99 protein-coding genes, 1 other RNA gene and 2 pseudogenes (1 of these 102 running past the window's edge) are annotated in these 114521 nt (G+C 63.6%); 54 read left to right on the forward strand and 48 right to left on the reverse strand.

Annotated features, from left to right (window positions below; genetic code table 11):
- Nucleotides 1-85: 85 nt before the first annotated feature.
- Complete coding sequence (gene purU, locus R3X27_RS02180) at nt 86-970, reverse strand: formyltetrahydrofolate deformylase (protein ID WP_317707184.1); 885 nt, start codon at nt 968-970, stop codon at nt 86-88.
- A 344-nt stretch (nt 971-1314) separates the two neighbouring features.
- Here purU and R3X27_RS02185 point away from each other — a divergent pair.
- A pseudogene (locus tag R3X27_RS02185) lies at nt 1315-1597 on the forward strand (transposase); the annotation flags it as partial.
- Between the two features lie 163 nt (nt 1598-1760).
- Here R3X27_RS02185 and R3X27_RS02190 read toward each other — a convergent pair.
- The 4 genes from R3X27_RS02190 to R3X27_RS02205 form a co-directional block, all read right to left on the reverse strand.
- Entirely contained in the window at nt 1761-2573 is an 813-nt protein-coding gene (locus tag R3X27_RS02190; RefSeq protein WP_317707185.1) for an SDR family oxidoreductase, read from the reverse strand.
- Nucleotides 2574-2609: 36 nt separating this feature from the next.
- Nucleotides 2610-3560, reverse strand: a complete 951-nt coding sequence (locus R3X27_RS02195) for an SDR family oxidoreductase (protein WP_317707186.1) — start codon at nt 3558-3560, stop codon at nt 2610-2612.
- Between the two features lie 191 nt (nt 3561-3751).
- Nucleotides 3752-4258, reverse strand: coding sequence for a hypothetical protein (locus R3X27_RS02200; protein ID WP_317707187.1), 507 nt, complete (start codon nt 4256-4258; stop codon nt 3752-3754).
- Nucleotides 4259-4315: 57 nt separating this feature from the next.
- Complete coding sequence (locus tag R3X27_RS02205; RefSeq protein ID WP_317707188.1) at nt 4316-4786, reverse strand: hypothetical protein; 471 nt, start codon at nt 4784-4786, stop codon at nt 4316-4318.
- A gap of 157 nt (nt 4787-4943) precedes the next feature.
- Here R3X27_RS02205 and R3X27_RS02210 point away from each other — a divergent pair, with 157 nt between their 5' ends.
- On the forward strand, nt 4944-5834 hold the full coding sequence (locus tag R3X27_RS02210) for an AraC family transcriptional regulator (RefSeq protein WP_317707189.1): 891 nt from the start codon (nt 4944-4946) through the stop codon (nt 5832-5834).
- 159 nt (nt 5835-5993) lie between these two features.
- Here the strand turns inward: R3X27_RS02210 and fabG are convergent, their stop codons facing one another.
- The 3 genes from fabG to miaA all read right to left on the reverse strand — a co-directional run bounded on the left by fabG (nt 5994) and on the right by miaA (nt 8767).
- On the reverse strand, nt 5994-6731 hold the full coding sequence (fabG, locus tag R3X27_RS02215; protein WP_317707190.1) for a 3-oxoacyl-[acyl-carrier-protein] reductase: 738 nt from the start codon (nt 6729-6731) through the stop codon (nt 5994-5996).
- Between the two features lie 106 nt (nt 6732-6837).
- Nucleotides 6838-7644: an AraC family transcriptional regulator gene (locus R3X27_RS02220; protein WP_317707191.1), complete on the reverse strand. Its 807-nt coding sequence runs from the start codon at nt 7642-7644 to the stop codon at nt 6838-6840.
- Between the two features lie 253 nt (nt 7645-7897).
- Nucleotides 7898-8767, reverse strand: a complete 870-nt coding sequence (gene miaA, locus R3X27_RS02225; RefSeq protein WP_317707192.1) for a tRNA (adenosine(37)-N6)-dimethylallyltransferase MiaA — start codon at nt 8765-8767, stop codon at nt 7898-7900.
- A 76-nt stretch (nt 8768-8843) separates the two neighbouring features.
- On the opposite strand from miaA, the gene pyrH reads away from it, so the two are divergent.
- The 13 genes from pyrH to lpxB all read left to right on the forward strand — a co-directional run bounded on the left by pyrH (nt 8844) and on the right by lpxB (nt 21361).
- Complete coding sequence (gene pyrH / locus R3X27_RS02230) at nt 8844-9581, forward strand: UMP kinase (RefSeq protein ID WP_317707193.1); 738 nt, start codon at nt 8844-8846, stop codon at nt 9579-9581.
- A 303-nt stretch (nt 9582-9884) separates the two neighbouring features.
- Entirely contained in the window at nt 9885-10451 is a 567-nt protein-coding gene (gene frr, locus R3X27_RS02235; protein WP_317707194.1) for a ribosome recycling factor, read from the forward strand.
- A 37-nt stretch (nt 10452-10488) separates the two neighbouring features.
- Nucleotides 10489-11214: a polyprenyl diphosphate synthase gene (uppS, locus tag R3X27_RS02240; protein ID WP_317707195.1), complete on the forward strand. Its 726-nt coding sequence runs from the start codon at nt 10489-10491 to the stop codon at nt 11212-11214.
- Nucleotides 11207-12013 carry a phosphatidate cytidylyltransferase gene (locus R3X27_RS02245; RefSeq protein ID WP_317707196.1) on the forward strand — a complete coding sequence of 269 codons (807 nt, stop codon included), beginning with the start codon at nt 11207-11209 and terminating at the stop codon, nt 12011-12013. Before uppS ends, R3X27_RS02245 begins: the two co-directional genes overlap by 8 nt.
- Entirely contained in the window at nt 12010-13188 is a 1179-nt protein-coding gene (gene dxr / locus R3X27_RS02250) for a 1-deoxy-D-xylulose-5-phosphate reductoisomerase (RefSeq protein ID WP_317707197.1), read from the forward strand. The genes R3X27_RS02245 and dxr overlap by 4 nt, the downstream gene beginning before the upstream one ends.
- Nucleotides 13189-13193: 5 nt before the next feature.
- Entirely contained in the window at nt 13194-14531 is a 1338-nt protein-coding gene (gene rseP, locus R3X27_RS02255; protein WP_317707198.1) for an RIP metalloprotease RseP, read from the forward strand.
- Between the two features lie 80 nt (nt 14532-14611).
- Nucleotides 14612-14746, forward strand: coding sequence for a hypothetical protein (locus R3X27_RS02260; RefSeq protein ID WP_317707199.1), 135 nt, complete (start codon nt 14612-14614; stop codon nt 14744-14746).
- A 157-nt stretch (nt 14747-14903) separates the two neighbouring features.
- A complete protein-coding gene (gene bamA / locus R3X27_RS02265) occupies nt 14904-17297 on the forward strand; it encodes an outer membrane protein assembly factor BamA (protein WP_317707200.1) in 2394 nt (797 codons plus the stop codon).
- Nucleotides 17297-18001, forward strand: coding sequence for an OmpH family outer membrane protein (locus R3X27_RS02270; RefSeq protein ID WP_317707201.1), 705 nt, complete (start codon nt 17297-17299; stop codon nt 17999-18001). Before bamA ends, R3X27_RS02270 begins: the two co-directional genes overlap by 1 nt.
- 93 nt (nt 18002-18094) lie before the next feature.
- Entirely contained in the window at nt 18095-18574 is a 480-nt protein-coding gene (gene fabZ / locus R3X27_RS02275; protein ID WP_317707202.1) for a 3-hydroxyacyl-ACP dehydratase FabZ, read from the forward strand.
- A 2-nt stretch (nt 18575-18576) separates the two neighbouring features.
- Entirely contained in the window at nt 18577-19374 is a 798-nt protein-coding gene (lpxA, locus tag R3X27_RS02280; RefSeq protein ID WP_317707203.1) for an acyl-ACP--UDP-N-acetylglucosamine O-acyltransferase, read from the forward strand.
- Nucleotides 19375-19383: 9 nt separating this feature from the next.
- Complete coding sequence (locus R3X27_RS02285; RefSeq protein ID WP_317707204.1) at nt 19384-20190, forward strand: LpxI family protein; 807 nt, start codon at nt 19384-19386, stop codon at nt 20188-20190.
- Between the two features lies 1 nt (nt 20191).
- Nucleotides 20192-21361, forward strand: coding sequence for a lipid-A-disaccharide synthase (gene lpxB / locus R3X27_RS02290; protein ID WP_317707205.1), 1170 nt, complete (start codon nt 20192-20194; stop codon nt 21359-21361).
- 39 nt (nt 21362-21400) lie between these two features.
- Here lpxB and R3X27_RS02295 read toward each other — a convergent pair whose 3' ends face one another.
- Together R3X27_RS02295 and mnmA are read right to left on the reverse strand one after the other, a co-directional pair.
- Complete coding sequence (locus R3X27_RS02295) at nt 21401-22477, reverse strand: FAD-dependent oxidoreductase (protein WP_317707206.1); 1077 nt, start codon at nt 22475-22477, stop codon at nt 21401-21403.
- A gap of 90 nt (nt 22478-22567) precedes the next feature.
- Nucleotides 22568-23710 (reverse strand): tRNA 2-thiouridine(34) synthase MnmA, encoded by a 1143-nt coding sequence (gene mnmA / locus R3X27_RS02300; RefSeq protein WP_317707207.1) that lies wholly within the window; start codon nt 23708-23710, stop codon nt 22568-22570.
- A 297-nt stretch (nt 23711-24007) separates the two neighbouring features.
- On the opposite strand from mnmA, the gene R3X27_RS02305 reads away from it, so the two are divergent.
- The 5 genes from R3X27_RS02305 to R3X27_RS02325 all read left to right on the forward strand — a co-directional run bounded on the left by R3X27_RS02305 (nt 24008) and on the right by R3X27_RS02325 (nt 29942).
- The gene (locus R3X27_RS02305; protein WP_317707208.1) at nt 24008-24292 is read left to right on the forward strand and encodes a DUF1153 domain-containing protein; all 285 of its coding nucleotides are present in this window, start codon (nt 24008-24010) and stop codon (nt 24290-24292) included.
- A gap of 127 nt (nt 24293-24419) precedes the next feature.
- Nucleotides 24420-25133 carry a response regulator transcription factor CtrA gene (gene ctrA / locus R3X27_RS02310; RefSeq protein ID WP_317707209.1) on the forward strand — a complete coding sequence of 238 codons (714 nt, stop codon included), beginning with the start codon at nt 24420-24422 and terminating at the stop codon, nt 25131-25133.
- 292 nt (nt 25134-25425) lie between these two features.
- Nucleotides 25426-27618, forward strand: coding sequence for an NAD-dependent DNA ligase LigA (ligA, locus tag R3X27_RS02315; RefSeq protein WP_317707210.1), 2193 nt, complete (start codon nt 25426-25428; stop codon nt 27616-27618).
- Nucleotides 27615-29705, forward strand: coding sequence for an ATP-dependent DNA helicase RecG (gene recG / locus R3X27_RS02320; RefSeq protein ID WP_317707211.1), 2091 nt, complete (start codon nt 27615-27617; stop codon nt 29703-29705). Before ligA ends, recG begins: the two co-directional genes overlap by 4 nt.
- Nucleotides 29706-29819: 114 nt before the next feature.
- Nucleotides 29820-29942: a hypothetical protein gene (locus R3X27_RS02325; RefSeq protein ID WP_317707212.1), complete on the forward strand. Its 123-nt coding sequence runs from the start codon at nt 29820-29822 to the stop codon at nt 29940-29942.
- Between the two features lie 199 nt (nt 29943-30141).
- Here the strand turns inward: R3X27_RS02325 and R3X27_RS02330 are convergent, their stop codons facing one another.
- The 4 genes from R3X27_RS02330 to R3X27_RS02345 all read right to left on the reverse strand — a co-directional run bounded on the left by R3X27_RS02330 (nt 30142) and on the right by R3X27_RS02345 (nt 34387).
- On the reverse strand, nt 30142-30984 hold the full coding sequence (locus R3X27_RS02330; protein WP_317707213.1) for an SDR family NAD(P)-dependent oxidoreductase: 843 nt from the start codon (nt 30982-30984) through the stop codon (nt 30142-30144).
- A gap of 630 nt (nt 30985-31614) precedes the next feature.
- Complete coding sequence (gene galK / locus R3X27_RS02335; protein WP_317707214.1) at nt 31615-32715, reverse strand: galactokinase; 1101 nt, start codon at nt 32713-32715, stop codon at nt 31615-31617.
- Complete coding sequence (locus R3X27_RS02340) at nt 32712-33764, reverse strand: UDP-glucose--hexose-1-phosphate uridylyltransferase (protein WP_317707215.1); 1053 nt, start codon at nt 33762-33764, stop codon at nt 32712-32714. Before R3X27_RS02340 ends, galK begins: the two co-directional genes overlap by 4 nt.
- A gap of 287 nt (nt 33765-34051) precedes the next feature.
- The gene (locus R3X27_RS02345; RefSeq protein ID WP_317707216.1) at nt 34052-34387 is read right to left on the reverse strand and encodes a cupin domain-containing protein; all 336 of its coding nucleotides are present in this window, start codon (nt 34385-34387) and stop codon (nt 34052-34054) included.
- Between the two features lie 220 nt (nt 34388-34607).
- Between R3X27_RS02345 and rpsB the strand changes: the two genes are divergently transcribed.
- Together rpsB and tsf are read left to right on the forward strand one after the other, a co-directional pair.
- Complete coding sequence (rpsB, locus tag R3X27_RS02350) at nt 34608-35435, forward strand: 30S ribosomal protein S2 (RefSeq protein WP_317707217.1); 828 nt, start codon at nt 34608-34610, stop codon at nt 35433-35435.
- A 91-nt stretch (nt 35436-35526) separates the two neighbouring features.
- Nucleotides 35527-36399: a translation elongation factor Ts gene (tsf, locus tag R3X27_RS02355; protein WP_317707218.1), complete on the forward strand. Its 873-nt coding sequence runs from the start codon at nt 35527-35529 to the stop codon at nt 36397-36399.
- Between the two features lie 224 nt (nt 36400-36623).
- On the opposite strand, the gene R3X27_RS02360 is transcribed toward tsf, so the two are convergent.
- The 7 genes from R3X27_RS02360 to R3X27_RS02390 all read right to left on the reverse strand — a co-directional run bounded on the left by R3X27_RS02360 (nt 36624) and on the right by R3X27_RS02390 (nt 42677).
- Complete coding sequence (locus R3X27_RS02360) at nt 36624-37919, reverse strand: branched-chain amino acid ABC transporter permease (protein WP_317707219.1); 1296 nt, start codon at nt 37917-37919, stop codon at nt 36624-36626.
- Nucleotides 37916-38926 (reverse strand): branched-chain amino acid ABC transporter permease, encoded by a 1011-nt coding sequence (locus R3X27_RS02365; RefSeq protein WP_317707220.1) that lies wholly within the window; start codon nt 38924-38926, stop codon nt 37916-37918. Before R3X27_RS02365 ends, R3X27_RS02360 begins: the two co-directional genes overlap by 4 nt.
- Nucleotides 38927-39094: 168 nt before the next feature.
- Nucleotides 39095-39460, reverse strand: a complete 366-nt coding sequence (locus tag R3X27_RS02370; protein WP_317707221.1) for a hypothetical protein — start codon at nt 39458-39460, stop codon at nt 39095-39097.
- Nucleotides 39460-40176, reverse strand: a complete 717-nt coding sequence (locus R3X27_RS02375; RefSeq protein WP_317707222.1) for an ABC transporter ATP-binding protein — start codon at nt 40174-40176, stop codon at nt 39460-39462. Before R3X27_RS02375 ends, R3X27_RS02370 begins: the two co-directional genes overlap by 1 nt.
- A gap of 4 nt (nt 40177-40180) precedes the next feature.
- Nucleotides 40181-40585 (reverse strand): hypothetical protein, encoded by a 405-nt coding sequence (locus R3X27_RS02380; RefSeq protein ID WP_317707223.1) that lies wholly within the window; start codon nt 40583-40585, stop codon nt 40181-40183.
- Nucleotides 40582-41373, reverse strand: coding sequence for an ABC transporter ATP-binding protein (locus R3X27_RS02385; RefSeq protein ID WP_317707224.1), 792 nt, complete (start codon nt 41371-41373; stop codon nt 40582-40584). The genes R3X27_RS02380 and R3X27_RS02385 overlap by 4 nt, the downstream gene beginning before the upstream one ends.
- A gap of 125 nt (nt 41374-41498) precedes the next feature.
- Nucleotides 41499-42677, reverse strand: a complete 1179-nt coding sequence (locus R3X27_RS02390; protein WP_317707225.1) for an ABC transporter substrate-binding protein — start codon at nt 42675-42677, stop codon at nt 41499-41501.
- 184 nt (nt 42678-42861) lie between these two features.
- Here R3X27_RS02390 and R3X27_RS02395 point away from each other — a divergent pair, with 184 nt between their 5' ends.
- The gene (locus tag R3X27_RS02395) at nt 42862-43968 is read left to right on the forward strand and encodes a PQQ-dependent sugar dehydrogenase (protein WP_317707226.1); all 1107 of its coding nucleotides are present in this window, start codon (nt 42862-42864) and stop codon (nt 43966-43968) included.
- Between the two features lie 61 nt (nt 43969-44029).
- Here R3X27_RS02395 and R3X27_RS02400 read toward each other — a convergent pair.
- Nucleotides 44030-45415, reverse strand: a pseudogene (locus R3X27_RS02400) (pyridoxal phosphate-dependent decarboxylase family protein).
- A 239-nt stretch (nt 45416-45654) separates the two neighbouring features.
- Here R3X27_RS02400 and R3X27_RS02405 point away from each other — a divergent pair.
- Genes R3X27_RS02405 through R3X27_RS02415 form a run of 3 tightly spaced genes read left to right on the forward strand, consistent with a single transcriptional unit; the run spans nt 45655 to nt 52318 of the window.
- Nucleotides 45655-49029 (forward strand): transglutaminase family protein, encoded by a 3375-nt coding sequence (locus tag R3X27_RS02405; RefSeq protein WP_317707228.1) that lies wholly within the window; start codon nt 45655-45657, stop codon nt 49027-49029.
- Between the two features lie 26 nt (nt 49030-49055).
- Entirely contained in the window at nt 49056-51422 is a 2367-nt protein-coding gene (locus R3X27_RS02410; protein WP_317707229.1) for a circularly permuted type 2 ATP-grasp protein, read from the forward strand.
- 11 nt (nt 51423-51433) lie between these two features.
- Nucleotides 51434-52318 (forward strand): transglutaminase family protein, encoded by an 885-nt coding sequence (locus R3X27_RS02415; protein WP_317707230.1) that lies wholly within the window; start codon nt 51434-51436, stop codon nt 52316-52318.
- A 234-nt stretch (nt 52319-52552) separates the two neighbouring features.
- On the opposite strand, the gene R3X27_RS02420 is transcribed toward R3X27_RS02415, so the two are convergent.
- Together R3X27_RS02420 and R3X27_RS02425 are read right to left on the reverse strand one after the other, a co-directional pair.
- Entirely contained in the window at nt 52553-55690 is a 3138-nt protein-coding gene (locus tag R3X27_RS02420) for an efflux RND transporter permease subunit (RefSeq protein WP_317707231.1), read from the reverse strand.
- Nucleotide 55691: 1 nt separating this feature from the next.
- Complete coding sequence (locus R3X27_RS02425) at nt 55692-57056, reverse strand: efflux RND transporter periplasmic adaptor subunit (RefSeq protein WP_317707232.1); 1365 nt, start codon at nt 57054-57056, stop codon at nt 55692-55694.
- Between the two features lie 158 nt (nt 57057-57214).
- Between R3X27_RS02425 and R3X27_RS02430 the strand changes: the two genes are divergently transcribed.
- The 5 genes from R3X27_RS02430 (at nt 57215) to R3X27_RS02450 (ending at nt 65173) form a co-directional block, all read left to right on the forward strand.
- Complete coding sequence (locus R3X27_RS02430) at nt 57215-58384, forward strand: RsmB/NOP family class I SAM-dependent RNA methyltransferase (protein ID WP_317707233.1); 1170 nt, start codon at nt 57215-57217, stop codon at nt 58382-58384.
- Between the two features lie 229 nt (nt 58385-58613).
- On the forward strand, nt 58614-60830 hold the full coding sequence (locus R3X27_RS02435; protein ID WP_317707539.1) for an ATP-binding protein: 2217 nt from the start codon (nt 58614-58616) through the stop codon (nt 60828-60830).
- A gap of 164 nt (nt 60831-60994) precedes the next feature.
- Nucleotides 60995-62059, forward strand: a complete 1065-nt coding sequence (gene recA / locus R3X27_RS02440) for a recombinase RecA (RefSeq protein WP_317707234.1) — start codon at nt 60995-60997, stop codon at nt 62057-62059.
- Between the two features lie 164 nt (nt 62060-62223).
- A complete protein-coding gene (gene alaS / locus R3X27_RS02445; protein ID WP_317707235.1) occupies nt 62224-64884 on the forward strand; it encodes an alanine--tRNA ligase in 2661 nt (886 codons plus the stop codon).
- A 1-nt stretch (nt 64885) separates the two neighbouring features.
- A complete protein-coding gene (locus R3X27_RS02450) occupies nt 64886-65173 on the forward strand; it encodes a DUF1330 domain-containing protein (protein ID WP_317707236.1) in 288 nt (95 codons plus the stop codon).
- A 10-nt stretch (nt 65174-65183) separates the two neighbouring features.
- Here the strand turns inward: R3X27_RS02450 and R3X27_RS02455 are convergent, their stop codons facing one another.
- The 3 genes from R3X27_RS02455 to tyrS all read right to left on the reverse strand — a co-directional run bounded on the left by R3X27_RS02455 (nt 65184) and on the right by tyrS (nt 69713).
- A complete protein-coding gene (locus R3X27_RS02455; protein ID WP_317707237.1) occupies nt 65184-66143 on the reverse strand; it encodes a hypothetical protein in 960 nt (319 codons plus the stop codon).
- A 151-nt stretch (nt 66144-66294) separates the two neighbouring features.
- Nucleotides 66295-68118, reverse strand: a complete 1824-nt coding sequence (gene typA / locus R3X27_RS02460) for a translational GTPase TypA (RefSeq protein ID WP_317707238.1) — start codon at nt 68116-68118, stop codon at nt 66295-66297.
- 341 nt (nt 68119-68459) lie between these two features.
- Nucleotides 68460-69713 carry a tyrosine--tRNA ligase gene (gene tyrS, locus R3X27_RS02465; RefSeq protein ID WP_317707239.1) on the reverse strand — a complete coding sequence of 418 codons (1254 nt, stop codon included), beginning with the start codon at nt 69711-69713 and terminating at the stop codon, nt 68460-68462.
- A 72-nt stretch (nt 69714-69785) separates the two neighbouring features.
- Between tyrS and R3X27_RS02470 the strand changes: the two genes are divergently transcribed.
- A complete protein-coding gene (locus R3X27_RS02470) occupies nt 69786-70889 on the forward strand; it encodes an anhydro-N-acetylmuramic acid kinase (protein ID WP_317707240.1) in 1104 nt (367 codons plus the stop codon).
- On the opposite strand, the gene R3X27_RS02475 is transcribed toward R3X27_RS02470, so the two are convergent.
- The 6 genes from R3X27_RS02475 to R3X27_RS02500 all read right to left on the reverse strand — a co-directional run bounded on the left by R3X27_RS02475 (nt 70883) and on the right by R3X27_RS02500 (nt 75375).
- Nucleotides 70883-71308: a cupin domain-containing protein gene (locus tag R3X27_RS02475; protein ID WP_317707241.1), complete on the reverse strand. Its 426-nt coding sequence runs from the start codon at nt 71306-71308 to the stop codon at nt 70883-70885. The two genes, R3X27_RS02470 and R3X27_RS02475, sit on opposite strands and share 7 nt — an antisense overlap.
- Before the next feature lie 24 nt (nt 71309-71332).
- The gene (locus R3X27_RS02480) at nt 71333-71878 is read right to left on the reverse strand and encodes an NUDIX hydrolase (RefSeq protein WP_317707242.1); all 546 of its coding nucleotides are present in this window, start codon (nt 71876-71878) and stop codon (nt 71333-71335) included.
- A 101-nt stretch (nt 71879-71979) separates the two neighbouring features.
- The gene (gene eno, locus R3X27_RS02485; RefSeq protein WP_317707243.1) at nt 71980-73254 is read right to left on the reverse strand and encodes a phosphopyruvate hydratase; all 1275 of its coding nucleotides are present in this window, start codon (nt 73252-73254) and stop codon (nt 71980-71982) included.
- Between the two features lie 42 nt (nt 73255-73296).
- Nucleotides 73297-74172, reverse strand: a complete 876-nt coding sequence (locus R3X27_RS02490) for a DMT family transporter (RefSeq protein WP_317707244.1) — start codon at nt 74170-74172, stop codon at nt 73297-73299.
- A 243-nt stretch (nt 74173-74415) separates the two neighbouring features.
- Entirely contained in the window at nt 74416-74829 is a 414-nt protein-coding gene (locus R3X27_RS02495; RefSeq protein WP_317707245.1) for a Fur family transcriptional regulator, read from the reverse strand.
- A 69-nt stretch (nt 74830-74898) separates the two neighbouring features.
- The gene (locus tag R3X27_RS02500) at nt 74899-75375 is read right to left on the reverse strand and encodes a hypothetical protein (protein ID WP_317707246.1); all 477 of its coding nucleotides are present in this window, start codon (nt 75373-75375) and stop codon (nt 74899-74901) included.
- Nucleotides 75376-75621: 246 nt separating this feature from the next.
- Between R3X27_RS02500 and R3X27_RS02505 the strand changes: the two genes are divergently transcribed.
- Nucleotides 75622-75996, forward strand: coding sequence for a hypothetical protein (locus R3X27_RS02505; protein ID WP_317707247.1), 375 nt, complete (start codon nt 75622-75624; stop codon nt 75994-75996).
- 148 nt (nt 75997-76144) lie between these two features.
- Here the strand turns inward: R3X27_RS02505 and R3X27_RS02510 are convergent, their stop codons facing one another.
- On the reverse strand, nt 76145-76984 hold the full coding sequence (locus R3X27_RS02510; RefSeq protein ID WP_317707248.1) for a MoxR family ATPase: 840 nt from the start codon (nt 76982-76984) through the stop codon (nt 76145-76147).
- A gap of 219 nt (nt 76985-77203) precedes the next feature.
- On the opposite strand from R3X27_RS02510, the gene dksA reads away from it, so the two are divergent.
- Nucleotides 77204-77626 (forward strand): RNA polymerase-binding protein DksA, encoded by a 423-nt coding sequence (gene dksA / locus R3X27_RS02515; RefSeq protein WP_317707540.1) that lies wholly within the window; start codon nt 77204-77206, stop codon nt 77624-77626.
- Nucleotides 77627-77718: 92 nt separating this feature from the next.
- Entirely contained in the window at nt 77719-78891 is a 1173-nt protein-coding gene (locus tag R3X27_RS02520; RefSeq protein WP_317707249.1) for an FAD-dependent oxidoreductase, read from the forward strand.
- A gap of 83 nt (nt 78892-78974) precedes the next feature.
- On the opposite strand, the gene R3X27_RS02525 is transcribed toward R3X27_RS02520, so the two are convergent.
- The 3 genes from R3X27_RS02525 to R3X27_RS02535 are packed head-to-tail and all read right to left on the reverse strand — an operon-like array spanning nt 78975 to nt 81587.
- Nucleotides 78975-79916 (reverse strand): site-specific tyrosine recombinase XerD, encoded by a 942-nt coding sequence (locus R3X27_RS02525; protein ID WP_317707250.1) that lies wholly within the window; start codon nt 79914-79916, stop codon nt 78975-78977.
- Nucleotides 79913-81448 (reverse strand): hypothetical protein, encoded by a 1536-nt coding sequence (locus R3X27_RS02530; protein ID WP_317707251.1) that lies wholly within the window; start codon nt 81446-81448, stop codon nt 79913-79915. Before R3X27_RS02530 ends, R3X27_RS02525 begins: the two co-directional genes overlap by 4 nt.
- Nucleotides 81449-81452: 4 nt before the next feature.
- Entirely contained in the window at nt 81453-81587 is a 135-nt protein-coding gene (locus tag R3X27_RS02535) for a hypothetical protein (RefSeq protein WP_317707252.1), read from the reverse strand.
- A gap of 114 nt (nt 81588-81701) precedes the next feature.
- Here R3X27_RS02535 and R3X27_RS02540 point away from each other — a divergent pair, with 114 nt between their 5' ends.
- Together R3X27_RS02540 and aroB are read left to right on the forward strand one after the other, a co-directional pair.
- Nucleotides 81702-82295 (forward strand): shikimate kinase, encoded by a 594-nt coding sequence (locus R3X27_RS02540; RefSeq protein ID WP_317707253.1) that lies wholly within the window; start codon nt 81702-81704, stop codon nt 82293-82295.
- 7 nt (nt 82296-82302) lie between these two features.
- Entirely contained in the window at nt 82303-83409 is a 1107-nt protein-coding gene (gene aroB / locus R3X27_RS02545) for a 3-dehydroquinate synthase (protein WP_317707254.1), read from the forward strand.
- A 123-nt stretch (nt 83410-83532) separates the two neighbouring features.
- Here the strand turns inward: aroB and R3X27_RS02550 are convergent, their stop codons facing one another.
- Nucleotides 83533-84198 (reverse strand): GntR family transcriptional regulator, encoded by a 666-nt coding sequence (locus tag R3X27_RS02550; protein WP_317707255.1) that lies wholly within the window; start codon nt 84196-84198, stop codon nt 83533-83535.
- A gap of 205 nt (nt 84199-84403) precedes the next feature.
- Between R3X27_RS02550 and R3X27_RS02555 the strand changes: the two genes are divergently transcribed.
- The 7 genes from R3X27_RS02555 (at nt 84404) to R3X27_RS02585 (ending at nt 93388) form a co-directional block, all read left to right on the forward strand.
- On the forward strand, nt 84404-85453 hold the full coding sequence (locus tag R3X27_RS02555) for a Gfo/Idh/MocA family oxidoreductase (protein ID WP_317707256.1): 1050 nt from the start codon (nt 84404-84406) through the stop codon (nt 85451-85453).
- A 31-nt stretch (nt 85454-85484) separates the two neighbouring features.
- Nucleotides 85485-87371 (forward strand): bifunctional sugar phosphate isomerase/epimerase/4-hydroxyphenylpyruvate dioxygenase family protein, encoded by a 1887-nt coding sequence (locus tag R3X27_RS02560; protein ID WP_317707257.1) that lies wholly within the window; start codon nt 85485-85487, stop codon nt 87369-87371.
- Nucleotides 87368-88219 (forward strand): shikimate dehydrogenase, encoded by an 852-nt coding sequence (locus R3X27_RS02565; RefSeq protein ID WP_317707258.1) that lies wholly within the window; start codon nt 87368-87370, stop codon nt 88217-88219. The genes R3X27_RS02560 and R3X27_RS02565 overlap by 4 nt, the downstream gene beginning before the upstream one ends.
- Complete coding sequence (locus tag R3X27_RS02570) at nt 88216-89031, forward strand: citryl-CoA lyase (protein ID WP_317707259.1); 816 nt, start codon at nt 88216-88218, stop codon at nt 89029-89031. Before R3X27_RS02565 ends, R3X27_RS02570 begins: the two co-directional genes overlap by 4 nt.
- Before the next feature lie 274 nt (nt 89032-89305).
- Complete coding sequence (locus R3X27_RS02575; protein WP_317707260.1) at nt 89306-90220, forward strand: sugar phosphate isomerase/epimerase; 915 nt, start codon at nt 89306-89308, stop codon at nt 90218-90220.
- The gene (locus tag R3X27_RS02580) at nt 90201-91610 is read left to right on the forward strand and encodes an aldehyde dehydrogenase family protein (protein WP_317707261.1); all 1410 of its coding nucleotides are present in this window, start codon (nt 90201-90203) and stop codon (nt 91608-91610) included. Before R3X27_RS02575 ends, R3X27_RS02580 begins: the two co-directional genes overlap by 20 nt.
- On the forward strand, nt 91610-93388 hold the full coding sequence (locus R3X27_RS02585; RefSeq protein ID WP_317707262.1) for a thiamine pyrophosphate-binding protein: 1779 nt from the start codon (nt 91610-91612) through the stop codon (nt 93386-93388). Before R3X27_RS02580 ends, R3X27_RS02585 begins: the two co-directional genes overlap by 1 nt.
- A gap of 360 nt (nt 93389-93748) precedes the next feature.
- Here the strand turns inward: R3X27_RS02585 and R3X27_RS02590 are convergent, their stop codons facing one another.
- From R3X27_RS02590 to R3X27_RS02605, 4 genes are all read right to left on the reverse strand, one after another.
- Nucleotides 93749-94591, reverse strand: coding sequence for an SDR family oxidoreductase (locus tag R3X27_RS02590; RefSeq protein ID WP_317707263.1), 843 nt, complete (start codon nt 94589-94591; stop codon nt 93749-93751).
- A gap of 94 nt (nt 94592-94685) precedes the next feature.
- On the reverse strand, nt 94686-95453 hold the full coding sequence (locus tag R3X27_RS02595) for a nuclear transport factor 2 family protein (protein WP_317707264.1): 768 nt from the start codon (nt 95451-95453) through the stop codon (nt 94686-94688).
- 24 nt (nt 95454-95477) lie between these two features.
- Nucleotides 95478-96482, reverse strand: coding sequence for an MBL fold metallo-hydrolase (locus R3X27_RS02600; protein ID WP_317707265.1), 1005 nt, complete (start codon nt 96480-96482; stop codon nt 95478-95480).
- Nucleotides 96483-96547: 65 nt separating this feature from the next.
- On the reverse strand, nt 96548-96850 hold the full coding sequence (locus tag R3X27_RS02605) for a DUF2218 domain-containing protein (RefSeq protein WP_317707266.1): 303 nt from the start codon (nt 96848-96850) through the stop codon (nt 96548-96550).
- Between the two features lie 97 nt (nt 96851-96947).
- Here R3X27_RS02605 and R3X27_RS02610 point away from each other — a divergent pair, with 97 nt between their 5' ends.
- Nucleotides 96948-97829, forward strand: a complete 882-nt coding sequence (locus R3X27_RS02610; protein ID WP_317707267.1) for a LysR family transcriptional regulator — start codon at nt 96948-96950, stop codon at nt 97827-97829.
- Nucleotides 97830-98087: 258 nt separating this feature from the next.
- Here R3X27_RS02610 and ssrA read toward each other — a convergent pair.
- Nucleotides 98088-98439, reverse strand: a transfer-messenger RNA (tmRNA) gene (gene ssrA / locus R3X27_RS02615).
- Nucleotides 98440-98511: 72 nt separating this feature from the next.
- Here ssrA and mbfA point away from each other — a divergent pair.
- Complete coding sequence (gene mbfA, locus R3X27_RS02620) at nt 98512-99489, forward strand: iron exporter MbfA (protein ID WP_317707268.1); 978 nt, start codon at nt 98512-98514, stop codon at nt 99487-99489.
- A 227-nt stretch (nt 99490-99716) separates the two neighbouring features.
- On the forward strand, nt 99717-100703 hold the full coding sequence (locus R3X27_RS02625; protein WP_317707269.1) for an MDR family oxidoreductase: 987 nt from the start codon (nt 99717-99719) through the stop codon (nt 100701-100703).
- A gap of 99 nt (nt 100704-100802) precedes the next feature.
- On the opposite strand, the gene R3X27_RS02630 is transcribed toward R3X27_RS02625, so the two are convergent.
- Nucleotides 100803-101048: a hypothetical protein gene (locus R3X27_RS02630; protein ID WP_317707270.1), complete on the reverse strand. Its 246-nt coding sequence runs from the start codon at nt 101046-101048 to the stop codon at nt 100803-100805.
- Nucleotides 101049-101366: 318 nt separating this feature from the next.
- Between R3X27_RS02630 and R3X27_RS02635 the strand changes: the two genes are divergently transcribed.
- Nucleotides 101367-102587, forward strand: a complete 1221-nt coding sequence (locus R3X27_RS02635) for an aminotransferase class V-fold PLP-dependent enzyme (protein ID WP_317707271.1) — start codon at nt 101367-101369, stop codon at nt 102585-102587.
- 18 nt (nt 102588-102605) lie between these two features.
- Here R3X27_RS02635 and msrB read toward each other — a convergent pair whose 3' ends face one another.
- A complete protein-coding gene (msrB, locus tag R3X27_RS02640) occupies nt 102606-103010 on the reverse strand; it encodes a peptide-methionine (R)-S-oxide reductase MsrB (protein ID WP_317707272.1) in 405 nt (134 codons plus the stop codon).
- 152 nt (nt 103011-103162) lie between these two features.
- The gene (locus R3X27_RS02645) at nt 103163-104707 is read right to left on the reverse strand and encodes a helicase HerA-like domain-containing protein (protein ID WP_317707273.1); all 1545 of its coding nucleotides are present in this window, start codon (nt 104705-104707) and stop codon (nt 103163-103165) included.
- A 426-nt stretch (nt 104708-105133) separates the two neighbouring features.
- Between R3X27_RS02645 and R3X27_RS02650 the strand changes: the two genes are divergently transcribed.
- From R3X27_RS02650 to R3X27_RS02665, 4 genes are all read left to right on the forward strand, one after another.
- Nucleotides 105134-105844 carry an invasion associated locus B family protein gene (locus R3X27_RS02650; RefSeq protein WP_317707274.1) on the forward strand — a complete coding sequence of 237 codons (711 nt, stop codon included), beginning with the start codon at nt 105134-105136 and terminating at the stop codon, nt 105842-105844.
- Between the two features lie 207 nt (nt 105845-106051).
- Nucleotides 106052-106786: a GNAT family N-acetyltransferase gene (locus R3X27_RS02655; protein ID WP_317707275.1), complete on the forward strand. Its 735-nt coding sequence runs from the start codon at nt 106052-106054 to the stop codon at nt 106784-106786.
- Nucleotides 106787-106908: 122 nt separating this feature from the next.
- The gene (locus R3X27_RS02660) at nt 106909-108738 is read left to right on the forward strand and encodes an ABC-F family ATP-binding cassette domain-containing protein (RefSeq protein ID WP_317707276.1); all 1830 of its coding nucleotides are present in this window, start codon (nt 106909-106911) and stop codon (nt 108736-108738) included.
- Nucleotides 108739-108982: 244 nt separating this feature from the next.
- Nucleotides 108983-109444, forward strand: coding sequence for a hypothetical protein (locus tag R3X27_RS02665; RefSeq protein ID WP_317707277.1), 462 nt, complete (start codon nt 108983-108985; stop codon nt 109442-109444).
- A gap of 39 nt (nt 109445-109483) precedes the next feature.
- On the opposite strand, the gene R3X27_RS02670 is transcribed toward R3X27_RS02665, so the two are convergent.
- Nucleotides 109484-110320: a cation transporter gene (locus R3X27_RS02670; RefSeq protein ID WP_317707278.1), complete on the reverse strand. Its 837-nt coding sequence runs from the start codon at nt 110318-110320 to the stop codon at nt 109484-109486.
- Nucleotides 110321-110544: 224 nt separating this feature from the next.
- On the opposite strand from R3X27_RS02670, the gene R3X27_RS02675 reads away from it, so the two are divergent.
- Nucleotides 110545-111279: a VIT1/CCC1 transporter family protein gene (locus R3X27_RS02675; RefSeq protein WP_317707279.1), complete on the forward strand. Its 735-nt coding sequence runs from the start codon at nt 110545-110547 to the stop codon at nt 111277-111279.
- Nucleotides 111280-111292: 13 nt separating this feature from the next.
- Here R3X27_RS02675 and R3X27_RS02680 read toward each other — a convergent pair whose 3' ends face one another.
- Entirely contained in the window at nt 111293-112684 is a 1392-nt protein-coding gene (locus R3X27_RS02680) for a multicopper oxidase family protein (RefSeq protein ID WP_317707280.1), read from the reverse strand.
- 676 nt (nt 112685-113360) lie between these two features.
- Here R3X27_RS02680 and R3X27_RS02685 point away from each other — a divergent pair.
- On the forward strand, nt 113361-114521 hold the 5' portion of the coding sequence (locus R3X27_RS02685) for an HlyD family efflux transporter periplasmic adaptor subunit (RefSeq protein ID WP_317707281.1). The gene runs 711 nt beyond the window's last position; only the first 1161 of its 1872 coding nucleotides appear in the window; it begins with the start codon at nt 113361-113363; the stop codon falls past the right edge of the window.

The raw sequence follows: 114521 nt of genomic DNA on the forward strand, positions 1-114521 counted from the left end.
TCGCTGCATGTTTCGACGGAATGGTGATGCCCCGGCCACGTTCCGGAGCACGCCATTCAGGACGTTCAGGACGGACCGCTGACGGTTATCCCATCCGTTCGGAGCGATAGCCATCCGGCGAGGCCGGGAAGACAACCGTCTTGTTTCCGTTGAGGAAGACACGGTGATGGATATGGGCGTGGATCGCGCGCGAAAGCACGAGGCTTTCCACGTCGCGGCCCAGCGAGACATAATCCCCGGGCGATTGCGCGTGGGTCAGCCGCTTCACGTCCTGCTCGATGATCGGGCCCTCGTCGAGATCCGCGGTGACGTAATGCGACGTCGCGCCGATGAATTTGACGCCGCGCTGATAGGCCTGCTTGTAGGGGTTCGCCCCCTTGAAGGAGGGCAGGAAGGAGTGGTGGATATTGATGATCCGTCCCGACATCTTCTGGCACATCTGGTCCGACAGCACCTGCATGTAGCGGGCGAGCACGATCAGCTCCGCGCCGCTCTCTTCGACGATGGCTATCTGCTGGGCCTCCGCCTGCGGCTTGTTCTCCTTGGTCACCTTGATGCAGTGGAAGGGGATGTCGTGGTTCACGACCACCTTCTGGTAATCCATATGGTTGGAGATCACGCCCACGATGTCGATCGGCAGCGCGCCGATGCGCCAGCGATAGAGCAGGTCGTTCAGGCAGTGGCCGAAGCGCGAGACCATGATGATGACTTTCATCTTCTGCGCCGCGTCGTGGAAGGCATGCTCCATCCCGAATTCCTCGGAGATCGGCAGGAAACCCGTTTTCAGCGTTTCCAGCGACGTGCCTTCCTCGCTGTCGAAGGAAACGCGCATGAAGAAATTGCCGGTTTCCATGTCATCGAACTGATGGGCATCGGTGATGTTGCAACCAGCCTCGGCGAGGAAAGCCGAGACGGCGGCGACGATGCCGCGCCGGGAGGCGCATTTGACGGTCAGGGCGTGGTGGGACATGGGGAAGGGCTCCGAAGATAGGTCAGTCTATTTGAGCTATCTGTGCCGCAGTGCAGAATGCGAGGGAAGTGCGAAAACGCTGCGTGGAGCGGTGAAAGCGACATTGCCGTGTTCTTCGTGGGAACGCTGGTTTCCGATCTGCTCCAAGCAGCCGTTTGCGGAGACCGGAAAATGTGTTGCGCCTCTCCTGACCGCATTGAGCCCATTTGAACAATGCTGCGCGACGGATGAATGGCTGCTTTTCCAGATGGCGACCCGAGACATCACCCCAGGCTCCGGACACATTGATTTGGTTGCGGTCTCCGCGCGATCTTGATTCAAGTTCCCAAACTTCAGGGGGCGTGATGAGCAATCTTTTCTGGCTGAACGAGTGAGACAGGTACGAAAACAGTCCGGGGGACTGTTTTCCTGTCGAACCAGATTGCACGGCTCCAACCGTACTTTCCGAAGAGCCATGGCAAGCCACGCGTCGATGACAGGCGTGTTTTGAGCGGCATTATCTTCTTCAATCGCAATGGCTTGCGTTGGAGTGATGCACCAAAGGAATATGGCCCGCCCAAGACGCTCTACAACCGCTGGAAGCGGAGGAGCGACATGGGCGTGTTTGCCCGGATCATGGTGATGTTGACGCCGAACTTCTTGTAGTCAGCGGGGGTGTTCATCAGTCGGGTCGTGGTCATTGGAATCTTGCCTTCTTGGTAGAACAAGAACTGAACTGGGTTTGTTGCGCGGCCGCGGTTTCAAGGCCCGCAAGGGGGGAGCCTGGAGGTGCCCCCCGGTTATCGGCCCGTCAGCCGACCATCTGCTTCGCAAGCAACTTCGAGTCGTATTTGCGGTCGCCGTCGAAGTGGGGGGCGTAGCGGTCGAAGGCTTTGCTGAGCACTTCGGCGTCTTCGGCGGCGTAATCCTTGGCCCAGGGATGCGAGACGATGTAGAACTCGCCGTTCTCGATCTGCGGCCAGATGATGTCGATGAACTCGTCTGCAGGCATGCCGATCTGGGTCATCTCCTTGCTGCCACCCAGTTCCGATTGAACGCCACCCGGATAGATCGCACCGACCTGGACATGCTTCGGCATTTCCAGCCTCAGAACTTCACTGATCGCGCGGCCTGCATATTTTGATACAGCGTAGCCGCCCATCAGCGGGCCTGCCACAAACAGTCCCGTCTCTGAGACAACGTTCAGGATCATCACCGGCGTGCCCTGCGCGATCATGCGATTGCCGAAGGCCCAGATACCATTGAGCTGGCCGAACACATTGACATCGAACACGCGCTGATAGGACTCAGGGGACGAGTCCAGGAGCATCTCGGGGATCCCCGCGATACCGGCATTGTTGACGAGAACATCGACTTGTCCGAACTCGGCCCAAGCGAAATCCGCCAGTGCTTTGAAATCGTCAAGCTTGGCCACGTCGCAGGTCTTGTAACGTGCCTCTATGCCTTTCGCCGTCAGATCAGCCACCGCTTCTTGCAGTCGCTCCTCGCGGCGGGCGGCGATAACCACTTTTGCGCCCTCAGCGCCAAACCTGTCGGCCATGGCCTTGCCAATGCCGGTGGCTCCGCCCGTGACAACGACGACCTTACCGTTGAAATCCTTCATAGCGTTCTCCTTTGCTAGATTGCCTGCGATCAGGGATCAGAGCTTCCACTCGAACCCGATTGTTTCTTCTGAAACCTCCCAAAGCCGCTCCATGACCGCTTTGTCATAGGCGTGGGGGTGCAGCGTGCCTCTGCCGACGGGGCCGACAAACTCCGAGCGGCCAGTCGGGCCATAAAGCGCGCGCTGCTCCAACCCGTCCTCGGTGGCGCACATCACTTCGGGCCACGAGCCTTTCTCAGCCGATTGTGTGATCGGCAGTTTGGTCATGATCCAGAACGCAATTCGCGTCATCAGGTTGCCGCTGGTGCTAATCAACGATGTCCGTGATGAGCCGGGGTGGCAGACGTAAACCTCGACATCCGTTTTTCCTGCTTCCGCCAGCTTGTCCTGCAGCTCATAGGCAAACATCATCTGCGCCAGCTTGCTTTGCGAATAGGTCTTGTTCTGGTGATAGTTCTTGTCCCAGTTCATGTCGTCAAACTGGATGGTCTTGATCCCCATGTTGTAGCCAAGGCTACTGACGACCACGATCCGGCCCTTGGTTTCCTCGATTCGCCCGAAAAGCAGCCCGCACAGCAGGAAGTGACCATAGTGGTTGGTGCCCAGCATGCTTTCAAACCCATCCACGGTATGCTTCTGGGAAGGCACCTGCGCGATGGCGGCGTTGCACATCAACGCGTCGATCTGCGGGACTGTCTTCAAAACCTCAGCCGCCGCTTCGCGCACGCTTGCCAGCGAGGCGAGGTCCATTCGGATAAAGCTGACATCCACGCCGATGCCGAATTCGTCTTTCAGCGCCGCGATGGCGGCTTTCGATTTTTTGACCGAGCGGTTCAGCATCACCACCTTAGCGCCCTTGTTCAAAAGCGTCCGCGCGGCCTGAAATCCTGCGCCCGCATTGGCGCCGGTGATGAGATAGGTTTTGCCTTTGAGGTTCCCCAAGCGTTCCGGGGTCCAACCGTTGGGTCCAAATGTCGTGTCAGCCATTTTCTTTCTCCGGCCAGCTCTGACTGGCGACTTGCGTGCTATTGTTTCGTCTTGAACTTGATTATAAAAATCGAGGACAATCTAAATAAGGCTCATTAATTGCGAATACTTGCCTATTTGTGTCTTATGTTGAAAGAACTCTGTTCAGCGCCTTGAGCAGCCCTCGCGCCCGAAAGGGCCAGAAAAGGGGTTCACCCGGCGCGCTCTACAGCGCGCAGCTTCTCCTGATATATTTCGAGCCGCGCACTGGCGTTGGTATCGATCAGCAGAAGGACCGACATCATCGCGATGGTGACAATCAGGCTCGCCCGCAGGACCGGAGCTTCCAGAAACAGGAGCAACATGGCGCAAACCGCGATGATCTGGGGCATGACACGGAACACCGCGATGCGATATTGGCCGAGACCCTGGTCGGCGCGCTCGATTTCCGACGCGACAAAGGCCGACGCATCACTGTTGTAGGCGGTTTCGAAACCTGTGACCCGTTCCTTGCTTTGAATAAACAGTCCGACTCCGAGTATCAGAAGCAATAAACCGGCAATCAACGCCGGAATCACATAGGCCCTGGCGACATCGGTTTTTCCCAACTGCCAAAAGCCCAGACTTCCTGATATGAACATCGCTCCAAAGAGGACGAAGAAAGCAGACGAAAGCATTTCGGCCTTGGTCCAGTCGATAGATGTTTTCAGTATTTCCATGTCATTGCCCACCATTGGTAAGGAAACAAAGAGGTCCTGGCCGGAAGGGGCTGGACCTCAAGAATTGTATCGTTCTGCATCGGCCTGTCCGAGACCCTGAAGGGCAGCTGCCTGCCCCCTGCGGAACAGAATTCGAAAGAACCAGCCGGTTCCGAAATACCCTGCGTTGAAGGCGCTCTTGTATCGCGCAAGCAGTCCTTCCGGTCGCTCTTCAAGGAACAACTCGCCAGCAAGATCATTTACCGGCATGGCATCATTGCGCGAGGCGTAGCTGAAATACTCCGGCGGCCGAAAACCGACAATAACCTCGATGATGATCATTGCCCCGGAAACAACCTTGCGGACCGCGCCTTTTCCCATGGGGTGCCCATCACCGGGTTTGACGATGGAAATCTCACTCGGCAGGATGTCAAACCTCGAGCAGGCTTCGTAATCCACGTACATGTCCCAGAACTTCTTCCGGTCGAAGCCGAGGTAGAAGTGCTCGATCTCAGAGCGCATTTTCCTAGTGTCGGGCATGTAGTCCATTTCCGCCCTCCTTCCGGCACTTGCCGGATATCTGAACTCATCTTGAGAAGATGGATAATGCTCGATACGGGGAGGAAATAGGCCGGATCGTCCTGATTACATGCCTGATTGTCTCAAACTCATTGTAAAGTGCCATTTGCCGTGCCAGCTTGACGCTATGAGTAAAGAACAAATCAGAAAGCTGATTGATCGCCGCCTTCCCAAGGCCGGCCTCGTAGAAACCACGTTGAAGGGCGTGCACCTTTTCCGGGTGACTGAATCAATGCCCTGTGCGCCTGCGGTCTACGAGCCCACCGTTGTAGCCATCGTCAGCGGGGAGAAGGAAGCCATCCTCGACGGCCATCGGCACGTCTACGACAGCAGCCAATACATGCTTTGCCCGATGACGATGCCGGTGGAGGCAGGCACACCGCGGGCTTCACCGGAGACCCCTATGCTCGGCGTGTATATCTCCATCGATGGGCGGATGATGACCGAGCTGTCCATCGAGATGGAGACCGCTGCCGGCGTCATCCGCAAGCCAGATGGCGCGGCCCCGCGAGGGCTGGCGCTGGCGCGTTGGGACGCGGGCTTCGCCCAGGCGTTGCTCAGGCTCCTGGAGCTGCTAGACAGCCCGGCGGACACGGCGGTACTTGGCGAGGGGCGGCTGCGCGAGCTCTATTACGCCGTGCTGAAGGGCGAGGCGGGGGCTTCCGCGCGGCGCGCCTTCGGCGTCGGCAACGAGATCGCGCGGACCATCGACTACCTGTCCACCCACCTCTCGGATTCGATAACCATCGACGACATGGCCTCTCAGGTCGGCATGAGCCGTGCCGTGTTCCACCGTCGGTTCAAGCAGGCAACGACGATGTCACCCATCCAGTTCGTGAAGTCGATGCGGCTGAATAATGCCGCCATGAAGATTGCCGGGGGAAAGACCGTGAGTGAAGCCGCGATGGATGTGGGTTACGTGAGTTCCTCCCAGTTCAGCCGGGAATTCAAACGCATGTATGGGCAGTCCCCCAGACAATGGAACCACTCACAGCAACTCCCTGCGGGGATCGCCTAACGGACGTACCTACATTTTGACCAACTTCGATGGTCTTGGGGGCTAAACGGTGGGTACTACCAGATCACCCGACAGGAAGCAGACATTGCATCGTGCCAATTGGAACGCAGGTATGTCCGCAAAGGGAGCATTCCAGTGGGAATCGATGCGTGGCTCTTCTCAGAGCATCGCCATCCCGCCATTCACATGCAGTGTCGCGCCGGTGACATAGCCGGCCTCGGGGCTGGCGAGGTAGAGAACGGCGGCCGCGATCTCCTCGGCTTCGCCCATTCGCGCGGCTGGGATCTTGGTGTTGATCGCCGCTTTCTGATCGTCGGTCAGCTTGTCGGTCATCGCGGTGGCGATGAAGCCGGGGGCAACTGCGTTGGCGGTGATGCCGCGGCTGGCGACCTCATAGGCGATGGATTTGGTCAGCCCGATCATGCCGGCCTTGGAGGCGGCATAGTTCGCCTGTCCCGGATTGCCGGTTGCGCCGACGATGGAGGAGATGTTGACGATCCGCCCCCAGCGTTTCTTCATCATCGGCCGCATCACGCCCCGGCAGAGCCGCATGGTCGAGGTCAGGTTCACGTCGAGCACCTGCGCCCATTCCTCGTCGGACATGCGCATGAAGATCTGGTCGCGGGTGATGCCGGCATTGTTGACGAGGATATCCAGCCCGCCCATCGCCGCGATGGCCGCCTTGGGCAGCGCATCGACCGCCTCCGCGTCGCCGAGATTGCAGGGCAGCACATGGGCGCGCTCGCCCAACTCGGCCGCCAGTGCTTCCAGCGGTTCGACCCGGGTTCCGGAGAGCCCGACCGTCGCGCCCGCGCCATGCAGCGCCTTGGCGATGGCGCCGCCGATGCCGCCCGAAGCGCCCGTTACCAGTGCGGTTTTTCCAGTGAGGTCAAACATTGGCCCATCTCCTTGCCGTCAATTCCCGAAGCGTTGCCCAGAGCCATGCCATGCCGCTTGCCGCCCCGCAACGGGCTTTTGCGGCGTGAGCGCAAGGACGATCCCGTCAGACGCGGCGCGCGTCGCGGAACTCGGTCGGGGTCTGGCCCGTGCGGTTGTGGAAGGCGCGGGTAAAATAGGCGGCCGAATTGTAGCCCAGGACCTCGGCCACGCGCTTGACGGGCAGCGATGTGTCGAGCAGCAGGCGGCGGGCTTCGAAGGTCAGACGGTCGGCCAGAAGCTCGGAGGCCGGGCGGCCGCAGGTCTGGTTGCAGACCCGGCTCAGATGCGTCGCCGTCACGCCAAGGGTCTCGGCGTAGTCGCCCACCGATTGACCGGTATAAAGCTGTTCCTCGATGGCCTCGGTATAGCGGCGCACGAGCGCGCGGGCGGCGCTGTCATCGGGCTTGTCCTCGGCCTCGAAACGCTGACGGTCAAGCCAGACGGAGAGCAGCCCGCCATAATGGGCGATGGCCCGGTTCTTCATCGGGCGTTCGTCGTCGATCTCACGTTGGAGGCTTTCGAGCAGGCCGGTAATTTCGGCCTGTTTGCGTACGTCGCGGATGCGCAGGTGGTAGGACTCCTTGGCAAGCCCGAGCTCTTCGGCCTCGTTGAAGAACACGGCGGTGCCATAGACCTGTGTCGACACCTCGAAGCCATGCATCGTGCGGGGCGGGACATAGACGGCATTGTGGGGACCGTAGCCACGCGTCAATCCGGCCACCGTGATCCGACCCTGGCCGCGGGTGAACCAGTAGAGAACCGGCATGCGATAGGAGCGCATCGCCTCGGTGCGCCAGCGGCCACCAACGGTGAGACGTTGCATCGGCGCAAGCCGAACCGGGCCGACAGGGGCGGCGGGCAGAATGGACATTGGCAGAACCTCGGGCAGCTGGGGTTCGATTTCTTCCTGTCTGCCTTGTGGATAACTGCGAATCAAGGGATTTGATGTCGGGATTCTGCGAGGGGGGCCGGATTTGAACGTTTTCAAGCGCAGGCGGCCTCGCGCGGGAAGGCCAGCGGCCCGGATTTCCCGCCAATGGGCGGTGCGCGCGGGCTGGAACACCGGTGCGGAGCGGAAGAGCGAAGCGGAATCCCTGCCACGAGCTGCCCGCACGGAGTGCGGCTCAATCCGTGAAAGACACCTGTCGCCAGGCCTTCATCCGGGCCCGGAACCATGTCCGCTGCCGCTTGGCATAGCGGCGCGTGGCGATACAGGCTGCCTCGCGCGCCGCGTCCAGGTCCATCTCGCCGCGCAGATGCGCGATCAGCTCCGGTGCGCCGATGGCGCGTGAGGAGGGCAGGGCCGGATCCCAGAAGTCGAGATTGGCCCGGGCCTCGTCGAGCGCGCCGGCGGCGAGCATCAGGTCGAAACGGCGCTCGATCCGGGGCGTCAGCCAGTCCCTGGGCGCGTCGACAAGGATGGGTTGGGCCGTCGCGAGTGGCAGGAGTGGCGGCGGCGTGGCCACCTGCCAGGAGGCAAGCCCGCGTCCGGTGGCCGTCAACACTTCCCAGGCGCGTTGCACACGGGCACGGTTCGCGGGGTCGATCCGGTCGCGTGTCTCGGCGTCCAGTGCCGCCAGCATCTCCTCGCGGTCGAGGGCATCGCCCTGCGCACGGGTCTCGGCCGGAACCGGCGGGATCTCGGCCAATCCTTCGGTGAGGGCGGTAAAATAGAGACCCGTGCCGCCGGTGATGATGAGCCGCTCCGTGCCGGCAAGGCATGCTGCGATCTCGCGCAGCCAGTGGCCGACCGAATACGTCTCGAACCGCCCAATGTGACCGTAAAGCGCGTGGGGCGCGCGGGCGAGATCCTCGTCGGGGGGGCGCGCCGTCAGCACGCGCCAATTGGCATAGACCTGCAACGCGTCCGCGTTTACTACGATACCGCCCTGTTTTTCCGCGATTTCGAGCGCGAGCGCCGACTTGCCGCTGGCCGTGGGGCCAGCGATGAGCACGGGGCGCTCGGGGTCGATTTCCTTCACGTTGAGGGGCATTCGCGGCGCCTTGACGGTTGCGGAGCGGGACGTTTTCCGACAGGAAGACGCCGGAACTAGATCAGGGGATTTTGATATGCTCGACGAAACCGAGGATCAACCGAAACCGGCCTATCGCAGGGTCCTTCTGAAAATCTCCGGCGAGGCCCTGATGGGCGACCAGGGCTACGGCCTGCACCCGCCGACGGTCGAGCGCATCGCGCGGGAGGTCAAGTCGGTCCATGATCTCGGCGCCGAGATCTGCATGGTGATCGGGGGCGGCAATATCTTCCGCGGTCTCTCTGGCTCGGCGCAGGGGATGGAGCGGACCACGGCCGACTACATGGGTATGCTGGCGACGGTGATGAACGCGCTGGCGATGCAATCGGCGCTGGAGGGGATCGGGGTGTTCACCCGGGTGATCTCGGCGATCCGGATGGACGAGGTCTGTGAGCCCTATATCCGTCGCCGCGCTGTGCGGCACCTGGAGAAAAAGCGGGTCTGCATCTTCGCGGCCGGCACCGGAAACCCCTATTTCACCACCGATACAGCGGCAACTTTGCGTGCAAATGAAATGGCTTGTGAGGCGATCTTCAAGGGCACCAAGGTTGACGGGATCTATGACAAGGACCCGGTGACCAACCCGGACGCGGTACGGTTCGACACGATCAGCTTCGACGATGTGCTGACCAAGCGCCTGAAGGTCATGGACGCCTCCGCCATCGCGCTGGCCCGCGACAACAACCTTCCGATCATCGTTTTCTCGCTGGACGAGCCGGGCGGTTTCCGGGGCATTCTTGCCGGCGAGGGGACCTATACACGCGTGCAGGGCTGATCCGCCCGAGCAAGGCCATCAACGCCGTTCGCAACGCGCGGTGCATTCACGGGACGGACCGGATCGCACTCGGGAGTGCGATGCCGGGCAGGGCCGGTCGAAACGTGCATCGAGGCCGTCCGGTTTGGGCATCCGGTGCGACGCTTGCGGCCGATATCCGCCCGGTGCCTGCGCGGTAACACCATGGACACAAAGGGCCCAATACGCGGGACGGCGGGTCCGTTTCGGTTTGGAACCTATACAAGCGTTTCACCCGGCGTTAGAACCAATTCGACAATGAGATGCTTGGGAGGGAACAGGCACATGACCGTTGAATATGAAGAACCGGATGTAGGCGACATCAAGCACCGCATGGACGGGGCGATCAAGGCGCTGAAGAACGAGTTTCTGTCGCTGCGGACAGGCCGGGCTTCGGCCTCGATGCTGGACCCGATCCAGGTCGATGCCTATGGCTCCATGACGCCGATCAACCAGGTGGGGACCGTGAACGTGCCCGAGCCGCGGATGATCACGCTCAACATCTGGGACAAGACCATGGTGTCAAAGGCCGAAAAGGCGCTGCGCGAGAGCGGTCTGGGGATCAATCCGGTTGTCGATGGCACGATCATCCGCCTGCCGATTCCCGAGCTGAACGAGGAGCGCCGCCGCGAACTGACCAAGGTCGCCGCGACCTATGCCGAGAATGCCCGGATCGCCATCCGCAATGTCCGTCAGGACGGGATGCACAAGCTCAAGAAGGCCAAGTCGGACGGGATGCCGGAAGACGAGGAAAAGATGTGGCATGACGACATCCAGGAGATGACGGACAAGCATATCAAGCTGGTCGATGCCTCGCTTGAGCACAAGCAGGAAGAGATCATGCAGGTTTGACCTGCAGCTTATGCCGACAATCTTGAAAGGGGGCCCGATGCCCGCCGCAGACAGCAGCCCGCAGGCCCCCCAACATGTGGCCATCATCATGGATGGCAATGGCCGTTGGGCGACCGCCCGCGGCCGTCCGCGTCTTTTCGGGCACCAGGCCGGGGCGCGCCGCGTCAGCGAGATCGTCGAGGCCTGCCCGGATCTCGGCGTGCGGTACCTGACCATCTTTGCTTTCTCGACGGAGAACTGGAAACGGACCCAGGCCGAAGTGTCGGGCCTGATGACGCTGTTCCGGCGGTATATCATCAAGGAGGCGCAACGCCTTCTGAACAAGAGGGTTCGCGTCCGTTTTATCGGTGATCGCGACCGCCTTGACCCGAAGCTGGTCAAGCTCATGGACGAGTTGGAAACGCTGACGGCGGGCAATGACCATGTCAACCTGACCATCGCGCTCAACTATGGCGGGCGTGACGAGGTGACCCGCGCAACGCGGCGGCTCGCGCATGAGGTGGCGGCCGGGCGGATCGACCCTGACGATGTCGGTGCGGAGACACTGAGCCGTTTTCTCGACACCCACACATTGCCGGATCCCGATCTGGTGATCCGCACCTCGGGGGAGGCGCGGATTTCCAATTTCCTGCTCTGGCAGTCGGCCTATGCGGAATACGAGTTCGTCGATACGCTCTGGCCCGATTTCACCGCGGAGAAATTCGCGAAAGTCCTCTCAGGTTATGGAAAGCGCGAACGGCGCTATGGAGCGGTCCTTGGCTGAACCCGTAAAGACATCGCCGTCGCGGTGGGAAGATTTGAACGCGCGGACCTGGACTGGTCTGCTCATGGTGATTGTCGGCGTGTTGGCGATCCGGCTGGGCGGGATCTGGTTCCAGATGCTGGTCACCTTCGTCACGGCGGTGATGATCTGGGAGCTGGCGCGGATGATCCGGCCGGGCTGGGATGTCGGCGCGATGTTGCTGGCGGCCTTTTCGGCCTCGGCCATCTCGGCGCTCACGCCGCAACAGCCCGACTGGCATCTTTTCCTCCTTGTGGTTCCGGCCCTTGTCGGTGCGTTCTCCATGCCGCGGGAAAGGATCACCTTTTTCCTGTTTGCCTTCGGTATTGCCGTGGCCGGATGGGGGCTTGTCGAGGCGCGCGAAGCCTATGGCGGGACCTGGCTCTTCTGGATGGTGATCTGCGTCGTGGTGACGGATGTGGCGGGCTATTTCGCCGGGCGGCATTTCGGCGGGCCGAAATTCTGGCCCTCGGTCAGCCCCAAGAAGACCTGGTCCGGTACGTTGGCGGGCTGGCTCGGCGCGGGGGTGATCGGTGCGCTCTTCCTGACCTTCACCAATGCGGGGCGGGACCTGATCTGGCTCTCGATGCTGCTCTCCTTCTCCTCGCAGATGGGCGATGTCGCCGAGAGCGCGCTCAAGCGGCGCCTCGGTGTCAAGGACAGCTCGGCGATCATTCCGGGCCATGGCGGGCTCTTCGACCGCTTTGACGGGTTGCTGGGTGCCTCGCTCTTCATGCTGCTTCTGGCGCTCCTGGTGGATGTGCCGGAGGTGCGGATATGAGGCGCATCTCGATTTTCGGCTCCACGGGGTCGATTGGCGAGAGCACCGTGGATCTGATCGCACGGGCGCCGGAGGAATACGACGTTCTGGCGCTTACGGGCGGACGCAATATCGCGCGGTTGGCAGAGCAGGCCGTGGCCTTGAATGCCAAGCTCGTCGTGACCTGCTTTCCAGAATATAGACAGGAGCTTGCGGAGCTTCTTTCAGGCACGGGAATCGAAGTGGCCGCAGGGCCGAAGGCGATTGCCGAGGCAGCGGAACGGCCCGCGGACTGGGTCATGTCGGCCATTGTCGGGTCGGCGGGGCTGGTGCCCGGGCTGAAAGCGCTGGAGCAGGGCGCGGTGCTGGCGCTGGCCAACAAGGAATCGCTGGTCTGTGCCGGTGAGCTGCTGATGCGGACCGCGCATGCGCATGGCTCGGACGTTCTGCCGGTGGACAGCGAGCACAGTGCGGTCTGGCAAGCACTTGTTGGAGAAGAGATTTCCGAGGTCGAACGGGTGATCATCACCGCCTCGGGCGGAGCTTTCCGGGACTGGCCGCTGGAGGATCTTCCCAAGGCGACGCCGGAACAGGCGAGCACCCATCCCAATTGGGATATGGGGCAGCGGATCACGGTCGATTCCGCTTCTATGTTCAACAAGTCTCTCGAACTTATTGAGACTCGAGAGTTTTTTGGCTTTTTGCCGGAACAGATCGAGGTGCTCGTGCATCCGCAGTCGCTGGTCCACGCAATGGTCGGGTTCAAGGACGGGGCGCTGATGGCCCATGTCGGACCGCCAGATATGCGCCATGCGATCGGTTATGCGCTGCATTATCCCGAACGCCGCGACCTTCCGGTCGACCGGTTGGACCTGGCGAAGGTGGGAACGCTGGAATTTCGGGCGCCTTGCGATGCGCGCTGGCCGGCGCTGCGGCTGGCCCGCGAGGTCATGGAAATACGCGGGCTGTCGGGCGCGGTGTTCAACGCCGCCAAGGAGCAGGCCCTGGACGCGTTCCTTGCCCGCGAGATCCGCTTCACGGACATGGCGGCGGTGGTTGAGGAGGTTCTTCACGCGATGGATCGCGAGAACGCCCTGAAATGTGACCGGATGCGCCTTGAAGATGTCATCGAAACCGATCATGTCGCTCGGATACGCGCGGCCGAGGCCGCATCCCGGATCAATATGGACGCCTGAGCAATATGGATTTTGCGACGATCATTCCCCAGTTCGGAGGGCTTCTCTGGTATATTGCGGCCTTTGTCGTGGCGCTCAGCGTCATCGTCTTCGTGCATGAATATGGCCACTACATCGTCGGCCGTTGGTCGGGCATCAAGGCGGAGGTCTTCTCCATCGGCTTCGGTCCGGTGCTGCTGAAGCGGACCGACAAGCACGGCACGCAATGGCAGGTCGCCGCCTTGCCTTTTGGCGGCTATGTGAAATTCCTCGGGGATGCGAGCGCGGCTTCGGACAAGGCCTCGGACGACTATGACGATCTCGACGAGGACGAGAAGCGCCACACCATGCATGGTGCGCCGCTCTGGGCGCGGGCCGCGACGGTTGCCGCGGGGCCGGCCTTCAATTTCATCCTGTCGATTCTGGTTTTCTCCAGCATGGCGCTGGTGCAGGGCACGCCGAAGGAACCGATCGAGATCGGCACGCTGAAGCCGATGCCGGAGACTGTGCAGGCGCTGCTTCCCGGTGACGCGATCCTCGCCGTAGGCGGGGCGGAGACTAGCGACTATGCCGGGTTCTTCGAAGCGGTGCGCGGTCTGGAGATCGCGGAAACCGTTTCCTACGAGATTGAGCGGGCAGGGGATGCGGCGAAAATCGACGGACCCTTCCCATTCCCGCCAATGGTCGATGGGCTGCAGGCCGGGTCGGCGGCGATGGATGCGGGGATCGAGATCGGCGATGTGATCACCGCGATCGACGGCGAAAAGATCACGGCCTTCAAGCAGATGCAGGACCGTGTTTCGGCGTCTGACGGGCGTGAGTTGACGCTCGATGTCTGGCGCGAGGGGGCCGAGATGCAGGTGACGCTGGCGCCACGCCCGGTCGATTTGCCGACGGGTGATGGCGGGTTCGAGACTCGCTGGCTGGTGGGAATCACCGGTGGACTGCTCTTTACCCCTGCGACCGAAACGCCCGGGCTCTGGGAGTCGGCACAATATGGTGCCGAGCGGACATGGTTTATCGTTGAGAACTCGCTCTCCGGGCTTTGGCACATGGTCACAGGAAAGATTTCCACGTGTAACCTTAGCGGTCCGATTGGCATCGCCGAGGCTGCCGGCGACGCAGCTAGTCAGGGGAGCGATTCTTTCATTTGGTTGATAGCGGTGCTGTCTACCGCGGTCGGGATGCTGAACCTCTTCCCGATCCCGGTCCTCGATGGGGGGCACCTGACCTTCCACCTCTACGAGGCGATCACAGGGCGGCCGCCGAGCGATGCCGCGTTGCGGGTGCTGATGGGGGTCGGGCTCACGCTGATGCTGTCGCTGATGGTTTTTGCCCTGACAAACGACCTGTTCTGCCCGTAGCACGTGGTTTGCGCCCAAATCTGGACACATTCCTTGCGTAGTCTCCTTCTTGACGAGAAATTGCACGAGAGGGGTGACCCATGCAGACCATGACAGCCGGATACCGCTCCATCAGCCTTCTGGTGCAGCTCAACTGGGATCGTTTTTTCTACATCGGCACCATTGCTGCCGCGCTGATGACCGGGGCCGCACTCGGCACTTTCATCACCGGCTGACAAGTCGGGGAAACAGGAAATGGCAGACGGCGGATTTTCGCCGATGTTGCCAGAAAAGGGCGACGCATGAGGCGGCGCCCTTTGTCGTTTTGACAAGGCAGTCGAAGCCCGCTAGCTAGGTCTTGATTTAAAGAACCTCGCGCCTGGGAGCGACGGCATGACAAACAGGAAAACGGGCGGCGCAGACATGACCGCCCGAAAGAGCGGTATAATGGGGACAACTTCACGGATTGCGGCGCTCGCTGTCGCTGGGGTTCTCGCAGTGTCGGGCGGGCTTGCCCCGCTCATGGTGCTGGCGCAGAGCTACAGTTTCAGCCAGCTCGATATCCAGGGAAACCAGCGGGTCGATGCATCGACCATCGCCACCTATGCCGGGATCGGCAAGGGCGACACGGTTTCCGCCGCCGAGCTCAACGATGCTTATCAAAGCATTGCCGGTTCCGGCCTGTTCGAAAGCGTCGAGCTTGAACCGCGTGGAAACACCCTGGTCATCAAGGTGCAGGAATACCCGACGATCAATGTCATTGCCTTCGAAGGCAACCGACGCATCAATGACGAGAATATCTCCACGATCATCGAGTCGCGCTCGCGCCGGGTCTATTCGCCCTCCGTGGCAGAAGCCGACGCCGCCAACATCGCGGAAGCCTATCGCCAGGGCGGCCGCATCGCCGCCTCCGTGACGCCGAAGATCATCCGCCGTTCGGATAACCGCGTCGATCTGGTCTTCGAGATTCAGGAAGGCCGGGTCTCCGAGATCGAACGGCTTTCCTTTGTCGGCAACCGGTCCTTTTCCGAATCCCGGCTGCGCCGGGCGCTGGACACCAAGCAGGCCGGCGTTTTCCGGGCGCTGGTGAAGCGCGATACGCTGGTCGAAGACCGGCTGGAATATGACAAGCAGCTGCTGAAGGATTTCTACAACAACCGCGGTTACGTTGATTTCGAGGTGCTTTCGACCACCGCCGAGATTGACCGCAACCGCCGCGGCTATCTCGTGACGTTCAATGTCCGCGAGGGGCAGCAGTTCCGCATCGGCGATGTCTCGGTCAGCTCCGAGGAAGCGGATGTCGATATCGATGCCTTCATCGCCGCTGCCAAGCTCAGGTCCGGACGGGTCTATTCCCCGGTGCCGATCGATACGGATATCGCCCGGTTGGAGCGGCTGGCCACGCGGGAGGGGCTTGACTTCATCCGTGTGACGCCGCGCGTCACCCGCAATGACCGCGACCTGACGCTCGATGTCGAATACGTCATCAGCCGCGGCCCGCGCATCTTCGTCGAGCGGATCGATATCGAGGGCAACACCACGACACTGGACCGCGTCGTTCGCCGACAATTCGACGTGGTTGAGGGCGACCCGTTCAATGCCCGGGAGATCCGCGAGGGCGCCGAACGCATCCGCGCGCTCGGCTTCTTCAGCGATTCCCAGGTCGAGGCCCGCGAGGGCTCGCGCGGCGATCTCGTGGTTGTCGATGTCGATGTCGAAGAGCGGGCGACCGGCTCGCTCGGCTTTGGTGCCAGCTATGGAACCAATGACGGCCTCGGTTTCAACTTCTCCTTCTCGGAGCGGAACTTCCTCGGGCGCGGCCAGGTGTTGAGCGCCAGCCTCGGCGCCACCGGGTCGACCACGAGCTTCAGCTTCAACTTCATCGAGCCGGCTTTCCTCGAACGGGACGTGACCTTCGGGTTGAACGCCTATTACCGGACGACCGAGCAGGACAACTCGTCCTACGACACGGATCGTGGCAGGTTCGCGCCCTCCTTCACCTTCCCGTTGACCGAGAATTCGAGCCTCGGCCTGCGGTTCAGCGCCGATTACGGCAAGCTGCACGGTGTCGATACCGGAGATGACGAGGATGATGATGATGATGCCGGCTCCTCCTTCATCCTAGAGTCGGAAGAGGAGATGGGCGGGCTCACCTCGTTCTCGGTCGGCTACTCCTATATCTTCGACACGCTCAACACCGGGCTCGATCCGCGCGGCGGCATCTTCCTGCGTTTCCGCCAGGATTTCGGCGGCCGCGAGGATGGGGCGAGCTTTGTGCGCACGGAAGCGCTGGCCCGCGCCAAGCGGCAACTGTTCAACGAGGATCTGACATTGCGGGCCGAGATCGAAGGCGGCGCCGTCGCTTATTCGGGCGGCAACAGCCGGATCTTCGAGCGCTACACGCTGTCCAACAAGATTCGCGGCTTCGAGCCGAATGGCGTTGGCCCGCGCGACCTTAATGTCGACAACGAAGACGTTCTGGGCGGCAATCTGTTCGCCGTGGCTCGTTTCGAGGCCGAGTTCCCGATTGGCCTGCCCGAAGAATACGGCATCAATGGCGGGCTGTTCTGGGATATTGGCTCGGTCTGGGGGCTGGATGACACGGCAGGTGGCCCGGATGGGGATGACGAAGTGGATGACGAGTACTACCTGCGTTCTGCGCTCGGTGTCGCCTTGCTCTGGGATTCACCACTTGGCCCGCTCCGGTTCAACTTCTCGCAACCTCTGCTGAAAGAGGATTACGACGAGGAGCAGAACTTCGAGTTCACCGTCTCGACGACCTTCTGATGCGGCGGCGCTTCGCAGAGCGCCGCGCGTCGCGCCGGGTCCTGACGCTCGCGCTGGCCCTTGTGGCTGGCGCGCAGCTGTTTTCGGGGCCTGCGACCGCGCAGGTCTTCTCGCCCTCCGCCCCGATCAGTTCGGCCGTGCTGACGCTGGATCAGGACCGGATCTATTCCGAAACGCTCTTCGGCAAACGCCTCCTGCAGGAGATTGAAGAGGCGTCAGACACGTTGGCGCAGCGAAACCGGGCGCTGACCGAGACGCTGACGGCCGAGGAACTTGAGCTGACCGAGAAGCGCAAGCAGATGCCGGCGGCAGAATTCCGCGCGCTGGCCGATGCCTTCGACACCAAGGTGGTCGAGCTTCGCAAGGATCAGGATGCCCGGATCACGGCGCTGCAGCGCCGGCGGGATCTTGAGCGCCGGGTTTTCACCGGACGTATCCTGCCGATCCTGTCGGAGATCGTGCGCGAGACCGGGGCGGTTGCGTTGCTGGATGATCGTGCGGTGATCCTCTCGGCGGATTCCATCGACGTGACGGACCTCGCGATTGCCCGGATCGACGAGGTATTGGGCGACGGCCTGACATCGGAAACAACCGGACCGGTCGTGACTCCGGCGCCGGCCACAGACGGCAAGACATCGCAGAGCCCGGAGCAACCGGAGCCGCTCGCGCCGGAGGGGACGCAGGAGAGCCCGGACGAGGGTTGACATATGGCCGCGCTTGCCGTGACGGGAGTGGCGGTGTAGGACGCCGGGAAGCCGCGGGCGCGGTGGAAAGAAGAGACAAAGGCAGCCGACGAAATGACCGAAGAGAACAGCCCGCTTCTTGAGGCGGATCACGAGACAATCCTGAAGATTCTTCCCCATCGCTACCCCTTTCTGCTGGTCGACCATGTGCGGGATATCGAACCGGGCAAGAGCGCTGTCGGCATCAAGAACGTGACCTTCAACGAGCCGCATTTCCAGGGTCATTTCCCTGGTCATCCGGTCATGCCGGGCGTGCTGGTGATCGAGGCGATGGCCCAGACCTCGGCGGTGCTGGTCGGTCTCTCGCGCGGGATCACCGAGGAGCTGATGATCTACTTCACCACCGTGGACAAGGCGAAGTTCCGTCGCCCGGTGGTGCCCGGGGATGTGCTTGAGCTGCATGTCTCCATCAAGCGTGCGGGGTCCCGGATCGGCAAGTTCGAGGGCAAGGCGATGGTCAATGGCGAGCTGGCGGCCGAGGCGGAGTTCTCTGCCATGGTCCAGCTGCCCAAAGAAGAAAAGTCGGAGGGCTGAGCATGGCCATTGACGCAACCGCCCGCATCCACCCCATGGCCGCCATCGATGAGGCCGCGGAGATCGGGCCGGGGGTCAGCATCGGTCCGTTTGCCGTCATTGGTCCGAAGGTCCGGCTCGGCGAGCGCGTGGTCGTCAAATCCCATGTCGTCATCACCGGCGATACCGAGATCGGCGCGGAGACCGTGATCTTCCCTTTTTCGGTGATCGGGGAGATCCCGCAGGACCTGAAATTCCATGGCGAGGACACCAAGCTTGTCATTGGCGCCCGCAACCGGATTCGCGAACATGTGACGATCAACCCGGGCACTGAGGGCGGCGGCGGCGTCACCCGTGTTGGCGATGACTGCCTGCTGATGGCCGGCACCCATATCGCGCATGACTGCCAGGTCGGAAATCGCGTCATCATGGTCAATAATTCCGGACTCGCCGGGCATTGCCATATCGGCGATGACGTGATCATCGGCGGGCTTTCAGGCGTGCATCAATGGGTACGGATCGGGAAGGGAGCCATCATCGGCGGCCTGACCAAGATCGAAAAGGACGTGATCCCCTTCGGGCAGGTCCAGGGGCCGGCCGGACATCTCGTCGGGCTGAACCTGGTCGGGCTGAAGCGACGCGGGCTGGAACGGATCGACATCGCCGAGCTGCGTGCCGCCTACAAGGCACTGGCCGCCGAGGGCGGGACCTTCAAGGAGCGCGCCGCGGCTTTGGGCGAGGCCTCCGACAGCGACTATGTCCGGCAGATCGTTGCCTTCATCACCGGAGACAGCGACCGCAACTTTCACCAGCCGGAATAGGGGCCGCGCGTGCTGGCCCTGATCGCCGGGCGCGGGCGCCTGCCGGAGATGCTGGTCGAGGGGCTGCGCGCCGCCGACCGGGAGGTGCTGGTCTGCGGCTATGCCGAGGCGGAGGGGCGGGTTGCGCCGGACGTGACCTTCTCCCTGGAAGGGCTGGGCGGGCTGGCCCGGCGTTTGAAATCCGCCGGGGTCAGCGAGATCTGCATGGCAGGTGGTATTACCCGTCCGAAGCTGCGCCTGTCCCGGCTTGATTTTGCGACCCTGCTGCTGCTGCCGCGGCTTGTGCGGGGGTTGCGGCGCGGCGATGATGGGGCGCTGCGCGAGGTGATCGCGCTTTTCGAGGAGAATGGCATGGCCGTGCGCGGCGCACATGAGATCCTGCCCGAGCTGCTGCCGGCCGCTGGCGTGCTGACAGAGCTGCGACCGGATCGGAAGGACCGCGCCGATGCCGAGCGCGGCGAGGAGATCGTCGCGGCCATGGGCGCGGCCGATGTCGGGCAGTCCTGCGTTGTGGCTCGACGCCAGGCGCTGGCCATCGAGGCAATGCCGGGGACCGACTGGATGCTGACTTCGCTGGCGCGCGCCCGTGACGGGTTGCCGGAAGGCGGTCTGCTCTTCAAGGCGCCGAAGCCGGGGCAGGATCGTCGGGTCGACCTTCCGGCCATTGGTCCGGACACGATGCGCGCGGCGTCGATTGCGGGCCTCAAGGGCGTGGTGATCGAGGCGGGCGGCGTGATGTTGCTGGATCCCGACACCACGATCCGCATCGCCGACGAGGTCGGGCTCTTCCTTTGGGTGCGGCCGAAAGGGGGCTGAGATGCGGGTCTTCATCGTCGCGGGCGAGCCCTCGGGCGACAAGCTGGGCGCCGCGCTGATGGCGGGCCTGACGGCGCTGGCGCCGAATGTCAGCTTTCACGGAATCGGCGGAGAGCAGATGCAGGCGCAGGGGATGGAGAGCCTGTTCCCGATCTCCGAGTTGTCGCTGATGGGGATCGTCGAGATCCTGCCGAAATATCTCCATATACGCCGCCGGCTGTTCCAGACAGTGACGGAGGCGGTGGATTTTGCGCCCGATGTGCTGATTACCATCGACCTGCCGGCCTTCAACATCCGACTCGCGAAAGAGATCCGCAAGCGCGTCCCGGGCCTTCGGACGGTCCATTACGTTGCGCCGACGGTCTGGGCCTGGCGTCCGGGACGCGCGGAAAAGATGGCGCCAAGCATCGATCAGGTGCTCGCGCTGCTGCCCTTCGAGCCGCCCTATATGGAAAAGGCCGGGATGCGCTGCGATTTCGTCGGTCACCCGGTGGTGGCAGAGACACAGGCCACGGCCGAAGACGCGACCCGCTTTCGCGAGACCTTCGCCATCGCACCGGACGTGCCGCTTGTTCTCGCGCTGCCCGGCTCGCGCGGCGGCGAGATCAAGCGTCTTGCGCCGGTCTTTGGTGAAACCCTTGAGGTGGTCCTCGCGGAATGCCCTGAGGCGCGGGTCGTCGTCCCCACCGTTTCCGCAAAGGCGGATGCGATGCAGGCCGCGCTGCGCGACTGGCCCGGCCAACCGATCCTGCTAGACCCGCGTGGCCGGTCTCCGGAAGCGGCTGCAGCGGAGAAACGTGCCGCCTTTGCCGCCGCCGATGTCGCACTGGCCGCGTCGGGCACCGTCTCGCTTGAGCTTGCCGCCGCCAATACGCCGATGGTGATCGCCTACGACGCGAACTGGCTTACCCGCGAGATCGTCTCCCGCATGATGCTGGTCGAGACCTTCACGCTGGTCAATCTCGTCTCCGAAACCCGCGCCGTGCCGGAATTCATCGGTGAGGCTTGCCGCCCGGACAGAATCGCGCCGGCGCTTCTCGAGTTGATACGATCGCCGGAAGGGCAGGAGGATGCCATGCGCCTGACCATGGAGCGGCTCGGTCGCGGCACGGAAGCGCCCGGTCTGCGCGCGGCCCGCGCCGTGCTCGATGGGTTGCACAGGTCCGGTTAAGGCCCGGCAGAGCAGCGTTCAGCGAGACGGCCCGGGCCGTTACGTGATGCGAAACATCTTGCGGTATTTCGGAAGAAAGAGGTCGCGCCCCTTGACCATCCGCGTGGTCGCGTTCCCGAACATCCCCACAACGGGCAGGATGGAATTGCCGATTTGGGGTCCAAGCGGCACCAGCAACGGCGGCCGAACCCAGGGATGGTAGACCGGGCTGCGATCCAGGTCCTTGCCCGACAACACGGTGCGGACAGCGCGGGTGAGCCAGAGCACCTGCCGCGAGGCGCCGACAATGGTCATCGGGTCGCCGTTGTCCGCCGCATCTCCGGCGGCGAAGACGTTGGGCAGATCGGATGGCCGCATCCAGCTATCGCAGGCTGCGCGCCCGTTCGGGCCCGTGTGAAACCCGTCGAGCGACTCGAGCAATGATGTGTCCGGCGTCGACCCGACCGCGGGGATGACGAGATCGGCGTCGATCTCGCGGCCATCCTCCAGCCGCAGCGGCCCCGCGAAGGCCTCCTGGCTCGAACTCAGGTCCAGCACGCGTCCTTGTACCAACTCTGCGCCGAGGAGCTTCAGTTTGCGCGCCAACGCCTTGCCAAGCCGCGCTTCGTAGCCCTCAAGCAGTGGGCCGGGCGAAATGAGTGTCACCTGCGTTGCCGGCCGGGCCGCGCGGATCTCTCCGGCGAGTTCCACCCCGAGCGCGCCACCGCCGACCACCGCGACATGCCGCGCCGCCGCCACGGCCTTGCCAAGCGCCAGATTGGCCGTCCTCACGCTCTCGACCGAACTGCCTTCCGGTTTGAACGCAGCACTGTGGCGCGATCCGGTTGCCACGACGATGGCCTCCGCCTCGAGTCGTGTTCCATCTTCCAGGGTCACGCCCCCGCCATCGACGGAAGCCACGCGGCCCCGCACAACCCGCCCACGGTTCAGCAGCGAGTCATAGCGGAACATCGCCTTCTCGACATAGTCCGGATCCACCACGGCCCGAATCAATACCGGCACATGGCAGAAGCTCTCGCGCTGCTCGACCAATGTCACATCGGCAAAGTTATCCAGCGCCCGTGCCAGTTCACTGCCTACATAGCCGCCGCCCACGATAATGACCCGTCCCGCCATGCTGTCTCCTGCCACGCGTTAACCTGTTGTCGATGAAATGTGTGAGGCCCTCGCCGCCATTTGTCGAGGGGGAGCGCGGGCAGGGCGGTGTCAGCCGCGCCAGATCCAGCCGCCACCAAGGATCCGCGTTCCCTCGGTTTCGTAGAACACGCAAGCCTGACCCGGAGAAACACCTTCCTCCGCAGTGAACAACTCGACCTCGCCTGTATCGGGGCCGGTCGGCCGCAGGAGCGCCTCGCGCGGCGGCCGTGTGGAACGCACCTTGACCGAGAGCGGCCATTCCGTCCGGCTCTGCAACGGTTCGTCGCCCAGCCAGTTGACTTCGCGCACAGGCACGATCCGTGTCGATAGCGCCTCTTTCGGACCGACAACGACCTGTCGCGCGTCCGGATCGAGCTTCACGACGTAGAGCGGCTCCGAGAGCCCGCCGATGCCAAGCCCGCGTCGCTGCCCGATCGTGTAGTGAATGACGCCTTCATGTTGTGCCAGTACGCGACCGTCGAGATGCACGATCTCGCCCGGCTCGCCCGCGCCCGGGCGCAGTTTTTCGATAACGGAAGCGTAATTCCCGTCCGGAACGAAACAGATGTCCTGGCTGTCCGGCTTGTCTGCGACCATGAGCCCATGTTTCGCCGCCAACGCCCGCGTTTCATCCTTGCTGGCAAGGTGCCCCAGCGGAAAGCGCAGGAAATCAAGCTGTTCCGGGGTGGTCGAAAACAGGAAATAGGACTGGTCGCGGCGCGGATCCGCGCCCGCATGCAGTTCCGGACCATGCGGGCCCAGTTTGCGCTGGATGTAATGCCCCGTTGCCATGCAATCGGCGTCAAGATCGCGCGCTGTTCCCAGCAGGTCCTTGAATTTCACCCGCTCATTGCAACGAATGCAAGGCACGGGCGTTGCGCCGGCCAGGTAGGAATCGGCGAACTCGTCGATTACGGTTTCGCGAAAAATGTTCTCGTAATCGAGGACATAATGCGGAAACCCCATGTCTTCTGCGACGCGGCGGGCGTCATGAATGTCGATTCCCGCGCAGCAGGCGCCTTTTTTTGCCAAGGCGGCTCCATGATCGTAAAGCTGCAATGTCACACCGACGACATCATAACCTTCGCTCGCGAGCTCGGCGGCAACAACCGACGAATCGACGCCCCCCGACATCGCCACGACCACGCGCGTTTCGCTTGGTGGCTTGGGAAAACCAAGAGAATTCAACGGTATATTCTGATCGAGTGCCATATTGAACCAGGAGATTGCACGGGCGCTGAGGGCCTTGAGGTAGAAAGGAGCAGATGGCGATCCCGGGTGAAACTGTCAAGGCAAGGTTTCAGCATGGCGTTTCGGCAACCCGAAAAAGCCGAGGATTGGAAGTATTTAGGCGTTTTTCGAAGTGGAGCGCTTAACCGATTTTGCACCGCTATTGCACAGCATGTGCTCAAGACGGCGGCGAGGAGCGAAGGCTCCGGGGACCAAAGAACGGGTCTTCGTCGAGCTTCCGTAAACCTTTGAAACGACAGCTTCCAGTAGGTGCGAGACATGTTCATCAAGAAAATAGACGGCCCGCGCGCCGTGACCCTGCCGGATGGAACCATCATGACCCGGGCCGATCTGCCCTCCAGCGAAACACGACGCTGGGTTGCAAGTCGCAAGGCCGCCGTTGTGAAGGCCGTACGCGGCGGATTGATCACGGTGGAAGAGGCGCGCAAGCGTTACGAACTCTCCGAAGAAGAGTTCGAAAGCTGGGCGAGCGCAGTGGCTTGCCATGGCGAGGCGGCGCTGAAGACAACGCGTCTTCAGGAGTTCCGTACTCCCCAAAAATAGTGAGGTTAACCATTTCCTCGGATGTGCAACCCTTGATTGAAAGCAACATGATCCATATTCGGTAATCACGGGTTAACCAATTGGGGTCATGTTAATGTCAACGAGGGATTGAAGCGGAGAAAGAAAAATGCGCGTCCTGCTCGTCGAAGACGATCCGGCTACTGCCAAAAGCATCGAGATGATGCTCACTCATGCAAATCTGAACGTTTACTCGACCGATCTTGGGGAAGAGGCAATCGATCTGGCGAAGCTCTATGACTACGATCTTATCCTGTTGGATCTCGGTCTGCCGGATATGACGGGTCATGAGGTCCTGCGTCAGCTTCGGCTTGCGCGGATTGAAACGCCAACTCTGATCCTTTCGGGTGCTGACGATACAGACAACAAGATCAAGGGGTTCGGCTTTGGTGCCGACGATTATCTTACCAAGCCATTCCATCGCGAAGAGCTTGTCGCCCGGATCCACGCCATCATTCGCCGCTCCAAGGGCCATGCGCAGTCGGTGATTCGGACTGGCAAGGTTATCGTCAACCTTGATGCCAAGACCGTCGAAGTAGACTCAAAAGGCGTGCACCTGACCGGCAAGGAGTACCAGATGCTGGAGCTTCTGAGCCTTCGCAAGGGGACAACCCTGACCAAGGAGATGTTCCTGAACCATCTTTATGGCGGCATGGATGAACCGGAACTGAAGATCATCGACGTCTTCATCTGTAAACTCCGCAAGAAACTGAGCCAAGCAACCGGCGGCGATAACTATATCGAAACCGTCTGGGGCCGCGGCTATGTGCTGCGCGATCCGGAAGCAGATTCGGTCGACCGTCGCGTGGCGGTGGGCGCCTGAGCTCAACAATACGTACCACTCACGATGACCCCTGGCTGGCAATTTCGGTCGGCCAGGGATCAGAGATTTCCCTCAAGGCAGTGTATCTCGGGGCGGCTCATGGTGACATGGCCGCCTTCTTTTTGTTTCGACTTTTCATGTAGACCTGTGCGAATGGACGCGCCGTCGCGGTTCTCTGCCATGTCCGTGCTGAGAGGGTGTCGCTGCGACAGAACCGAGATTTCCGCGCGAAAGACTGGTTCTTGGCCGGCGCCCCCCGTATCACTCGGGAACCTGCGAGAGGGAGGATGCCGTGACGAGGACGATAGCGGTCGATCAATTGGACGCCGAGCAAGCAGCGGTTGAACTGGCCCGGCTGGCCGACGCGTTGGCTGCCGCAAACAGCGCCTATCACACCGACGATGCCCCTGTGATGAGTGATGCGGATTTTGACGCGCTTAAGCGACGCAATGCGGCGATCGAAGAGCTATTCCCAGCTCTTGTCCGGGCAGATTCGCCAAGCCGCCAGGTCGGAGCAGCGCCGGCAGACGGGTTCGAAAAAGTCACCCATGCCGTACGGATGCTGTCGCTCAGCAATGCGTTCGCGGAGTCCGATGTCGCCGAGTTTGATCGAACGATCCGTAATTTCCTGGGTCTCTCGGAGACGGAAATCATCGCCTATACGGCAGAACCGAAAATCGATGGGCTCTCTTTGTCCTTGCGCTACGAATCCGGGAAATTGATCCAGGCAGCGACCCGAGGCGATGGGAGCCAGGGCGAGAATGTCACCGGGAATGCCCGCATGATCGCAGACATCCCTCGGGTCATCGAGGGCGCTCCGGAGATTTTCGAAGTTCGTGGCGAAGTCTATATGAGCCATGCCGATTTCAACGCGCTCAATGCGCGCATCCTCGCCGAAGCGGAAGGCGACGGAGGCAAGCGAATTGGAAAGACCTTTGCCAATCCCCGCAATGCGGCCGCCGGCTCGTTGCGCCAACTCGACGCCGCCATCACCCGCGCTCGACCGCTGCGCTTCTTCGCCTATGCCTGGGGCGAGCTTTCCGAACCGCTTGCCGAAACCCAATTCGATGCGATCACGCGCCTGGCCGAATTCGGTTTCAAAACCAACCCGTTGACCCGTCGTTGCGATTCAGCTGAGGCGCTTCTTGCGCAGTATCGAAAGATCGAGGCACAGCGGGCTACGCTCGGATATGATATCGACGGCGTGGTCTACAAGGTCGACGATCTATCTTTCCAGACGCGCCTCGGTTTCCGCTCGACGACTCCGCGTTGGGCGATCGCACATAAATTTCCGGCCGAGCTCGCGTGGACACGTCTCGAAGGGATCGACATCCAGGTCGGTCGAACCGGCGCACTCAGCCCCGTTGCGCGGTTGAAACCGGTCACTGTCGGCGGGGTCGTGGTGTCGAACGCAACGCTCCACAATGAGGACTACATCTCTGGGCGCGACAACTCCGGCGGGGAAATTCGCGAAGGACGGGATATTCGCGTTGGCGACTGGGTGCAGGTCTATCGCGCAGGCGATGTGATCCCGAAAATCGCAGATGTCGACCTTTCCAAGCGCGTTCAGAGCGCGGTGCCCTACGAGTTTCCCCGGCACTGCCCTGTTTGCGGCTCTGAGGCAATCCGGGAGGAAGGCGATTCCGTCCGCCGTTGCTCCGGCGGGATGATCTGTGCAGCTCAGGCGGTTGAAAAGCTGAAGCACTTCGTCTCGCGCGCCGCCTTTGACATCGAAGGTTTGGGTGCGAAACAGGTCGAAGCATTTTACCAGGACGGGTGGATCCGGACCCCGGCCGAAATCTTTGATCTCGAAAAGAGTTATGGATCGGGCTTGCAGCAGCTGCAGAACCGCGAGGGATGGGGCGACAAGTCGGCGAAAAAGCTCTTTCAAGCGATTGACGAGAAACGGCATATCCCACTGAACAGATTCCTCTTCGCACTTGGAATTCGGCATCTGGGCGAGGTTGCGGCCGCGACGCTTGCGCGCCATTTCGGCAGCTGGGATGCGTTGAAAACGGTGTTGAATGACGCTGCCGGGGAACCTGCGATGGCGGCGACGGATGCGAAGGCGCGCAAGGCATTGCTTTCCGAGAGCCCGAACTGGTCGGAGCTGCTCTCGGTGGACGGGATCGGCGAAACATTGGTCCAGTCCCTGCTGACCTCGATAGCGCAGCCGGCGGAACGCGCAATGATCGATGACTTGGCGGACCGGCTGACAATTGAGGATGTTGCGGCCCCGGCGAGTGCGGGCAGTCCGGTTGCTGGGAAGACGGTCGTCTTCACTGGCACGCTGGAGAAGATGACCCGTGCTGAAGCAAAGGCGCGGGCCGAGGCGCTCGGGGCCAAGGTCTCAGGGTCGGTTTCGAAGAAGACGGACCTGCTCGTCGCGGGGCCGGGGGCCGGTTCCAAGGCGAAAAAGGCCGGAGAATTGGGCATCGAAATTCTGGATGAGGATGGCTGGCTCGAGCTGATCGGGCAGGCATGAGCGGCCGCCCTCCGATCCTCTTTCCGCTCTTTGCGGACCTGGAGACTCTGGAAGGTGTCGGTCCTAAAGTTGCGCGCAATCTCGGGCAGATGGATGTGCTGCGTCCGCGCGACCTGATTTTTACTCTGCCGCATTCTGGTGTGGACCGTCGTTTGGTTCCGAGCGTCCAGGGGCTGGATTTGCCGATGACGGCGAGCGTCGAAGTGCTGGTCGGCCAGCATCGCGCGCCGAGTCGGCGGGGCGGACCCTATCGGGTCGTGGTCGAGGATGCGCAAACGAGTTTCCAGCTGGTTTTTTTCCATGCGCATCCCGATTATCTCCAGAAACAGCTCCCGACCGGGCAGCGCCGGGTCGTCTCTGGCAAGATCGAGCTGTTTGATGGCGTCGCGCAGATGACGCATCCAGACCATATCCTGCGGCCCGAGGAAGCCGATGAAATCCCGGCTTTCGAACCGGTTTATCCGCTGACCTCCGGCGTGACGCAGAAGACCATGTCCAAGGCGGTGCGTGGAGCCTTGAGCCGAGCGCCAGAGCTTGCGGAGTGGAGCGATCCGGGGCTTGTGGCGCGCGAGAGCTGGCCAAGCTGGCTGGAGGCGATGACGGCAGCGCATGCCCCGTCTGGAAACAAGGATATTTCGGTCGATTCCGATGCGCGGCGCCGGTTGGCCTACGATGAACTTTTTGCGCATCAGGTGACGCTGGCGCTGGCGCGGCAGATCGAGCGACGCGGCAAGGGGCGATCCTCGGTTGCGACCGGGCGTCTGCAGAGCAGGGTGCTCGACGCGCTGCCCTATCGGCCAACCGGGGCGCAGGAGCGCGCGATTTCCGAAATCGCAGCGGATATGGCCGGCGAGAAGCGGATGTCGCGGCTGCTTCAGGGCGATGTCGGCGCGGGAAAAACGCTGGTTGCGGTGATGGCGCTGCTGGTCGCTGTGGAGGCGGGCGGGCAGGGCGTCATGATGGCCCCGACCGAGATTCTGGCCCGGCAGCATCTCGACTCGATCCGGCCGTTGGCGGAAAGCGCGGGCGTGGTGCTGGAAGTTTTGACCGGACGTGACAAGGGCGCGGAGCGGCGGGCCAAGCTGGAAGCCCTGGCAAGGGGCGATATCCATATCCTGGTCGGCACCCATGCTGTCTTCCAGAAAGACGTGGAATTTCATGATCTTCGTCTTTCCGTCATCGACGAGCAGCACCGGTTCGGAGTGGCGCAGCGGATGGAACTTGGGGCCAAGGGGCTCGCGGTCGACGTGCTTGTCATGACAGCGACGCCCATTCCGCGCAGCTTGTCGCTGGCGCAATATGGAGACATGGATCTCTCCATCCTCGATGAGAAGCCGCCGGGGCGGATGCCGGTAAAAACCGCGCTGGTGTCGTCCGGACGGATCGAGGAGGTTGTCGAGCATCTGAAACGCGCCGTTGCCGACGAGCGGCAGGCATATTGGGTCTGCCCGCTGGTCGAGGAGAGCGAGGTCGTCGACATGACGGCGGCCGAGGAACGCTTCCGACATCTGCGCGCCGCGCTTGGCGAGGGGAGTGTTGGACTGGTTCATGGCCAGATGGCACCGGCGGAGAAAGACGCGGCCATGGCCCGCTTCGTTGCCGGGGAGACGGCGGTGCTGGTTGCGACGACGGTGATCGAGGTCGGGGTGAACGTGCCCAACGCCTCGATCATGGTGATCGAACAGGCCGAAAGCTTCGGGTTGGCGCAGTTGCATCAGCTGCGTGGCCGGGTGGGGCGCGGCTCGGCCGCCTCGACTTGTTTGCTGATGTATCGCGCGCCGCTGGGAGAGGGCGCGCGGCGGCGGCTGGAGATCCTGCGCGAAACCGAGGATGGGTTCCGAATTGCCGAAGAAGACCTGGCGATGCGAGGGGCAGGGGACCTGATCGGGACGGCGCAATCGGGCCTGCCGAAATTCCGCATTGCGGATATGGAGCGGCAGGCCGGTCTGATGCAGGTCGCGCAGCAAGATGCGCGACGGCTGCTCGCCGAGGATCCGAGCCTCGAAACACCGCGCGGTGCGGCGGTCCGTGTTCTTCTATGGTTAATGGAGCAGGACAAGGCAATCCGTCTGATTTCAGTCGGTTAAGGCGTTTGTTCTCGTTCGTTCGCAAATGTTCTTAAAAAGTTCTTTACTTTTGTCCGTCGGCATGAGAACAAAGGTGCAACAAACGAGCCGCGACAGACAACAGGACTTGCCCCGATGTTCCAGACTCTGAAGACCACCATCGCCCGTTGCGAAGCAACCCTGCTGCCGGATGCGCTTGGCGCCGCCGCGTTGGCGATCATCCTCATGGCTGGCCTGCACCTGCCCGCACTCGTCTGATTTGAAGTTTCTGCCTGCGATCTGCTGCCCGGCGGCGTTCATCCTCGTCCCCAACGCGATGTAACGCCTGGCTTTCCGCCTGTCCCCAAACGGCCTCGGGGTGCGCCTCTGCCCCCAGCCTGCCGGCCCGCCAGATTCGCGACTTTGCCGCCGCCATCCTGCCCGGATGTGCGGCGGTTTTTTTATGTGGGAAAAGACGTTACTCGCCCTTGATATAGGTGGCGAAGGCCTCGGCATAGTCGGGATGCCAGCGTGACAACGCCGGACGGTTTTCGATAACATCGCCCATCGCCCAGGCCATACGCTTCTCGTCCAGCTCTCGGGAAACGTCGTTGTCCGGGCAGAGAATGTAGAAGTCGCGCGCCCGCAGCCGGTCCATCATGAAGGCGGCCATCTGGTTTGGCGTCCAGGCATCATCGGGTTTCTCGGTCCGGCCATTCGCGTTCAGCTCGGTGAAGACGAAGCCGGGGATCAGCAGATGCGCGCTCAGATGGGCCCCCTCGCCAGACCGCAACTCGTGGGCCAGCGCTTCAGTATAGGCCTTCACGCCGGCCTTGGCGACGTTATAGGCCGGGTCGCCCGGCGGGGTCGTAATGCCCTGCTTGGAGCCGGTATTGATGACGAGACCGGGCCGACCGCGCGCGATCATGTTGGGCAGGAAAGCGCGCGTGCCATTGATGACGCCCCAGAGATTGGTCTCGATGACAGCGCGCCACGCCTCCTCCGGACCGAACATGGCGCTGCCGGGTTGGATGCCGGCATTGTTGATGAGAATGTCAGTCCCGCCAAAAGCCTCCGCGACATCCGCTTCAAGGCGCGCAAGGGCGGCGCTGTCGCGAATGTCGAGGGCGCGGGTGAGAACGTCAGCGGCGCCGGCCGCGCGGAGCGTCTCTGCGGCGGCCTCCAGCCGGTCGGCGCGGATATCGACGGCGACGACGCGCATGCCGAGCGCTGCGAATTGCTCTGCGATGGCAAGTCCGATGCCGGCGGCGGCGCCCGTAACGACGGCCACAGACCCAGACTGGAGGACGGGATCCGACATGATGCTTTCCTTCTTAATGTGCTGTTGGGCGGGCCGGTTGGAGCGATCGTTTCGGACGGCACCGGTCCGAAGAAAGCATGCAGCGTCACGGGATCCAGGTGCAATGGCAAAGACGCCTTTGCGTGGTCGTCGGATGGTCGCGGGCGGAGCCGTTGGAATTGGGGGGGGGCTGAGGGAAGGGTTATGAGAAATCAAATAATTGCAAAGACGTGTGTCCGAGTCGAACTCGGAGGCGGTGAGCCGTAAACGGTATCGGTGTTGAGCGCTGATTGGCTCGGAATCACGGTCGCGGATGACCGTCTCTCCGCGAGTGGGTGCAATCGCGGGCGTTGCTCTCGAGGACTGCATGACGGCGCTGGATCGACCCGGCGGGCAGGAGGAAGAACGGTAGCCGACAGAGCGTTTGAAGCCACAGGAAGGGGCCGCTGTGCCCAAAAAGCGCTTCAGGTATCGCGGGACCATTTCGCAGCGACATGAAAACCCGGGTAGCCGTTCTTCCAGCCAATTCCAGGAAAAGCGGGCCTCGAAAGGGGCGATTGACCGCCCGACCGGAGATTGGGGAGCCTCGTCCGGTCCCCATACGCCTCGCGCAAGGGCGCTAAAATTCGGGTTCCGGGCGAGACCGTTTCGTCAGGTCACGGCCAGAACGCGTGCCTTGGGGAAGGCATCGACCAGCGCAGCGCCGATTGCTTCGATCTTGTCTGTGGCCGCCAGGATGACGATGGAGCCACCGAAGCCGCCACCGGTCTGCCGGGCGCCGAGCGCGCCGGCCGCGAGTGCGGCGTCTACCAGCGCATCCGTCTCCGGCACGGTGATCTCGTAATCGTCGCGTTGCGAGGCGTGACTGGAAACCATCAATTTCCCGAAACCATCGACGTCGCCAGCTTTGAGCGCGGTGAGCCCGTCCAGCACCCGTTGATTGTCGGTAATGATGTGCCGGGTGCGACGGGCGAGAAGGTCGTCGATCGTGTCGAGCCGCGGCAGGTCGTCGGGCCCAAGATCGCTCAGCAATTCGACCCCGAGCGCCTCGCAGGCGGCGTTGCACTCGGCGACTCGGGTGGCATAGCCGTCTTCGGTGAGTTGGTGACTGACGCCGGAATGGACGATGATGAAACGGGCGCCCTCGGGCGAGGGGGCGGGGCTATGCTCTAGCGTGCGGGTGTTGAGAAATAGCGCATTGCCCGGCTCGCCAACGGAGGAGGCGAACTGGTCCATGATCCCGCAGGGCATGCCGACGAAATCATTCTCGACCGCGCGGGCCTGGATGGCGATTTCTTCCGGCGTCATTTCCTTGCCGTAGAGCTCTGTGACGGCGCGCAGGGAAGCGACTTCCAGTGCGGCGGAGCTGGAGAGACCCGCGCCCATTGGCAGGGTGGTGATCAACGCGATGCGCAAGCCGGTCTCGACGACATCCTCTGTCGCCACCGCCTTCAGGCAGCCCAGAACGTAGTCCGACCAGCGACCTTCCTTGCCATCGGCGATGTTGCGGGTCTCGGCATCGTGGAATGTGTCGGAATAGGCCTCGATCACGCCGGGGGCCGGTCCGCGCCCCATTGCGATCGCAACACCGAGCCCGCGCAGCGCCATGGGGAGGACGAATCCGCCATTATAATCAGTATGTTCTCCCAGCAAGTTCACGCGACCAGGGGCCGAGGTCGCGACCTCCGGCTGCTCGCCGAAATGCGCCTGGAAGGCAGCGGCGACGCGGGTTGCCAGCTCTGTCTCGCTCACGACGCGGCTCCTTGCTTGTAGTGGATGTCCGAGAGGCCGCGCAGACGCTCGGCGGCCTGTTCCGCCGTCAAATCGCGCTGTGCTTCGGAGAGCATTTCATAACCGACCATGAATTTGCGCACTGTCGCCGAGCGCAGCAGCGGCGGGTAGAAATGCGCGTGCAACTGCCAGTGATCCCAACGGCCTTCGCGGGTGGGGGCGCCATGCCAGCCCATCGTATAGGGGAATTCTGTCTCGAAGAGATTGTCATAACGGGTGCAGAGCCGCTTGAGCAGGTCGGCCAGCCCATTGCGCTCGCCATCGGTGAGATCGGGCAGGCGGAGCACGTGGCGGCGTGGCAAGACGATGGTTTCGAAAGGCCAGACCGCCCACCAGGGGACCACGGCGAGCCAGTCGTCATTCTCGACCACGATCCGCTCCTGCTTTGCGGCTTCGGAGGCGGCATATTCGACGAGAAGCACATTGCCGGTCTCGGTCAGGTGTCGCTTCTGGCACTCGTCTTCGCGGGTGACCTTATTGGGCAGGAAATCGGAGGCCCAGATCTGGCCATGGGGGTGTGGCTGCGAGCAGCCCATCACAGCCCCCTTGTTCTCGAACAGCGCCACCCAGTCGTATTTCGCGCCCAGATCCTCGATCTGTTCGGCCCAGACATCGACCACTTTGCGGATCTCGGTGACGGGGAGCTCGGGCAGGGTCAGGTCATGGCGCTCGGAGAAACACATGACGCGGGCCGTGCCGCGCACATTGGCGGCGCGAAAGAGCGGGTCGCCGGTCGTGCCGCCCTCGGGGCTGTCTTCCAGCAGCGCCGGGAAGTCGTTAGGAAAGACCCACGGGCCCGTGTAGCTGTCGTTCACCACGCCGTTGTTGCGGGTATTGCCGGGGCAGAGGTAACAGCCGGGGTCGAATGATGGCTTCTCGGCCCGGGACGGCTTCTCCTGCTGTCCGGACCAGGGGCGCTTGTTGCGATGCGGCGAAACCAGCACCCATTCACCCTTGAGCGGATTGTAGCGGCGGTGGGGGGCGTCGGTGGAGACGGAATCGGAGGCCATCTGGAGTGTCCTTCTGCCTGAAAGCGGCGCGGAAGCAGTGTGTTCTTGTTCGAATTTCTTCGGTTACGGGTGCAGCTGGGGGCGGATCTGTCGTCTGCCGCGCAGGCTCTCCTCCAGTCGAAACCGCGTCCGGGTTGAAAATCCGGTAGCACAGCAGGGAGATTCCAGCAAGTAAAACCGTTCCATTCCGGCGATGTCTGATTGGCGCAGGCTATAAAAATCAAAGAGCTAATAAACTAATAACGAAACTAATGGAATGCGGCGGGCGCGCCCGCCGCCCATACGCCCTACGTCTTGAGCGGGTAGCGATCCGATTCCTCGAACACGTCGATCACGATGGTTCCGGCGGTGATCTTGCCGCCATGCTCCACGCCGCTGGGGATGTTGTAGACTTGGCCTGGGCCGTAAGCCTGCGTATCGCCCGCGATGGTCAGGTCGATCCGGCCTTGCAGGACGGTGCCCCATTGCGCCTTGTGCGCATGCAGCGGCAGTTCGAAATCCTTGTGAAAAATGAAAAAGACGAGAAGCGCGTCCTCCGTCCGCATGGCGCGGCTCTCGACCACATCTTCGGGGAAGGGAACGTCAAGCGCGGGCAGGGCCATCAGAAAATCGGGCAGTTGCATGGGTAACCTCCTTGTTTCAGGGCTGCTCCTAGCAGGTTTTTGCGTGTCTGCGCCAGATTCCCGGGGCTGGGGGTTGTACCCCTGCGCGCGATGGTCTAAGCGCGACGCACTTCACAGGCGGGGCCTGGGCCATCGGGGGAGACATCCTCGTTCGGTCCGCCGGTTGGGCGAGAGCCCGTTTATGACCCCGCCGAGGACGCGAAACCGGAAAGGACACAAGATGGCGCTTCCTGACTTCACTCTCCGTCAGCTGCTCGAAGCTGGCGTACATTTCGGCCACCAGACCCAGCGGTGGAATCCCCGCATGGGCGAGTATATCTATGGTGACCGTAATGGCATCCATATCATGGACCTCACTCAGACCTTGCCGATGCTCGAGCAGGCCCTCGTGGCCGTGCGCGACACCGTCGCCAAGGGTGGCCGGATCCTCTTCGTCGGCACCAAGCGCCAGGCGCAGAAGCCGATTGCCGACGCCGCCGAGCGTTGCGCACAGTATTACATGAACCACCGCTGGCTGGGCGGCACGCTGACCAACTGGAAGACCGTCTCCCAGTCGATCCAGCGTCTGAAGTCGATTGACGAGCAGATGGCGATGGGCGCCGAGGGCCTCACCAAGAAAGAGCGCCTGCACATGGAGCGCGACCAGACGAAGCTGACCGCTTCGCTGGGCGGCATCCGCGAGATGGGCGGTGTTCCGGACCTTCTCTTTGTGATCGACGTCAACAAGGAAGACCTGGCCATCGCCGAAGCCAAGAAGCTCGGCATCCCGGTCGTCGCCGTTGTCGACACCAACGCTTCCCCCGCCGGCGTTGATTTCGTGATCCCGGGCAATGATGACGCGGCCCGCGCCATCGCGCTCTATTGCGATCTCGTCGCCCGTGCGGCCCTAGACGGCATGTCCGCTCAGATGGACGCTGCCGGCTACGACATCGGTGAGATGGAAGAAGGCTTCGTCGAGGAGGTTCTCGAAGAAGCTCCCGCTGCTGAAGCCGAGGCACCGGTTGAAGCTGCGGCTCCGGCCGAAGAGGAAACTCCGGCCGAGTCCTGAGTTCCGGATCCCGTGAAACTATCACGGTATTGACATGTGCGGCGGGCGATTGCCTGCCGCAACACGACCCCCAATCGAGGAGAGCCAAGAGATGGCGATCACCGCGAAACTGGTGAAAGAACTGCGCGACATGACCGGCGCAGGCATGATGGACGCCAAGAAGGCGCTGACCGAAGTTGAAGGCGACATGGAAGCCGCCGTTGACTGGCTGCGCACCAAGGGTCTGGCCAAGGCTGCCAAGAAGTCCGATCGCGTTGCCGCGGAAGGCCTGATCGGCATGCAGGTCGAAGGCGGCAAGGGCGTCGTCGTCGAAGTGAACTCCGAGACCGATTTCGTCGGCAAGAATGCCGAGTTCCAGGAAATGGTCTCCGCCATTGCGACCGCCGCTCTGGGCGTGTCCGATGTCGAGGCGCTGGCCGCGGCTCCGCTGGACGGAAAGACCGTCTCCGAGGTCCTGACCGACAAGATCGCCACCATCGGCGAGAACATGTCGCTGCGTCGCATGGCTGCCGTCGAAGGTGAGGTGGTCGCGTCCTATATGCACAACGCTGCGGCCCCGGGCCTTGGCAAGATCGGCGTTCTCGTGGCCCTGAAGGGCGGCGACGAAGCGTTTGGCAAGCAGGTCGCGATGCATATCGCCGCGTCCAACCCGGCCTCGCTCTCGGAAGCCGACCTGGACTCGTCCGTGGTCGAGCATGAGAAGCAGGTCCAGATGGACATCGCCCGCGAATCCGGCAAGCCGGAGCAGGTGATCGAGAAGATGATCATCGGTCGCATGAAGAAGTTCATGTCCGAAGTGACCCTGCTCGGCCAGGCCTTCGTCGTGAACCCGGACCTGACCGTTGGCGAAGCCGCCAAGGAAGCCGGCGCCGAGATCACCACCTTCGTGCGGATGGAAGTCGGCGATGGCATCGAGAAGAAAGAAGAAGACTTCGCTGCCGAAGTCGCCTCGATGCAGAAGTGATTTCGGTTCGGAGGGCTTTGGTCCTTCGGTCCTGAGAAAAACGGAACGCCCGCGCCGAGAGCGCGGGCGTTTTGCATTTCGGGACGGGCTCGGGTCGGGCTGACGCTGGCATGGCTTTCTGCGCCGTGCGCGATCATCCGCTTTCCGGCTCGGCACGGCCGTTGGCAAGAAAAAAAACACCCGCTCCGAAATCGGAACGGGTGCTTCGCGAGGGTCGCTGACCGCTATTTCTCCGGGATCAACCCGCGTGGACTGAACCGCAACACCAGCAACAGCACGACCCCCATTGTCAGCAGCCGGATATGCTGCACCGAATCCAGCAGATGCAGCTTCAGGCCGGAATCGTCGGGCAGGGGCAGGGTGATCACGTTCATGATCGCGCTGCCAATTGGCTCAACCTGGATCCAGAGCCACCAGATCAGGAAGCCGCCCAGCACCGAGCCCCAGTTGTTGCCGGAGCCGCCGACGATCACCATCACCCAGATCAGGAAGGTGAAGCGGAGTGGCTGGTAGGTGCCCGGCGTGAGCTGCCCGTCCAGCGTCGTCATCATCGCGCCGGCCATGCCGCAGATCGCAGAGCCAATGACGAAGATCTGCAAATGCCGCCTGGTAACATCCTTGCCCATCGCCTCGGCCGCCGTCTCGTTGTCGCGAATGGCGCGCATCATCCGCCCCCAGGGCGAGTTCAGCGCCATCTGCGTCAACCAGATCATCAGCAGCAGCACGACTGCGAAGAGGCATCCATAGAGCAGCTTGACCCAGATCGTCGACGCGGTTGCGGGGTCGAGCCCCCACCAGGCCGCCGTTTCGACAAAGCTCGCGCTGTCTTGCAGGTCCACCTCATAGGGAACCGGGCGCGGCAGGCCGACGACGTTCTTGACGCCGCGTGCCATCCAATCCTCGTTCTTCATCACCGCGATGATGATCTCGGCAATGCCCAGCGTGGCAATGGCGAGATAGTCCGAACGAAGGCCAAGAGCGGTCTTGCCGATGAGCCAGGCCGCGCCCGCCGCCAGCAGCGCGCCGGCGGGCCAGGCCAGCAGGATCGGCAGGTTCGCTCCGCCAAGATAGCCGACAAGGGCCGGGTTCACGGCTTCGATCGCGTCCCGCGCGGGATCGAACAGCGCCCTGTAGGCGAGGAAACCGACGGCGAAGACCGCGAGAGCCGCAAGTCCGCGTGCTTTTCCCGGCGCCATCCGTCGGAAGAGCAGAATCCCGCCCGCGACGGTGCCCGCGCCAACGATCAGCGCGCCGATCATGCGCAGCCCGCCCGCGGACCACGCTTCCGGCACCGGCGGCATGGCGACCAGAACCGTGGCCAGCCCGCCAAGTGCGACAAAGCCCATCACGCCGACATTGAACAGCCCGGCATAGCCCCACTGGATATTGACCCCGAGCGCCATGACGGCCGAGATCAGCCCCATGTTGAAGATCGCCAGCGCCGTGTTCCAGCTCTGGAAGAAGCCGGTCAGGATATAGAGCAGGGCGACGCCGCCGAAGAGAAGTGCGTTCCGGTTCATACCGATTTCCCCTTGAAGAGGCCCGTTGGCTTGAAGATCAGCACAATGACGAGAATGGTGAAGGAAACCGCATATTTATAGTCGGTCGAGAGGAGCTGGACGAGGCTGTCCGGCGCCATGCTTTCGGGCAGGGCGTGGGTCAGCACCTTCTTCCAGGCATAGGTCAGCGTCACTTCCGAGAAGGCGATGATATAGCCGCCGGCAATCGCGCCGAGCGGGTTGCCGAGGCCGCCGACAATGGCGGAGGCGAAGATCGGCAGCAGGAGCTGGAAATAGGTGAAGGGTTTGAAGGCCTTGTCGAGCCCGTAGAGGACGCCCGCCGTGGTTGCGAGGATCGCGGCGAGGATCCAGGTCACGCGGACGACCTTCTCCGGGTTGATGCCGGAGAGCAGCGCGAGGTCCTCATTGTCCGAATAGGCGCGCATCGACTTGCCGGTGCGGGTCCGGTTGAGGAACCAGAACAGCGCGATGACCGCGATGACCGTGACGACGATGGTGATTCCTTGCGAGCTTCGGAAGGCCAGCCCTTCGGAAAGACCGGTCATCTCCTTGAAATCCCGCGCCTTGATGATGAAACGCTCACCGTCATTGAAGCGCTGTTCGCCGGGGCCGATGATGACCCGGACGACGCCGTTCAGCACGAACATGACGCCGAGCGAGGCCATGACGAGGATGATCGGCTTGGCTTTCTGCTCGCGGTAAAACTGATAGATCCACCTGTCGGTGGCCAGCATCATCAGCGCCGTGGCGGCGATGCCGAAGGGCAGGGCGAGGAGGGCGGTTGGCAGCGGATGAATCGAAATGCCAATGGCCTGCATCAGCCAGGTGACGAGGATCGTCACCATCGCGCCGAAGGCCATCGTGTCGCCATGGGCGAAGTTGGAAAACCGCAGGATACCGTAAATCAGCGTGACCCCAAGCGCGCCGAGCGCGAGCTGGCTGCCATAGGAGAGTGCCGGGATCAGCACATAGTTGGAGAGCGCCACGAAGGCGTTGAGAAGGTCCATGTCAGTTCACCTTGCTCATGGAGGAGCGGGTGCTCCGGTCTACCTGTGATGGCTGGCGGAAGCGATGATTTGCCGAGCGACGCAGCGGCGCTGCACTCAGAGGGTGCATGCGCCCATCCGGGATCGGGCGCGGCTCTCCACGAGAGTCGCAAAAGGTGTTGAAACCAATCATTCTTCCACCTCCCGGCAGGCACCGGAATAGTTCACCATCAAGGCGTCCTCCGCGCCATGGGCCGCAAGCCGCGCGGCGTCGCCATGAAGCGTCAGCATCGACGGCCCAAATCCGCTGGTGAAGCGGACAACCAGCCCGTCCTCGCCCAGTGTCTCGGCAAGACCCGGGAAATCGCCGGTCCCGTCGGTGATCGTGACCACGCTCTCCGAAGTCTCGGAGGGGAACCAGACCATGAATCCATAGCCGCTTTCATGGCAGCCATCGGTCTCAAAGCACTCGGCGGTGAAGGTGCATTCCAGCGGTGCGGCCAGTGCCGGGGTGACCGCAAGAAGCGCGGCAGCAGTGAGAAGAGCCTGCTTCATCACGTCCCTCCCAGGAAGGTCCGGCGCACTTCCGGGTCGGCCAGAAGGTCCTTGCCTGTCCCAGTATGGGCGTTGCGACCCTGCACGAGAACGTAGCCGGTATCTGCGATTTCAAGGGCTTGGCGGGCATTCTGTTCCACCATCAGGATCGAGATGCCGGTGCGGGCGACCTCGATGATCCGGTCGAAAAGCTCGTCCATGACGATGGGCGAAACGCCGGCGGTGGGCTCGTCGAGCATGAGCACAGAAGGCTGGGTCATCAGCGCGCGGCCCACGGCGACCTGTTGGCGCTGGCCGCCCGAAAGCTCGCCCGCGGCCTGTTTGCGCTTGTCGCGCAGGATCGGGAACAGCTCATAAACCTGTTCCATCGAGGCTTTCATGTCGTCTTCCCGCAGGAAGGCGCCCATCTCGAGGTTCTCCTCGACCGTCATCGAGGTGAAGATATTGTTGGTCTGCGGCACGAAGGCCATGCCCTCGGAAACCCGCGCCTGCGGCGTCAGCCCGGTGATGTCCCTGCCGCCCAGCCGAACCGCGCCTTCGCGCACATCCAACATGCCGAAGACGGCCTTCATCGCGGTCGACTTTCCGGCGCCGTTGGGGCCGACAATCACCGCGATCTCGCCCTTGTCACAGGCAATCGTACAGCCATGCAGGATATTCGGGCCCTTGCCGTAGCCGCCCGACATCGCATCGCCAATCAGGTATTTCTCGCTCATGCGCTCACTCCGAAGAGGGCAGGGCGACGCATTCGCCCAGATATTGTTCCGGTTTCATGGTGATCCCGCCGATCCGATGGGAGGTGTGGATTGCTTCCCCATTCATCAGTGCAATCGTCGTGACGTCCACGGCGCCCGAGATCTGGTAGGCCAGAAAGCTCACAGAGCGGTCGCCGATATGCACCCCGATCTGGTCGAGCGGGCTGCCATGTTTGCCGAGGAATTCGGCCTCGTTCGTATCCGTGTTATGCTTGATGCGCAGCTCGAGGCCGGCATGATCGCATTTCGTGTTCGGGTCGCAGCGCCAGTCGAAAAAGCACTTGAACAGGATGACCTCATCGGCCTGCACCACCACAGGCGTAAGCACAAGAGCGCCTGCGATTCCGATGGTTTGCAGGGCGTTCCTCATCCTTGCGCGGCCTCTTCCTTGACCTTGTTCTTGAGACCCGTGCCCAGATAGGCCTCGATCACACGGTCGTCCTGCATGACCGCGCGGGCGCCGCCCTCGGCCAACACCTTGCCCTCGGCCATGACGATCACCGGATCGCAGAGCCGGGCGATGAAATCCATGTCATGCTCGATCACGCAGAACGTGTAACCGCGCTCCTTGTTGAGCCGGATGATCGCGTCGCCGATCGTGTTGAGCAGGGTGCGGTTCACGCCGGCGCCAACCTCATCGAGAAAGACGATCTTGGCATCGACCATCATCGTCCGGCCCAACTCCAGCAGCTTCTTCTGCCCGCCGGAGAGGTTCCCGGCCTTTTCCTCAGCCAGGTGATCGATGGTCAGGAATTCAAGGACTTCGTCGGCCTTCTTCGCCAGTTCGACCTCTTCCTCCGCGATCCGCGCACGATGGAACCACGTGTTCCAGAGCGTCTCGCCCGATTGCCCGCCCGGCACCATCATCAGGTTCTCGCGCACCGTCATGGAGCTGAACTCATGCGCGATCTGGAAGGTCCGGAGCAGCCCCTTGTGGAAGAGCTCATGCGGCGGCAGGCCGGTGATCTCTTCGCCATCCATAAAGACGCGGCCGGAGGTCGGTGGCAGCACACCCGCGATCACGTTGAACAGCGTTGTCTTGCCGGCGCCGTTCGGGCCGATCAGCCCGGTGATCGAGCCTTCGGCGATCTCGATGGAAGCCCCATCGCAGGCGCGGAATCCGCCAAAATGCTTGTGGAGGTCTTCAACCCGGATCATCTGCATGTCCCTCGGCGTGTTGCGGCCGTGTTATTCTTGAGCAAACGGCCCAGGGTATTCCCCGGGCCGCCCGCTGTTACGTCAGCGCAGTCCAGACGGCAAGGGGGCCATCCGGACAGGGCTGATCAATGGTAGCCGACGGTCTCGAACTTGCCACCGTCCATCATGACTTCCCGGAAGGAGCCGGCGGAATCGCCGTTTTCGAGGAATTCGACCGAGGTTGCGCCGACATAGTCGATCTCACCGCCACCGGCGAGGATCTCCAGCGCCTTTCCAAGCTCGCCGGGCATGATCTCTTCGCCCGGACCGTTGGCCACATCCATGATCTTGTCCTTGTAGACCTTCGGATCGGCGGAACCGGCGGCCTGCATGGCCAGCAGCAGGATCGCGGCGGCGTCATAGGATTCGGCGGAGAAGATCGCGGTGGCATCCCACGCATCGCCAACGACCTCGGCGAATTTCGCCGCACCCGGGCTGTCGGAGCCTGGCAGCTGACCGCCAGAGCCGTCTACATCGGCGCCGAACTTGCCGATGGTCGCGTCGGAGACCATGCCGTCGGGGAAGTGGAACGTGTCGAAGGCGCCAGTGTCGAGCGCACCCTGCACGATGCCCGCGCCACCGCGGTCGGCATAACCGGCAACCACGAGCAGGTCGCCACCGGCGGAGGCCAGCGCGCCGACTTCGGCGGAATAGTCGGCCTTGTCGTCTTCATGCGCGGCGGAAATGGTCACTTCGCCGCCAAGTTCTTCGTAGGCACCCTGGAAGCTCTCGGCCAGACCCTTGCCGTAGTCGTTGTTGGTGTAGGTCACGGCGACGGATTTGACCCCCTTGTCCATCAGGATATTCGCCATGACGACACCCTGGCGCGCATCGGACGGAGGCGTGCGGAAGAACAGACCATCATCTTCGGCTTCCGACAGGGCGGGCGAGGTGGCCGACGGCGAGATCATGACCATGCCATTGGCACGCGCCACGTTGGCCAGAACCGCGCCGGTCACGCCGGAGCAGGCGGCGCCCATGATGCCAGCCACGCCATCGGAGGTGATCAGGCGCTCGGCGGCGGCGGTGGCGGCGGCGCTGTCGATGCAGGTCGAGTCGGCGCGCACGGGAACGACGGTACTGCCGTCGAGCAGTTTGCCGCTATCGCTGACTTCCTTGATCGCCAGTTCGGCGCCGGCGCCCATTGCAACGGCCATGGATTCGATCGGTCCGCTGAAGCCCAGCAGGACGCCAAGCTTGATCTCTTCGGCCGTGGCGGCGGTGGCCATGGTCATGGCGGCGCTGGCCAGCAACAGTTTCTTCATGTCGAGTAACTCCCTGTAGGATCTTCTGTCCGGACGACACGTTATTGTCAGAACCGGGAAATGGGAAGCGGTGAAGTCGCGACAGGAGGCAGCGGGGCCGGTTCACGCGCCATCACCGTTTCGACAGCGCGCAAACGCGGCGCGTTGGACGCGCTAGACTGTGCTGGAGAATCGGAGAAAACCCATGCGTATCCTTGCCACAATCCTGTTCCTCCTCGCCGCCGCCGCCGCGCAGGCAGCGGTCCGCCAGACCGAGGCCGGCCCGGTCGAGGTGACCGAGGTCGCCTCCGGGCTGGACACGCCCTGGGGGCTGGCCTTCCTGCCCGATGGCGGTTTCCTCGTGACGGAGCGAGATGGGCGGCTCTGGCATTTCGGTGCAGATGGGGGGCGCCAGCAAGTGCGCGGCGTGCCGAAGGTCGCAACCACGGGGCAGGGCGGGTTGCTGGACGTGCTTGTGCCGCGCGATTTTGCCCAGAGCCGGCAGGTCTATCTCAGCTATGCGCACAGGCAGGGCGGCGGCGCGGGCACGGCGGTCGGGGTTGGGCGGTTGTCGCGGGACGGACGGCGGCTTGCGGAGTTCCGGCGGATCTTCGAGATGGCGCCGGGCAGCCGCGGCGGGCGGCATTTTGGCTCGCGGCTGGTTGAAGCACGGGATGGAACGCTCTTCGTGACCATTGGCGAGCGCGGCGACCGGCCCGCGGCGCAGGATCTCGGGCGCAGCCAGGGCTCGATCCTGCGGATCACGCGCGGCGGCGCGCCGGCCCCGGGCAATCCCTTCCTCGGCCAGCCGGGCGCGCGACCGGAGATCTGGTCCTACGGGCATCGCAACCCGCAAGGCGCGGCGCTGGATGGTGCGGGCCAGCTTTGGGCGGTCGAACATGGGGCGCAGGGCGGCGACGAGGTGAACCGGATCCGCGCCGGCGCCAATTACGGCTGGCCGGTCATTTCCTATGGGCGGCATTACTCCGGCGGCAAGATCGGCGAGGGGACGGCGCAGGACGGGATGGAACAGCCTCAGCATTATTGGGACCCCTCCATTGCGCCATCCGGCTTGGCGATCCTGTCGGGCAATCTATTGCCGGGCTGGGACGGGGATTTCCTTATCGGGTCGCTTAAATTCGACCTGATTTCGCGCCTGGAACAGCGCGGCGGCGGCTTGGTGGAAGTGGAGCGGTTGACGTGGCCGGAGACCGAGCGGGTGCGGGATGTCCGGCAAGCGCCGGACGGGAGCGTCTGGTTTCTGTCAGAAGGGCATGGGGCCATCTACCGGATCGCACCGGCTGGAAGGTGACGCGACGCCGCTGATTTCTGCAAGTCGAACCGCGCCCGATCCGGGAAACCTCATCGGTTGGTCATTTGATCGCCAACCACGTCTCCTGGATGACATCCGCGGCCATCAGCACATCGCCTCGCGTGGTGTCGAACTGACCGACCTGGAACCGGATGATCTTGCGCCCACCGAATGAGCCCTGCGTGAGGTAGATACGTCCATCGTCGTTCAATGCGTCCACCAGTCTTTGCTGTGTCGCATCGTCCCCCGGGGCGCGGAAGGAGAACAGACTCAGGATCGGTTCTGTCACGATCTCGAACCTGTCGATGGACCGAATGGCCTCGCAGACCTCCGACGCCCAGAGAACATGGTTGAGGATGCGTTCACGCAGCGCCTCGATCCCGTAGGAGCGGATCAGGAACCATATCTTCAGCGCGCGGAACCGGCGGCCCAAGGGAATCGTCCACTCGGAGAAATTGGTGACCTCGACGCCGGATGTCTTCAGGAATTCGGGTTCGATCTTCAACGTGTTCAGCTGCGCGGCCGGGTCCTTGAGAAACTGGACGGAGCAGTCGAACTGCGCGCCCAGCCATTTGTGGGGATTGAAGACAATGCTGTCGAACCCGGCGACATCCGCCCAGAAATCATCCCGGAATTCCGGGCAGATCATCGCCGCGCCGGCCCAGGCCGCGTCCAGATGGGTGTAGAGGCCCTCTTCCTGCGCGATTGCCAGCACGGGTCCGAGATCGTCCGATGCGCCGACGCCTGTTCCGCCCGTGATGGCGATGATCCCAGCCGGAATATGACCCGCCGCGCGGTCCTGAGCGATTGCGTGCCGCAAGGCGCTTGCGTCAATCGCGTGGCGCGGACCGACGGGCCCGATCTTGACCAGGTTGTCCTGTCCGATCTCGGCGACCCAGCAGGCCCGGTCGATCGAGGAATGGACCTGATCGGAGCAATAAATCCGGAGAGTTCCCTTCGCGTTCAGCCCCTCCCGGTTGCCCGAAAACCCGTTGGCAACCTCGCGCATTGTCAAAACCGCCGACAGGGTCGCGGACGAGGCGCTGTCCTGGATCACCCCATTATAGGTCTCGGGCAGGCCCAAGGCCTGCCGCAACCAGTCCACCATGACCTCCTCGATCTCGGTCGCGGCTGGCGAGGTCTGCCACAACATGCATTGCGCGGCGATGGTGGTCACAAGCATCTCGGCCAACATCGACGGCGGTGCCGCGTTGGCCGGGAAATAGGCAAAGAAGCGTGGGTGCTGCCTATGGGTTATCCCGGGCATCACAACGGTTTCGAAATCGTTCAGGATCGCAGCCATGTCTTCGCCCATTTCGGGCGGAGCAGAGGGCAGGCGGGACGCAACCTCGCCGGGCGCGGTCTGGGCGGTTCCGCAAGGTGCGGTGATACTCTGCTGACCATTTTACGATCCAATCGCCCATTTCTCGAATTCGTTCCACTGCATGTCGTGCTCCGGATCTGTTGCTGCGAGTCCCATCATCGAATGGCCGCGCCGCAGTTGGAGCGTTCCGCCAGCGGGGCCGGTCCGGGGGGCGGGTGGCTCCGGCTTCTGCCAAAATAATGTGCACACTCCCGTGGCAGCGCGCCAAGGGGCTTCGAAAAACGCCAATTCGACCAAAACCCTCTCGCAAGGGTGCGGCGGCTGTGTTTGCTGGAGGACGAAGACGCGTTCAGGGAGAAAACATGTCGATCAAGGCCGCAATCCACCACCTGACCCATTACAAATACGACCGGCCTGTCACGCTCGGCCCGCAGGTCATACGCCTGCGCCCCGCGCCACATTCGCGCACCCGCGTCATCTCGCATTCGCTGAAAGTCTCGCCGGGAGGGCATTTCGTCAATCACCAGCAGGACCCCTATGGCAACTGGCTGGCGCGCTACGTCTTCCACGAACCGGTCCGGGAGCTGAAGATCGAGGTGGACCTCGTCGCGGACATGACCGTCTACAACCCGTTCGACTTCTTCGTCGAGGAGGAGGCGGAACATCTGCCCTTCGACTACCCGGACGATCTTACCGAGGATCTGTCGATCTACCTGTGGCCGGAAGAGGCCGGGCCGCGCCTGAAGAAGCTGATCGAAAGCATTGAGTTCAATCCCGAAGAGACGACGGTCGATTTTCTCGTCGGGTTGAACATGCGGCTTCAGAAACTGGTCGACTATGTCATCCGCATGGAACCCGGCGTGCAGACGCCGGAGCAGACTCTGGAGCGGGCCAAAGGTTCCTGTCGCGACAGCTCTTGGCTGCTGGTGCAGCTCCTGCGCCATCTCGGCATCGCCGCGCGCTTCGTCTCGGGCTACCTGATCCAGCTCGAACCGGATCTGAAGGCGCTGGACGGGCCCTCGGGAACGGATCACGACTTCACCGATCTCCACGCCTGGTGCGAGGCCTATCTTCCCGGCGCCGGCTGGATCGGGCTCGACCCGACGAGCGGATTGCTGACCGGCGAGAGCCACATCCCGCTCGCCGCCACGCCGCATTATCGCAATGCCGCGCCGATCTCGGGGCTGGCGACTCCGGCCGAGGTCGAGTTCGAATTCGACATGACGGTGACCCGCATCGCCGAGCATCCGCGGATTACCAAGCCGTTTCCGCAAGATAGCTGGGAGAAGCTCGATGCGCTCGGCAAACAGGTCGACGAGGTGCTGGAAGATGGAGATGTCCGCCTGACCATGGGCGGCGAGCCGACCTTCGTTTCCATCGACGATTACGAGAGCGACGAGTGGAACACCGCCGCTGTCGGGCCGATGAAGCGGGAACTGGCGGATGAGCTGATCCGGCGCCTGCGCGACCGTTTCGCGCCGGGGGGCTTTCTGCATTACGGGCAGGGCAAGTGGTATCCGGGCGAGACCCTTCCGCGCTGGACCTTCTCGCTTTACTGGCGCCGCGACGAGCAGCCGATCTGGCGTAACCCGGAGCTGATTGCGAAAGAGGCCGAGGACACCAAGGTCGGTCCGGAGGAGGCGAAGGCGGTGCTGCGCCATATCGCCGAGAGCATTGCGGTCGACCCGGATCACGTCCAGCCGGCTTATGAGGACCCGGCGGAATGGATTCTCAAGGAAGGCAACCTGCCGGCCAATGTCAGCCCGGACAACCCCAAGCTGAAGGATGCCGAGGCGCGGCACCGGATCACCCGCGTCTTCGAGCGCGGGTTGACCCAGCCCTCGGGCATGGTGCTCCCCGTCCAACGCTGGCAGACCCGGGCGACGGGCGGCTGGGTGTCTGAACTTTGGCGCACACGGCGTGGAAAACTCTACCTTATTCCTGGTGACAGCCCGGTCGGGTTCCGGCTGCCACTGGAGGCGCTGCCCTACGTCTCCGTTGGCGCCTATCCCTATAGCTACCCCGCCGACCCGGCGACGCAGGAGGGCGAGCTGCCGGTCTTCGACCCCGAGGCGCGGGCGCGCAACCGGGGCGAACCGGCGGTGACGCCCGGCCACCGGCAGGCTGGACAATTCACCCCCTCCGAGCGGGTGCAGGACCGCAACGCGCAGCGCGCGACTCCGCTGGACGATACCACGGGCATGCCCACGGGCGGGATCGTGCGGACAGCGATGTCGGTGGAGCCGCGCGACGGACGGCTCTGCATCTTCATGCCGCCGACGGAGCGGGTCGAGGATTACCTCGAACTGGTCGCGGCCGCCGAGCAAGCGGCGGAAGATCTGAAGCTGCCGGTCCATATCGAGGGCTACTCGCCGCCCAATGACCCGCGCCTGAACGTGATCCGCGTGGCGCCCGATCCGGGCGTGATCGAGGTGAATGTGCACCCGGCGCAGAACTGGGAGGACTGCAAGTCGATCACGCAAGCCGTCTACGAGGAGGCGCGTCAGTGCCGTCTCGGGGCGGACAAGTTCATGATCGACGGGCGGCATTGCGGCACGGGCGGCGGAAATCACGTGGTCGTGGGCGGCGCGACGCCGCTGGACAGCCCCTTCCTGCGCCGGCCGGATCTGCTCAAAAGCCTGATCCTGCATTGGCAGCGCCACCCCTCGCTCTCCTATCTCTTCTCCGGACTCTTCATCGGCCCGACCTCTCAGGCCCCGCGCATGGATGAGGGGCGGCATGACAGCCTCTATGAGCTCGAGATTGCGCTGGACCAGATCCACCCGCCGGGGCATGGCGACGTGCCGCCGCCCTGGCTGACGGACCGGCTGCTGCGCAACATCCTCATCGACGTGACCGGCAACACCCACCGGGCCGAGATCTGCATTGACAAGCTCTATTCGCCGGACGGCCCGACCGGGAGGCTCGGGCTGATCGAGTTCCGCGGCTTCGAAATGCCGCCCGATCCGCGCATGTCCCTCGCTCAGCAACTCCTGATCCGGGCGCTGATCGCCCGGATGTGGCAGAGCCCGGCCCAGGGCGCGCCAATCCGCTGGGGCACGCGGTTGCATGACCGGTTCATGCTGCCGCATTTCGTCTGGGAGGATTTCCTCGACGTGCTGCGTGACCTGCGCGACCATGGTTTCGAGATGGACTCCGAATGGTTCAAGGCGCAGGCCGAGTTCCGTTTCCCCTTCTGCGGCGAGATCGAGGCGGACGGTGTTCACCTGGAGCTGCGGCAGGCGCTGGAGCCGTGGCATGTGCTCGGCGAAACCGGCGCCATCGGCGGCACGGTGCGCTATACGGACAGCTCGGTGGAGCGGCTGCAAGCGCAGCTCACCACCACCGACCCCGAGCGCTACGCGGTGACCTGCAATGGGCGTCGCCTGCCGATGCAGGCAACAGGCGTCGGCGGGGTCTCGGTTGCGGGGCTGCGCTTCAAGGCCTGGCAGCCGCCCGAGGCGCTGCACCCTGTGTTGCCGATCAACGCGCCGCTCACCTTTGACATCTTCGACACCTGGACCGGACGGGCGCTTGCGGGCTGCACCTACAGCGTCGCCCATCCGGGCGGGCGCAACTATGACACTTTCCCGGTCAATGGAAACGAGGCCCAGGCACGGCGCCTGGCGCGGTTCGAGCCGCATGGACATAACCCTGGAGCCTACTTGCCCCCGGCCGAATTGCCCCCTAGGGAATTCCCGATGACGCTCGACCTTCGTCGGGCGCCGGGACTTTAAGGCAAGGGCCAACGGTCGGAGGCAGGATGCAGGGAGAGGGAGGCGATCCGCTGACGCGGCTGCTTGCGGGGTATCTGCCGCAGGACGGTGTTCCGGACGAGCTTCTGGGACCGGATGGCCTCGTGCGCCCGGTATGGGTCAATTTCGTGCGTCGGCTGGCCTCGATGCCCGAAGGGCGGCTGGCCGAACGGATCTCCCATGGCGACCGCTACCTGCGCGATGCCGGCGTCTATTACCGCCGCTATGGACAGGATGACAACGCGCAGCGCGACTGGCCGCTTTCGCATGTGCCGTTGCTGATCTCGGAAGACGAGTGGAGCGAGATCTCCGCCGGGCTGGCCGAGCGCGCCGACCTGCTGGAGAAGCTCGCCGCCGATCTCTATGGCGAGAACCGGCTCGTCGCCGAGGGGCATCTGCCGGCCTCGCTGATCGCCGAGAGCCCGGAATGGCACCGTCCGCTGGTCGGCCTGCGCCCGCGCGATGGGCATTTTCTCGACTTCATCGCTTTCGATATCGGGCGCGGACCGAATGGCAATTGGTGGGTGCTCTGCGATCGCACGCAATCGCCGTCCGGCGCGGGCTTCGCGCTGGAAAACCGGATCGCCACGACACGGGTCTACTCCGACATCTTTGTCAGCGCGAATGTCACCCGGCTCTCCAACTTCTTCCGCGACTTTCGCGACCGCTTGATGGGCTTGCGCCCGGGGCACCGGGGGCGCGTCGGCATCCTGACGCCGGGGCCGTTGAACGCGACCTATTACGAGCACGCATATATCGCCCGCTATCTCGGTTTCACCCTGCTGGAAGGCGATGACCTTACGGTGCAGGACGGCCAGCTCATGATCCGCACCATCGACGGGTTGCAGCCGATTTCGGTGCTCTGGCGCCGGCTGGACAGCGACTGGGCCGACCCGCTGGAGCTGAATGAGGGCTCGCATCTGGGCACGCCGGGGCTGCTCGGGGCGATCCGGTCGGGCAATGTCTCGATGCTCAACGCGCTCGGCGCGGGCGTGCTGGAGACGCGGGCGCTGATGGCCTTCCTGCCGCGACTGAGTGAGCTGCTGGACGGCCGGCCGCTGCGAATGCCCAATGTCGCCACATGGTGGTGTGGGCAGGAGAGCGAGCGGGCGCATGTGCGCGCCAATGCCGATGCGATGGTCTTTTCTTCGGCCTGGGCCACGGGGCTTGCGCATGAGACCGGCGGTGTGACGCCGCCCTCCACCGGGCTCGATTCCTGGATCGAGCGGCGCGGGGCGGCGCTAGTGGCGCAGGAACAGGTGCAGCTTTCGACCGCGCCGGCGCTGGTCGACGGCGCGCTGGTGCCGCGCCCGATGACGCTGCGGGTCTTCCTCGCGCGAACCGAGGAGGGCTGGGTCGCCATGCCGGGCGGCTTTGCCCGGATCGGACGCTCCGAGGACAGCTCGGCCATCGCCATGCAGCAGGGCGGGCAGGTGGCCGATGTCTGGGTAATCGGGCAAAAGACCGAGCGCGCCGCGAGCCTGCTGCGCTCGGACGAGAGTTTCGAACGCAGCCCGCCGGCGGCGCTGCCGAGCCGGGCAGCGGATAATCTCTTCTGGTTGGGCCGCTACGTGGAGCGGTCCGAACACATGGTCCGGGTTTTACGCGCCCGCCATGCGCGGCTGGCCGAAAGCGACATGCCGGACGCGCCGCTGCCGCTCTTCGCCGCGCGCTACCTCGAGAATCTCGGTTGCACCAGTGTCGAGGCTGTTCCGAGCGAGCTGGTCGACAGTGTCTCCGCCGCGCTCGGGTCCGCTGGCCATGTCGCGGACCGCTTCTCGGTCGACGGGATGCTGGCGCTCTCGGACCTGACGCGAACCGTGCGCGAGTTTTCCGAGCGGGTGACGCCCGGCGACGATGCGGCCCGCGCGATGGGCGTGCTGATCCGCAAGCTGAACGGCTTTGCCGGGCTCGTGCATGACAACATGTATCGCTTCGAGGGCTGGCGCTTCCTGTCCATCGGTCGGGCGCTGGAACGGGCCTCGACCATGAGCACCTGTCTCGCCGCTTTCGCCGACCCGGCTGCTCCGGCGGGGGCGCTGGACATGGCGGTGGAGATTTCCGACAGCGTGATGACGCATCACCGTCGCTACACGGTGGCGACCAACCGGGCGACGGTGGTCGACCTGCTGGCGCTGGACGAGTTGAACCCGCGCTCGATCCTCTGCCAGCTTGGCGATATCGATGCGCATCTGGCGCATCTGCCGGGCTCGGGCCAGCACCGGCAGATGACGCCGCTCACGCGGGCGGTCCTGCGGGCGCGCACGGATCTCGCGCTGCAGGTGCCGGAGACGGTCGGGACCCGCGCCCTGGAGCGCCTCGGGGATGATATCGCCGAGATTTCGGACCAGCTCACGCTGGCCTATCTGAGCTGAGGGGCGGGAAGATGCGCTACGAGATCCGCATGAAGCTGAGCTATCACTACCCGGTTCCGGCAACGGCGGGTCGGCATTTGCTGCGGCTGATGCCGGCCAGCATTGCGGGAGAACAACGGCTGGAAACGGCCCATCTGACGGTGCGGCCCGATCCGGTGGAATGGCGAGAAGGGGTTGATTTTTTTGGCAACCGTACCGATGACGTGGCGCTCGACAAGCCGCATTCGGAGAGCGTCTTCGAGATGACCGCGCGGATCGACCGGATGGTCGATGGGCAGCGGATCGATTTCTCAGCCCGTCCGGACATGCTTGCACGCGAGATCGCGGCACAGGCGACGCTGGCCCCCGAAGCCCCGCATCACTTCCTCGGCGCCAGCCCCCGGATCACGCTGCATCCGGCGATGACGAATTACGGGTTGAAGGCGGCGCGGGGAGCGCAGTCGGTGCTGGAGATTTTCTATGCACTGGGCCGCCTGATTCATGCCGAGTTCAAGTTCGATCCGGACGCGACGGAGGTCGACACGCCGGCGCTGGAGGCGTTCGAGCGGCGCGAGGGCGTATGCCAGGATTTCACCCATGTGATGATCTCCTGCCTGCGCGGGATGGGGATTCCGGCAGGCTATGTGTCGGGTTTCCTGCGCACCGTGCCGCCCGAGGGGCAGGCGCGGCTGGAAGGCGCCGATGCGATGCATGCCTGGGTGCGTGCCTGGTGCGGCGCGCGCATGGGCTGGGTGGAATTCGACCCGACCAATGCGCTCGAGGTTGCCAATGACCATGTGGTGATCGCCTATGGGCGCGACTATTCCGACATCGCGCCGGTCAAGGGCGTGATGCGGCTTGCGGGTGGTCAGAGGACAAGCCAGGCGGTGGATGTGATCCCTCTGGACACCGGCTGATCTGGGCTCAGAGGCACTCAATCTAAAGTATAATATAATTTTGTCAGTGGGTTGCGGTGGGTATTTGATGAAACCGAACGGATTTGGGTCTGCCGTGGTTCCACGGCCTCGGAACGGGAGCCATGCCAACGAGCGCTCTCTTGTTCCGACAGGTCCGACCGGACCTGAACCTCAGCCGGTCGGCATGACCGGACCTTCCTTCGCGCCCGCGAAAGGCGCGATACGCAGGATCGTTCACGCGCGCGAAGCGCGCGCCTCCGCGCTGTCCGTCCCGTTCTCGTCCCGCGAGTCGAACTTGGCGATCCAGCGCTCCACCGAGAAGATGTCGAAATAGATCGACAGCAGCGCCGGCAGCACCAGGATCACGAGGATCATCGAGGCCAACAGCCCCGCCGCCACCGAGACCACCAGCGGCACCATGACCTGCACCTGCGGCGAGCCGTCGGATATCAGCGGCAGCAGGCCGATCACGGTCGTCCCGGTCGAAAGCAGGATCGGGCGGAACCGTTCGCGCACCGCGTCCAGCGCGGCGGCAACATGGTCCTCACCCTTCAGGTGGGTCTGGAAGAAGGTCAGGAACAGGATCGCGTTGTTGACCACGATGCCGGCCAGCGAGGCGAAGCCGATGAAGCTCGGCATGGCAAGGTCGATGCCGAGCGCCCAGTGACCGGTGATCGTGCCGATCAGCGCGAAGGGAATGGAGAGCATGACCACCACCGGCAGCGTGTAGCTGCGGAACTGGAAGGCGAGCACGAGGTAGATCCCGACCAGCCCGAGCAGCAGCTTGGACATGGTCGAGGCCTGCGATTCCTGTTCGTCTTCGGAGGCGCCGCCGATGGAGATGGTCACGCCGGGATGGGTGCGCATGATTTCGGGGGCGAGCTCTCCGGTCACCACGGCGGCGATCTTGCCGGGCGTTGTCGTGGCGCGGTCGATCTGGCCGATGATCTGCGCTGTGGCCAACCCGTTCTTGCGCTTGATGACCGGGTAGGAGGAGGTGACGGAGATATCGGCCACGGTCGCCAGCGCCGCCAGCTCGCCGCCGCCGACAAGGATCGGGAAGGCCTCCAGATCCGCCATGTGACGCACGGAATCGTCCAGCTCGACCTGCACGGTCACGTTGGAGAGCCCGGTGCGGAAGCTGTCCGTCTCCGAGCCCGCGAAGGCGTTGCGCAGCTGCGCGGCCAGCGCCTGCGGCGTCAGCCCGATGGAATAGCCGTATTCATTGAGCGAGAGCTGCACCTCGCGGCGCCCGCCATAGAAATCGGTGAAGGCCTCGGTCACGTCGTCACGCGCTGTGAGCGCGGCGAGGAGCTGGCTCGCAGCCGCTTCCAGGTCCTCGAGGTCGCGCCCGGCCAGCTCGACATCGAGATCGTTGCCGCCCGGGCCAAGCTCGGCCTGCGCGAAGCTCGCCTGGATCACATCCGGCAGCGGCCCGGCCTCTTCGCGCCAGCGCGCGACCACCTCGTCCGCCTTCACGTTGCGCCGGGCGGAGGCCAGCAGGTCGACCGTAAGCGTGGCGGTGTTGGAGCCATTGTCGTTGACGTTGGAATTCGTGGCGTATTGCACCAGCACCCGTTCGACCAGCTTCTCGCCGCCCTCCGTCCCGGGTGTCAGCTCCGCATCGACACGCTGCAAGGCCGCGATCAACTGGTCCACCCGTTCGATGGTGCGTTCACGTTCGATGCCGGTGGTGAGCGAGATCTTGGCCTGGATCGTGTCGCCCTCGATGGTCGGGAAACCGACCACCTTGACCTGTCCGGAGGCAACAAGCCCGATGGCGAGCATAAGGCAGGCGATCACCGCACCGATGGTGAAATAACGGACCTTCACAAGGAAGGTGACCAGCGGGATGACGATGCCTTCCTTGAAGCGGTCGAGCAGCCGCGCGGCGGGGCGGTGCTCATGTTCGGACGGGTCGTCCGTGCCGGAATGGCTGAGGTGATGCGGCAGGATCAGGAAGCCCTCGACGAGGCTGAAGCCGAGGGTTAGCAGCAGCACCATCGGGATATAGGCGAGGATCTGTCCCATCGTTCCGGAGACGAACATCAGCGGCCCGAAGACACAGGCCGTGGTCAGGAAGGAGGAGGTGATGCCGGGCACCACTTCCAGCGTGCCGCGACTGGCGGCTTCCAGCTTGCCGGCCTTGCGGCGCCAGCGTTCGATGTTTTCGGCGATGACGATGGAATCGTCCATGATCAGGCCGACCGCCATCAGCAGCGCCACCAGCGTGATCATGTTGATGGTGATGCCGAAGCTGTCCATCAGGAAAAAGGTGCCGAGGAAGGAGACGGGCAGGGCGGCCGAGATCCACAGCGCCTCGCGCAGGGTGAAGAAGAGCCACATGGTGGCGAAGACCAGCACCAGCCCGATGCCGATATTCTTCAGGATCAGCGTCAGCCGTTCCTCGACCAGCTCGGTCATGTTGAAGAGCACGGTGATGTCGAACGGGTCCGGCCAGGCCTCGCGCTCGGCTGCCAGCACCTCCTCGACCTCGTCGAAGATGCGGATCGCGTCGCCTTCCTTGCCCTTGAAGACGGTGACAATGGCGGCCTGGGTGCCGTTGATGAAGCTCTGCATGTTCTCGTCGGTATCGACGATCTGCACCTGCCCGAGATCCTTCAGCCGCACCATGCCGCCCGAGGGGTTCTGGATGACGATGAGGTCTTCCAGCTCGGCGATGGAGCGGCGCGCATCGGCGTAGCGCAGGGTGATCGAGCTGCCATCGGTATCCACGGCGCCGAGCGGCTGGCGCAGCGAGCGGGCGCCGATGGCGTTGACGATGTCCTGGCTGGAGACGCCATAGCGGCGCAGGGCGGTGGTGTTGAAGCTGACCTTGAGCTCGCGATCGGTGATGCCGGACACGGTGGCCTGGGTGACGCCGGGCAGCGAGAGCAGCCGGTCGGCCAGCGTGTCGGCATATTCGGTCAAACCGCGTTTGCCGTAGATACCGGAGATGGCAAGCATGGCGATCAGCTCGTCGCGCCCGCCAAGCTCGACGGACCAGTTCTCGGCATCTTCCGGCAGGTCGCCAATGCCGGAGACGGCGGAGTTGATGTCATTGTAGAACTGCGCGAGATCGCCGCCTTCCTCCAGCTCGGCGGTGGCCGAGGCAAGCCCGTCGACGCTGAGGCAGTCGAGATCGGCCAGCCCCGCGGTGCCGGTCAGCGCGTCTTCCAGCTCGGCACAGATTTCCTCGTCCACATCGAGCGCCGAGGCGCCGGGATAGACCATCGAGACCCGAACGGTGGAGGCGGCGACATCGGGGAAGGTCTCGCGTTCGAGCTGTGGCAGGGTGGACAGGCCGAGGACACAGACCAGTATCATCAGCAGGTTGGCGGCAACCGGGTGCCGGACGAACCAGGAAATCATCTCACTGATCTCCCTGCGGCACGGCCTGCGATCCGACCTGCGGCCGGACAAGCTCCAGCGGCGTGCCGAGCACCGGCGGGCGCGGATCGGTCAGCACCAGCAGCTCGCCGCCCGCCAGCCCGTCGAGCACCAGGACATTCTCGCCGATGACCTGCCCGGTCTCGACCGGCAGCACCGCAAGCTGTTCCTGCGCATCGGCAATATAGACGAAGGAGGCGCCCTCATCGTCATAGCGCAGCGCGGCGCGGGGGACGGTCATGCCGTCGGGCCGTGGCTCGGTGGAAAAGGTGACGGTGACGAAGGCGCCCACATTGAGCGGCGGGCGGTTGATCTTGCGCTTGCTGAAGAGCGGATCCTTGACCCGGACGACAAGGCCGAGCGTGCCGGTCTCGCTGTCCATCGTGCCGCGCAGCCGCACGATCTCGGCCGGCCAATGCGCCTCGATCCCGGCAATCTGCATCGAAACGGCGGCGGTGACTCCGGCCTCGGTCAGGATCTGCACCGCCTGCGCCACGTCGACCACGCTGTCGCCGTCGAAACGGTCGCCGAGGGCGACGGTGATCATCGGCACGAATTCGGTCGGCTGGATCTCGGCAGTGATCTCGACGGCGGCGGTGTCATCCATCTTCAGCAGCGTGTCGCCGCTGCGGGCAAATTGCCCGCTCTCCGCATTGAGTTCGCTGACCCGGCCGCGGAAGGGCGCGCGGATGGTTGCCTTTTCGAGGCTGCGTTCGGCCTCGGCCAGCTCGGCGCGGCGCACAGCGAGCGTGGCCTGCAGGCTGTCGCGCTGCGAGGGGAAGAGGGCGAGGGTGTTCTCCAGCTGGGTCACGGAATTGGTCTGTGCCAGCAGGGTTTTCTGGGCGCCGTCCAGCGCCGCCTGGGTCGAGGTGCCGCGCCCGACGAGGGAATCGATCCGGTCATATTCGGCCTGGGCCACTTCCAGGATCCGCTTCTCGACCGCCAGCGAGGCGCGCGAATTGACCTCCTGCCGGTCCAGTTCGGCGAGCTGCGCCTCGGCGGCGGAAATATTGGCGAGGGACTTTTGCCGTGCGAGCTCGTAATCGGTGCGGTCGATCTCGGCCAGCACGGTGCCCGCCTCGACGATGCTGCCCACGGCGAGCCCCTCGGCCAGCGTCACGATCCGCCCCTGAACCTCGGAGATTGCCGACCAGTCCCGCACCGGCTCGACGCGGCCATAGCCCACCGCCGTGGCCGCAACCGGGTGCGGCTCCAGCTCGATCACCCGAACTGCGAGCCGGTTCTCCTTCGGAGTCGAGGTCGGCACATCGCCCTCCTGCGTCATCATCCGAAACCCGAAGAAGCCGGCCAGAAGCGGCGGGATGATCAGCAGGGGGCGCAGGTTCATGGCGTGTCTCCATTTCGGGACGGGCTGTCGACGAGGGTCACCCTCTTCGGTTGCGTCGAACGGACAAAAAAGACAATAGGGCAGGGACCGCCGATGCGGTGCTGCGCCCATTGAGCGCGGCACAGGGACATGCCGGGGCGGCGAAGGGGAGTATTGCCATGAGACCGGAAGCCCGCCTCGCAGCGGCCGCCGAGATCCTCGATCTCTATCTTGCCGGGGAGCCGGCCGAGAAGGCGCTGACCAACTGGGCCCGGCGCAGCCGGTTCGCCGGCTCCAAGGACCGCGCGGCCGTGCGCGACCATGTTTTCGACGCGATCCGCCAGCGCCGTTCCGCCGGCTGGGCGGGCGGGGCGGAGACGGGGCGCGGCCTGGTGATCGGGCTGTTGCGCTTGCAAGGCCTCGACCCGGCCGCCTCCCTGACCGGTCAGGGATATGCGCTTGCCCCGCTGCGCGAGGATGAGGCGGCGGTCGCGGACACCGCGCCCGAGCTGGTCGCGCTCGACTGCCCGGACTGGCTCGAAGAGGATCTGCGCAGCAGTCTCGGCGCGGATTTCTCCCCGGTGCTGCAGCGGTTGCGCGGGCGTGCCGATCTCTTCCTGCGGGCGAACCTGTTGCGCGGCACGCCGACGGAAGCCGCGCGCGCGCTGGCCGAGGATGGGGTGGAAACCGAGCCGCACCCGCTCTGCGATACGGCGCTTCGCGTCCTGGGCGGCGCCCGGGCGCTGCGCAACGGTCAGGCCTATCGTGACGGGCTGATCGAGATCCAGGATGCGTCGTCGCAGGCGGTCGCGGCTGCCGTGCCCTTGCCCGCGTCGGGGCGCGTTCTCGACTATTGCGCCGGCGGCGGCGGCAAGGCGCTGGCGTTGGCCGCCCGCAAGGGCGGCGAGATCTTCGTGCATGATGGCAACCCCCGGCGGATGGCCAATATCCCCGAACGGGCCCGCCGGGCCGCTGCCCGCCTCACGCCGCTTGAGGAGTCCGATCTGGAGGCCGGCGCGTACGATCTTGTTGTCACCGATGTGCCCTGTTCGGGGAGCGGTGCCTGGCGACGGCAGCCAGACGCCAAATGGCGCCTGGATGCAGACGGTCTTGCCGGCATCCTGCAGCTTCAGCGCAGCATCCTTTCCCGCGCGTCAGATCTCGTCGCGCCGGGCGGGGCGCTGGCCTACATGACCTGTTCACTGCTGGATGCGGAGAACGAGGCGCAACAGGAGCAATTTCTCGTCGAACGCCCCGGCTGGCGGCTGGAGCGCGAGATCCGGCTGTCGCCGCTTCAGGGCGGGGACGGGTTTTTCCTTGCAATCCTGCGCGCTGAAAGGGGAGCATAACAGCATTCGGGGGAGCTATTTTCGTTTTGGTGATTTGCCTTAAGCGAGGATTAACAAATTGCGACCGAAATACGGGGGAAACGAATCGAATGGGAGAAGACCCTTGTCGCATCCGGCGCTCGCCCCCGCCCCCGTGACCCGAACGGCTTCCGGCTTTGCCGGGCGGGCGCTTCATGTTGGGGTTTTTGCGCTGGTGCTTTTCGGCGCAGCCTTCTACGTGCCGGACCCAATGGTCGGCCTCGTCCTGTTCGGATCCGGGGGCTCGCTTGCTGCGCTCGCCCTTCTGATCCGCCTGTTTTCCTCGCGCGAGACGGAGCGCAAGGTTCAGGCCGCCGATGCAGTTTCGGTCTTCATCGAGAATGATGTCGCACCCAGCTTCACAGCCGATATCGACGGGGTGATCGAGCATCGCAACAAGGCCGCGCGGGATCGCTTCGGCGTCGGTGCGGGGCCGGAAGAGACGCTGGTGCGGTGTCTGCGGGATATGTTCGCCAACCCGGCCGCCGTGCTGATGCGGCTGCAAAACCGGGCCGAGGCGCGCGGCGCGGCACGCGAAGACATCGTCACGCGCCGGGGCCATGTCCGACTCGCGGTGCACCAGATCGACGACGAGCGCTATCTCTGGCGGCTCGAGGATCTCGTTGAGCGCAACCATGTCGGGCGCGGCGTGGATTCGCTGTCCCTGCCAATGATGACGGTCAGTCGTTCGGGGACGATCCTGTTCATGAATGATGCGCTGCGCCGGATCCTCGGCGGCCGTGTCAAGACGCTGGAACGCGTCTTTTCGGACCTGCCGCTGGTCCCGAACCAGATCCACCGTGTCCAGGGGGCCGACGGGCCGGTCCGCGTTCGCGTGGTGGAAATCGACGGAGCAGGCGGTCGTCAGGAAGTGTTTCTCATCCCGATCGGCGACGGTGCGGAGGACGAGCAAACGCCAGCAGTAGCTGACGTCACGCGCGATGGAGAAGTGAGCCTTGGCGTTCTTCCGGTGGCGCTGTTGAGACTGGACCGGGAAGGCAAAATCCTGTTCTCCAACGCCGCGGCACGGGAGATGTTCGGTTCGGCCGCAGATCCGGAGTCTGAATTCCACACGCTGGTTGAAGGGCTTGGCCGCTCGGTCAAGGACTGGCTTATGGATGCGGCCGATGGCCGTGGGCTGGGCCGTCCGGAATTCGTCAGAGCCAGCGTGCCGGACAAGGAGCTTTATCTTCAGGTCACGCTCGGTCGGCATGTCGAGGACGGCCGGACGATCCTGAATGTTGTCATCAATGACGCCACAGAGCTGAAGACGCTTGAGGCGCAGTTCGTGCAAAGCCAGAAGATGCAAGCGATTGGCCAGTTGGCGGGCGGTGTTGCCCATGATTTCAACAACTTGTTGACGGCTATCTCCGGTCACTGCGACCTTCTCCTGCTGCGCCACGATCAAGGCGATCAGGACTACGCCGATCTCGTACAGATCAACCAGAATGCCAACCGCGCCGCCAGCCTGGTCGGCCAACTCCTTGCCTTTTCCCGCAAACAGAATCTCCAGCCGGAGATTCTCGACCTGCGCGACACGCTTTCCGATCTGACCCATTTGCTGAACCGGCTCGTGGGCGAGAAGGTGACGCTCTCGCTCTCGCATGATCCGGGGCTGCGTCCGGTGCGTGCGGACAAACGTCAGCTGGAGCAGGTCTTGATGAATCTCGTCGTGAATGCGCGTGACGCGATGCCGAATGGTGGTGAGATCCGCATCGTGACTGAGAGCAAGCGGATCAACGAGCCGCTGGTGCGGGATCGCGCCACCGTCCCGGCGGGCGATTATGTCGTCGTCAGGGTAGAGGATGAGGGGGTCGGAATTCCGGCCGACAAGCTGGCGAAGATATTCGAACCGTTCTTCACCACCAAACGTACCGGAGAAGGCACGGGACTTGGACTCTCCACGGCCTATGGCATCATCAAGCAGACGGGTGGCTTCATTTTCGTCGACTCCGAAGTCGGCTCCGGGACCAGCTTTTCCCTCTACTTCCAAGCCTATGACCGTCCGGCGGAGCAAAGCGTGCTCAAGCAGGAACTCCCCGGGACGGTTCAGCTCCAGCAGGAGGAAGGCGTCGTCATGCTGGTCGAGGACGAAGCGCCGGTCCGAGCCTTCGCGTCCCGCGCGTTGCGCATGCGCGGCTATACCGTGATCGAGGCCGAGAACGCCGAGGAAGCCCTGGATACCCTTTCGGATTCCAGCCTGAAGGTCGATGTCTTTGTGACCGATGTGGTCATGCCCGGTATGGATGGCCCGACCTGGGTACGCTTGGCGCTCAAGGAACGTCCCGAAGTGCGTGTTGTCTTCGTTTCCGGTTATGCCGAGGACCGATTCTCCGACGAACAGGCGGGAATTCCGAATTCGATCTTCCTGCCGAAACCCTTCTCGCTGAACGAGTTGACCGCCACGGTGCGCGACCAGATCCACTAGCATTGCCGACAGGCATTCATGCCCTGTCAACCATGGTGTTGGAGGATCAGCCAGAGGGACAGCTCTTGCCATGTTCTTCTTTTGCCCCCATAACGTGGAGAACAAGTGGTGAACAAGAGCAGTCATTGCCGCCCCGCGCGGTTCATGAAATAAGGACGGAAACGATGGCGACGGCGAGCCTTCTCGACATGGCAGACAAAAAAAGTTCCGATAAACAGAAAGCGTTGGACAGCGCTCTGGCGCAGATCGAGCGTCAGTTCGGCAAAGGGTCCATCATGCGGCTTGGGGCCGATAACCCCGTGGCCGAGATTGAAGCGACGTCGACCGGCTCACTCGGCCTCGACATCGCGCTCGGTATTGGCGGCCTCCCCAAGGGACGCATTATCGAGATCTACGGACCGGAAAGCTCCGGCAAGACGACGCTGACCCTGCATTGCGTCGCCGAAGAGCAGAAAAAAGGCGGCGTTTGCGCTTTTGTCGATGCCGAGCACGCGCTTGATCCGCAATATGCGCGCAAGCTTGGGATCAATCTCGACGAGTTGCTGATTTCCCAACCCGATACCGGCGAACAGGCGCTGGAGATCACCGACACGCTGGTGCGCTCCGGGGCGGTCTCCATGGTCGTGGTCGATTCGGTCGCGGCACTGACGCCGAAATCGGAGCTCGAAGGCGATATGGGTGACAGCTCGGTCGGCGTGCAGGCGCGGTTGATGAGTCAGGCGATGCGCAAGCTCACCGGTTCCATCGCGCGATCAAAATGCATGGTTATCTTCATCAACCAGATTCGCATGAAGATCGGCGTCATGTTCGGTAGCCCGGAGACCACCACCGGCGGCAATGCGCTGAAGTTTTACTCGTCTGTCCGGCTCGACATCCGCCGCATCGGTGCGATCAAGGATCGCGATGAGGTCGTGGGCAATGCGACGCGCGTCAAGGTCGTCAAGAACAAGGTTGCGCCGCCTTTCAAGCAGGTCGAGTTCGACATCATGTATGGCGAGGGCATTTCCAAGACCGGCGAGTTGTTGGATCTGGGCGTGAAAGCCGGCGTGGTGGAGAAATCGGGCTCCTGGTACTCCTATGGCGACGAGCGCATTGGGCAGGGGCGCGAAAACGCCAAAACCTTCCTGAAGGAAAACGAGGCGATCGCATACGATATCGAGGACAAGATCCGTGCGGCCCACGGTCTCGATTTCGAAATGCCGAAAGATGATAGTCTGGTCGAAGAGTAACGTCTGACGACCACAGTCTCTGATTGCGGCGCCTGCCTCCTACGGGGCGGGCGCTTTTCTTTTGACTGCGCTATCGAAGAAAGAAACGCCGCAAGCAGTGGCATTCGGTGGACACCTGCAGCGCGGGTCGGTAAATCTGCCCCGCAGATCCGCCGGAGACCCAGATGCCAAGCCTGAACGATATTCGATCGACCTTCCTCGACTATTTCCGCCGTCAGGGACACGAGGTGGTGGACAGCTCGCCACTCGTGCCCCGCAACGATCCCACGTTGATGTTCGCCAATTCCGGCATGGTTCAGTTCAAGAACCTCTTCACCGGCGTCGAACATCGGGACTACAAGCGTGCGACCACGGCGCAAAAATGCGTCCGTGCTGGCGGCAAGCACAACGATCTCGACAATGTCGGCTACACGATGCGGCATCACACGTTCTTCGAGATGCTCGGCAACTTTTCCTTCGGCGACTATTTCAAAGAACAGGCAATCCCATACGCCTGGGAGTTGATCACGAAAGACCTGGAGATCGACAAGAGCAAGTTGCTGGTCACGGTCTATCATACCGATGACGAAGCGGCTGAACTGTGGAAAAAAGTTGCTGGACTGCCCGACGAGCGGATCATCCGCATCGCGACCAATGACAATTTCTGGATGATGGGACCGACCGGCCCCTGCGGTCCTTCCTCCGAAATATTCTACGATCACGGCGATCACATCTGGGGTGGCCCTCCGGGCAGCCCGGAAGAAGATGGCGACCGCTTCGTCGAGATCTGGAACCTCGTCTTCATGCAACATGAGCAGTTCGAGGACGGCTCCCGCGTTGACCTGCCCAACCAGTCCATCGATACCGGTATGGGGATCGAGCGGGTCGCGGCGCTTTTGCAGGGCACGAATGACAATTACGCGACCGATCTGATGCGGGCGTTGATCGAGGCGTCGGCCAACCAGAGCTCGACCGATCCGGACGGGCCGGGCAAGACACACCACCGTGTCATCGCCGATCACCTTCGTTCGACCTCATTTCTAGTCGCCGATGGTGTGATGCCGTCCAACGAGGGGCGCGGCTACGTGCTGCGCCGGATCATGCGACGCGCGATGCGGCATGCGCATCTTCTTGGCGTGAAAGATCCGCTGATGTACCGGTTGGTGCCGGAACTGGTGCGCCAGATGGGTGGCGCCTATCCGGAACTGCAGCAGGCGCAGGCGCTGATCTCGGAGACGCTTGAGACCGAGGAGACTCGTTTCCGCCAGACGCTGGATCGCGGCCTCCGCCTGCTGGACGACGAGTTGGCCAAACTGCCCGATAGCGCGGAATTGCCGGGCGAAGCGGCCTTCAAACTCTACGATACCTATGGGTTCCCGCTCGATTTGACACAGGATGCGTTGCGCGAGATGGATCGCAGCGTCGACACGGACGGATTCGATTCCGCGATGGCTGAGCAGAAGGCCAAGGCGCGCGCAGCCTGGTCGGGAACGGGCGAGACGCAGGATGCAACGGTCTGGTTCGACATTGCCGAAACGCAGGGAACGACTGATTTCCTTGGATACGACACTGAAGTGGCCGAAGGCCAGATCCTTGCCGTCGTCAAGGACGGCGCCAGGATAGAAAAGGCGAGCGCGGGCGAAAGCGTCCAGATCGTTTTGAACCAGAGCCCGTTTTATGCCGAATCCGGTGGACAGGTCGGTGACAGCGGGACGCTGTCGACCGAAATTGGCAAGGCGCGGATCACCGACACCAAGAAGGTGGCGGGTGTCTTCATCCATTTGGCCGAGGTCACGGAGGGCGAGATCCTGTCCGGCGCCGGTGCCGAGCTTGTCGTCGATCCGGACCGCCGTGGTGCGATCCGTTCGAACCACTCCGCGACGCACCTGCTGCATGAGGCGCTGCGCGAGCGGCTCGGAGATCATGTCGCGCAACGCGGCTCGCTGAACGCGCCGGACCGGCTGCGTTTCGATTTCTCCCACAACCACGCGCTGTCGGCCGACGATCTGGCCGAGGTCGAGGCGCAGGTGAACGCCTTTATCCGGCAGAACTCGGTCGTCGAGACCCGGATCATGACTCCGGACGATGCCCGCGCCATCGGCGCCCAGGCATTGTTCGGCGAGAAATATGGCGACGAGGTCCGCGTTGTCTCCATGGGCAAGGCAAAGACGGGCAAAGGCGCCGACGGCGATACCTGGTCGCTTGAGCTGTGTGGCGGCACACATGTGCGCCAAACCGGCGATATCGGGCTCTTCGTGGCGCTTGGCGACAGTGCGTCCTCGGCCGGGGTGCGCCGGGTCGAAGCGCTTACGGGCGAGGCGGCGCGCGCCTATCTGGCCGGGCAGGACCGGCGTGTGGCCGAGGTTGCCGCGGTGGTGAAAGCGCCGCAGGGCGAGTTGGTCGATCGGGTGAAGAGCCTGATCGATGAGCGCAAGGCGATGCAAAACGAGATCGCCCAGCTGCGCCGGGACCTCGCGATGGCCGGCGGTGGCAGCGCCTCCAGCGGGCCGGACGTCAAAAAAATCAACGGCGTACCCTTTGTTGCTCAAGTGCTGAAAGGCGTGAACGGCAAGGATCTTCGCGGTTTGATCGACGAGCACAAATCGCGGATCGGGTCCGGTGCGGTGCTTCTGATCGCCGATGCCGAGGGCAAGGCGGCTGTGGCGGCGGGTGTGACCGAGGACATGACCGACACGGTCTCGGCGGTGGATCTTGTCAAGGCGGCGGTGGTCGAGCTTGGCGGCAAGGGCGGCGGCGGTCGTCCGGATATGGCGCAGGGCGGCGGCAAGGATGCTGCGAATGCGCAAGCAGCGATCGAGGCGGCGGAAGCCGTGATTGGAGGATAAGATGCCGGCACTCTGGATTGCCCATGTGACAGTGACCGATGACGTGGCCTATGGTAAATATGCCGCCATCGCCACTGACGCCATTGCCGAGCATGGCGGCAGGTTCATCGCCCGTGGCGGACGCTATGTGCAGCTTGAAGGAAAGGAGCGGCCGCGCAATGTCGTGGCCCGGTTCCCCAGTGTCGAGGCTGCGGAAAATTGCTATAATTCAGACCGTTATCAGGAGGCGTTGAGCCATGCGCGCGGTGCTTCGGAGCGCGAGCTCCTGATCGTCGAGATCGAAGAATAGCCGCGCGGGCTCAGTCGATTCGTGCTTCCCGGCGATGGCTGACCTGAACCGGCGAGACTGGAGACATGAGCAACAGCACGAAGCCCGCCACGGAGGTTCCGCTGGCGGCGAGCCAGGGGAGATGTTCCTCGGTCTCTCCGACTGGAATCGTCCGGCACAGGAACTGGCCGCGTTCGGAATTGCGCGCGAAGAAGGGCAGGCCAAAGGTGATTTCGGGCTGGTTGAGGTCCTGAACCGACCGCGCGAGCGCTGCGAGGGCGCGGTTGTCCCGGAAGCGCAGGCGGGAGTTCATGTCCTGCTGGACGACATCGCCGCGGTCGATCATGCGCTGGCCCTGGCGGTTGGCATAGTGGATGCGGCATTGGCGGTCGAGCGCGAAGAGCGCCGTGATGTCCGGCTCCATTCCTTCCCGTAGTATCTTGTTTTCAATGGATATGTTGCCGAGGACATGGGAGATCGCCAAAGCGTTTTGCAGCAGTGGTGAGAGCTTTTGCAGCAAGTCGACGAAAGGTTGTTCGAGCTGGTCGCGATCCTTGCGGCGGATATTGCCGCCCACGAGGGTCAGACGGGAGGCTGTATGGTTCAGGACCGAGAAGCCGCGCCCGATGATGTCTTCCTGTGGACGCACCCAGTCATTGTAGAACTCGGTCTGTTCCAACCGCGCATCCGGGATCAACTCCTCCGCACGCACGGCTTTGCCCGGAGCGGCGTGCAGATAGGCCGGAGCCCAGGCATTGCGCTTCCCGTAATAGGCGTCGAAACTGTCCACGAAAACAGGGTCATAGCCGTGTTCCATATGGCCAAGCGCGGTGTCTTTTTCGCTGTCATGGACGAGCAGGTGAACGCGGATGCCGCCAGAAGCTTCCGACAATTCACGCAGGAACCAGCGCCACTGTCGGTGATCCAGCGCGGCGGCATTTGCGAAGGTTGTAAGGCGTTGAAAGGCCTTATCTTCTATCGAACAGATCATGGCAGCACGGCTCGAGGGAACAGTACGGAACAGAGTGGATAGCTTGCTTCTTAGCAGCTATAAAAACCAATCTACAAGATTTGTCTTTTGTTATTCTTAATATGTGGCATTCCGCCCCGATCTGGGGACGGAATGCCGGAAGCCGCGCGTCTCAGGCTTGTGTCTTAGCCTTGGCCTGACGCTTGCGCTCATGCGGATCGAGATACCGCTTGCGCAGGCGGATTGCGTTCGGCGTGACCTCGACCAGTTCGTCATCGTCGATATAGGCGATGGCCTCTTCGAGGCTCATGATGACAGGTGTTGTCAGCCGGACCGCGTCGTCGGTCCCGGAGGCGCGCACATTGGTCAGCTTCTTGCCCTTGAGCGGGTTCACCTCGAGATCGTTGTCGCGGCTGTGTTCGCCGATGATCATGCCCTGGTAGATCGGTTCCTGCGCCGGGATGAACATCCGGCCACGCTCTTCGAGGTTCCACAGCGCATAGGCAACAGAGACGCCCTGTTCCATCGAGATCAGCACACCGGCACGGCGGCCGGGGATGGCGCCCTTATGCGGCGCCCATGTGAAGAAGACACGGTTGAGCACACCCGTGCCGCGCGTGTCGGTCAGGAACTCGCCGTAATAGCCGATGAGGCCGCGGGAGGGGACATGGGCGATGATCCGGGTCTTGCCGCCATTCTGGCGCATATCGACCATCTCGCCTTTGCGCACGCCGGTCAGCTTCTCGATCACGGCGCCGGAATACTCGTCATCCACGTCGATGGTGACTTCTTCCACCGGCTCCATGGTCACGCCGTCTTCCTCGCGCAGCAGCACGCGGGGACGGGAGATCGAAAGTTCGAACCCTTCGCGGCGCATGTTCTCGATCAGCACGCCCATCTGAAGCTCGCCCCGGCCGGCAACGTCGAAGGCCTCGCCGCCGGGCGTGTCGGTCACGCGGATGGCGACATTGGTCTCGGCTTCCTTCATCAGCCGTTCGCGGATGACGCGGGACTGAACCTTCTTTCCGTCGCGCCCGGCAAGCGGGCTGTCATTGATGCCGAAGGTGACGGAGATGGTGGGCGGGTCGATGGGTTGCGCGGGGAGGGGATCCTCGACCGCGAGGGCGCAGATCGTGTCCGCGACAGTGGCTTTCGTCATGCCGGCGAGCGTGACGATATCGCCGGCCTGTGCCTCGTCGATCTCCTGCATCGCAAGGCCACGGAAAGCCTGGATCTTGGAGATACGGAATTGTTCGATCTTCTGGCCGATACGGGAGAGGCCCTGCACCGTCGCGCCGACCTTGAGCGTGCCGCTTTCGACCCGGCCTGTCAGGGTTCGGCCGATGAAGGGGTCGGCGCCAAGCGTCGTTGCCAACATGCGGAAGTCGTCGCCCTGGCGCTTGATCTGCTTGGGCGAATGGACGTGATTGACGACCAGTTGGAACAGTGCGTCGAGATCCTTGCGCGGACCGTCAAGCTCGGCATCGGCCCAACCGGAACGTCCGGAAGCGTAGAGATGTGGGAAGTCGAGCTGGTCCTCGTTGGCGTCGAGGCTGGAGAAGAGATCGAAGACTTCGTCCAGCGCGCGGTCGGGCTCGGCATCTGGCTTGTCGACCTTGTTGAGCACCACGATCGGACGCAGACCAAGTGCCAGCGCCTTGGAGGTGACGAATTTCGTCTGCGGCATCGGGCCTTCGGCAGCATCGACGAGCAGGACAACGCCGTCGACCATGCTCAGGATCCGTTCGACCTCGCCGCCGAAATCGGCGTGGCCGGGCGTGTCCACGATGTTGATCCGTGTGCCGTGCCATTCGACAGATGTCGGCTTGGCGAAGATGGTGATGCCGCGTTCGCGTTCGAGGTCGTTGCTGTCCATGGCGCGTTCGGCCACGGCCTGATTGGCGCGGAAGGCGCCCGACTGCTTGAGGAGCTCGTCGACGAGCGTGGTCTTGCCATGGTCCACGTGGGCGATGATGGCGATATTGCGAAGGTCCATTGGGGTGTCCTTGAAATGTTGCCGCGTCGGTAACGTGGGAGCGGACGAAAGGCTAGGGGAAAGGCAGGGATTGGGTACGGGGAGGCGGGTTTATTGGTATATTGTGCGCCTTGCGGCGCGTTGGTCTTGCGCGCTGACGCGCGGATTGGCTTCGGAGATCACCAAAGCGCAGGCGCTTCCGATCCGTCCTCGCTTGATGCTTGCCTGCCCCACGCCGCTCCTCCGCTCAAGCAGAATAGTGGTATCCACGGCTTCGCCGCGGAGCCTCCGCGATTCTGCTTGACCCTCGTCCCGTCGTGGCGCCGCCCGGGCGCATGCGAGGACGGCTCCGAAGCGCAGGCTCAGGTGGCCAGTGTGACCAGGGCGTGGCGTTTCTTGCCGGCGGAGAGCTTGATTGGCGAGGCGAGGGCCGCCGCATCGATCATCAGGCCGGCGTTGGTAAGCGGGGCGTCGTCGAGCCTGGCGCCATTGTCGGCGATCAGGCGTTTGGCTTCCTTGCCGGATTTGGCCAGCCCTGCGCGGGTGATGAGCTGGACGATGGAGATGCCGTCGCCGAGCTCCTCAGCGGTGAGTTCGAGGGTTGGCAGGTCGTCGCCTACGCCGCCTTTTTCAAAGACCTCGCGGGCGGTGGCTTCGGCGGCGGCCGCGGCGTCGGCGCCGTGCAGGAGTGCTGTAACCTCATTGGCGAGTCGAATCTTGGACTCGTTGATTTCGGAACCTTCCAGCGCGCCGAGGCGGTCGCATTCTTCGATGGGAAGCTCGGTGTAGAGCTTGAGGAAGCGTCCGGTATCGGCATCGGTCGTGTTGCGCCAGAACTGCCAGAACTCGTAGGGGCTGAGCATATCCGGGTTGAGCCAGATCGCGCCAGAGAGCGATTTGCCCATCTTCTTGCCGTCCGAGGTGGTCAGGAGCGGCGAGGTGAGTCCGTAAATCTCGTGATCGAGCACGCGACGCGTCAGGTCGATACCGTTGACGATATTGCCCCACTGGTCCGAACCGCCCATCTGAAGCGCGCAGCCATAGCGACGGTTCAGCTCTAGGAAGTCATAGGCCTGCAGGATCATGTAGTTGAATTCGAGGAAGGAGAGCGATTGTTCGCGGTCGAGCCGTGATTTCACGCTCTCGAAGCTCAGCATCCGATTGACCGAGAAATGCCGGCCGATATCGCGCAGGAAATCGAGGTAATTGAGCTCGTCCAGCCATTCGGCATTGTTGATCATCAGCGCGCCGGTTTCGCTGTCGTCATAGGAGACATAGGCCGAGAAGACCTTTTTGATGCCGGCAATATTGTCGTCGATCTGCTCCGGGGTCAGCAGCGGGCGCTCATCGGCGCGGAAGGAGGGGTCGCCCACCTTGGTCGTGCCGCCGCCCATCAGCGTGATCGGCTTGTGGCCGGTCTTCTGCAACCAGCGCAGCATCATGATCTGGATCAGCGAGCCGACATGGAGCGATTTCGCCGTTGCATCGAAGCCGATATAGGCCGGGACCACGCCCTTCACCATGGCTTCATCAAGGCCCTGCATGTCGGTGCAATCGGCCATGAAACCGCGTTCGATCATGATGCGGATGAAGTCGGATTTCGGGTGGTAGGTCATGCGGCTTTCGGTCCATTCTCGTCTCGGGCGAATGGCGCCTGTCTAGCGGTGCCGGCGGGCGAGGGAAAGAGCATGTTGAAAGAGGGTGCGGTTCGGGTTCTGGGGATGATGTCCGGGACGTCGCTCGATGGCGTCGATGCGGCGGTGATCGAGACCGATGGCACGGCAATTACCGGTCTTGGCGAGCATGGATACCGGAGCTACTCGGATCAGGAGCGGGACGTCCTGCGCGCCGCTCTTGGGCGCTGGCCCGGCGAGCCGGGCGTGGCCGAAGCGGCAGAGCTGGTCGAGCGGGCGCATGCGGAACTCATGGTTGGCTTCTCGGATGTCGCGTTGGCGGGGTTTCATGGCCAGACGCTGGCGCATGAGCCGGACAAGCGCGGAACCCATCAGGCCGGCGATGGACGGGTGCTGGCCGCGGCACTCGGGGTTCCCGTGGTCTGGGATTTTCGCTCGTCCGATGTGCAGATGGGCGGGCAGGGCGCACCGCTGGCCCCGGCCTATCACTTCGCCCTGGCCAAGTGGATCGGAGCGGAGACGCCGTTGGCCTTCCTCAATCTCGGCGGGGTTGGCAATGTGACCTGGGTCGATCCTGCGAAATCGGCGCCTGAGGAGGCGGGGGCGTTGCTGGCCTTCGACACCGGGCCGGCCAATGCTCCGATAAATGATTTGATGCAGGCACGGCGTGGTCTGCCCTTTGACGAGGACGGGGCGCTGGCGGCGGCAGGGGTGGTGTCTGTGGAGATCCTCGACGCGTTCGCAGCCCATGGGTATTTCCTGAAATATCCGCCGAAGTCGCTGGATCGGGATGATTTTTCCGGGCTCCAGGAGCAGGTTGCGGATCTTTCGGATGCGGATGCCGCGGCCACGCTTACCGCGGCCGCGGCGGTGGCTGTCGTGCGGGCGGCGGAGTTCTTCCCGGCGCCCGTCGAGCGGCTGCTGGTCACGGGGGGCGGACGGCTGAACCCGGTGCTGATGACGATGCTCTCGGAGGGGATGGGCTGTACGGTCGAACCGGTCGAGGCGGTCGGGCTCGATGGCGACATGCTGGAAGCGCAGGCTTTCGCCTTCCTTGCCATGCGCGTGATGCGCGGCCTGCCGACATCCTTTCCCGCGACAACGGGCGTCGCGGCGGCGGTGGGCGGCGGTGAGATCAGCACGCCATTCGGTCAGTGACGCGGGATGTCGAAGCCCGGCGGGGCGAGCGTGAACCCGTCAAAGGAGAATCCCGGCAAGACCGTGCAGCCAACCAGCGCCCAGTTGCCAGACGGGCGGGCACTCTGCCAGTGGTTCTTGGGAACAATGACCTGCGGCGATTGGCTGGCGGCGAGATTGGGGCCGAGCAGGTGTTCTTTTGCGGGGCCGTCCTCGCTCTCGCTGAGTGACAGGATCAGCGGGTCGCCGGCGTAGAAGTGCCAGATTTCCGTTGCGTCGACCTGATGCCAATGGCTCACCTGACCACGTTCGAGCAGGTAGTAGATCGCGGTTCCGGCGGGGCGCCCCTCGGTCGGTTCCTCGATCCAGGTCTGGCGATACCAGCCGCCCTCCGGGTGCCGCTCGAGGCCGAGATGGGTGATGATTTGGGCGGGGAACATGCAAGTCGTCATGAAATCAGTCCCTTACAGGAAGTTTTTCAAGCGCAACAATCCGAGCGCTGCGAGCGTGGTAGTGTCCATCATACGACCGTCTTCGATCATGGCCAGCACCTCCGGAAACGCGAAGGCGGCGGTCTCCATATCCTGTTCGGCGTGGTCGCGATTGAGCGTGCCGGGGGTCAGATCGGTGGCCAGAAAGAGATCATAGCCCTGACCGCAATAGCCCGGCGCCTGATGATAATGGCCGATATGGCGGAGCGTGCCGGCGCGAAAGCCGGTCTCTTCCTCCAGTTCGCCGCGCGCGAGAGCGACGGGATCAGCATCGGGGGTCTCCTCCCAGGAGCCCTGCGGGACCTCCCAGAAACGACCCTGAACCGGGTAGCGATATTGGCGGACAAGTTGCAGGCGGCCATCGTCATGCAGCGGCACGATGACGGCGAAATCGTTCTTGTCGACGACGGAGAAGCTGCCCTCGCTGCCATCCGGAAAGCGGACGGCATCCTCGCGCACATGCATCCAACGGGTCTGGTGGACAGTGCGTGTCGAGAGCTGGTCGATGGTTCCGGCCATTCTGGCCCCCTTCCGAATGCAGCAGCGAATTCCGGGTGGCGCGCAAGGAAAGGGCCCGCCCGCTTTGCGGACGGGCCCATGTTTTCAAGCGGTTGTTGCGCTTACTTGAGGATCGACTTGCCTGCGTAGATGGCGGTCTCGCCCAGCTGCTCTTCGATGCGGATCAGCTGGTTGTACTTGGCGAGACGGTCGGAACGCGACATGGAGCCGGTCTTGATCTGGCCGCAGTTGGTTGCAACGGCGAGGTCGGCAATGGTGTAGTCCTCGGTCTCGCCGGAACGGTGAGACATGACGTTGGAATACTTGGCGCGGTGGGCCATTTCCACGGCGGCGAGCGTCTCGGTCAGCGAGCCGATCTGGTTGACCTTGACGAGCATGGAGTTGGCAACGCCTTGCTCGATGCCCATGGTAAGGCGGGCCGGGTTGGTCACGAAGAGGTCGTCGCCGACCAGCTGGACCTTGTCGCCGAGAACTTCGGTGAGCAGCTTCCAGCCAGCCCAGTCATCTTCGGCGCAGCCATCTTCGATCGAGAAGATCGGGTAGTCGGCGCAGAGGGCTTCGAGATACTTGACGTTCTCTTCGGAGGTCAGCGAAAGGCCTTCGCCGGCCATCTCGTATTTGCCGTCCTTGAAGTACTCGGTCGAGGCGGCGTCGAGAGCCAGAACGATGTCTTCGCCCGGCTTGTAGCCTGCGGTCTCGATGGATTTCAGAACGAAGTCCAGCGCGGCGCGGGTGGAGGACAGCGCCGGAGCGAAGCCGCCCTCATCGCCGATACCGGTGGCGTAGCCGGCGCCGGAGAGCTCTTTCTTCAGCGTATGGAAGATCTCGGAGCCCATGCGGACAGCGTCGTGGATCGACGTGGCCGAGACGGGCATGATCATGAATTCCTGCACGTCGATCGGGTTGTCGGCATGCTCGCCGCCATTGATGATGTTCATCATCGGGACGGGCAGGACGCGGGCAGCTGTGCCACCAACATAGCGGTAGAGCGGCTGTGCGGTGTAGTCGGCAGCGGCCTTGGCGGTCGCGAGCGAGACGCCGAGGATGGCGTTGGCGCCGAGGCGACCCTTGTTCTCGGTGCCGTCCAGCTCGATCATGGCGGTGTCGAGGCCGACCTGGTCGGTGCCGTCGAAGCCGACGAGGGCTTCGGCGATCTCGCCATTGACGGCGGCGACGGCCTGGCTCACGCCCTTGCCGCCGAATTTGGACTTGTCACCGTCGCGCTTTTCAACGGCTTCGTGGACACCGGTGGAGGCGCCGGACGGCACCGCGGCGCGGCCCATGGTGCCGTCTTCGAGAGTGACGTCAACTTCGACGGTCGGGTTGCCCCGGCTGTCAAGAATCTCGCGTCCGTGAATGTCGATGATGGTGCTCATAGCGACGGTCCTTTCCGTGCGGTCATGAAACTCGAGGCCCTTCTACCCTTGAAGAGCCTGTGAGAAAAGTGCGCGTTCCCGCGCAAGCGTGTAGAGACCGGAGCCGATGATGAGGCTCGCTCCGGCCAGGGTCAAAAGATCGGGGCGCTCGCCAAGGAAGAGAACGGCAAGCGCAAGTGCGAAGAGGAGGCGCGAATAGCGGAAGGGCGCAACGGCTGAGACATCCGACATGCGCAGGGCCTCGACGACGATATAGTAGCCCGCAACACCCAGAACGACGATGCCCAGCATCTGTGGCATGGCGTCGACCGGGATGGCGACGAACCCGTCGGACAGGGTCACCATGACCGCGCCCAGCAGGGTCATCATGATATAGCCCCATTGCGCGATCTGGATCGTGCTCATGCTTTTCGGCGCGATCCGGGTCGTCAGGTCCCGCAGCCCAAAGGCGAAGACGGCCATGACGGCGTAGAGCGAATTGGGCTCGAACCCGGCAGTGCCTGGGCGCACGATCAGCAGCATACCGAGAAACCCGACCGATATGGCGCACCAACGACGCCAGCCGACTGTCTCGCCCAATCCGAGCGCGGCCATCATCGTCACGATCAGTGGCAGTGCCTGCAGGATCGAGGCGGCGGAGGTCATCTCGGTCAGGGACAAGGCGGTGACGAAGCCGAAGGTGGCGATGACCTCGGACATGTTGCGCAGCAGGATGGCCGGATGCAGAAGGTCTTTCGGGACGAGGCGCTGGCGCTTTGCGCGCACCAGCCAGCCATAGAAGAGCGCTCCGAAGACACCCATCACCAGCAGGATCTCGCCAATCGGCACCGTGACGGAGGTCTGCTTGATGAACAGGTCCTGCACGGCAAAGATGCCCATCGAGACGATCATCAGAACCGCTCCGCGAAGGTTGTTCATACAGGAAATCCGGGCCTATAGGCTGTTGAAACCGCGTTTGCGCCCCGTCTAGCCCGGTTTTGGGGCGATAACAAAGCGCCAAACCGCCGCTCCCCCTGAAAACCCGCATTGCGCAAAATGCAATCATCCTGCCCTTGAAACATGCGCAAGCCCGATGCTCTCGTGGAAATCCCGGAACGCGTCGCATGCCGGGCCAGCGACATCACGGCTCGGTTTTCGGTGGCGGCCCCATGGAGGGAGCGGTCAGCCGCGACGGCGCGGCACACCGTAGAGCTCGAGCCTGTGGCCCTTGAGGTCGTACCCGAGCCGTTCGGCGATCTTTTCCTGCAATGCCTCGATCTCGGGATCGCAGAACTCGATCACTTCGCCGCTATTGATGTCGATCAGGTGGTCGTGATGCTCGCGATCCGCGTCCTCGTAGCGCGCCCGCCCGTCACCGAATTCCAGCCGGTCGATGATTCCGGCCTCTTCGAAGAGCTTGACCGTCCGGTAGACGGTCGCGATGGAGATCCTGGGGTCTTGCTCGGACGCGCGATTGTAGAGTTCCTCGACATCGGGATGATCCGTCGAGGCGCCAAGCACCTCTGCGATCACGCGCCTCTGGCCGGTCATCCGCAGCCCCTTGTCCTCGAGGCGTTCCAATATCGTCTTGCTCATCTCGATCGTCCTTGCCCTTGGGCGCGCAGGTTAGCGGATCGAATGGCGAGGGGAAAGACGTCTGCGCCGCTATTCGGGCGGCCGGAACAACCCGCGGAACCGGTTGCCGCGCATATGATAGAGCGCACTGCTGTAATCGGTCTCTCCGGCATCGAAGAGCAGTTCCATCGCCAGCCGACGACCGCGATAGCGCAGTTCGAAGCCGAGTTCGGTGGCCTCTTCGGGCGGGAGTTCGAACAGTTCCTGTCCGTCGGTCAGGCATTCCTCGACCACCGAGACGTCGCCGGTCGGCGCCAGCCGAATACCGTCGTTCATCAAGGCCGGCAGCGCGATCAGGTTCAACCCGTCGATCGGGCGGGACAGGAAATGGAACCGCAGCGCCAACCCGGTCATGGAGACCCGCCCCGGCATGTGCAGCCCCGGGCAGTCCACCGGGCCGATCCGACCCAGCCGCACAAGCATACGCCGCCGAAGCATGTTGCGTGGCACGCCGCGATTCGAGACCAGCCAGGAATCAACCGCCCCGATCAGCACCTCACTCATCATTTCGCGCGCCGCCGCCGTCAGGGACAACTCGCCGAGAGAGGCCGACTCCTCCGGAGTTTTGGTCGGTGACGCGGCTTGTTCGACAGGTGACGGACGGTGCCTTTGCTTTGGAGTGCCGGGAGTGCCGGCCGGAGACGTCCGCATGTGCTTGCGGACGGGCGGGGGCTCAGGCACCGTCTCGGATCCGGAGCGGGTAGACGCCGGGGGCGGTTGCGGAGCTGCGTCGATCTTTCTTTTGAGAGTGTCATGCAATGCATTGATATGGCGCATGATTTCATGCGACCCATCGGCCCCGGAATCCGGGTGGTAGCGGCGCGCGAGTTGCCGGTAGACACGACGCAGTTCGGCTGCCGTCAGGCCGGGAACCAGCCCGAGTTCCTGTGCGCCGGGCAATTGGCCAAGCCGGTCCATCACGTCACCTTCAGGCGCGCGCAGACAGGGATGGTGTTGGAAATCAGCACTTTGAAACTCCGGATAATCACTTGGGATATCGGAGTTCTTCCGCGCGGCGGCTCTCGGGCCTTGTCTCGGAGTTTTGCGGTGGATCTGGGCGAAAAGAAGGAAACGCTGCGGCCAACGGGCTTCGCGAATCTGACCTATTCAGACAATTTTAAGAGTTGAGGCCCGTTCGCTGCTGACGGCAGTGAGCGGGCATTGGATGGTGGGATCGAGCCCTGTTCGGCACGGCCACCGTTGTGCGCGCGGCGACGGGCGGCAGTGTCCGCAGGTTGGCCCGATGAGTTCACCGCCGCGGGACTGTTACGCCCCTTCAGCGCCCCCGCCGCGCCAGGAAGGCCAGCCGTTCGAAGAGATGCACATCCTGCTCGTTCTTCAGCAGCGCCCCATGCAGTCGCGGCAGCGCTTCGGCGGCATCGCGCCGCAGGTCCTCCGCCGAGAGATCCTCGGCCAGCAGCAGCTTCAGCCAGTCCAGGACTTCCGACGTTGAGGGCTTCTTCTTCAGTCCCTGCTGCTCGCGGATCTCGTAGAACTGCGTCAGGGCCTCGGTCAGCAGCGCTTGCTTGATGCCGGGGTGATGGACTTCGACGATTTGTTGCATCACCTCCGTGTCCGGGAAGCGGATATAGTGGAAGAAGCAGCGCCGCAGGAAAGCGTCCGGCAACTCCTTTTCGTTGTTGGAAGTGATGATGACGATGGGCCGGTTGACGGCCCGAACCGTCTCGTTGGTCTCGTAGACATGGAATTCCATGCGGTCGAGTTCCTGCAACAGGTCGTTCGGGAACTCGATATCGGCCTTGTCGATCTCATCGATCAGCAGCACGACCTTTCCCTCGGCGGCGAACGCCTCCCAGAGCTTGCCGCGCTTGATGTAATTGGCCACGTCATGGACGCGTTCATCGCCGAGCTGGCTGTCGCGCAGCCGCGACACGGCGTCATACTCATAGAGACCCTGCTGGGCGCGGGTGGTCGACTTTATATGCCATTCGATCATCGGCAACCCGAGCGCGGCGGCAACCTGGCGGGCCAGCTCGGTCTTGCCGGTGCCTGGCTCGCCTTTGACGAGAAGCGGCCGTTCGAGTGTCACCGCAGCGTTGACAGCGACCTTGAGGTCCTCTGTGGCGACATATGAATCAGTTCCCGAGAATTTCATTTGGTTTTACCGCCCCTTGGGTTGCGAACTTGAAGCGCGGCCCGTCCCGCATCTGCGCCACACTGCCTTTGCTTTTTGTAAGTGACAACCCGGTATGCTTGGAGTAAGCACCGCGCCAAGGGAGACAAGATGCCTGTGACGGAAGACCAGATGGACAACGAGATGCCGGAGACCGGCAAAGGGCACGCGACGCAGGTCGACATTCGAGAGGGAGCAGGGATGAAACAGGAAACTTTTCTGCCGGAAGACTACCGTCCCGCCGAAGACGAACCTTTCATGAACGAGATGCAGCTGGAATATTTCCGGCGTAAGCTTCTGGCATGGAAGGAAGACCTTCTGGCTGACAGCCGCGACACGATCGAGGGGCTGCAGGACAGCACGCGCAATATCCCCGATGTGGCCGACCGGGCCAGCGAGGAGACGGACCGGGCACTGGAACTGCGCACGCGGGACCGCCAGCGCAAGCTCGTCGGCAAGATCGACTCGGCGATGCGTCGGATCGAGGAAGGCGAATACGGCTATTGCGAGGAGACCGGCGAGCCGATCTCGCTCAAACGGCTGGATGCGCGCCCGATCGCGACACTGAGCCTCGAGGCGCAAGAGCGTCACGAACGTCGTGAGAAGGTGCATCGCGACGACTGAGCCCGGGGCCGCTTTCCGGAGCGGACGGGACAGAAGATGATACAGGGCGCCGGGAGCATCTCCCGGCGTTTTTTTGTGAGTTGGGATGGCCTATGAACCTGATCGGACAGCAGATTACCGTCCTTGGCGCCGGCATTGCCGGGCTGAGCGTGGCGCGGGCGTTGGCGATGCGCGGTGTCTCCGTGCGTGTGCTGGAGCGGGCGCCGGAGATCACCGAGGTTGGCGCCGGGATACAGATCTCGCCCAATGCTGGGACAGTCCTGCGGGCGCTCGGGCTGGAGCGGGAGTTCGAGGAGATCTCTGTGACCTCGCGCGGCGCGGTCCTGCGGGACTATCGCCGCGGCGCGGACGTGCTCCGCCTGGATCTGTCGAAATTCGGACGCTTCGGTCTGGTGCATCGGGCGGATATGGTCGGGATGCTGGCCGATGCGGCCCGCGAGGTCGGGGTCGAGATCGAAACAGGCGTGTCGGTGTCGGAGGTCTCGCTCGCGGGCGAGATTCCGGTCCTGTCCCTCGAAGATGGAACGACGCGGGAAGTGGACTTCCTGGTCGGGGCGGACGGACTGCGCTCCAAGCTCCGCGCGGCGCTGCTTGGCGCAGAGACGCCGGACTTCACCGGCCATGTCGCCTGGCGGGCGCTGTTGCCGCTCGAGCCCGGGGAGGTGCCGCCGGAAGCGCATGTCTTCATGGGGCCGGGGCGGCATCTCGTCGCTTACCCGCTGCGCGGCGGACGGATGCTCAACCTTGTCGGCGTGCATGAAACGGGCACCTGGACCGACGAGGGCTGGCATCATCCGGGCGATCCGGCGGAATTCCGTGCGGTGTTCAGCCGTTTCGGCGCGCCGGTGCGCGGCTGGTTGGAACGTGTCGAGCAGGTGATGGTCTGGGGGCTGTTCAAACATGCCGTCGCGCCGCGCTGGCAGGGGAGCAATGCGGTGCTGATGGGCGATGCGGCCCATCCGACGCTGCCTTTCCTCGCACAGGGCGCCTGCATGGCGCTGGAAGATGCCTGGGTGCTGGCCGAATGTCTCAGCACGATGGAGAGCCGCTCCGCCGCGTTGGCCTGCTATGAGCGCATCCGTGCGCCGCGCTGTCGGCGAATCGTCGACGCGGCGACGGCGAATGCGCGCAACTATCACCTCTCCAGCGCGCCGGTGCGCGGGGTTGCCCATCTCGGGCTGCGGGTGCTCGGCAAGACGCTGCCCGGCTTCATGCCGGACCGATTCGACTGGCTCTATTCGCATGATGTGACGAAAACGGTGTGAGTCGGGCGCACAGGGTCGATTGATTCTTGGCGCTGATTGGCACAGGATCACGGCGTCAGACCGCCACGCCCGCGCCGGGCCGCTCAACCATCTTTCGCCAGCGGGTGATGCTCCAGCACCAGGTCCCGCAGCCGCTCTTCGAGCACATGGGTGTAGATCTCCGTGGTCGAGATATCGGCATGCCCCAGCAGGGTCTGGATTGCCCGCAGATCGGCGCCACCTTCCAGAAGGTGGGTCGCGAAGGCGTGGCGCATCACATGCGGCGTAACCCGGGCCGGGTTGATCCCGGCAGCGAGCGACAGCTCCTTGACCAGCCCGTGGAAACGATGCCGGGTCAGGTGGCCGGCCTTGCCGGAGGAGGGGAAAAGGAAGCGCGATTGCGGCCGACCCTTGGCGCGGGCGGTCTCCTCGCGGGTATCGCGCTCGGCGAGCCAGGTCGCCAGGGCCTCGCGCGCGGGCGGTGAGAGCGGCACCATGCGCTCCTTGTCGCCTTTGCCGCGCACCAGCAACATGCGCGGATCGCCCCGTGCCGCCGCAACCGGCAAGGAGACCAGTTCGCTCACCCGCATCCCCGTCGCGTAGAGAAGTTGCATCAGGCAGGTATTGCGCAGCCGGTCGGCTTCCGTCCGCCCGGTCTCCTGCGCCGCGCCGAGCAACGCCTCGACCTCCGCAACGCTCAGTGTCTTGGGCAGGCTCTTGGCGCGGCCCGGCCCCTTGATCTGGATCGCCGGATTGTCACCGCGCCAACCCTCCTCGAAGGCAAAGCGATAGAGCTGGCGAATGGAGGAGAGCCGGCGCGCCCGGGTTGCCCGGGACAGCCCCTCGGCATCGCAGGAGACGAGATAGGCCTCGACATCCTCTCGTCCGACCGCCGCGAAGGTGAGGCCGCGATGGGTCAGCCAACCGGCGAAATCCTTCAGGTCGCGCCCATAGGCCAGGCAGGTATTGCGCGATGCGTCCAACTCGGCCGCCTGTGCCTCCAGGAAGCCGGATATCCAGAGATCGGCGCTGGCCGGTCCACTCATGCGGCACGGTCCAGTAGCAGGATCTGCAGCGCGGCGCGGCGCGCGGTCTCTTCCAGCCCGATGCGACGCAGGAAGGCGAGCGACGCGGAAAGATCGCCCGGATCGGCCTCCGCCCCCTTGGCCAGCACCTTCAGCGCCGCCAGCAGGGCTTCGCCAAAACGCTGTTCGCGCACCGGATCGGAGATGCTTGCGGGAAGCTCGGGGGCCGCTGCACCAAAGGCCGCGCCGATCGCCTGCGAGAGCGCATCGTCGCTGCCGGCCGCTTCCTCGCCACGGGCGATGGCGGCCGGGAAAGCAAGATCCGGTGTCTCCGGAGCGATTTCCAGCGCCACGGTTTCGTAGTCGTCCGAGAGCAATCCGAGCCGGGTGGCCAGGGAACTCGGTGCGTCCATCGCCGCAAGCCGTGCCCCGAAAGCGCGAGCGAAGGGCAGGGCGAGCCTCGCGGCGCGCATTTCCTCCCAGGCCCGCGGCAGCGCGGCTTCTATCTTTTCGGTGTCGCCAGTCGTCAGCGCCGCGTTCAGGTCCTGGACAGCCGCGACCCGTTCCCAGACGCCGCCCGACGCAGAGGGCGCGCGTTCGCCATAGATCGCGATCAGCAGGTCCGGCGGGATCGCGCCGGCGCGGGCCAGCCGCTCGGCGGCCTCGATGCGTGGCTTCCAGCCAGACGAAGGACGCAGGTCCGAATGGGCGAAGGCCAGCGGCAGCGGGGCGGTCGGCATCGGCGCGCCAATCGCCTCCAGCATGCGGAAGGTCAGCGGGCTCGGCCGGTGCGGCGTGGCGATGGGGGGCATGAAATCGGCGAGCGCCGGGTCCAGGAATTGGGCCAGCAGCGCATCCTCTTCGATCGAGAGCTGCCCAAGTGCCTTGGCCGATTCCAGCGTCAGGGCAGCGGCCGCCCAGTCGCCGGTCCGCGCCAGGCAGAAGATGCGCACCGGGAAGGAGGGTGAGATTCCGGGCACGGCCCGCATCCGCGCGCAGGCCGCCTGTTCGCGTCCCGTCAGCAGCCCGACATCGAAGGCGCGGCGGAAGAGTTCGGGCTCCTTGGAACCCGCGCGTTCCAGCAATGCCTCGGCCTCCTCGACCGCGCCACGGGCCAGCAGCGCGTCAATCCGCGCCTGGAGCAGCGGGGCGCGGGGCGTCGATCCCCGCGGCGGATCCAGTTCAGCCAGCATGATATGCCGGAACTCGTCCTGCACCGCGGGCAGAGGCTCGGCAGGGAAATCGGCAATGATACGGATCAGCTGGTCGAGATCGGACGCACCCCAGAGATTGGCCGGCAACCCGGTCACCGCGCGCGGCAGCAGCCCCACCCCGTCGGGCGAGGGCGCGTCCAGCGACTGTACCGTGATCGGCTCGGTGACCACGCCATTGGTGACGGGAGCGGCACCGGGCGGGGTGGGAGGCGGATGGGCGAGGCTGTCCGAGAGCCAGTCGATGGCGGAGATCGGGTCCGGCGTGCTGTCCTGCGCCCATGCGCCGAAGGGCAACAGGCCGCCCATCGCGAGGCCGAAAATGGCTATCCTGAGATGCATCGGGTCAGTTCACATCCAGCGTGACCGGTTCGCTGACGCGCGTCTGGCTCGGGGTGAGATCGGCGATATAGGCGTAGCCGACAAGACCGATTCCGGCCAGCACCACGAGGTAGAGCAGTAGTTTGATCAGTCGCCACATCTTTTCGCCTGCCTTCTTTCCGCGCGCCTTCCACGACGCGTTCGGGGAATTTATACATGGCATCCCGGGCGAATTCACGCCATTGAGGGAGATAATTTTTCACTCGGCGAAGTGATGCCGGAATTGCCGCGCGACAGGCGAAAACGGGCAAATAAGGAGGCGGGTTTGACAGCGCGACTGAAGAAGACGGTTGTTCTGGTGGGCATGATGGGCGCGGGCAAGACGGCCGTGGGGACGGCGCTGGCGGCGCGACTCGGCGTGCCCTTTCTCGACAGTGATGCCGAGATCGTCGCTGCGGCGCAAATGCCGATTGCCGAGATATTCACCCGCGATGGCGAGGTCTTCTTCCGGGATCGCGAGGCCGAGGTGATCTCGCGCCTGCTCGACGGCGCGCCGGGCATCCTGTCCACCGGCGGCGGCGCCTTCCTTGCGGAGCGAAATCGCCAGATGATCCACGAGCGCGGTGTGTCTGTCCTGCTCGATGCCGATATCGACCTGCTCTGGAACCGGGTGAAGCACAAGGAGACGCGACCGCTGTTGCGTACCTCCGATCCGCGTGCAACCCTTGAGGAAATCTTTACGGTCCGGGCGCCGATCTACGCCCTGGCCGATCTCGCCGTGCCCGCGCGCCCCGAATATGCCATCGCTGACATGGTCGGGAAGGTGATTGAGGCGCTCGAAGGCCGGCCGGACGTGTTTGGGGAGTAATCGAGTCATGGAAATCGTTCATGTGCCGCTGGGAGAACGGTCCTATGATGTCGGCATTGGCTCCGGGATCATGGCGCGGGCGGGCTATCGCGTCGCGCCTTTCCTCAAGCGCCCGCTCGTGGCCATCGTCACCGACGAGACGGTTGCCGGGTTGCATTTGGAAGCGTTGAAGGCGTCTCTGGCCGAGGAGGGAATCAAGAGCGTCTCGCTGATCCTGCCGCCGGGAGAGGCAACGAAATCCTGGCCGCATCTCCAAAGCTGTGTCGAGTGGCTGCTCGAGGAGAAAATCGAGCGGTCCGACATGATCATCGCCTTCGGCGGCGGGGTGATCGGCGATCTCGTGGGCTTTGCGGCCTCGATCGTGCGGCGCGGCATCCGCTTCGTTCAAATCCCGACAACGCTGCTGGCGCAGGTCGACAGTTCCGTCGGTGGCAAGACCGCGATCAATTCGCCCTCCGGCAAGAACCTGATCGGGGCTTTCTATCAACCGAGCTTCGTGCTGGCGGATGTCGATGTGCTGGGCACGTTGACGGAACGCGATTTCCTGGCCGGCTATGGCGAGGTGGTGAAATACGGGCTGCTCGGAGATCTGAAATTCTTCGAATGGCTGGAAGAAACCGGCCCGGCGCTCGCGGCGGGCGATGTCGGGGCGCGGATCGCGGCGGTCAAGTGGTCTGTACAGATGAAGGCCGATATCGTGACCCGAGACGAGACCGAGCAAGGCGACCGTGCGCTGCTCAATCTTGGTCACACCTTCGGCCATGCGCTGGAGGCGGCGACGGGTTATTCGGACCGGCTGCTACATGGCGAGGGCGTTGCGATCGGCTGTGCGCTGGCCATCGAGCTTTCGGCGCGGCTGGGCCTGTCCTCGCAGGAAGATCCGAGCCGGGTGCGATCGCATTTGCGCCGGATGGGGATGAAGGTCGATCTGGGGGACATCCCGGGCGAGTTGCCTTCGGCCGAAGCTCTGCTGGAACTGATGGGGCAGGACAAGAAGGTTGTGGGCGGTCAGATGCGGTATGTTCTGACGCGCGGGATCGGTCGGGCTTTCGTGTCTGCGGACGTGCCGAGCGCCGAGGTTCTGCGATTGTTGCGGGATGAGCTTGGCAGGTGAAGGTCGCGCTGTAATTGATTGTTTTTGAAGTGAATAACTGCAGGATGCGTTTCTGATTCGAGCGCTGATTGGCACGGCTGTCCTTTCGGTTGCCTTTGACTGCCGCGATCGGTGGCTGCCGGCTCAGGCCGTCTCGCGCATATGCGCAAGCGTATAGGTCAGACCCTTCCGGATATGGGCTTCGAGATGTTCCCGCGCCAGGGACGCATCCCGCGCCAACGCCGCGTCGAACATTGCCCGGTGCTCCTCCACCGCCACCGTGCCGCGGTTGGTCATGACAAGCATCTGGTATCGCAGGTATTTATCATAGAGCCGCGCATGCAGCTCCAGCAGGTTCCGCGAGTCGCAGGCCTGGATCAGCGCCTGGTGGAATTCCCAGTCATAGCGTTTCCACAGCTCGACCTCCGAGCTGTCACCCTCCAGCATCCGCTGTTCCAGCAGGTGCAGCTTGTGATGTGCGGCGACGAGATTGCCCTCCCAATCCGTATCGCCATTGGCAACCGACAGCTCCAGCGCGTGGCATTCCAGCAGAACCCGCAGATTGGCAACCTCGACGAGATCCTCCGCCGAAACCGGTGTCACGAAGAAGCCGCGTTGCTCCGGCGCATCGACGAAACCTTCGCTCGCCAGCCGGTTCAACGTCTCGCGCAGGGTCGACAGGCTGGCCGAATACTGCGCCTTGAGCGGCTCCAGCTTGAGCTTCGCCCCGGGCGACAGGACGCCAAATATGATGTCGCGCTTGATCCGCTGATAGGTGGTTGAGCCGACTGTCTGTGGTTGGTTCGTCATCTGCTCGCATCTGATATTTTCAAATTCGTCATGAATATAGAGGGGTCATGACAGTCGCTCAATATCACGAAGCCCTCCGCACTGTCAAAAAATATCAGACATTATTGAAAGTATCCGCTGTTGCGGCTAATCTTTGCGGAACGGGCCGAGTCGCGCTGCGTGTGTGGGCGACATGGGAGGAGGCCGTGATTTCGGGAGCGACGGCATGAGCGAGACAGTGGTGAAACTTGTCGTGGCCGGGATCGGGCTTGTCGGGCGGCGGCATGTGGCGGCGATCCGGCAGACGGCAGGGACGGAGATCGCCGCCGTGGTCGATCCGAGCCCCGAGGCGCGCGCCTATGCCGAAGACGCCGGGCTGACCATTTACGAGACGCTGGAGGCGATGTTTGACGCGCTGTCGCCCGATGGCGTGATCCTGTCGACGCCGACGCCGCTCCATGTCGATCAGGCGATGCTCTGCGTCGCGCGCGGTTGCCCGGCGCTGGTGGAGAAGCCGCTGGCGACCTCGGCGCAGGCCGCCGCCGAGCTGGTCGCGGCGGCAGAGGCGGCGGGTGTTCCGTTGCTGGTTGGTCATCACAGGCGCCATAACCCGTTGATCAAGAAAGCGTTCGAACTGATTTCCGGCGGTGAGATCGGGCAGGTGCGGGCCGTACAGGCCAGCGCCTGGTTCTACAAGCCGGAGAGCTATTACGACGTCGCGCCCTGGCGCAAGGCGAAGGGGGCGGGGCCGATCTCGGTCAATCTCGCCCATGACGTGGACCTGATCCGGCATCTCTGCGGCGAGATCACCTCTGTGCGCGCCGAGGCCACGCCCTCGATCCGGGGCTATGAGAACGAGGATGTGGCCGCCGCCGTATTCCGCTTCGAGAATGACGCCATCGGCACGATCACCGTCTCCGACGCCATCGTCGCGCCCTGGAGCTGGGAGTTGACCGCGCAGGAATATCCGATCTACCCGCGCACCGCAGAGAGTTGCTACCTGATCGGCGGCAGCCACGGCTCGCTCTCGCTGCCGGATCTGCGGATCTGGAGCCATGGCGCCACGCGCGATTGGTGGACGCCGATCTCCGCCACCTCTCTCACCCGCGACAGCTCCGACCCGCTGCTCAACCAGATCGCCCATTTCGCGCAGGTGATCCGGGGTGACGCGGCCCCGCTGGTCAGCGGGCTTGAAGGATTGCGGACCTTGCGCGTCATCGAAGCGATCCAGAGCGCGGCGGCCAGCGGCGACGCGGTCGAGATTTCCCGCGACTGAGCCCCCATCATCGCCAAGATCGGACAGATCCATGACACTCTCCATCGCCACCACTTTCGTTCCCGGCAGCCTGCCCGCAAAGCTGGAGGCCATCGCTGCGGCGGGCTTCACCGCTGTCGAGCTGCATGAGCCGGATTTCACCGGATACGAAGGAAGCGCCGAGGATTTGCACCGCATCGCGAGCGATCTCGGGTTGCGCATCGCGCTGCTCAAGAGCTTCCACGATCTCGAAGGCGCCCCGACAGAAGCGCGCGCACAGGTCTTTGACCGGTTGGAACGCAAGCTCGACCTGATGGCGCGGATGGGCGCAGAGACGCTGCTGCTCGGCACCGCGACCAGCACGGAGTATTCGGAAGACAGCGCCCGTATCGCCGCCGATCTCGCCGAAGCCGCCGAGCGCGCCGCGGCACATGAGCTGCGTCTGGCCTGTCTCGCGCTGCCCTGGGCGCGCCATGTCACCACCGAGATGCAAGCGTTTGAGCTGGTGCAACAGGTCGATCACCCCGCGCTCGGCCTCGCCCTGAACTCTTTCTTCTCGCTGGCCGATGGCTCGAAGCCCGCCCGTCTGCGCGACATTCCCGGCGAGAAGATCTTCCATGTCCAACTCTCCGACGCCCCGGCCATTGATGGCGATATCCGCCACCTGAAGCGGCATTTCAGCCTGTTGCCCGGGCAGGGGCGGCTCAATCTTGCCGGCTTCGTCCGGGTGCTGGCGCGCTCGGGCTATCGCGGGCCGTGGTCGCTGGCGCGCGTCAACGAGGGCGATCCGGCCAGCGCAAGCCTTGCCACGGACGGGTTCCGCGCGCTGGTCAACCTGCTCAACGATGTCTCCGCCACCGAGCCGGATCTCGATTTCGGCATCGACCGGCTGCCGGAGCGGGTCCATGCGACGGGCTGGGAGTTCATCGAGTTCGCCGCCGACGACGTGAGCGGCGCGCAGCTGACGAAACTGCTGGAGACGCTCAGTTTCCGGATGGAACGGCGGCATGTCTCGAAATCCGTCGAGCTCTGGCGACAGGGCGCGGTGAATATCGTGGTGAACACGGACCGGGAGGGGTTTGCCCGCGAGGCGTTCCTCGAACATGGACCGAGTGTTTGCGATATGGGGATGCGGGTGAAGGACGCCGCGCAGACCGTGGCGCGCGCCGCCGCCCTCGGCACGCCGGAATTCCGACAACCGGTCGGCACGGGCGAGCTGCAAATCCCGGCCATTCGCGGCATCGGCGCCAATGTGGTGCATTTCATCGACCAGCAAAGCAATCTGCACCGGGTCTGGGATATCGAGTTCGAGCCGGTCGCCAAGGCGGAAGCCACGCAGCCCGCTGGCATCCGCCGCATCGACCATGTCGCCCAGACCATGCGTTATGACGAGATGCAGCACTGGCTGCTCTATTACATCTCGACTTTCGAGATGAAGAAATCGCCCACCGTCAACGTGGCGGACCCGTCAGGCGTCGTCCGCTCCCAGGCCATCGAGACGCCGGAGGGCGAGATCCGGCTCAACCTGAATGGCGCGGAAGGGCAGCAAACGCTGGCCGGCTCCTTCCTGAAAGGCGCTGACGGGGCAGGGGTGCAGCATATTGCACTGCTGACCGATGACATCTTCGAGACCTCGGCCCTGCTGGAGGCGGCGGGTTTCCCGCGGCTGGCAATCTCGCCGAATTACCATGACGACCTGCACGGGAGTTTCGGGCTGGAAGATGCGTTGATCGATCGGCTCCGGGCGGGCAATATCCTCTATGATCGCGACGGGAAGGGCGAGTATTTCCAGATCTATTCGCAGCCGATCTTCAACGGCTTCTTTTTCGAGATCGTACAACGCAGGGGCGGCTATCAGGGCTATGGCGCCCGAAATGCCGCGATCCGGCTGGCCGCGCAGGCCCAGCATCTGCAACATGTGGCGGAGGAGATGGCATGAAGGCAGCGTTGATCGGTCACGGGATTGGTGCCTCGTTGACGCCGGCCATGCATGAACAGGAGGGGCGCGCGCTCGGGCTGGACTACAGCTATGAGCGCTTCGACACCGCCATGCCGCCCTGGTCCCACAAGACCCTGCTAGAGATGATCCGTTTCGCCGAGGCCGAGGGCTATGCCGGGGTCAATGTCACCCATCCTTTCAAGACTGCCGTGCTGGGCTGGGTCGACGAGGTCTCGCTCATGGCCCGCGCCATCGGCGCTTCCAACACGGTGCTGTTCCGGGACAATCGGCGCATTGCCCACAACACCGACCTGCCGGGATTCCAGCGCGCCTTCGAGGCGGGCGGGGCCGGTTGGGCCCGTCGCCACGTGTTGCTGCTCGGCGCGGGCGGGGCCGGGCCGGCCGTGGGCATGGCGCTGCTCGGGCTTGGGGTGAAGAGGCTGGACGTGCTCGACCCGGTGCCGGGCAAGGCAGAGGAGGTCGCGCGCCGGCTCTTGCGCGCCTATCCCTCTATCCCGATCACACCGCATGAGACGGTGCAGAAAGTCGCACTGGACACGCTCGACGGGATGGTCAACGCGACCCCTGTCGGCATGGAAAACCATCCCGGCATGGCGCTTGACCCCGCGCGCCTGCCCGCCAGCGCCTGGATCGCCGATATCGTCTATTTCCCGCGCGAGACCGAGCTGTTGCGCAGCGCCCGTGCGCGCGGCATGCCGGCGCTGGCGGGGACCCGGATGGCCCTCTACCAGGCGGTCGAGGCCTTCGAACTCATCACCGGGCAGGCCCCGGACACGACCCGCATGGCCGCCTCGCTCGACGCCATGCTCGACGGAGAAAACCCATGACCGAGACAGTTGACGCAGCCGCCATCCGCGACTGGTGGCGCACCTCCATCATCGACATGGCCCCCGGCCGCATCGCCTTTCGCGGCACGCCTGTCGAGGAGCTGATCGGCACTGTCAGCTTCCCGCAGATGATCTGGATGATGGTGCTGGGCGAGATTCCGACCGCGCCGCAGGCCCGGCTCTTCGAGGCCGCCCTCGTGGCCGGTGTTGACCACGGACCGCAAGCGCCCTCCATAGCCGCCGCGCGGATGGCCGCGACCTGCGGCGTGGGGCTCAACAACGTGATGGCGACGGGCGTGAACATGCTGGGCGATGTGCATGGCGGGGCAGGGGAGCAATGCGCGGAGCTGTTCTATGATATTGCTGCGCGGATGGATGAGGGCGCGCGCTTGCAGGACGCCGTGCGCGACGGGCTCGATGCCTGGCGCGCCCGATATGGCAAGATCGTCTCCGGCTATGGCCACCGCTTCCACAAGCCCAACGACCCGCGCGCGCCCCGCCTGATGGCGCTTGTCCGCGATGCTGCCGCCGAGGGAACGGTCTCGGGACGCTTTGCCGGGATTGGCGAGGAGGTGCAGGCGGAGCTGGCCCGCCAGCGCGGCGGCCAGCCCATCGCGATGAATATCGACGGCTCGACCGCTGTCATCTTCTGCGAGCTGGGCTTCCCCCCCCCGCTTGCGCGCGGACTCTTTTGTCTTTCGCGCTCGGTCGGCGTGCTGGCCCATGGGTGGGAACAGATGCAACAGGGCGGGCGCAACAAGGGGCCGATGCCGCCGGACTACCTGCCGAGATATGCCCCTCAAGCAGAATAACCTTCGGCAGGTTCGGTTTAAAACCTGATGGACCGGCCCTGCCGGGTCCGCCGAAGCCTGTTCGGATTGGCCGGTAACCACATTAAAAAAAGGACAATTTTCGAGAGCCGGTCGCCGGCTGGCGTGGCAATTGGTGGTTAGCGTGCAACCGCTATGATCGACGGTTTTTAGCCGGTCACAGCGGAGACAGAACGGCTTGATAATTTCCAAAATATCAGATATTTTTGCAAATGAATGAGCATTCCATCTTGAGTGCTGGCAGGAGGAGAGATCCATGAAAACTCTGGAGGAGAGTGTGGCGCACCGTTCGCTCTATTCGCTGGCGCATCTGACGTTGATAAACGCCACTGCGCCGGAGCTGGTCTATATCGCCGCGCGGGCGGGCTATGATGCGGTCAGCCCGCGATTCATCCCGATGAATGTCGCCGGCGAATTTATCCAGTCGCCGGTCTCGAAGGCCCAGATCCAGGCCACGAAGACGGCGCTGGACACGACGGGCCTCGAGGTGCTCGATGTCGAGCTGGCGCGGATCACCGAGGATTGCGACCCGCGCAGCTTCGAGCCTGCGCTGGAGCTGGGCGGCGAGCTGAACGCAAAGCGGATCATCATGTCCGCCTGGACCAACACGCGCGACGACCGCAACTTCCTTGTCGATTGCTATGCCGAGACCTGCGAGTTGGCCGAGCCCTATGGGCTGACCGTCGATCTCGAATTCCCGTCCTTTTCGCGCCTGCGCACATTGGACGAGGCACTGGACATCGTGCGTGCCGCCGACAAGCCGAACGCGGGCATCCTCGTGGACACGCTCTACCTGCACCTCTCCCGCGTCGATATTGGCGAGCTGCTACATGTGCCGGGCGAGCTGTTCCACTTCCTGCATATTTCGGACTGCCTGCCGGGCATTGCCGACACGCGCGAGGGCATGATCCAGCTTGCCCGCGACGCGCGGCTCTATCCGGGCGAGGGCTGGATCGATTTCGCCGGGATCATCGAACGCATGCCGCCGGTGGATTACTCCATCGAGCTGCCCAACCAGTCGCGCGTGGCCGAGCTTGGCTACGAAGAACACGCCCGACGCTGCCTGCAACATGCCAAGAAGACCTTCGGCGACGCGCGGTCCCACCGCCGCATGCCCGACATGGCTGCCATTCAAGGACAAGAGGAAAACCATGGCCAAAGAGCTCACTGAAGAAGAACGCGCCCTGGCCGCCGAGATGCTGGAGCGCGCCCGCGTTGCGATGGCGCGTATCGAAGACTGGAGCCAGGCGGATCTCGACCGGCTCGCCCAGGCGATCGCCTGGTATGCCGGCAATGAGGCGACCTTCACGCGCCTCGCCCATCAAGGCGTGGACGAGAGCGGCATCGGAGACCGTGCGCGCCGCCCCGCCAAGCGATTCAAGATCCACATGGTGCTGCGCGACGTGCTGCGCACGCCTTCGACCGGGATTGTCGAAGTGGACGAGGCGAAGGGGCTGGTGAAATACGCCAAGCCCGCGGGGGTCATCGCCTCGCTGATCCCGATGACAAACCCGGCGATGACTCCGCCGGTCACCGGCGTCTCCGCTGCCAATGCGCGCAATGCGGTGATCTTCTCACCGCATCCGCGCACGGCTGGCACGACCTATGAGATGGTCGAGGTCATGCGGGCAGCCTGTCGCGCCGTGGGGGCACCGGACGATCTTTTCCAATCGATCCGCCAGCCCTCGATCCCGCTCACGCAACACCTGATGGAGATCTGTGATCTGACGCTGGCCACCGGCGGCAAGCCGATGGTCCGGGCGGCCTATTCCTCGGGCAAACCGGCTTACGGCGTCGGCGCGGGCAACAGCTCGATTGTCATCGACGAGACAGCGGATATCGAGATCGCGGCGGAGAATACGCGGATCTCCAAGACCTCGGATTACGGGTCGGGCTGTTCGGCGGATGGCAACATCATCATCCAGCGCTCGATCTACGACAAGATGGTCAAGGCGTTGGAGGCCGAGGGCGGTTATCTCTGCAATGACGAGGAAAAGGCGAAGTTAGAGGCCGCGATGTGGGACGAGAAGGGAAACCGCACCTTCCCAACCATCGCCTGCCCGCCGCAGCAGACAGCGGATGTGGCCGGGTTCACCATTCCCGAGGACCGCAAGTTCCTCATGGTCGAGAACCAGGGGCAGATCGGACCATCGTACAAGTTCTCGAAAGAGAAGCTGACCACGGTCATGGCGCTTTACCATTTCGCAGGTTTTGAGGATGCGCTGGAGACCGTTCGCCAGATCTACAATACCGGCGGCAAGGGCCATTCCTGCGGCATCTACAGCAATGATGACGCGCATATCGATGCGCTCGCCCGCGTGGCCCCCGTGAGCCGGATGATGGTGCGCCAGCCGCAGAGCAAGGCCAATGCCGGCGCCTGGACCAACGGGATGCCGATGACCTCAAGTCTCGGTTGCGGGATCTGGGGCGGCAATATCACCAATGAGAATGTCACCATGAAACAGATGATGAACTACACTTGGGTCAGCCGCCCGATTCCGGAAGACCGGCCTTCCGAGGAAGAGCTGTTCGGGGAGTTCTATGGCCGGGAGGTTGGATGATGACCGAGAAGACCGTTGCCGAACATATCGTCGACTTCCTTGAGCGGCGCGACGTCAAACATGTCTTCGGGCTCTGCGGGCATACGAATATCTCGGTGCTTGCGGCGCTGGAGAAGAGCCCGATCGATTTCGTGACCGTGCGCCACGAGCAGATCGCTTCGCATGCCGCCGATGCCTATGCCCGCGTGCAGGGCAGGGCGTCTGTCGTGCTGTCGCATCTCTCGCCGGGCCTGACCAATTGCGCGACCGGTGTCGCCAACGCGGCGCTGGACTGCATCCCGATGGTTGTGATCGCCGGCGACATCCCGACCCATTACTACGGCAAGCACCCGCATCAGGAAGTCAATCTCCACGGCGATGCGCAGCAATACGAGATCTACCGCCCCTTCGTGAAACGCGCCTGGCGCGTGGACCGTGCGGACCTGATGGCGGATGTGCTGGAGAAGGCCTTCCACCTTGCCGAGAGCGGTCAGCCGGGGCCGGTTCTGGTCAACGTGCCGATGGATGTGTTCTCACAGGTGATCCCGTCGCACACATTCGATCGGCTCAAGGAGAATACCCGCGCCCTGGTCAAGCCCTCGATTGACGACGAGACGGCGCGCGCGATCGTCGAACGACTGGCGAAAGCGGAAAGCCCGGTGATCTATGCCGGCGGCGGCATCCTGCTGGCGAAGGCGTCAGAGGAGCTGCGGGAATTTGTCGACCATATGCAGATCCCGGTGGCGCATTCGCTGATGGGCAAGGGGCTTTTGCGCGACGATCACCCGCTGGTTCTCGGCATGACCGGCTTCTGGGGCACCTCGCTGACCAACCAGGCCTGCCTCGATGCGGATTACATCTTCGCCATCGGCACGCGGTTCAAGGAGGCGGATTGCTCCTCCTGGTATCCGGGCTACACGTTCAATATCGGCGGCGAGACCGACAAGACCAAGGTCATCCATATCGATATCGAACCCTCCGAGATCGGCCGCAATTACCCGACGGAAATCGGCGCGGTGGCCGATGCGAAGGCCGCGTTGAAGGTGCTGACGCGGGTGGCGAAAGAGCTCTATCCGGACGGGTTCAAGCGGCCGGAAGTCACGGAGAAGATTTCTGAATTCCGTGCGGGCTTCAAGGAGAGTAACCGCGAGATGGCGACCTCCTCTGCCTTCCCGATGATGCCCGAACGGATCCTCGCGGACACCCGCGCGGCCCTGCCGGAAGACGCGATCATCACCACCGATGTCGGCTGGAACAAGAACGGCGTCGGCCAGCAATTCGACATCCTGACGCCGGGCTCGATCCTGACTCCCGGCGGCTTCGCCACGATGGGTTTCGGCCCGCCGGGCGCCATCGGTGCCAAGCTCGCCGCCCCTGACCGCGTCGTGCTCAGCCTCGTCGGCGATGGCGGCTTCGGCCAGAACCCGGCAATGCTCTCCACAGCGGTTGAGCTGGATCTCGCCATCGTATGGCTGGTGATGAACAACAACGCTTTCGGCACCATCGCGGGGTTGATGAAAGCGCATTACGGCAGCACCTATGGCGCGTCCTTCCCCGGCTCGGCCGAAGCGCCGACCAACGGGCCGGGCTATGCGGAGATCGCTCGGGCGTATGGGGCAGAGGGGGTGCGGATCAGCTCCGCCGACGCGCTGTTGCCGGCGCTGCGGGCGGCCATAGCCAGCGGGCGGCCAACTGTGCTGGATGTGCCGATGATCAACAACCCGACGCCGACAACGGGGCATTGGAACATCCTCGACATCTACTCACCGGATCGGGACGTGTCCCACGTTGCGACCTGAGAAAAGGGGAACGTGATGTAGGCGCCCCTCCGCGTGAGGCTGGCGGGACTACCGACTGTTTTGCGGCACGGCCTGTCGCCTTGAGCCGGCAGGGGACGTTGGAGCGGAGCGCTGAAGGGCACGGAACCAGGCGACGCCGCCGTGCCCGCGCCGGAACGTCCCGGCGGTCTGGCGCTTTTCCACCCGCGCGCAACGCTCTGATCTTTCTCGGACCTGGCTGGGATTAAGTGCAGACCTCCGGCGTTGCCGCGCCAACCCACGGTCCGGCGCGGGCACGGCTACCGCTGGAGCGTTTTGTGGCCGCAGCGAACGGCGGCTCTGTTCGCAAGCCGCCGCGAAAAGATGTCCGTAATTCGAGCCTCAGGCGAGCGCCGAGAAGTAGTCGTCCCAGCTCTGATGCGGCCGTCCGGCCGCGGCTTCGAAATCGCTGGGCTGGTCGAGCGCGCCATCATGGATGCCCTGGTATATCCCCGCGATCACCGTGCCGAGGAACTCCCCAAGTTCGGAGATCTCGAAACCCAGGAACGCGTCCTGCGCCATCGCGCGATAGGTCAGATCGGTGCCGAAGGTGCGGTTGAGATAGCCGACCAGCTCGGTCTGGGTCAGCGGTTCGCCATGCAGCAAATAGGTCTGGCCGTCATGTTTCGCCTCGGTCAGCATGTGGGCATAGGCGATCCCAAGCTCGGGGCGGCTGGTATAGCCGCAGCGGCCCGTGCCGGCGGAGTTCATGATCGCGCCGAGTTTCTTGTAGCTCTCGAGATAGTCCACATCCGGTTCGATATAGATCCCGTTGCGGCCGACCGCCCAGTCCAGCCCGCTTTCGCGGATATCGGCCTCGGTCTGGCGGTTGCTCTGGATGATCGGCGAGAAGCTGGTGCCGCTCTCGGCGCCCTGCACAGAGGTGTAGACGATCTTCTTCACGCCGGCTTCCCTGGCGGCGTTGATCACGTTGCGATGCTGGCCGATCCGGACATCCGGCGCGGCCATGCCGGAGACGAGCAGCAGCCGGTCTACCCCGTCCAGCGAGGCGCGGAGTTGGTCCGGATCGTCATAATCGCCGGGACGGATCTCGATCCCCAGCCCGGCGGCTTTCTCTGGAGAGCGGGCGAGGCCGATGACGGGAGCGCCGGAGTCTAGCGCGACCAGCGCGCGGGCGATGGCGGCTCCGAGCTGTCCGGAGGCGGCGGTGACGGCTATGGTCATGATGTCGTTCCCTTCGCTTGCGCCGGGGAACGGTCAGTGTCCCTCCGGCGTGGTTTGCTGTTGCATGTGGTGTTGAGCCGGGTCGGGGCGGGGTTCAGAACTTGCCGGAATTGCCCCAGTTTTCGCGCGGGGAGATCTCCTCTGCATTCTCCCAATGCTCGGCGATCCGACCGCCCGAGACCCGGTAGATGTCGAAGACGGCGATGTCCTTGCCGCCCGCATGGCGCTTGCCATAGGTGACGACGAAATCGCCTGCGCCGATCAGCTTGAAGAGCATATCGTAGCGGCCCGCTGCCTCTGAGGCGAGCCAGTCTGCCAGCCCGTCGCGGCCGGGGCCGATCCCGGGCGCGCGCTGGATCAGGTCGCCGGCAACGAACGCCGCGAGCTTGTCGCGGTCGCCCTGTTGCAGCACCTGCTTGGTATATTCCAACACCAGCGCCTTGCTGGCCTCGGTGTCGGCGGTGAGGTCGATCTCGGTCGCGCCGCGCACCATGTCCTCGCCCGAGGCTGTCTCGGCGACGAAGGAGGCGATGGTGTCCCAATGCTCCAGGATCTTGCCCTCCGCATCGGTGTAGAACATGTCCGTGGTGACCCAGCGGGCAGCACCGTCATTGAGGTCCTGATAGGCGTTGCAGAAGACCCAGGGCCCGTCCTGAAAGCTGCGGACGATCTCGATCTCGCGCGTCGGATTGCGCTCCACGAAGGGCTCGAAGAAGGCGAGGAAGCCCTCCGCGCCGTCGCCCACGCCCGTCGAGTGTTGCGTGTAGCGATGGCCGGTATATTTCAGAACCGCCTCGCGGGCATTGCCGCCCGCGATTCCGTCCAGATAGAGATTGCGGACATTTTCAAGCGCGTTTCCCATTGGCTTCACTCCCTTTTCTTGTTTTCACGGATCCAGAACGATCTGGTGCATGAACATGGTCTGGCAATTCTCGACCATGTTCAGCGGCGCGTTGCGCAAGGTGCCGTCCCATTTCTCGATCATCTGTTCGGCGCAGGCATTGGACGCGGTCATGATGCCTGCCTTGTAGATGTAATGCGCGGCCGACTCGTCATAGCGGGTCGCGACCTCGGCCATCTCGGTATGATACCAGTCGCTCTGGACGATGCCGCCGATGGTCTGTTTCATGTCCTTGATGAAGCTGCTGTAGAGCTCCATATGCTCGGGCGTGCCGACGATACGCTCATGCCCGGTGATGACGAAGTTGAAATCATACTCCGCCAGCAGACGGTCGGGCAGGCCGAAGGCAAACCACGGATCGGTGCTCTCGCCGAAATGGATCCACGGCGCGGCATCGGGGTGGAACATGTCGATCGCCCAGAGGATCTTCTGTTCCGGCGCCCAGATCAGCATGTCGCTCTGAGAGTGCCAGTTCCGCTCCAGATCGTGCATCTCCAGTCGCAACCCACCGGTTTCCAGCACGTAATCCGTGTCGAAGACCACATCCGGCATGGGGCGCTTGGGATCCCCGGCAAGGGCCAGCAAATCCGCAGTCTCCTTCGAGGCGATCAGAATGGCCTCCTCGGGGAAGAGATGCGCGCCCTGGCTGTGGTCGCGATGGTGGTGGGAATAGACCACATGGGTGATCGGCTTGTCCGTCACCTGCGGGATCACGTCGAGCACGAAGGGCGAGACATCCGGCTTCGGGTCGACCACGACGACGCCATCGTCAGTTTCGAAAAACACCATGTTTTCAAAGTCGTCATAGACGAACCAGGCGTTCTCCGCGATCTTGTAGAACCCGTAGCCCTGCGCGGGCAACGGCTCGTAGACGAAGTCGCGGGTGCTGTAGTGCGCCTTGGTTGCCTCGTAGTCGAATGGCGTGTCGGCCAGGACAACGAGGGGCAGCAGGCTCAGGGCCAGCGTTGTTGTTGCGAGAAGGTTTCGCATCGTGGGGATCCTCAGGTCGGGTTTCGGAAAAAATCTCGGGGTCGGGAGCAGCGCTTGCCCGGCGGTCATGTCGCGTCCAGGGCAGGGGAAGCCGGATGCCAGTCGAGCTCCGGGGCCTCGCGAAAAGCGAACCGTTCGAGATGGTCGGAGATCACCTTGACCGCCCGCTCCAGTTCCTCTGCGGTTTCGGCCGTGACCTCGAGCCACAGGCGCGCCGCATCCGCCGACAGGATGCACTCCCCGAAAGGCAGCTCGATCCGGCCCGTGCTCTCGCCGAGATGGACCGGGACCTTTCGGCCGAAATGGTGGCAGAGCGCGGACATATGGCGCTGCGCTCGCTCGGTTTCGAATTGCGCATGTTTTTCCATGCCGTCGCTCCTTGATCTGTTGCAACGGACGCTAAACGGTCTTTATTCCACGGGGTATCCGGTGTTATCAGAAGTCATAGTTCGGCAGGGCGGAACAATGATCGACCATCTCAGGCATATGGCTGTTTTTGCGCGGGTTGTGGATGCGAGCTCTTTCCGGGCCGCGGCGCGGGAGATCGGGCTCTCGCCGTCGCGGGTCAGCGAGACGGTCTCCGATCTCGAAGCGCATCTCGGCGCCACGCTGCTCTACCGCACGACGCGCAAGATCGCCCTGACCAGCGAAGGCCGGGTCTTCTATTCCAGGGTCAGCGACATGCTGCGCAGCGCCGAAACCGGGCTGAACGAACTCAACGCGCTCTCGCTGGAACCGGCGGGCGCGTTGCGGGTCTCGGTGCCGGCGTTCATGGCTGGTTCCGGCCTCTCGACGGCGATTGCCGAGTTCATCCGGCTGCACCCGCATGTGGCGCTGTCGGTCTCCTACACGGATTATCGTGTGGATCTTCTTTCGGACGGGTTCGACGTGAATATCCGCGCTGGCTGGCTTCAGGACAGTTCGATGATGTCACGCAAGCTGGGCGACATGGAACGGGTTCTGGTGGCCGGGGCTGACTATGCCGCTTCGCGCCCGCGCCCGGAGCACCCTACGGATCTTGAAGCCTGGGACTGGATCGGATTTGCGCATCGGCCTGACACGGAAGACTTTTTTTCGCCTGAGGGCAGCAGCGTGAAGGTGCTCGGGCAGTCGCAGTTGCAGGTGGACAGCGCAGAGGCGCTCTACCATTTCACGCGGCTGAATCTCGGCCTGACGATCCTGCCGTCCTACCTTGCGGCGCGGGGCGAGGCCACCGGCGCCTTCGTGCGGCTCCTGCCGGATTGGGGCCTGCGCCCGCTTGGCCTGCATGCCGTCTGGCCGGACCAGTCGCGGCGGGAGAACCTGACCCTGCTCTTCGTGCGATTTCTCGCCGACAGATACCGCTAGGGCGAGGCCGGCGCGAAAGGGGGGGCTCCAGCGAGAGGTGTCCCCCTCGACGGGGGGGGCGAGCCGTGATCTTCGTGTCCGTTTTTTCCTCGGCCATGGCCACGAGCGTCAACCCGGGCGAGGGCACGGATCTACGGGTGTTGAAGCCGATGCGGCGCACGGCGCTTCTGCAGAAGGGTGCCGAGGCAACAGGTGGCGGGGAGGACAGCGCACCCGAAGGCCAAAAGGGCCAGTCAGATCAGGGATATGCGGGGGAAAGGTGCAGGTTTCTGTTGCCAGGTACCTGCGAACCCCGCCAGCCCTTGCTAGAGGACTGGGCTTAGATTTCGATAGAAATCACTGCATTACGCAGCGACTGCCACCGGAGCATGATTGTTATTGGCAATTATGCTTAACGGACCGATATCGGTGGTACCTCACCGAGCAAAAGCTAACCCCTTTAGACGTCCGTCGATCCTATTTCGGCCCCATGATCCCCCAATAAGGGATGTTTGGTGGAGCCGCCGGGTACCGCCCCCGGGTCCGAGCCGTTTATTACGAGCGCGTTTATCGCCATATTTCCCGAAGGAACACAGTGAATTTAGGCGCTGTGGGCGGCTGTTTCAAGCCGTATTCCGCAGCATTTGCCTGAACGGCGCGCGCGGTGTAGATGCAGCAGAGAAACAGCTTTCGGGGCGACGGCATGACTTCCCTTTTTACGTCAAAGATGCACTTCAAGGATCTGACGGAACAGGAGATTCTGGCTTTGGCGATCTCCTCGGAAGAGGATGACGGACGGATCTATCGCAACTTCGCCACCCGGCTTCAGAAGGATTTTCCGGCCAGTGCGGCTCTCTTCATGGACATGGCGGCCGAGGAAGACCGGCACCGGCAGAGCCTGATCGCGCTCTACCGGATCCGTTTCGGCCCCTCGATTCCGCTCATTCGCCGCGCCCATGTGGCCGGGTTCTACGAGCGCAAACCGGAATGGCTGCTGGAACAGCTGCCGATGTCCCGGGTGCGGGAAATCGTGGCCGAGATGGAATACGAGTCGCGCAACTTCTACGAGACGGCCGCCGCACGGGTCGGAGATGTCGAGACGCGCCGGCTGCTGGGAGATCTCGCGGCCGCGGAGGCCGGGCATGAACGCAAGGCCGGTGAACTGGCCGAAATGCACCTGACCGAAGAGGCGCTGGCCGAGGAGGATCACCAGGAACGGAGGCAATTCATCCTGACCTGGGTGCAGCCGGGTCTGGCGGGGCTCATGGATGGCTCGGTTTCGACCCTCGCGCCGATCTTTGCGGCCGCTTTCGCCACCGGCGACACCTGGAACACCTTCCTCGTCGGGCTTGCAGCCTCCGTGGGGGCAGGGATCTCGATGGGTTTCACGGAAGCGGCCTCCGATGACGGCGCACTCTCGGGGCGCGGCTCTCCGGTCAAGCGCGGCATTGCATCGGGCGTGATGACGACGATCGGCGGCCTGGGCCACGCGCTGCCCTATCTGATCCCGGATTTCTGGACCGCGACCATCATCGCCATGATCGTTGTCTTCATCGAGCTTTGGTCCATTGCCTGGATCCAGCAACGCTTCATGCAGACGCCCTTCTGGCGCGCGGCGATGCAGGTCGTTCTCGGCGGCGGGTTGGTGCTGGCGGCCGGCATCCTGATCGGCAGCGGCTGACGGCGCGCCGGACATCGGTGCTGCCGAGGTCGGGGCGCAAATCCGCTATGTAGCAAAATCGATTGAAATCGGTTTCTGTGACGTATTGAAGTTTGGGACGGGTCACGCGCGATTTTTTGCCATGCTAGGCTATCGACTGCGTGAACGGGGAATCGGTGTGTTCCCTTCGGAATTGTTTCTCAGAAGACGTGCCGCGTTGACGGCACCGCAGCAAGGAGTGTGCCACCATGCGTGCTTTGATCGTGGAGAAGGGCGAGGACGGCAAGACCTCAGCCGGGGTGCAGGATATCGACGAGAGTCGTCTGCCCGAGGGCAATGTGACGGTCGCGGTCGAGTTTTCGACGGTGAACTACAAGGACGGGCTTTGTGTCGGTCCGGGCGGCGGCTTGGTGCGTACCTATCCGCATGTGCCGGGCATTGATTTCGCCGGCATCGTCGAGACCAGCGATGATGACCGCTACAAGCCGGGCGACAAGGTCGTGCTGACCGGCTGGCGCGTGGGCGAGGCCTATTGGGGCGGCTATGCCGAGAAGGCGCGGGTGAATGCGGACTGGCTGGTGCCGCTGCCGGAAGGGCTGAGCACGAAACAGGCGATGGCGGTTGGTACGGCCGGTTTCACCTCGATGCTGGCGGTGATGGCGCTGGAAGCGCATGGGCTGACGCCGGAGAAGGGCGAGGTTCTCGTCACCGGTGCCTCGGGTGGCGTGGGCTCGGTGGCCACGGCGATCCTCGCCAATCTCGGCTATGACGTGGCGGCGGTGACCGGGCGGCCGGAGCAGTCGCAATATCTTGCCAATCTGGGCGCCTCCAAGCTGATCACCCGGGACGAGCTTGCCGAGACGGTGAAACGTCCGCTGGAGAAGGAAACCTGGGCCGGTTGCGTGGACGCAGTTGGCGGTGCCATGCTGGCGCGCGTGTTGGGGCAGATGAAATACGGCGGCTCGGTGGCCGCGGTCGGCCTCGCCGGCGGGGCGCAACTGCCGGCAACGGTGGTACCCTTCCTGCTGCGCGGTGTGAACCTTCTGGGGATCGATTCCGTGATGCAACCCTATGAGAACCGACTCGTGGCCTGGCAGCGGATCGCCTCCGACCTGCCGATGGAGAAACTCGAGGGCATGATCGTCGATGCTGGGCTTGGCGATCTGCCGAAACTCGGGGCAGACATCCTCAAGGGCCAGGTCCGTGGTCGTGTCGTGGTCGATGTGACGGTCTGACAGCAATGAGCCTTTACGCGGGCCCGACGCCGGGCCCGCGACATCACCGACGCGCCTCTCGACAGGGCGGGCGCTCTCGGCTGGTACGGTGCGGCGCGGTCAGGCTTGCGACATTTCCGAGACCAGAAGATAGACGCAGGAGAAATCCGTTGCGTCGCCATTCTTCACGGGCTTGGATCGGAAGAGCCGGCTTTCGACGCGATAGATCTTGTAGGCGCTCAGACTGTGGCCGTCTTTCACGAGATCCCCGATAAGCGGCACGCAGGCGCTGTCTTTCTCCAGGATCACATCGTGATTTGCTTCGGTGTAGTCAAAGGAGTCCTTGTCAACGAGCCTGAGAAGCATAGCGGTCTACCAATTGTTGGGAAAATTGACGAAACAGTGACGTTACGTAACATGAAGCTGGTCCAAATTCCAGCGAATGCTCACATCTACGGGAGCCACGTCATGATCTGGGGGGGCGTCACGGCAAGTGCCGGGCGAGACGGAGGGGGACGGCCTGCCGAGCGGGCGCCTTTCGTCAGCGGGCGCCAGCGCACTGCGTCTCTTTGGCTCTGGGCGTGACCCCGAAAAGCTCGCCGGAACGCTTGCCCTTCCCGGAGTGACAGCTAATCTCGCGGCCGCGGCTTCCACTGGCCGCGGCCGTTTTCCCTTGGAGGACCCATGCTCGATATCGACTTCGTGCGCTCGAATTTCCCAGCCTTCTCCGAACCGTCGCTGCAAGGTCAGGCCTTTTTCGAGAATGCCGGCGGCTCCTATACATGCGGCCCCGTGATCGATCGGCTCACGCGCTTTTACCGCGAACGCAAGGTTCAGCCCTATGCCCCATACGCGGTGTCCGAGGCCGGTGGTGCCGAGATGGACGAGGCGAGGGAACGGCTCGCGGCGATCCTCGGTGTGGAGACGGATGAGCTCTCCTTTGGCCCCTCGTCCTCGCAAAACACATTCGTGCTGGCCAATGCGGTCCGTTGCTGGCTGACCCCGGGCGAGGCGATCGTGGTCACCAACCAGGATCACGAGGCCAATTCCGGACCCTGGCGGCGGCTGGCCGAGGAGGGGATCGAGGTGCGCGAATGGCGGATCGATCCGGAGACCGGATCGCTGGACACCGAAGCACTCGGGCCGCTGCTGGAAGATGGCAAGGTGCGGCTGGTCTGCTTCCCGCATTGCTCCAATGTCGTGGCCGAGATCAACGATGTCGCCTCCATCACCGCCGCCGCCCATGCCGCCGGCGCCTTCACCTGCGTGGACGGCGTCTCCTATGCGCCGCACGGGCTGCCGGATGTCGGCGCGCTCGGGGCGGATATCTATCTCTTCTCCAGCTACAAGACCTACGGTCCGCATCAGGGGGTGATGGTGATCCGTCGCCAACTCGGTTTCGAGCTGCCCAATCAGGCGCATTTCTTCAATGGCGAGGTGCTCTACAAGCGCTTCACTCCGGCCGGGCCGGACCATGCGCAGGTCGCGGCCTCGGCTGGTATGGCGGATTACATCGACCTGCTGGCGGCCCATCACGGCATCGAGGGCAGCGCGGTGGAACGCGGGGCAGGGGTGCACGACCTGATGCGGGCGCATGAGGCGGCGCTGATGCAGCCGCTGCTCGACTATCTTGCCGGCCGCAACGACCTGCGCCTGATCGGTCCGCGCGACGCGGATCGTCGCGCGCCGACCATCGCCGTCGATCTGGGACGCGATGCGGAAGAGGCGGCGCGCAAGCTCGCCGGCCACGGGATCATGGCGGGGGGGGGCGATTTCTACGCGGTCCGGCCGTTGCAGGCGCTTGGCGTTGATCTCGACAAGGGCGTGCTGCGGCTCAGCTTCGTGCATTACACTTGCAAGGCCGAGATCGATCAGCTGCTCGCCGCGCTGGATGCAACACTCTGAGCCAAACGCGGCGCGGGGCTACTCTGCGCCGCCATCCGGTTTGAAATCGAGCGCCACACCGTTGATGCAATATCGCAGACCGGTCGGCGCGGGGCCGTCCGGGAAGACATGGCCGAGATGGCCGTCACAGCGGGCGCAATGGACCTCCGTGCGGACCATGCCGTGCCGCGCGTCCCGGCTCTCGCCAATCCCTTCATCCTCCAGCGGGCGCGTGAAGCTCGGCCAGCCGCAGCCGGCATCGAACTTGTCGCTCTGTTCGAACAGTGGCGCTCCGCAGCCGGCACAGCGGAAGGTGCCGGCGGTCTCCGGGAAATCGTCATGGGTGAACGGGCGTTCCGTGCCGTGGTTGCGCATCACTTCGTACCCCAGATCGCCCAATGTCTGGCGCCATTGGAGGTCGGTCTTTGTCACCTTGTCACTCATGCGGCTCTCCCATCCTGTTGCCCCCAAGACTTAACCCGGATTTGCGCATTTGGAAGGCCGTCGAAGCTCACGATTGCCGGAGCGCGATTGAACGGAGCGCTGAATGGCACGGCTGTTGTCGCGCGTACTTGCCTCTGAAGTGAAACAACCTCTCACCGCCCGCGAAACAGCCCGCCGAGCACACCGCGCACGATCGCCTTGCCCGATTGCGTTCCCAATTGCCGGGCGAAGCTCTTGGCAAAGGTCTCGCCGACGGAATCCGATCGCGAGGACCGCCGCTTCGGCTTCGAACTCGACCGTCCGACACGGCTGCCCGAATAGCGCCGCGCCGATCGATACTCGCGCTCCGCCATCGGCGCCTCGTCCTCATCGGCCTCGACCTCTTCTGCCGCCCGCGCCGCCTCTTCCGCCCGTGCCGCGAGGATCTCCTGAGCGCTGCGGCGATCCAGAAGCGTGTCGTATTTCCCGGCCACCGGGGAGGCGGCCATCACCACCGCGCGCGCGGCATCGTCGAGCGGGCCGAGTTGAGAGGAGGGGGGGCGGATGAGCGTCCGCTCGGCCACGCCCGGCGCGCCCTTCCTCACCAGCAGCGAGGTCACCGCTTCGCCGGTCCCGACCTCTCGGATCGCGGCTTCGATGTCGAACCGGGGATTGTCGCGATAGGTCTCGGAGGCCTGCTTCAGCGCCCGCCGGTCTTTGGCCGTGAAGGCGCGCAGCGCGTGCTGGATGCGGTTGCCAAGCTGGCCGAGGATGTCATCGGGCACATCCGCCGGGTTCTGGGTGACGAAATAGACCCCGACCCCCTTGGACCGGATCAGGCGCGCGACCTGTTCGACCTTGTCCACCAATGCCTTGGGGGCGTCCTCGAAGAGCAGATGCGCCTCGTCGAAGAAGAAGACCAGCTTCGGCTTGTCCGGATCGCCGACCTCCGGAAGCGTCTCGAAAAGTTCGCTCAGGAGCCAGAGCAGGAAGGTCGCATAGGTGCGCGGCGCGGCCATGAGCTTGTCGGCGGCAAGGATGTTGACCCGGCCCCGCCCGGTCTCGTCGGTCAGGAAAATGTCGTCCAGCGCCAGCGCCGGTTCGCCGAAGAGCCGGTCGCCGCCCTCGTTCTCCAGCATCAGCAGGCGGCGCTGGATCGCGCCGACAGAGGCGGTGGAAATGTTGCCATAGCGCAGCGAGAGCGCCTTGCGGTTCTCGCCGACCCAGACCAGAAGCGCCTGCAGATCCGACAGGTCGAGCAAGGCCAGCCCCTGTTCATCCGCCACGCGGAAGGCGATGTTGAGGATCCCCTCCTGAACCTCCGACAGATCGAGCAGCCGCGACAGCAGCAGCGGCCCCATCTCCTCGACCGTGGTCCGCACCGGGTGCCCTTTCTCGCCAAAGAGATCCCAGAAGGTGACCGGACAGGCGGCATAAGTCAGGTCCAGCCCGATCGTCGCCGCGCGCTCCATGAAGGGGGCGTGCAACGGCGCTTCCGCGGAGCCCGAAGCTGCCATGCCGCTCAGGTCCCCCTTCACATCGGAAAGGAAAACCGGGACCCCGGCATTGGAGAAACTCTCCGCCAGGATCTGCAGCGTTACCGTTTTTCCGGTCCCGGTTGCGCCCGCGATCAGCCCGTGCCGATTGGCGTATTTCAGCATCAATTCCTGTGGGGTGGCATAGGCCTCGCCCCCGCCACCAACAAATATCGCGCTCATTTTCTGCTCCAACCGTGGCAAAACCCAGAATATCCTGATGAAAATACACGCATCGGGATGATGTTCCAGCGCCGCAACAGCCTTTCGGCAAAGAATATTTTCATTTGATGATGAAAATCGGGGGGGAAGGGATTTTGACTGTTGACGGATGTTTTTCTTGGACATAGCGTCTCACGCGTCAAGTCGGCCCGTCCGACAGGGAGAACAAACGATGCGAAAAGCATCGCGGGGAAAACACCCCGCAAAAAGGGTCCTGATGGGCCCTTTTTGTTTCTTTTGAAATTGACGACCGGGAACGGTTTCGGGCAAGGCTCCGCGCATCCCTCACAATCCGGCAAGACTGCGCCATTGATCGCTGACAGCCGGGTTTGCACATGCTAAACCACCCGCCAAGGATAACCTCGAGCAAAGAAGCGACATCCAGAAATGATTATTCCTTCGTCTTCCCGTATTGCTTGCGTGGCACTGGCCGCCATGATCGCCGCTCTGCCGGCCGTGGCGCAGGAGACTGCCACCCAGACCCCCGAGGCGGACGCCGCAACGACCGAGACGGCAGCGCCCGACGCCACGGCATCGGAAACAGAGGCACCCGCGCCCGCGGCGACCGAGGAAGCAGCCACCGGGGAGGCGGCGGATGCGCTTGGCCAGCCCTATGTGGCCGATGTCGCCGATGACTGGCAGATCGAATGCCTGCGCACCACGCTGGAGGCCGATCCCTGCCGGATGGTCCAGCTGCTGCTCGATCAGGGCAACCCGGCCGTGCGGGTCGAGATCGTGGCCCTGCCGCAGGGTGGGCCGGCCCCGGCCGTTGCGACCTTCTACTCGCCGCTGCAGACGCTGCTCTCCGAGCAACTGACGCTGTCGGTCGATGGCGGACGCAAGAGCAAGCACATGTTCAACTATTGCACACCGCAATTCTGCGTTGCCCAGGTCCCCTTTGCGCCGGATGCCGTGGCTGCTTTCAAGCGTGGCAATGCGGCCGAGGCGGTGATCGTGCCGTTGCAGGCCCCGGATCAGGAGGTCGTCCTGAAAATGTCGCTGAAAGGGTTCACCGCCGGCTTCGACAAGATCGTGGAACTGACGGCGGCCAGCGCGGCCGCAATCCAGAAGGCGAATTCCGCGCAGGGCGGAAACTGATCGCGCGCCCGGACGTGGGCGCCGGGCTTGCCAGATCCTTGAAAGGCCGTGCCCGGTATTGGGTGCGGCCTTTCTCATGAGAGCGGGGCGGAGCGGCCCGATGCAATGTCGTCATCACTCCGTCTTCGCTTGCATGTCAGGCGGCTTGGAACCAGTTTCTGACCGCGGCGGAACGCAAACGCCGCGAGTCGAGGCAAGGAGCCGAGCATGCTGAACCTGCGCCGCGGACGCTACCAGGCCCGCCAGGCGGAGACCGAGGCCGAGATCGCGGCCGTCCTTGCGTTGCGGTCGCTGTGTTTTCGGGGGGGAAAGCTGTCGGACGAGGACGCCTATGATGCGACCTGCCGCCATGTATTGGTGGAGGAGACGCGGAGCGGCCGGCTTGTCAGCACCTTTCGTCTCCTGCCGCTCAAGGCGGGCGCAGAGATCGGGCGGAGTTACTCGGCGCAGTATTACGAACTGTCGGCCTTGCACGCCTTTGACGGACCGATGGTCGAGATGGGCCGCTTTTGCGTCCATCCCGACCTGACGGACCCGGATATCCTGCGCGTCGCCTGGGGGGCTATGACACGGTATGTCGACGAAACCGGGGTCGAGATGCTGTTCGGCTGTTCCTCCTTCACGGGCACGGAAACGGCGGAGTATGTGGACGCCTTCGCCTTGCTCAAGGAGCGCCATCTTGCGCCCAAGCGGTGGCTGCCACGGGTCAAGGCGCCGAATGTCTTCCGGTTTGCCGGTTTGTTGCGCCGCAAGCCGGACCTGAAACGGGCCATGTCCGGCATGCCGCCGCTGCTGCGGACATATCTGCTTATGGGAGGCTGGGTCAGCGACCATGCGGTGGTCGACCGAGACCTTGGCACGTTGCATGTTTTCACCGGACTGGAGATCCGGGCCATCCCGCCTGCGCGCAAGCGGCTCCTGCGGGGGGTGGCGTCCGGTTGATGCGGGACCAAGGATCGAGGGTGTCCCGCCTTTGGGTCACGACGCGAAGCAGAATGCCGGCCAGGCCTTGGTATCCCACACCGTCGCTTGATATTTCCCGCCCCCTGGCTTAGCTCGCGCTCATGGCACGCGCACCCCTTCTCCAGCTCTCCGACATCTCGCTCACCTTTGGCGGCAATCCCGTCTTCTCCGAGCTCGGCCTCTCCGTCCAGCCCGGCGACCGCATGGCGCTGGTCGGCCGCAATGGATCCGGCAAGTCAACCCTGATGAAGGTCATGGCCGGTCTGGTCGAGCCCGATACCGGCGAACGGATCGTTCCGCCGGGTGTCCATGTCGGTTACATGGAACAGGACCCCACAATGGCGGGTCATGCGACGCTGGGCGATTTCGCCACCTCCGAGCTGCCCGAGGGCGAGGCCTACCGGGTGGAAATGGCGGGCGAAGGGCTCAAGCTCGATCTCTCCCGCCCCATCGAAACCGCGTCCGGCGGCGAGCGACGGCGGGCGGCTCTGGCAAAGCTGCTGGCCGAGGCGCCGGAGTTGATGCTGCTCGACGAGCCGACCAACCATCTCGACATCCAGGCCATCCAGTGGCTCGAGGAACAGCTCGCCGAGACCCGCGCGTCCTTCGTCCTGATCTCGCATGACCGCGCCTTCCTCAACCGCCTGACCCGCGCCACGCTCTGGCTCGATCGCGGTGTCGTGCGGCGGCAGGAGCATGGGTTCACCAGTTTCGAGGAGTGGCGCGACAAGGTCTGGGCCGAGGAAGACGAGGCGCGCCACAAGCTCGACCGCAAGATCAAGGCGGAGGCGCGTTGGGCGGTCGAGGGGATTTCGGCGCGACGGACCCGCAATCAGGGGCGCGTGCGGGCGCTCGGGGCGCTCAGGGCGGAACGCTCGGCGCAGATCCGGCGGCAGGGGACGGCCGATCTGGCCATCGACACGGGCAAGGCCTCCGGCAAGCTGGTGGCTGAAGTCAAGGACATCACCAAGGCTTACGACGACAAGCCAATCCTGAAACCCTTCTCCATGCGCATACAGCGTGGCGAGCGCGTGGCATTTGTCGGCCCCAATGGCGCTGGCAAGACGACGCTGCTGAAGTTGCTCACCGGCGAGATTGCGCCTGATAGCGGCACGGTCCGGCTTGGCACCAACCTGGAGTTGGCCGTGTTCGACCAGACCCGCGCCCAGCTCAATCCGGATGCCACGCTCTGGGAAAGCCTCACCGGCGACAAGGCGCTGCGCGTGCAGGGCAGGGGCGGCGACCAGGTCATGGTGCGCGGCACACCGAAACACGTGGTCGGCTATCTCAAGGACTTCCTCTTTTCCGAGGCGCAGGCCCGCGCGCCCGTCCATTCGCTGTCTGGTGGCGAGAAGGCGCGGCTGCTGCTGGCGAAGATCCTGGCGCGTCCGGCGAACCTGCTGGTGCTCGACGAGCCGACCAACGATCTTGATATCGAGACGCTGGACCTGCTGCAGGAACTCATCTCCGACTATGACGGCACCGTGCTGCTTGTCAGCCACGACCGGGATTTTCTCGACCGGATCGCGACGACGACCGTGGCGATGGAGGGCGACGGACGGGCGATGATCTATGCCGGCGGCTGGAGCGATTACCAGGCGCAGCGGGCGGAGACATCGCAGGCCGCGAAGCCGGCAAAACCCAGATCCGGGAAGCAGGGCGCGTCGGCGTCGGATGTGCCGGCTGCGGAGGCGAAGCCCGCATCGGGCCTGACCTTCACGGAGAAACACCGGCTGGAGGCGCTGCCCGGGGAGATCGAGCGCCTGGAGGCGGAGATCGGCAAGCTGGAGCAATTCCTCTCGGACCCGGATCTCTTCGCCAAGCAGCCCGCGAAGTTCGAAAAGGCCAGCACTGCGCTGGTGGAACGCCAGCAGGCCCTGTCGGCAGCCGAAGAAGAGTGGCTGGAGCTTGAGGAAAAGGCCGCGGGCTGAAACGGTCGGGGCGGTGGTGCGAGGGTCCGACGGGCCCGTCGATACCCGCAAATCTCGGTTTTTCGAGGCTGCGGGGCCTAGGACGAATGGCGAAAGGCATGGACGGGCGGACGTTCATTCGGCTGACATGTCTGTCCAACGCGACAAATCGGTGCCCGAGTGCGAAAATGAAGCTGGCAGCCGACGGAAAATCGGCACAAACTGCGTATCAGGATAGCGCGACGTTGACGTATTGGAGGATTTGATGATCCGCTTCGCACTTCCGATTGCAATGAGCCTTGCCCTCTTGGGCACGTCCGCCCCGGCACAGCAATTCGTGCCCATGGGAAATGCCCTTGCGCGATGGGACGCGAACAATGATGGCAGGGTGACGTTGACCGAGATCGAGACCGGCCGCGCCGCGCTCTTCCGGGCCTATGACAGCAATGGCGACGGGGGTCTTTCCGCGGCTGAATTTGACCGGATCACCCCGAAATCCAATAGCGGGCGTCAGGCCAGCACATTGCGCTCAACGCAGGGCGCCCTTCGGACCCAGATCGACACGAATGGAGATGGTCGCGTCAGCCAGAGGGAATACGTCGCCGGTGCGCGGCTCTGGCGCGACCGCCTGGACAGCAACGGAGACGGTGTCCTGACGGCCGCCGATTTCGGTCGGGCCGGACGCGGCGCCGGGCAAGGGCGTGGGATGCGCTGGAACAACGGGTAAGCGGGGGCCATGTGCCTTGAGCCAGGCGTCTCTGACCGTTCAGTCGGCAGAGCGTTCGGATGCGATATCCCGAAGCGCATCGCGCACGATCACCAGCGAGGAATGGAGAAACAGCCCGGCAATCGCGAAAGCGACAATCAGGTCGGGCCAGACCGTCTCTGTCAGCGCAACAAGGACCGCCGCGACAACCACCGCCGCGTTGCCGATCGCATCATTGCGCGAAAACAGCCAGACAGCCCGGACATTCGCATCCCCCGCACGGTGAGGCACCAGAACCAGCGCCGCCGCGACATTTACCCCAAGGGCGATGAGCGCGAAGCTGCCCATGAGGTCGGCTTCGACAGGTTGCTGGGCGAATATGCGCCAGAAAGTGCTCGCGACCACCGCCACCCCGAGCCCTCCCAGGAACAGGCCTTGAATGAGCGCCGAACGCGCGCGCCACAGCAAACTCCAGCCAATCGCCAGAACGCCCAGGAATGTGATCAGGCCGTCGCCAAGGAAGTCGAGCGCGTCCGCTTTCAAGGCCTGCGATCCCGCGAGGAAGCCGCCGACCATTTCGATCACCCCGTAGCCCAGATTGAGGGCAAGGACGATCCAGAGCGCGCGCCTGTATCCGGCAGCGAGATGTGGCCGGGCATCGGCGCTTTCGGTCACGGCTTCGGTCGGGAGGCGGTCGAGGTGGTAGCCGGCGTCGGTGACGGCGCGCTCGACACCTGCCAGGCGCGTATCGCCTCGCGAAACACCCAGCGAGAGGATCTGCGAGGCCGTCGAGATCCGAAGCCTATCGATCCCCGCGGATCGCACGGCCTTTTCGATCTTTGCGGCACAGGATGGGCAATCCATACCCGTCACGCGGTATTCTACAGCTTGGTCCAATTCGGCAATCTCCGGCCTTGTCGCTGGACCGTAATCCGGGAACAGGCTGGGGAAAAGCCCGCCCTCCGCGCTTGGGCGGTGAAACCGGATGCGGCTTCCGTCAAGGCAGACTCCTTTGGCGGCGCGCATGTCTCCCCGGCCGGCGTCTTGGGAGCCGGCTGTCCGTGCGCCGCCCCGGGTTTCGCGATAGCATCCAGAGAGCGACCGATGAACAGAGGTGAATTGTGTTGAAAATCGACTGGCGCGATCACCGCCGGCAGGAACACGGCCTGGGGCAGATTCAGGAATACCTGAAGCAGATCGTCTATGGCGGCAATGACGGCATCGTCACGACATTCGCAATCGTCGCCGGTTTCGCAGGAGCCACTGCCGACGGCGTGGCGCAGATCGGGGGGCTGGCGGTGCTGGTCTTCGGACTGGCCAATCTCTTCGCCGATGCCGTGTCGATGGGGCTGGGCGAGTTCCTGTCGACCCGGTCGCAGCGTGATCTCTATGTCTCGCAACGCCGGGTCGAACTGGAGGAGTTGCAGACCAATCCCGAGCAGGAGCGGCGCGAGATCGTCCAGATGCTGGTCGAGCGGGGGCTGGATGCCGGGGCCGCGGAGCATATGTCCCGCGAGTTGATTCGATGCCCGGAGATCGTTGCCGATATGATGATGAGCTACGAGCTGGAAATGCCGGACATGCGCAATGGCTCGCCCGCGCTGGACGGGTTGATGACCTTCGTGTCTTTTCTCACCTTCGGGTCGATCCCGCTGATGCCGTATTTCCTGTTCGAACCGACGGACGCGACTTTCTACGGCTCCCTCGCGGCCACATTTTCGGCGCTTGTCCTGTTGGGACTTCTGCGATGGTGGTCGACCCGGGAGAGCGTGCTGCGCTGCGTCGGTGAGACGGTGCTGGTCGGCGGTGCCTGCGCGGTGGTGGCCTATGGCGTCGGGGCAATTGTCGGCGGATAGCGGGCGGTTGACTTCATGACCGGACCTTGATGCGGGTCATCATGCCGGCATAGGCATGGGTCAGCATGTGGCAGTGGAATACCCAGTCGCCGGGGTTGTGGGCCATGAAGGCGATTTCCCGTTTTTCGTCGCCAAACATCAGCAGCGTGTCCCGCATCGGGCCGAGCGTGCCATCCGCATGCACCTCGCGGAAATGATGCCCGTGCAGATGCATCGCATGCGGGAACATCGTGTCATTCTGCAACATCACCCGCACCGTCTGGCCGCGATCGGCAATCAGCAGCGGGTCTTCCGGCATGCCGACATTGCCGTTCATCGCCCAGAACTTCATCGATTGCGCCGCCTCGCGGAAGCCGACCTCGCGCCCGTCCATCCGGGCCGACCCAAAGCCACGCATCGCGCCGCCTTCCATCTGAAGCGTGCTGCGCAGGGCATCGTCCAGACCGGTGACCGCCATATCGGGATTCGGCGGCAGGGGCGCGGGTGTTGGACGCCGGTTTTCTGACGCCTTGCCCTCGACGGTGAACAGGACGTGGCTGAATGCGTCGCCGCGATCGAGCCGGACCAGATGCGCTTCGCCGCCATCTTCCGCAGTCACATCGACGATGATGTCGGCCCGTTGCGCGGGGGCAAGTCGCAGGGTGTCAGGAACCGGTCGCGGCACCTCCAGTGGCATCCCGTCCAGCGCCACGATCCAGCCGTCGAGCCCCTGCAACTGCAGCTCGAAGACCCTCGCATTGGCCGTGTTCAGCAGCCGCAACCGCAACCGCTCATGCTGTTGTGTGGAGAACGAGGCGTTGAAGATGCCATTTGTGACCGCGATATTCCCCAGCCGTCCGCCGTGACTGAAATCATGCATGTTGCCGAAATCGGCGATCTGGCCGGTCTCCGGATCAAGACGGAAATCGTCCAGAACAAGGACTTCCTCCCGGTCCACGTCCGGCCCCTCGGGCTCCTCGACGATCAAGGCGCCCTGCAACCCCCGGGCGACCTGTTCGTAGGACTTGTTATGCGAGTGGTACCAATAGGTTCCGGCATCCGGCAGGTCGAATTCATACAGAAACTCCCCGCCCGGCGGCACGGCGTCCTGGGTCACGCCGGGGACGCCGTCCATGGCGTTGTCGATGCGAATACCGTGCCAGTGCAGCGATGTCGGCTCGTCAAGCGCGTTGATCAACCGGCGCTGCAGGCGGTCGCCCTGCCGTGCCCGGATCTCCGCGCCGGGGACGCTGCCGCCATAGCACCAGATCCCGGTCTTCGGATACCCCTCCGGCGCGATCTGCATTTCGGACAGGGCCGCTTCGAGCACCTCCGCCGGCGCTCCGCTCGACAGCGTGACGCGTGGCGCGAGAGATGCGCCGGTCATCGCCGCAGCGCCGGCCAGCATGGATCGCCGTGATATCATCGTCTTGCTCCCGTGTTGGGTCCTGTGAGCCGTGGACGGTCCCCAAGGAGTATCATTTTTTTCGGCGGCGCGGGCCGCAATTTCGACCGGGTCCCCGAGTGTCGGGATATTCCGGCGATGTCGGTGCGACAGGCCATGGGGCCACAGGCGCGTGAGAGAGGCATTCGACTCCATTGCAAAAGGCGCGCGGCGGACAAGCATTCCACCGCATGAACAGGTCTTCACCGGGACCGCAACCGACAGCGACACCGGCGCAGGTACGGGCCTTCCTGCGCTGGAGGGTCAAGCTTGCAGAGTTGACAAAATGGTGAGCACACCGCGGAGAAAACTGCGGCTCTTGCCGTGACGCACGCAGAAGCCACATCCTTCGCAATGTCTCTCGAAGAGGTCGTGGTCATCTGTGCAATCATGAACCGTTTTCCAAGCCTCGGAACGGTCCACATTGCGCGGGAGGGATGAGCATTTCCGAGGGACAGGGATGGATCCTTCACATGCTGATTAGCGCCATACCACCGCCCGAAATCTCGTGTTTCCGCTTGTCCGAAAGACCCGGTCTGGAGGAAGTCCGGAAAAATTTTGAGTGTCTAACGGGAATTGGGTGCTAAGGTTCGAGGGATTTCCTCGTCGCCATGTTTCGGCATTTATTGCTTTTTTTTGTCGGAACAAGGCTGAATTGATGTCTCCAGAACTGTACCGGACCGACAACGAAGCTTCCTCCAGTTCGGATGCGCCGATCAGCTATTCCATGCTGGACCAGTCACTGTGGACACGGTTCCAGCAGGCGGAAAGCACCGATGATTTCCTCGAGAGCTGGTTTGCATTGCTGATGCGGCAGCAGCCGGCCGGATCGCAGGGGGTGCTGCTGGTCGGAGACGCTCCGGACATTGGCCCGTTCGCGCCGGTGAGTGCCTGGCCGGCCAGGCAGCCGCCGTCACAGGCAATGCTCGACGCCGGCGAACAGGCGCTCGGCCGACGCAGCGGCGTCGTCGTGGGCGAGGGGGATGACGGGCGAATCCTGGCGTGGCCGCTGGTGGTGTTCGAACAACTTTTCGGGGCGGTTGCCGTGGCGGTTGGTGACAGCGCGGCGCCGACGGCGGAACTGTTTCGGCGACTCCAGTGGGGCGCGGCCTGGGTCGAGCTTCTGTTGCGGCGCGAGCAGGAAACGCAGGATGGCGAGCTGCGCGAGCGGGTCTCGGCGGCTTTCGACATGCTCGCAACGGTGCTCGAACATCCGGATTTCGACGATGCCTGCAACGCCCTTGTGACGGACCTGGCCCGACGCCTCGATTGCGAGACCGTGAGCATCGGGTTCCTGCATCGCGGGGGGATGCGGGTGAAAGCGGTGTCGAGCGCTTCTACGTTCGGGCGGCGCACCGACCTGATCCGGGATATTGCGCTGGCGATGGACGAGGCGGCGGACCAGCGCGCGGTGGTGCTCTGGCCGGCGCCGGAGGATTGGGAGTTTCGCGTGACCCGCGCCCATGACGAGCTGGCGCGCAGCCACGGGGTCGGCGCGGTGCTGACGATTCCGTTGCAGGCGCGGGACGCGTTTGTCGGGGCGCTCTGTTTCGAGCGGCCGAGAGGAGACGGTTTCACCGCGGCCGATGTGGAAATGTGCGACGCGGTGGCTTGTGTCGCGGGGCCGGTTCTGGACGAAAAACGGTCCAATGACAGGCTGTTGCCGGTCAAGATCGCCCAATCCGCAGGGCGGTTTCTCCGCCAGCTTTTTGGGCCATCGCATTTCGGTGCCAAGATGGCGACCCTGGCGCTTGCCGGGCTGATTGCCTTTTTCAGCTATGCAAAGACCGACTACGTGGTGTCCTCCCCGGCGCGGCTC

This window comes from Tropicimonas sp. TH_r6 (assembly GCF_033101155.1).
GTDB lineage: Bacteria > Pseudomonadota > Alphaproteobacteria > Rhodobacterales > Rhodobacteraceae > Tropicimonas.

Excerpts from the sequence above, each read along its gene's own strand:
- purU (WP_317707184.1), bottom strand. The coding sequence starts at position 970 with ATGTCCCACCACGCCCTGACCGTCAAATGCGCCTCCCGGCGCGGCATC.
- R3X27_RS02190 (WP_317707185.1), bottom strand. The coding sequence starts at position 2,573 with ATGAAGGATTTCAACGGTAAGGTCGTCGTTGTCACGGGCGGAGCCACC.
- R3X27_RS02195 (WP_317707186.1), bottom strand. The coding sequence starts at position 3,560 with ATGGCTGACACGACATTTGGACCCAACGGTTGGACCCCGGAACGCTTG.
- R3X27_RS02200 (WP_317707187.1), bottom strand. The coding sequence starts at position 4,258 with ATGGAAATACTGAAAACATCTATCGACTGGACCAAGGCCGAAATGCTT.
- R3X27_RS02205 (WP_317707188.1), bottom strand. The coding sequence starts at position 4,786 with ATGGACTACATGCCCGACACTAGGAAAATGCGCTCTGAGATCGAGCAC.
- R3X27_RS02210 (WP_317707189.1), top strand. The coding sequence starts at position 4,944 with ATGAGTAAAGAACAAATCAGAAAGCTGATTGATCGCCGCCTTCCCAAG.
- fabG (WP_317707190.1), bottom strand. The coding sequence starts at position 6,731 with ATGTTTGACCTCACTGGAAAAACCGCACTGGTAACGGGCGCTTCGGGC.
- R3X27_RS02220 (WP_317707191.1), bottom strand. The coding sequence starts at position 7,644 with ATGTCCATTCTGCCCGCCGCCCCTGTCGGCCCGGTTCGGCTTGCGCCG.
- miaA (WP_317707192.1), bottom strand. The coding sequence starts at position 8,767 with ATGCCCCTCAACGTGAAGGAAATCGACCCCGAGCGCCCCGTGCTCATC.
- pyrH (WP_317707193.1), top strand. The coding sequence starts at position 8,844 with ATGCTCGACGAAACCGAGGATCAACCGAAACCGGCCTATCGCAGGGTC.
- frr (WP_317707194.1), top strand. The coding sequence starts at position 9,885 with ATGACCGTTGAATATGAAGAACCGGATGTAGGCGACATCAAGCACCGC.
- uppS (WP_317707195.1), top strand. The coding sequence starts at position 10,489 with ATGCCCGCCGCAGACAGCAGCCCGCAGGCCCCCCAACATGTGGCCATC.
- dxr (WP_317707197.1), top strand. The coding sequence starts at position 12,010 with ATGAGGCGCATCTCGATTTTCGGCTCCACGGGGTCGATTGGCGAGAGC.
- rseP (WP_317707198.1), top strand. The coding sequence starts at position 13,194 with ATGGATTTTGCGACGATCATTCCCCAGTTCGGAGGGCTTCTCTGGTAT.
- R3X27_RS02260 (WP_317707199.1), top strand. The coding sequence starts at position 14,612 with ATGCAGACCATGACAGCCGGATACCGCTCCATCAGCCTTCTGGTGCAG.
- bamA (WP_317707200.1), top strand. The coding sequence starts at position 14,904 with ATGACAAACAGGAAAACGGGCGGCGCAGACATGACCGCCCGAAAGAGC.
- R3X27_RS02270 (WP_317707201.1), top strand. The coding sequence starts at position 17,297 with ATGCGGCGGCGCTTCGCAGAGCGCCGCGCGTCGCGCCGGGTCCTGACG.
- fabZ (WP_317707202.1), top strand. The coding sequence starts at position 18,095 with ATGACCGAAGAGAACAGCCCGCTTCTTGAGGCGGATCACGAGACAATC.
- lpxA (WP_317707203.1), top strand. The coding sequence starts at position 18,577 with ATGGCCATTGACGCAACCGCCCGCATCCACCCCATGGCCGCCATCGAT.
- lpxB (WP_317707205.1), top strand. The coding sequence starts at position 20,192 with ATGCGGGTCTTCATCGTCGCGGGCGAGCCCTCGGGCGACAAGCTGGGC.
- R3X27_RS02295 (WP_317707206.1), bottom strand. The coding sequence starts at position 22,477 with ATGGCGGGACGGGTCATTATCGTGGGCGGCGGCTATGTAGGCAGTGAA.
- mnmA (WP_317707207.1), bottom strand. The coding sequence starts at position 23,710 with ATGGCACTCGATCAGAATATACCGTTGAATTCTCTTGGTTTTCCCAAG.
- R3X27_RS02305 (WP_317707208.1), top strand. The coding sequence starts at position 24,008 with ATGTTCATCAAGAAAATAGACGGCCCGCGCGCCGTGACCCTGCCGGAT.
- ctrA (WP_317707209.1), top strand. The coding sequence starts at position 24,420 with ATGCGCGTCCTGCTCGTCGAAGACGATCCGGCTACTGCCAAAAGCATC.
- recG (WP_317707211.1), top strand. The coding sequence starts at position 27,615 with ATGAGCGGCCGCCCTCCGATCCTCTTTCCGCTCTTTGCGGACCTGGAG.
- R3X27_RS02325 (WP_317707212.1), top strand. The coding sequence starts at position 29,820 with ATGTTCCAGACTCTGAAGACCACCATCGCCCGTTGCGAAGCAACCCTG.
- R3X27_RS02330 (WP_317707213.1), bottom strand. The coding sequence starts at position 30,984 with ATGTCGGATCCCGTCCTCCAGTCTGGGTCTGTGGCCGTCGTTACGGGC.
- R3X27_RS02340 (WP_317707215.1), bottom strand. The coding sequence starts at position 33,764 with ATGGCCTCCGATTCCGTCTCCACCGACGCCCCCCACCGCCGCTACAAT.
- R3X27_RS02345 (WP_317707216.1), bottom strand. The coding sequence starts at position 34,387 with ATGCAACTGCCCGATTTTCTGATGGCCCTGCCCGCGCTTGACGTTCCC.
- rpsB (WP_317707217.1), top strand. The coding sequence starts at position 34,608 with ATGGCGCTTCCTGACTTCACTCTCCGTCAGCTGCTCGAAGCTGGCGTA.
- tsf (WP_317707218.1), top strand. The coding sequence starts at position 35,527 with ATGGCGATCACCGCGAAACTGGTGAAAGAACTGCGCGACATGACCGGC.
- R3X27_RS02360 (WP_317707219.1), bottom strand. The coding sequence starts at position 37,919 with ATGAACCGGAACGCACTTCTCTTCGGCGGCGTCGCCCTGCTCTATATC.
- R3X27_RS02365 (WP_317707220.1), bottom strand. The coding sequence starts at position 38,926 with ATGGACCTTCTCAACGCCTTCGTGGCGCTCTCCAACTATGTGCTGATC.
- R3X27_RS02370 (WP_317707221.1), bottom strand. The coding sequence starts at position 39,460 with ATGAAGCAGGCTCTTCTCACTGCTGCCGCGCTTCTTGCGGTCACCCCG.
- R3X27_RS02375 (WP_317707222.1), bottom strand. The coding sequence starts at position 40,176 with ATGAGCGAGAAATACCTGATTGGCGATGCGATGTCGGGCGGCTACGGC.
- R3X27_RS02380 (WP_317707223.1), bottom strand. The coding sequence starts at position 40,585 with ATGAGGAACGCCCTGCAAACCATCGGAATCGCAGGCGCTCTTGTGCTT.
- R3X27_RS02385 (WP_317707224.1), bottom strand. The coding sequence starts at position 41,373 with ATGATCCGGGTTGAAGACCTCCACAAGCATTTTGGCGGATTCCGCGCC.
- R3X27_RS02390 (WP_317707225.1), bottom strand. The coding sequence starts at position 42,677 with ATGAAGAAACTGTTGCTGGCCAGCGCCGCCATGACCATGGCCACCGCC.
- R3X27_RS02395 (WP_317707226.1), top strand. The coding sequence starts at position 42,862 with ATGCGTATCCTTGCCACAATCCTGTTCCTCCTCGCCGCCGCCGCCGCG.
- R3X27_RS02405 (WP_317707228.1), top strand. The coding sequence starts at position 45,655 with ATGTCGATCAAGGCCGCAATCCACCACCTGACCCATTACAAATACGAC.
- R3X27_RS02410 (WP_317707229.1), top strand. The coding sequence starts at position 49,056 with ATGCAGGGAGAGGGAGGCGATCCGCTGACGCGGCTGCTTGCGGGGTAT.
- R3X27_RS02415 (WP_317707230.1), top strand. The coding sequence starts at position 51,434 with ATGCGCTACGAGATCCGCATGAAGCTGAGCTATCACTACCCGGTTCCG.
- R3X27_RS02420 (WP_317707231.1), bottom strand. The coding sequence starts at position 55,690 with ATGATTTCCTGGTTCGTCCGGCACCCGGTTGCCGCCAACCTGCTGATG.
- R3X27_RS02425 (WP_317707232.1), bottom strand. The coding sequence starts at position 57,056 with ATGAACCTGCGCCCCCTGCTGATCATCCCGCCGCTTCTGGCCGGCTTC.
- R3X27_RS02430 (WP_317707233.1), top strand. The coding sequence starts at position 57,215 with ATGAGACCGGAAGCCCGCCTCGCAGCGGCCGCCGAGATCCTCGATCTC.
- R3X27_RS02435 (WP_317707539.1), top strand. The coding sequence starts at position 58,614 with ATGGTCGGCCTCGTCCTGTTCGGATCCGGGGGCTCGCTTGCTGCGCTC.
- recA (WP_317707234.1), top strand. The coding sequence starts at position 60,995 with ATGGCGACGGCGAGCCTTCTCGACATGGCAGACAAAAAAAGTTCCGAT.
- alaS (WP_317707235.1), top strand. The coding sequence starts at position 62,224 with ATGCCAAGCCTGAACGATATTCGATCGACCTTCCTCGACTATTTCCGC.
- R3X27_RS02450 (WP_317707236.1), top strand. The coding sequence starts at position 64,886 with ATGCCGGCACTCTGGATTGCCCATGTGACAGTGACCGATGACGTGGCC.
- R3X27_RS02455 (WP_317707237.1), bottom strand. The coding sequence starts at position 66,143 with ATGATCTGTTCGATAGAAGATAAGGCCTTTCAACGCCTTACAACCTTC.
- typA (WP_317707238.1), bottom strand. The coding sequence starts at position 68,118 with ATGGACCTTCGCAATATCGCCATCATCGCCCACGTGGACCATGGCAAG.
- tyrS (WP_317707239.1), bottom strand. The coding sequence starts at position 69,713 with ATGACCTACCACCCGAAATCCGACTTCATCCGCATCATGATCGAACGC.
- R3X27_RS02470 (WP_317707240.1), top strand. The coding sequence starts at position 69,786 with ATGTTGAAAGAGGGTGCGGTTCGGGTTCTGGGGATGATGTCCGGGACG.
- R3X27_RS02475 (WP_317707241.1), bottom strand. The coding sequence starts at position 71,308 with ATGTTCCCCGCCCAAATCATCACCCATCTCGGCCTCGAGCGGCACCCG.
- R3X27_RS02480 (WP_317707242.1), bottom strand. The coding sequence starts at position 71,878 with ATGGCCGGAACCATCGACCAGCTCTCGACACGCACTGTCCACCAGACC.
- eno (WP_317707243.1), bottom strand. The coding sequence starts at position 73,254 with ATGAGCACCATCATCGACATTCACGGACGCGAGATTCTTGACAGCCGG.
- R3X27_RS02490 (WP_317707244.1), bottom strand. The coding sequence starts at position 74,172 with ATGAACAACCTTCGCGGAGCGGTTCTGATGATCGTCTCGATGGGCATC.
- R3X27_RS02495 (WP_317707245.1), bottom strand. The coding sequence starts at position 74,829 with ATGAGCAAGACGATATTGGAACGCCTCGAGGACAAGGGGCTGCGGATG.
- R3X27_RS02500 (WP_317707246.1), bottom strand. The coding sequence starts at position 75,375 with ATGATGAGTGAGGTGCTGATCGGGGCGGTTGATTCCTGGCTGGTCTCG.
- R3X27_RS02505 (WP_317707247.1), top strand. The coding sequence starts at position 75,622 with ATGCAATGCATTGATATGGCGCATGATTTCATGCGACCCATCGGCCCC.
- R3X27_RS02510 (WP_317707248.1), bottom strand. The coding sequence starts at position 76,984 with ATGAAATTCTCGGGAACTGATTCATATGTCGCCACAGAGGACCTCAAG.
- dksA (WP_317707540.1), top strand. The coding sequence starts at position 77,204 with ATGAAACAGGAAACTTTTCTGCCGGAAGACTACCGTCCCGCCGAAGAC.
- R3X27_RS02520 (WP_317707249.1), top strand. The coding sequence starts at position 77,719 with ATGAACCTGATCGGACAGCAGATTACCGTCCTTGGCGCCGGCATTGCC.
- R3X27_RS02525 (WP_317707250.1), bottom strand. The coding sequence starts at position 79,916 with ATGAGTGGACCGGCCAGCGCCGATCTCTGGATATCCGGCTTCCTGGAG.
- R3X27_RS02530 (WP_317707251.1), bottom strand. The coding sequence starts at position 81,448 with ATGCATCTCAGGATAGCCATTTTCGGCCTCGCGATGGGCGGCCTGTTG.
- R3X27_RS02535 (WP_317707252.1), bottom strand. The coding sequence starts at position 81,587 with ATGTGGCGACTGATCAAACTACTGCTCTACCTCGTGGTGCTGGCCGGA.
- R3X27_RS02540 (WP_317707253.1), top strand. The coding sequence starts at position 81,702 with ATGCCGGAATTGCCGCGCGACAGGCGAAAACGGGCAAATAAGGAGGCG.
- aroB (WP_317707254.1), top strand. The coding sequence starts at position 82,303 with ATGGAAATCGTTCATGTGCCGCTGGGAGAACGGTCCTATGATGTCGGC.
- R3X27_RS02550 (WP_317707255.1), bottom strand. The coding sequence starts at position 84,198 with ATGACGAACCAACCACAGACAGTCGGCTCAACCACCTATCAGCGGATC.
- R3X27_RS02555 (WP_317707256.1), top strand. The coding sequence starts at position 84,404 with ATGAGCGAGACAGTGGTGAAACTTGTCGTGGCCGGGATCGGGCTTGTC.
- R3X27_RS02560 (WP_317707257.1), top strand. The coding sequence starts at position 85,485 with ATGACACTCTCCATCGCCACCACTTTCGTTCCCGGCAGCCTGCCCGCA.
- R3X27_RS02565 (WP_317707258.1), top strand. The coding sequence starts at position 87,368 with ATGAAGGCAGCGTTGATCGGTCACGGGATTGGTGCCTCGTTGACGCCG.
- R3X27_RS02570 (WP_317707259.1), top strand. The coding sequence starts at position 88,216 with ATGACCGAGACAGTTGACGCAGCCGCCATCCGCGACTGGTGGCGCACC.
- R3X27_RS02575 (WP_317707260.1), top strand. The coding sequence starts at position 89,306 with ATGAAAACTCTGGAGGAGAGTGTGGCGCACCGTTCGCTCTATTCGCTG.
- R3X27_RS02580 (WP_317707261.1), top strand. The coding sequence starts at position 90,201 with ATGGCCAAAGAGCTCACTGAAGAAGAACGCGCCCTGGCCGCCGAGATG.
- R3X27_RS02585 (WP_317707262.1), top strand. The coding sequence starts at position 91,610 with ATGACCGAGAAGACCGTTGCCGAACATATCGTCGACTTCCTTGAGCGG.
- R3X27_RS02590 (WP_317707263.1), bottom strand. The coding sequence starts at position 94,591 with ATGACCATAGCCGTCACCGCCGCCTCCGGACAGCTCGGAGCCGCCATC.
- R3X27_RS02595 (WP_317707264.1), bottom strand. The coding sequence starts at position 95,453 with ATGGGAAACGCGCTTGAAAATGTCCGCAATCTCTATCTGGACGGAATC.
- R3X27_RS02600 (WP_317707265.1), bottom strand. The coding sequence starts at position 96,482 with ATGCGAAACCTTCTCGCAACAACAACGCTGGCCCTGAGCCTGCTGCCC.
- R3X27_RS02605 (WP_317707266.1), bottom strand. The coding sequence starts at position 96,850 with ATGGAAAAACATGCGCAATTCGAAACCGAGCGAGCGCAGCGCCATATG.
- R3X27_RS02610 (WP_317707267.1), top strand. The coding sequence starts at position 96,948 with ATGATCGACCATCTCAGGCATATGGCTGTTTTTGCGCGGGTTGTGGAT.
- mbfA (WP_317707268.1), top strand. The coding sequence starts at position 98,512 with ATGACTTCCCTTTTTACGTCAAAGATGCACTTCAAGGATCTGACGGAA.
- R3X27_RS02625 (WP_317707269.1), top strand. The coding sequence starts at position 99,717 with ATGCGTGCTTTGATCGTGGAGAAGGGCGAGGACGGCAAGACCTCAGCC.
- R3X27_RS02630 (WP_317707270.1), bottom strand. The coding sequence starts at position 101,048 with ATGCTTCTCAGGCTCGTTGACAAGGACTCCTTTGACTACACCGAAGCA.
- R3X27_RS02635 (WP_317707271.1), top strand. The coding sequence starts at position 101,367 with ATGCTCGATATCGACTTCGTGCGCTCGAATTTCCCAGCCTTCTCCGAA.
- msrB (WP_317707272.1), bottom strand. The coding sequence starts at position 103,010 with ATGAGTGACAAGGTGACAAAGACCGACCTCCAATGGCGCCAGACATTG.
- R3X27_RS02645 (WP_317707273.1), bottom strand. The coding sequence starts at position 104,707 with ATGAGCGCGATATTTGTTGGTGGCGGGGGCGAGGCCTATGCCACCCCA.
- R3X27_RS02650 (WP_317707274.1), top strand. The coding sequence starts at position 105,134 with ATGATTATTCCTTCGTCTTCCCGTATTGCTTGCGTGGCACTGGCCGCC.
- R3X27_RS02655 (WP_317707275.1), top strand. The coding sequence starts at position 106,052 with ATGCTGAACCTGCGCCGCGGACGCTACCAGGCCCGCCAGGCGGAGACC.
- R3X27_RS02660 (WP_317707276.1), top strand. The coding sequence starts at position 106,909 with ATGGCACGCGCACCCCTTCTCCAGCTCTCCGACATCTCGCTCACCTTT.
- R3X27_RS02665 (WP_317707277.1), top strand. The coding sequence starts at position 108,983 with ATGATCCGCTTCGCACTTCCGATTGCAATGAGCCTTGCCCTCTTGGGC.
- R3X27_RS02680 (WP_317707280.1), bottom strand. The coding sequence starts at position 112,684 with ATGATATCACGGCGATCCATGCTGGCCGGCGCTGCGGCGATGACCGGC.